This window comes from Cryobacterium sp. N21 (genome assembly GCF_002929575.1).
GTDB lineage: Bacteria > Actinomycetota > Actinomycetes > Actinomycetales > Microbacteriaceae > Cryobacterium > Cryobacterium flavum.
This window is the reverse complement of record NZ_PJJQ01000032.1, coordinates 114,063-227,358: the sequence shown is the minus strand read 5'-3', so window position 1 is coordinate 227,358 and position 113,296 is coordinate 114,063. Positions and strand designations below refer to the sequence as shown.

Annotated in this window: 110 protein-coding genes (2 of these 110 only partly in view); 27 read left to right on the top strand and 83 right to left on the bottom strand. The window is 65.5% G+C overall.

Annotated elements, in window-relative coordinates; all coding sequences use genetic code 11:
• On the bottom strand, positions 1–573 hold the start of the coding sequence (locus CXY77_RS09750; RefSeq protein ID WP_092340988.1) for a polyribonucleotide nucleotidyltransferase. The gene continues 1,716 nt to the left of window position 1, outside the view; 573 of the gene's 2,289 nt are visible here — the first part of the coding sequence; it begins with the start codon at positions 571–573; the stop codon falls past the left edge of the window.
• 629 nt (positions 574–1,202) lie between these two features.
• On the opposite strand from CXY77_RS09750, the gene CXY77_RS09745 reads away from it, so the two are divergent.
• Positions 1,203–2,153, top strand: a complete 951-nt coding sequence (locus CXY77_RS09745) for a GAF domain-containing protein (protein ID WP_158252812.1) — start codon at positions 1,203–1,205, stop codon at positions 2,151–2,153.
• On the opposite strand, the gene CXY77_RS09740 is transcribed toward CXY77_RS09745, so the two are convergent.
• The 4 genes from CXY77_RS09740 to rpsO all read right to left on the bottom strand — a co-directional run bounded on the left by CXY77_RS09740 (position 2,143) and on the right by rpsO (position 5,927).
• Positions 2,143–2,964 carry a hydroxypyruvate isomerase family protein gene (locus tag CXY77_RS09740; protein ID WP_198412795.1) on the bottom strand — a complete coding sequence of 274 codons (822 nt, stop codon included), beginning with the start codon at positions 2,962–2,964 and terminating at the stop codon, positions 2,143–2,145. The two genes, CXY77_RS09745 and CXY77_RS09740, sit on opposite strands and share 11 nt — an antisense overlap.
• A gap of 19 nt (positions 2,965–2,983) precedes the next feature.
• Positions 2,984–3,694, bottom strand: a complete 711-nt coding sequence (locus CXY77_RS09735) for a substrate-binding domain-containing protein (protein ID WP_104130000.1) — start codon at positions 3,692–3,694, stop codon at positions 2,984–2,986.
• Between the two features lie 87 nt (positions 3,695–3,781).
• The gene (locus tag CXY77_RS09730) at positions 3,782–5,296 is read right to left on the bottom strand and encodes an amino acid permease (protein WP_092340985.1); all 1,515 of its coding nucleotides are present in this window, start codon (positions 5,294–5,296) and stop codon (positions 3,782–3,784) included.
• A gap of 361 nt (positions 5,297–5,657) precedes the next feature.
• A complete protein-coding gene (gene rpsO / locus CXY77_RS09725) occupies positions 5,658–5,927 on the bottom strand; it encodes a 30S ribosomal protein S15 (RefSeq protein ID WP_092112143.1) in 270 nt (89 codons plus the stop codon).
• Positions 5,928–6,133: 206 nt separating this feature from the next.
• Here rpsO and CXY77_RS09720 point away from each other — a divergent pair, with 206 nt between their 5' ends.
• Positions 6,134–6,466 (top strand): hypothetical protein, encoded by a 333-nt coding sequence (locus tag CXY77_RS09720; RefSeq protein WP_092340984.1) that lies wholly within the window; start codon positions 6,134–6,136, stop codon positions 6,464–6,466.
• Position 6,467: 1 nt separating this feature from the next.
• On the opposite strand, the gene CXY77_RS09715 is transcribed toward CXY77_RS09720, so the two are convergent.
• Genes CXY77_RS09715 through CXY77_RS09705 form a run of 3 tightly spaced genes read right to left on the bottom strand, consistent with a single transcriptional unit; the run spans position 6,468 to position 11,485 of the window.
• Positions 6,468–9,368: an aminotransferase gene (locus CXY77_RS09715; protein WP_104129999.1), complete on the bottom strand. Its 2,901-nt coding sequence runs from the start codon at positions 9,366–9,368 to the stop codon at positions 6,468–6,470.
• A gap of 57 nt (positions 9,369–9,425) precedes the next feature.
• A complete protein-coding gene (locus tag CXY77_RS09710) occupies positions 9,426–10,535 on the bottom strand; it encodes an AI-2E family transporter (protein WP_092340981.1) in 1,110 nt (369 codons plus the stop codon).
• Positions 10,536–10,594: 59 nt separating this feature from the next.
• On the bottom strand, positions 10,595–11,485 hold the full coding sequence (locus tag CXY77_RS09705) for an LLM class flavin-dependent oxidoreductase (protein ID WP_104088803.1): 891 nt from the start codon (positions 11,483–11,485) through the stop codon (positions 10,595–10,597).
• Positions 11,486–11,554: 69 nt separating this feature from the next.
• On the opposite strand from CXY77_RS09705, the gene CXY77_RS09700 reads away from it, so the two are divergent.
• Positions 11,555–12,706, top strand: coding sequence for a M4 family metallopeptidase (locus tag CXY77_RS09700; RefSeq protein ID WP_092340979.1), 1,152 nt, complete (start codon positions 11,555–11,557; stop codon positions 12,704–12,706).
• 9 nt (positions 12,707–12,715) lie between these two features.
• Positions 12,716–12,982, top strand: coding sequence for a protealysin inhibitor emfourin (locus CXY77_RS09695; RefSeq protein ID WP_092340977.1), 267 nt, complete (start codon positions 12,716–12,718; stop codon positions 12,980–12,982).
• Between the two features lie 43 nt (positions 12,983–13,025).
• On the opposite strand, the gene CXY77_RS09690 is transcribed toward CXY77_RS09695, so the two are convergent.
• Entirely contained in the window at positions 13,026–14,693 is a 1,668-nt protein-coding gene (locus CXY77_RS09690) for a BCCT family transporter (RefSeq protein WP_198412799.1), read from the bottom strand.
• A gap of 307 nt (positions 14,694–15,000) precedes the next feature.
• On the opposite strand from CXY77_RS09690, the gene CXY77_RS09685 reads away from it, so the two are divergent.
• Both CXY77_RS09685 and CXY77_RS09680 read left to right on the top strand, forming a co-directional pair.
• Positions 15,001–15,444, top strand: a complete 444-nt coding sequence (locus CXY77_RS09685; protein WP_092340974.1) for a pyridoxamine 5'-phosphate oxidase family protein — start codon at positions 15,001–15,003, stop codon at positions 15,442–15,444.
• Positions 15,445–15,513: 69 nt separating this feature from the next.
• Positions 15,514–15,759 (top strand): DUF167 domain-containing protein, encoded by a 246-nt coding sequence (locus tag CXY77_RS09680; RefSeq protein ID WP_092340973.1) that lies wholly within the window; start codon positions 15,514–15,516, stop codon positions 15,757–15,759.
• Between the two features lie 15 nt (positions 15,760–15,774).
• Here CXY77_RS09680 and CXY77_RS09675 read toward each other — a convergent pair whose 3' ends face one another.
• The 3 genes from CXY77_RS09675 to CXY77_RS09665 form a co-directional block, all read right to left on the bottom strand.
• On the bottom strand, positions 15,775–16,146 hold the full coding sequence (locus tag CXY77_RS09675; RefSeq protein WP_104088801.1) for an FKBP-type peptidyl-prolyl cis-trans isomerase: 372 nt from the start codon (positions 16,144–16,146) through the stop codon (positions 15,775–15,777).
• Positions 16,147–16,329: 183 nt separating this feature from the next.
• On the bottom strand, positions 16,330–17,577 hold the full coding sequence (locus CXY77_RS09670; protein WP_104088800.1) for a PrsW family intramembrane metalloprotease: 1,248 nt from the start codon (positions 17,575–17,577) through the stop codon (positions 16,330–16,332).
• 31 nt (positions 17,578–17,608) lie between these two features.
• On the bottom strand, positions 17,609–18,994 hold the full coding sequence (locus tag CXY77_RS09665) for an FAD-binding oxidoreductase (RefSeq protein WP_104129998.1): 1,386 nt from the start codon (positions 18,992–18,994) through the stop codon (positions 17,609–17,611).
• 75 nt (positions 18,995–19,069) lie between these two features.
• Here CXY77_RS09665 and CXY77_RS09660 point away from each other — a divergent pair, with 75 nt between their 5' ends.
• Both CXY77_RS09660 and CXY77_RS09655 read left to right on the top strand, forming a co-directional pair.
• On the top strand, positions 19,070–20,638 hold the full coding sequence (locus CXY77_RS09660) for an AlkA N-terminal domain-containing protein (RefSeq protein WP_104129997.1): 1,569 nt from the start codon (positions 19,070–19,072) through the stop codon (positions 20,636–20,638).
• 18 nt (positions 20,639–20,656) lie between these two features.
• Positions 20,657–21,532 (top strand): fumarylacetoacetate hydrolase family protein, encoded by an 876-nt coding sequence (locus CXY77_RS09655; RefSeq protein WP_166789992.1) that lies wholly within the window; start codon positions 20,657–20,659, stop codon positions 21,530–21,532.
• 216 nt (positions 21,533–21,748) lie between these two features.
• On the opposite strand, the gene CXY77_RS20640 is transcribed toward CXY77_RS09655, so the two are convergent.
• The 5 genes from CXY77_RS20640 to CXY77_RS09635 all read right to left on the bottom strand — a co-directional run bounded on the left by CXY77_RS20640 (position 21,749) and on the right by CXY77_RS09635 (position 27,241).
• Positions 21,749–22,378 (bottom strand): MFS transporter, encoded by a 630-nt coding sequence (locus CXY77_RS20640; protein WP_233197333.1) that lies wholly within the window; start codon positions 22,376–22,378, stop codon positions 21,749–21,751.
• A gap of 6 nt (positions 22,379–22,384) precedes the next feature.
• Positions 22,385–23,119 carry an MFS transporter gene (locus tag CXY77_RS20635; protein ID WP_233197332.1) on the bottom strand — a complete coding sequence of 245 codons (735 nt, stop codon included), beginning with the start codon at positions 23,117–23,119 and terminating at the stop codon, positions 22,385–22,387.
• 99 nt (positions 23,120–23,218) lie between these two features.
• Positions 23,219–24,076, bottom strand: coding sequence for a LuxR C-terminal-related transcriptional regulator (locus CXY77_RS09645; protein WP_104088797.1), 858 nt, complete (start codon positions 24,074–24,076; stop codon positions 23,219–23,221).
• Between the two features lie 53 nt (positions 24,077–24,129).
• Positions 24,130–25,557: an NCS2 family permease gene (locus tag CXY77_RS09640; protein WP_369827279.1), complete on the bottom strand. Its 1,428-nt coding sequence runs from the start codon at positions 25,555–25,557 to the stop codon at positions 24,130–24,132.
• Positions 25,558–25,681: 124 nt separating this feature from the next.
• Positions 25,682–27,241 (bottom strand): carboxylesterase/lipase family protein, encoded by a 1,560-nt coding sequence (locus CXY77_RS09635; protein ID WP_233197331.1) that lies wholly within the window; start codon positions 27,239–27,241, stop codon positions 25,682–25,684.
• Positions 27,242–27,352: 111 nt separating this feature from the next.
• On the opposite strand from CXY77_RS09635, the gene CXY77_RS09630 reads away from it, so the two are divergent.
• On the top strand, positions 27,353–28,630 hold the full coding sequence (locus CXY77_RS09630) for a uracil-xanthine permease family protein (protein ID WP_104129995.1): 1,278 nt from the start codon (positions 27,353–27,355) through the stop codon (positions 28,628–28,630).
• A gap of 96 nt (positions 28,631–28,726) precedes the next feature.
• Here the strand turns inward: CXY77_RS09630 and CXY77_RS09625 are convergent, their stop codons facing one another.
• The 3 genes from CXY77_RS09625 to CXY77_RS09615 are packed head-to-tail and all read right to left on the bottom strand — an operon-like array spanning position 28,727 to position 30,727.
• Positions 28,727–29,059, bottom strand: a complete 333-nt coding sequence (locus tag CXY77_RS09625) for a peptidase (protein ID WP_092340960.1) — start codon at positions 29,057–29,059, stop codon at positions 28,727–28,729.
• Positions 29,056–30,261: an inorganic phosphate transporter gene (locus tag CXY77_RS09620; RefSeq protein ID WP_233197330.1), complete on the bottom strand. Its 1,206-nt coding sequence runs from the start codon at positions 30,259–30,261 to the stop codon at positions 29,056–29,058. Before CXY77_RS09620 ends, CXY77_RS09625 begins: the two co-directional genes overlap by 4 nt.
• Positions 30,254–30,727: an 8-oxo-dGTP diphosphatase gene (locus CXY77_RS09615; RefSeq protein ID WP_104088791.1), complete on the bottom strand. Its 474-nt coding sequence runs from the start codon at positions 30,725–30,727 to the stop codon at positions 30,254–30,256. Before CXY77_RS09615 ends, CXY77_RS09620 begins: the two co-directional genes overlap by 8 nt.
• Positions 30,728–30,784: 57 nt before the next feature.
• Between CXY77_RS09615 and CXY77_RS09610 the strand changes: the two genes are divergently transcribed.
• Positions 30,785–31,039, top strand: coding sequence for a mycoredoxin (locus CXY77_RS09610; protein ID WP_092340957.1), 255 nt, complete (start codon positions 30,785–30,787; stop codon positions 31,037–31,039).
• Positions 31,040–31,144: 105 nt separating this feature from the next.
• On the opposite strand, the gene CXY77_RS09605 is transcribed toward CXY77_RS09610, so the two are convergent.
• The 10 genes from CXY77_RS09605 to CXY77_RS09560 form a co-directional block, all read right to left on the bottom strand.
• Entirely contained in the window at positions 31,145–32,173 is a 1,029-nt protein-coding gene (locus CXY77_RS09605; RefSeq protein WP_092340956.1) for a 6-phosphofructokinase, read from the bottom strand.
• 5 nt (positions 32,174–32,178) lie between these two features.
• Positions 32,179–34,365 (bottom strand): DEAD/DEAH box helicase, encoded by a 2,187-nt coding sequence (locus CXY77_RS09600; protein WP_092340955.1) that lies wholly within the window; start codon positions 34,363–34,365, stop codon positions 32,179–32,181.
• Positions 34,366–34,658: 293 nt separating this feature from the next.
• The gene (locus CXY77_RS09595) at positions 34,659–34,994 is read right to left on the bottom strand and encodes a DUF6804 family protein (RefSeq protein WP_233197329.1); all 336 of its coding nucleotides are present in this window, start codon (positions 34,992–34,994) and stop codon (positions 34,659–34,661) included.
• Positions 34,994–36,904 carry a DUF2207 domain-containing protein gene (locus CXY77_RS20135; RefSeq protein WP_158252811.1) on the bottom strand — a complete coding sequence of 637 codons (1,911 nt, stop codon included), beginning with the start codon at positions 36,902–36,904 and terminating at the stop codon, positions 34,994–34,996. Before CXY77_RS20135 ends, CXY77_RS09595 begins: the two co-directional genes overlap by 1 nt.
• Before the next feature lie 55 nt (positions 36,905–36,959).
• Positions 36,960–37,520, bottom strand: coding sequence for a GDSL-type esterase/lipase family protein (locus CXY77_RS09585; protein WP_104088789.1), 561 nt, complete (start codon positions 37,518–37,520; stop codon positions 36,960–36,962).
• An 85-nt stretch (positions 37,521–37,605) separates the two neighbouring features.
• Positions 37,606–39,126 carry an SDR family oxidoreductase gene (locus tag CXY77_RS09580; protein ID WP_092340950.1) on the bottom strand — a complete coding sequence of 507 codons (1,521 nt, stop codon included), beginning with the start codon at positions 39,124–39,126 and terminating at the stop codon, positions 37,606–37,608.
• Positions 39,127–39,213: 87 nt separating this feature from the next.
• A complete protein-coding gene (locus tag CXY77_RS09575) occupies positions 39,214–40,077 on the bottom strand; it encodes an aldehyde dehydrogenase (RefSeq protein WP_092340949.1) in 864 nt (287 codons plus the stop codon).
• Positions 40,074–41,615, bottom strand: coding sequence for an aldehyde dehydrogenase family protein (locus CXY77_RS09570; protein ID WP_104129994.1), 1,542 nt, complete (start codon positions 41,613–41,615; stop codon positions 40,074–40,076). The genes CXY77_RS09575 and CXY77_RS09570 overlap by 4 nt, the downstream gene beginning before the upstream one ends.
• Before the next feature lie 9 nt (positions 41,616–41,624).
• Positions 41,625–42,638, bottom strand: a complete 1,014-nt coding sequence (gene deoC, locus CXY77_RS09565; RefSeq protein ID WP_104129993.1) for a deoxyribose-phosphate aldolase — start codon at positions 42,636–42,638, stop codon at positions 41,625–41,627.
• Positions 42,635–43,591, bottom strand: a complete 957-nt coding sequence (locus tag CXY77_RS09560) for a sugar-binding transcriptional regulator (RefSeq protein WP_092340944.1) — start codon at positions 43,589–43,591, stop codon at positions 42,635–42,637. The genes deoC and CXY77_RS09560 overlap by 4 nt, the downstream gene beginning before the upstream one ends.
• Before the next feature lie 115 nt (positions 43,592–43,706).
• Between CXY77_RS09560 and CXY77_RS09555 the strand changes: the two genes are divergently transcribed.
• Positions 43,707–44,651, top strand: a complete 945-nt coding sequence (locus CXY77_RS09555) for an ROK family protein (protein ID WP_104088785.1) — start codon at positions 43,707–43,709, stop codon at positions 44,649–44,651.
• Positions 44,652–44,657: 6 nt separating this feature from the next.
• On the opposite strand, the gene CXY77_RS09550 is transcribed toward CXY77_RS09555, so the two are convergent.
• Positions 44,658–45,881, bottom strand: coding sequence for an MFS transporter (locus CXY77_RS09550; RefSeq protein ID WP_092340941.1), 1,224 nt, complete (start codon positions 45,879–45,881; stop codon positions 44,658–44,660).
• A gap of 9 nt (positions 45,882–45,890) precedes the next feature.
• A complete protein-coding gene (locus tag CXY77_RS09545) occupies positions 45,891–46,544 on the bottom strand; it encodes a ScbR family autoregulator-binding transcription factor (protein WP_104088783.1) in 654 nt (217 codons plus the stop codon).
• Between the two features lie 120 nt (positions 46,545–46,664).
• Between CXY77_RS09545 and CXY77_RS09540 the strand changes: the two genes are divergently transcribed.
• Positions 46,665–46,895, top strand: a complete 231-nt coding sequence (locus CXY77_RS09540) for a hypothetical protein (protein ID WP_134343594.1) — start codon at positions 46,665–46,667, stop codon at positions 46,893–46,895.
• Here CXY77_RS09540 and CXY77_RS09535 read toward each other — a convergent pair.
• Genes CXY77_RS09535 through truB form a run of 4 tightly spaced genes read right to left on the bottom strand, consistent with a single transcriptional unit; the run spans position 46,892 to position 49,611 of the window.
• Positions 46,892–47,839 carry a bifunctional riboflavin kinase/FAD synthetase gene (locus tag CXY77_RS09535; RefSeq protein WP_092340936.1) on the bottom strand — a complete coding sequence of 316 codons (948 nt, stop codon included), beginning with the start codon at positions 47,837–47,839 and terminating at the stop codon, positions 46,892–46,894. The genes CXY77_RS09540 and CXY77_RS09535 overlap by 4 nt on opposite strands.
• Complete coding sequence (locus CXY77_RS09530) at positions 47,836–48,273, bottom strand: hypothetical protein (protein WP_092340935.1); 438 nt, start codon at positions 48,271–48,273, stop codon at positions 47,836–47,838. Before CXY77_RS09530 ends, CXY77_RS09535 begins: the two co-directional genes overlap by 4 nt.
• A 58-nt stretch (positions 48,274–48,331) precedes the next feature.
• Entirely contained in the window at positions 48,332–48,700 is a 369-nt protein-coding gene (locus tag CXY77_RS09525; RefSeq protein WP_092340934.1) for a hypothetical protein, read from the bottom strand.
• Positions 48,697–49,611 carry a tRNA pseudouridine(55) synthase TruB gene (gene truB, locus CXY77_RS09520; RefSeq protein WP_092340933.1) on the bottom strand — a complete coding sequence of 305 codons (915 nt, stop codon included), beginning with the start codon at positions 49,609–49,611 and terminating at the stop codon, positions 48,697–48,699. The genes CXY77_RS09525 and truB overlap by 4 nt, the downstream gene beginning before the upstream one ends.
• A gap of 69 nt (positions 49,612–49,680) precedes the next feature.
• Between truB and CXY77_RS09515 the strand changes: the two genes are divergently transcribed.
• On the top strand, positions 49,681–50,673 hold the full coding sequence (locus tag CXY77_RS09515) for a ketopantoate reductase family protein (RefSeq protein WP_092340931.1): 993 nt from the start codon (positions 49,681–49,683) through the stop codon (positions 50,671–50,673).
• Here the strand turns inward: CXY77_RS09515 and CXY77_RS09510 are convergent.
• Positions 50,670–51,272 (bottom strand): hypothetical protein, encoded by a 603-nt coding sequence (locus CXY77_RS09510; protein ID WP_092340930.1) that lies wholly within the window; start codon positions 51,270–51,272, stop codon positions 50,670–50,672. The two genes, CXY77_RS09515 and CXY77_RS09510, sit on opposite strands and share 4 nt — an antisense overlap.
• 23 nt (positions 51,273–51,295) lie before the next feature.
• On the opposite strand from CXY77_RS09510, the gene CXY77_RS09505 reads away from it, so the two are divergent.
• Genes CXY77_RS09505 through CXY77_RS09495 form a run of 3 tightly spaced genes read left to right on the top strand, consistent with a single transcriptional unit; the run spans position 51,296 to position 53,554 of the window.
• Positions 51,296–52,195, top strand: a complete 900-nt coding sequence (locus CXY77_RS09505; RefSeq protein ID WP_092340929.1) for an A/G-specific adenine glycosylase — start codon at positions 51,296–51,298, stop codon at positions 52,193–52,195.
• A gap of 22 nt (positions 52,196–52,217) precedes the next feature.
• The gene (locus CXY77_RS09500) at positions 52,218–53,039 is read left to right on the top strand and encodes a thymidylate synthase (RefSeq protein ID WP_092340928.1); all 822 of its coding nucleotides are present in this window, start codon (positions 52,218–52,220) and stop codon (positions 53,037–53,039) included.
• Positions 53,036–53,554: a dihydrofolate reductase gene (locus tag CXY77_RS09495; RefSeq protein ID WP_104088778.1), complete on the top strand. Its 519-nt coding sequence runs from the start codon at positions 53,036–53,038 to the stop codon at positions 53,552–53,554. Before CXY77_RS09500 ends, CXY77_RS09495 begins: the two co-directional genes overlap by 4 nt.
• A gap of 122 nt (positions 53,555–53,676) precedes the next feature.
• Here CXY77_RS09495 and rbfA read toward each other — a convergent pair whose 3' ends face one another.
• The 17 genes from rbfA to CXY77_RS09410 form a co-directional block, all read right to left on the bottom strand.
• Entirely contained in the window at positions 53,677–54,159 is a 483-nt protein-coding gene (gene rbfA / locus CXY77_RS09490) for a 30S ribosome-binding factor RbfA (RefSeq protein ID WP_104088776.1), read from the bottom strand.
• Positions 54,160–54,380: 221 nt separating this feature from the next.
• Positions 54,381–57,224: a translation initiation factor IF-2 gene (infB, locus tag CXY77_RS09485; RefSeq protein WP_092340925.1), complete on the bottom strand. Its 2,844-nt coding sequence runs from the start codon at positions 57,222–57,224 to the stop codon at positions 54,381–54,383.
• A 76-nt stretch (positions 57,225–57,300) separates the two neighbouring features.
• Positions 57,301–57,558 carry a YlxR family protein gene (locus tag CXY77_RS09480; RefSeq protein WP_092340923.1) on the bottom strand — a complete coding sequence of 86 codons (258 nt, stop codon included), beginning with the start codon at positions 57,556–57,558 and terminating at the stop codon, positions 57,301–57,303.
• 8 nt (positions 57,559–57,566) lie between these two features.
• A complete protein-coding gene (gene nusA, locus CXY77_RS09475) occupies positions 57,567–58,604 on the bottom strand; it encodes a transcription termination factor NusA (protein WP_104129992.1) in 1,038 nt (345 codons plus the stop codon).
• A gap of 195 nt (positions 58,605–58,799) precedes the next feature.
• Positions 58,800–60,563, bottom strand: a complete 1,764-nt coding sequence (locus tag CXY77_RS09470; protein WP_104129991.1) for a proline--tRNA ligase — start codon at positions 60,561–60,563, stop codon at positions 58,800–58,802.
• A 47-nt stretch (positions 60,564–60,610) separates the two neighbouring features.
• A complete protein-coding gene (locus tag CXY77_RS09465; RefSeq protein WP_104088773.1) occupies positions 60,611–60,847 on the bottom strand; it encodes a hypothetical protein in 237 nt (78 codons plus the stop codon).
• Positions 60,844–61,164 carry a winged helix-turn-helix domain-containing protein gene (locus CXY77_RS09460; RefSeq protein ID WP_104129990.1) on the bottom strand — a complete coding sequence of 107 codons (321 nt, stop codon included), beginning with the start codon at positions 61,162–61,164 and terminating at the stop codon, positions 60,844–60,846. Before CXY77_RS09460 ends, CXY77_RS09465 begins: the two co-directional genes overlap by 4 nt.
• Before the next feature lie 83 nt (positions 61,165–61,247).
• Entirely contained in the window at positions 61,248–62,402 is a 1,155-nt protein-coding gene (ispG, locus tag CXY77_RS09455; RefSeq protein WP_199181906.1) for a flavodoxin-dependent (E)-4-hydroxy-3-methylbut-2-enyl-diphosphate synthase, read from the bottom strand.
• Positions 62,403–62,453: 51 nt separating this feature from the next.
• Positions 62,454–63,530, bottom strand: coding sequence for an alpha/beta fold hydrolase (locus CXY77_RS09450; protein ID WP_104129988.1), 1,077 nt, complete (start codon positions 63,528–63,530; stop codon positions 62,454–62,456).
• Positions 63,527–64,423: an alpha/beta hydrolase gene (locus CXY77_RS09445; protein WP_092340914.1), complete on the bottom strand. Its 897-nt coding sequence runs from the start codon at positions 64,421–64,423 to the stop codon at positions 63,527–63,529. The genes CXY77_RS09450 and CXY77_RS09445 overlap by 4 nt, the downstream gene beginning before the upstream one ends.
• Positions 64,420–65,112: a TetR/AcrR family transcriptional regulator gene (locus CXY77_RS09440; RefSeq protein ID WP_104129987.1), complete on the bottom strand. Its 693-nt coding sequence runs from the start codon at positions 65,110–65,112 to the stop codon at positions 64,420–64,422. Before CXY77_RS09440 ends, CXY77_RS09445 begins: the two co-directional genes overlap by 4 nt.
• Entirely contained in the window at positions 65,109–66,671 is a 1,563-nt protein-coding gene (locus CXY77_RS09435) for a class I adenylate-forming enzyme family protein (RefSeq protein ID WP_104129986.1), read from the bottom strand. Before CXY77_RS09435 ends, CXY77_RS09440 begins: the two co-directional genes overlap by 4 nt.
• Complete coding sequence (locus CXY77_RS09430; protein ID WP_233197339.1) at positions 66,668–67,753, bottom strand: branched-chain amino acid ABC transporter permease; 1,086 nt, start codon at positions 67,751–67,753, stop codon at positions 66,668–66,670. Before CXY77_RS09430 ends, CXY77_RS09435 begins: the two co-directional genes overlap by 4 nt.
• A gap of 20 nt (positions 67,754–67,773) precedes the next feature.
• Entirely contained in the window at positions 67,774–68,649 is an 876-nt protein-coding gene (locus CXY77_RS09425) for a branched-chain amino acid ABC transporter permease (RefSeq protein ID WP_104129985.1), read from the bottom strand.
• The gene (locus tag CXY77_RS09420; protein WP_104129984.1) at positions 68,646–69,407 is read right to left on the bottom strand and encodes an ABC transporter ATP-binding protein; all 762 of its coding nucleotides are present in this window, start codon (positions 69,405–69,407) and stop codon (positions 68,646–68,648) included. The genes CXY77_RS09425 and CXY77_RS09420 overlap by 4 nt, the downstream gene beginning before the upstream one ends.
• Positions 69,404–70,159 (bottom strand): ABC transporter ATP-binding protein, encoded by a 756-nt coding sequence (locus CXY77_RS09415; protein ID WP_092340908.1) that lies wholly within the window; start codon positions 70,157–70,159, stop codon positions 69,404–69,406. Before CXY77_RS09415 ends, CXY77_RS09420 begins: the two co-directional genes overlap by 4 nt.
• Positions 70,160–70,165: 6 nt before the next feature.
• The gene (locus CXY77_RS09410) at positions 70,166–71,380 is read right to left on the bottom strand and encodes a substrate-binding domain-containing protein (protein WP_092340907.1); all 1,215 of its coding nucleotides are present in this window, start codon (positions 71,378–71,380) and stop codon (positions 70,166–70,168) included.
• A 157-nt stretch (positions 71,381–71,537) separates the two neighbouring features.
• Between CXY77_RS09410 and CXY77_RS09405 the strand changes: the two genes are divergently transcribed.
• Complete coding sequence (locus tag CXY77_RS09405) at positions 71,538–72,722, top strand: acetyl-CoA C-acetyltransferase (RefSeq protein ID WP_092340905.1); 1,185 nt, start codon at positions 71,538–71,540, stop codon at positions 72,720–72,722.
• A gap of 6 nt (positions 72,723–72,728) precedes the next feature.
• On the opposite strand, the gene CXY77_RS09400 is transcribed toward CXY77_RS09405, so the two are convergent.
• The 3 genes from CXY77_RS09400 to CXY77_RS09390 all read right to left on the bottom strand — a co-directional run bounded on the left by CXY77_RS09400 (position 72,729) and on the right by CXY77_RS09390 (position 75,229).
• Complete coding sequence (locus tag CXY77_RS09400; protein ID WP_233197328.1) at positions 72,729–73,064, bottom strand: SHOCT domain-containing protein; 336 nt, start codon at positions 73,062–73,064, stop codon at positions 72,729–72,731.
• Positions 73,065–73,430: 366 nt separating this feature from the next.
• Complete coding sequence (locus CXY77_RS09395; protein ID WP_104088766.1) at positions 73,431–73,640, bottom strand: hypothetical protein; 210 nt, start codon at positions 73,638–73,640, stop codon at positions 73,431–73,433.
• Positions 73,641–73,849: 209 nt separating this feature from the next.
• Positions 73,850–75,229 carry an RIP metalloprotease gene (locus CXY77_RS09390; protein WP_167552435.1) on the bottom strand — a complete coding sequence of 460 codons (1,380 nt, stop codon included), beginning with the start codon at positions 75,227–75,229 and terminating at the stop codon, positions 73,850–73,852.
• A gap of 70 nt (positions 75,230–75,299) precedes the next feature.
• On the opposite strand from CXY77_RS09390, the gene CXY77_RS09385 reads away from it, so the two are divergent.
• Together CXY77_RS09385 and CXY77_RS09380 are read left to right on the top strand one after the other, a co-directional pair.
• Positions 75,300–76,532: a serine/threonine-protein kinase gene (locus CXY77_RS09385; protein ID WP_104129983.1), complete on the top strand. Its 1,233-nt coding sequence runs from the start codon at positions 75,300–75,302 to the stop codon at positions 76,530–76,532.
• Positions 76,529–77,011, top strand: a complete 483-nt coding sequence (locus CXY77_RS09380; RefSeq protein ID WP_134505290.1) for a mucin-associated surface protein — start codon at positions 76,529–76,531, stop codon at positions 77,009–77,011. The genes CXY77_RS09385 and CXY77_RS09380 overlap by 4 nt, the downstream gene beginning before the upstream one ends.
• Positions 77,012–77,015: 4 nt before the next feature.
• On the opposite strand, the gene dxr is transcribed toward CXY77_RS09380, so the two are convergent.
• Complete coding sequence (gene dxr / locus CXY77_RS09375; RefSeq protein ID WP_092340900.1) at positions 77,016–78,098, bottom strand: 1-deoxy-D-xylulose-5-phosphate reductoisomerase; 1,083 nt, start codon at positions 78,096–78,098, stop codon at positions 77,016–77,018.
• A gap of 109 nt (positions 78,099–78,207) precedes the next feature.
• Here dxr and CXY77_RS09370 point away from each other — a divergent pair, with 109 nt between their 5' ends.
• Both CXY77_RS09370 and CXY77_RS09365 read left to right on the top strand, forming a co-directional pair.
• Positions 78,208–78,993 carry a lysophospholipid acyltransferase family protein gene (locus tag CXY77_RS09370; protein WP_369827278.1) on the top strand — a complete coding sequence of 262 codons (786 nt, stop codon included), beginning with the start codon at positions 78,208–78,210 and terminating at the stop codon, positions 78,991–78,993.
• Between the two features lie 41 nt (positions 78,994–79,034).
• Positions 79,035–80,381, top strand: coding sequence for an aminotransferase class III-fold pyridoxal phosphate-dependent enzyme (locus CXY77_RS09365; protein WP_092340899.1), 1,347 nt, complete (start codon positions 79,035–79,037; stop codon positions 80,379–80,381).
• A gap of 97 nt (positions 80,382–80,478) precedes the next feature.
• On the opposite strand, the gene CXY77_RS09360 is transcribed toward CXY77_RS09365, so the two are convergent.
• The 3 genes from CXY77_RS09360 to CXY77_RS09350 all read right to left on the bottom strand — a co-directional run bounded on the left by CXY77_RS09360 (position 80,479) and on the right by CXY77_RS09350 (position 82,532).
• The gene (locus tag CXY77_RS09360; protein WP_104129982.1) at positions 80,479–81,579 is read right to left on the bottom strand and encodes a hypothetical protein; all 1,101 of its coding nucleotides are present in this window, start codon (positions 81,577–81,579) and stop codon (positions 80,479–80,481) included.
• Entirely contained in the window at positions 81,576–81,935 is a 360-nt protein-coding gene (locus CXY77_RS09355; RefSeq protein WP_092340897.1) for a PadR family transcriptional regulator, read from the bottom strand. The genes CXY77_RS09360 and CXY77_RS09355 overlap by 4 nt, the downstream gene beginning before the upstream one ends.
• Positions 81,936–82,046: 111 nt before the next feature.
• On the bottom strand, positions 82,047–82,532 hold the full coding sequence (locus tag CXY77_RS09350; protein ID WP_092340896.1) for an OsmC family protein: 486 nt from the start codon (positions 82,530–82,532) through the stop codon (positions 82,047–82,049).
• Positions 82,533–82,617: 85 nt separating this feature from the next.
• Between CXY77_RS09350 and gabT the strand changes: the two genes are divergently transcribed.
• Both gabT and CXY77_RS09340 read left to right on the top strand, forming a co-directional pair.
• Positions 82,618–83,994 (top strand): 4-aminobutyrate--2-oxoglutarate transaminase, encoded by a 1,377-nt coding sequence (gabT, locus tag CXY77_RS09345; protein WP_104129981.1) that lies wholly within the window; start codon positions 82,618–82,620, stop codon positions 83,992–83,994.
• Between the two features lie 5 nt (positions 83,995–83,999).
• A complete protein-coding gene (locus CXY77_RS09340; RefSeq protein WP_104129980.1) occupies positions 84,000–84,992 on the top strand; it encodes an asparaginase in 993 nt (330 codons plus the stop codon).
• Here the strand turns inward: CXY77_RS09340 and CXY77_RS09335 are convergent.
• Genes CXY77_RS09335 through CXY77_RS09320 form a run of 4 tightly spaced genes read right to left on the bottom strand, consistent with a single transcriptional unit; the run spans position 84,989 to position 89,125 of the window.
• Entirely contained in the window at positions 84,989–85,795 is an 807-nt protein-coding gene (locus CXY77_RS09335) for an ABC transporter permease (RefSeq protein WP_174774976.1), read from the bottom strand. The genes CXY77_RS09340 and CXY77_RS09335 overlap by 4 nt on opposite strands.
• On the bottom strand, positions 85,792–86,709 hold the full coding sequence (locus tag CXY77_RS09330; RefSeq protein WP_092340893.1) for an ABC transporter permease: 918 nt from the start codon (positions 86,707–86,709) through the stop codon (positions 85,792–85,794). Before CXY77_RS09330 ends, CXY77_RS09335 begins: the two co-directional genes overlap by 4 nt.
• Positions 86,710–86,711: 2 nt before the next feature.
• Positions 86,712–87,911, bottom strand: coding sequence for an ABC transporter ATP-binding protein (locus tag CXY77_RS09325; protein ID WP_104088758.1), 1,200 nt, complete (start codon positions 87,909–87,911; stop codon positions 86,712–86,714).
• Positions 87,911–89,125, bottom strand: coding sequence for a PotD/PotF family extracellular solute-binding protein (locus tag CXY77_RS09320; RefSeq protein ID WP_104088897.1), 1,215 nt, complete (start codon positions 89,123–89,125; stop codon positions 87,911–87,913). The genes CXY77_RS09325 and CXY77_RS09320 overlap by 1 nt, the downstream gene beginning before the upstream one ends.
• 249 nt (positions 89,126–89,374) lie before the next feature.
• Between CXY77_RS09320 and ald the strand changes: the two genes are divergently transcribed.
• The gene (ald, locus tag CXY77_RS09315; RefSeq protein ID WP_092340889.1) at positions 89,375–90,490 is read left to right on the top strand and encodes an alanine dehydrogenase; all 1,116 of its coding nucleotides are present in this window, start codon (positions 89,375–89,377) and stop codon (positions 90,488–90,490) included.
• On the opposite strand, the gene CXY77_RS09310 is transcribed toward ald, so the two are convergent.
• The 7 genes from CXY77_RS09310 to CXY77_RS09280 form a co-directional block, all read right to left on the bottom strand.
• Entirely contained in the window at positions 90,487–93,456 is a 2,970-nt protein-coding gene (locus CXY77_RS09310; RefSeq protein WP_104129979.1) for an FtsK/SpoIIIE domain-containing protein, read from the bottom strand. The genes ald and CXY77_RS09310 overlap by 4 nt on opposite strands.
• Positions 93,457–93,549: 93 nt before the next feature.
• Positions 93,550–94,065, bottom strand: a complete 516-nt coding sequence (locus CXY77_RS09305) for an FHA domain-containing protein (RefSeq protein WP_233197327.1) — start codon at positions 94,063–94,065, stop codon at positions 93,550–93,552.
• Between the two features lie 92 nt (positions 94,066–94,157).
• Positions 94,158–94,511, bottom strand: coding sequence for a zinc ribbon domain-containing protein YjdM (locus CXY77_RS09300; RefSeq protein WP_134505289.1), 354 nt, complete (start codon positions 94,509–94,511; stop codon positions 94,158–94,160).
• Positions 94,512–94,534: 23 nt separating this feature from the next.
• On the bottom strand, positions 94,535–95,068 hold the full coding sequence (locus CXY77_RS09295) for a hypothetical protein (protein WP_092340885.1): 534 nt from the start codon (positions 95,066–95,068) through the stop codon (positions 94,535–94,537).
• Entirely contained in the window at positions 95,065–95,448 is a 384-nt protein-coding gene (locus CXY77_RS09290) for a PadR family transcriptional regulator (protein ID WP_092340883.1), read from the bottom strand. The genes CXY77_RS09295 and CXY77_RS09290 overlap by 4 nt, the downstream gene beginning before the upstream one ends.
• 46 nt (positions 95,449–95,494) lie before the next feature.
• The gene (locus CXY77_RS09285) at positions 95,495–96,298 is read right to left on the bottom strand and encodes a PP2C family serine/threonine-protein phosphatase (RefSeq protein WP_369831299.1); all 804 of its coding nucleotides are present in this window, start codon (positions 96,296–96,298) and stop codon (positions 95,495–95,497) included.
• An 84-nt stretch (positions 96,299–96,382) separates the two neighbouring features.
• Positions 96,383–97,819, bottom strand: a complete 1,437-nt coding sequence (locus tag CXY77_RS09280; protein ID WP_092340881.1) for a gamma-aminobutyraldehyde dehydrogenase — start codon at positions 97,817–97,819, stop codon at positions 96,383–96,385.
• Between the two features lie 123 nt (positions 97,820–97,942).
• Here CXY77_RS09280 and CXY77_RS09275 point away from each other — a divergent pair, with 123 nt between their 5' ends.
• On the top strand, positions 97,943–98,425 hold the full coding sequence (locus CXY77_RS09275) for an Lrp/AsnC family transcriptional regulator (protein ID WP_092340880.1): 483 nt from the start codon (positions 97,943–97,945) through the stop codon (positions 98,423–98,425).
• Positions 98,426–98,429: 4 nt separating this feature from the next.
• Positions 98,430–99,860, top strand: coding sequence for an aspartate aminotransferase family protein (locus tag CXY77_RS09270; RefSeq protein ID WP_092340879.1), 1,431 nt, complete (start codon positions 98,430–98,432; stop codon positions 99,858–99,860).
• A gap of 74 nt (positions 99,861–99,934) precedes the next feature.
• Here the strand turns inward: CXY77_RS09270 and CXY77_RS09265 are convergent, their stop codons facing one another.
• The 4 genes from CXY77_RS09265 to CXY77_RS09250 all read right to left on the bottom strand — a co-directional run bounded on the left by CXY77_RS09265 (position 99,935) and on the right by CXY77_RS09250 (position 106,179).
• Positions 99,935–101,269 (bottom strand): DUF4192 domain-containing protein, encoded by a 1,335-nt coding sequence (locus tag CXY77_RS09265; RefSeq protein ID WP_104129978.1) that lies wholly within the window; start codon positions 101,267–101,269, stop codon positions 99,935–99,937.
• Positions 101,270–101,363: 94 nt separating this feature from the next.
• On the bottom strand, positions 101,364–103,328 hold the full coding sequence (locus tag CXY77_RS09260) for an ABC transporter ATP-binding protein (RefSeq protein WP_092340877.1): 1,965 nt from the start codon (positions 103,326–103,328) through the stop codon (positions 101,364–101,366).
• Positions 103,325–105,058, bottom strand: a complete 1,734-nt coding sequence (locus CXY77_RS09255) for an ABC transporter ATP-binding protein (RefSeq protein ID WP_104088751.1) — start codon at positions 105,056–105,058, stop codon at positions 103,325–103,327. The genes CXY77_RS09260 and CXY77_RS09255 overlap by 4 nt, the downstream gene beginning before the upstream one ends.
• Before the next feature lie 158 nt (positions 105,059–105,216).
• Entirely contained in the window at positions 105,217–106,179 is a 963-nt protein-coding gene (locus tag CXY77_RS09250) for an aldo/keto reductase (protein ID WP_104129977.1), read from the bottom strand.
• 113 nt (positions 106,180–106,292) lie between these two features.
• Between CXY77_RS09250 and CXY77_RS09245 the strand changes: the two genes are divergently transcribed.
• Positions 106,293–106,805 (top strand): methylated-DNA--[protein]-cysteine S-methyltransferase, encoded by a 513-nt coding sequence (locus CXY77_RS09245; protein WP_092340871.1) that lies wholly within the window; start codon positions 106,293–106,295, stop codon positions 106,803–106,805.
• A 21-nt stretch (positions 106,806–106,826) separates the two neighbouring features.
• Here CXY77_RS09245 and CXY77_RS09240 read toward each other — a convergent pair whose 3' ends face one another.
• From CXY77_RS09240 to CXY77_RS09210, 7 genes are all read right to left on the bottom strand, one after another.
• Positions 106,827–107,825 (bottom strand): malate dehydrogenase, encoded by a 999-nt coding sequence (locus CXY77_RS09240; RefSeq protein WP_092341094.1) that lies wholly within the window; start codon positions 107,823–107,825, stop codon positions 106,827–106,829.
• Positions 107,826–107,866: 41 nt separating this feature from the next.
• On the bottom strand, positions 107,867–108,694 hold the full coding sequence (locus CXY77_RS09235; RefSeq protein WP_104088750.1) for a YaaA family protein: 828 nt from the start codon (positions 108,692–108,694) through the stop codon (positions 107,867–107,869).
• Between the two features lie 16 nt (positions 108,695–108,710).
• Entirely contained in the window at positions 108,711–108,983 is a 273-nt protein-coding gene (locus tag CXY77_RS09230; RefSeq protein ID WP_092340869.1) for a F0F1 ATP synthase subunit epsilon, read from the bottom strand.
• Positions 108,984–108,985: 2 nt separating this feature from the next.
• Entirely contained in the window at positions 108,986–110,449 is a 1,464-nt protein-coding gene (atpD, locus tag CXY77_RS09225) for a F0F1 ATP synthase subunit beta (RefSeq protein ID WP_092340868.1), read from the bottom strand.
• 17 nt (positions 110,450–110,466) lie between these two features.
• Entirely contained in the window at positions 110,467–111,369 is a 903-nt protein-coding gene (locus CXY77_RS09220) for a F0F1 ATP synthase subunit gamma (protein WP_092340867.1), read from the bottom strand.
• A gap of 56 nt (positions 111,370–111,425) precedes the next feature.
• Complete coding sequence (atpA, locus tag CXY77_RS09215; protein WP_092341093.1) at positions 111,426–113,063, bottom strand: F0F1 ATP synthase subunit alpha; 1,638 nt, start codon at positions 113,061–113,063, stop codon at positions 111,426–111,428.
• A 102-nt stretch (positions 113,064–113,165) separates the two neighbouring features.
• Positions 113,166–113,296: the end of a F0F1 ATP synthase subunit delta gene (locus CXY77_RS09210; protein ID WP_104129976.1), read on the bottom strand. The gene runs 667 nt beyond the window's last position; the window shows 131 of its 798 coding nt (coding positions 668–798); the start codon falls outside the window, past its right edge — the gene reads right to left on this strand; its stop codon occupies positions 113,166–113,168.

The window sequence follows — 113,296 nt, the reverse complement described above, 5'->3', positions numbered from 1 at the left end:
GACCATGCTGAACACGGCATCATCCAGCTGCGAGTGCTTCGGGAAGGCAACCCACTGGCCGCCACCGTTCTCGTCGGGAATGAGGGCAACGCGAACGCCACCGATCGGTCCGGAGAACGGCAGGCCGGCGAGCTGGGTCGACATGGAGGCCGCGTTGATCGCGAGCACGTCGTACAGTTCGTCGGGCTCGATGGCCAGAACGGTGATGACGACCTGGATCTCGTTGCGGAGACCGTCGACGAAAGACGGGCGCAGCGGGCGGTCGATCAGGCGGCAGGTGAGGATCGCGTCGGTCGAGGGACGACCTTCACGACGGAAGAAGCTGCCCGGGATGCGACCGGCGGCGTACATACGCTCTTCAACGTCGATGGTGAGCGGGAAGAAGTCGAAGTTGTCCTTCGGCTGCTTGCTGACGCTCGTGGCGGAGAGCAGCATCGTCTCTTCGTCAATGTAGGCGGCGGCAGAACCCTGCGCCTGCTGGGCGAGACGCCCGGTTTCAAAGCGGATGGTGCGCTTGCCGTACTTGCCGTTATCGATAACGGTTTCGGCGAACGTGATTTCTGGACCCTCCATGTGGGGGTTTTCTCCTTTAAGTTTGCTTCTCGCCATGCTGGCGACGAAGGCTCGCGTGCCCGTATGACAGGCGAGTGGGACGAGGAGCTCGACCAGGCAGGACTAAGCCGCGTTTCAACAATCTCTGTGTAAACACTGTCGTTTTGCTGGCCACCAGTAGAAATTCACCAGAAGCTGCGCGCCTGAAATACGCGAGTCTGGGAAACCACCACCGAGGACCAGCTTCCTGCCAGTTGCGCTCCGGTTGCTCGGCCGCTTCCGAAGAAGGACCGTTACCAAGCTTATCAGACACAGAATCGACCCCGAACTGGTGCCACCAAGTCGGCGGGCACGGTCGGAGTCTCGGGCAAAGTGATAGGGACTGAAATGAGGGTGCGACGGTGCAGGGACTCAGACGACTGCTGGTTGTCGGAATCATGCGCGCCTGGATGGAATTCATTCGCCAGGACAGCGCGAGCGTTCCGCGCCCCACCGGCACCCCCGAGGCGCACGCACCCGGGGCCAACAGCGATCGTGTGCTCATTCTCGGCAGCGGCCCGGCTTCGGGCTGGGGCGTCAGCAGCCACGACCTTGCCCTTCCCGGGTCACTGGCCCGTGCGCTATCGGCTCGAACGGGGTGCGGTGTCGACGTGACGCTGGTCGCCGACCCTTTTGGGAGTCTGGAAGGACTTCCGAATCTGCTGGCGGGACACGCCCTGGGCCGGTTCCAGGCGGTCGTCGTCTTCGTCGGTGTCAACGACGCGGTGACGCTCACCTCGGAAAAGTCGTGGGAACGAAACATGGGCCGACTGCTCCGGTCCCTGGAGCGGGACACTCTCGACAGCACGAAAATCTACGTCATGGGCATTCAGCCGATTCGAACGGTCCCCGTATTTGATAGCCTGTTGGGTTCCGTCGCCAACACGCACGCACGACGGCTGAACGTGCGGACGGAACGGGTCTGCCGAACCGTGCCGCATTCGGTCTATCTTCCCCTGATCGATAACGCCTTCATAGTCTCGGGCCGGTACCGTAATTCGACGGATTACCGGTTATGGGGAGAGTTTCTCGCCGACGAAATGGCCGCTCGACTCGATCTGGTCCGCGACCGCCACGGGTCGAATATGGTCAGTCCGGTGCAGATCACAGCGCCGCCCGAAGTCGAAGCCGGTGTGGAATCACACCTGCGAGAGACCCGCTTTGATCCTGTCCTCGCGTTGGCGCAACAGTCCTTCGGTACCGAGTCCGCGGCCTTCGTGCTTCGCGACCATTCCGGGTTGCGAGTGGTGGCAAGTGTTGGGCCCACGGGTGTCAATCCGGCGAGATCCGATTCGATGTCGGCGACGGTCGTTATCCAGCCGGGAGCACTCGTCGTGGGCGATACCGAGACAGACGAGCGTTTTCGCGGCAAGCCCTACGTAACGGGTCCGCCGTTCATGCGATTTTTCGCGGGTTTTCCGATCGAATCACCGTCGGGTGAACGAATCGGAATTCTCTGCGTGTTCGACCCAAAACCACGCAGTCGTGCGGATACTGACATCGTGCTCCTGCGGCAACTGGCCCTCATAATTCAGCACGAACTGCAGGCGATCAGATCGTAAAGGCATCACGCCAGGCCAGGCCAGCGACGGTCTCCTTGGCTGGCCGATACTCCAGGCCGATCCATCCGTCATAACGAAGAGTGCGCAGTTCGGCAAAGAACGAATTCCAGCCGATCTCGCCGGTGCCCGGCTCAGTCCGGCTGGGCGGGTCGGCGATCTGCACGTGGGCAACGTGCTGAAAGAGATTTCGCAGGCGGCTGATCACATCGCCCTGCTGCACCTGGGCGTGGTAGACGTCATAGAGGATTCCGAGGGACTCGCTGCCGATGGCTTCAACGACCGAAGCGGCCTGCTCTACGGACTCGAGCACGAATCCGGGAGCATCTCCCTGATTCAAAGCTTCGAGCACGAGGATGACGTCGGTCGACGCCGCCTGCTCGGCCGCCCAGGCCAGGTTGGTGACATAGGTCGCGAATGCGCGATCCCACCGCACACCCTCGGGCACGAGGCCGCCCATGACGTGGATGCGCGTCGCACCGAGACCAGTGGCGTATTCCAAGGATCGGGAGATGCCATCGCGGAATTCGCCAACCGCGTCAGGCAGGCAGGCGTAGCCGAACCTCGTCAGAGAGCAGCTCGCACCCGCTGGCGTATTGATCAGCACCTGGTGCAACCCGGCGTCCGCCAAGCACCGGCGCAACTGCGCGAGTGGAAAGTCGTAGGGGTTCGCGTATTCGACGCCGGCGAAACCGGCCGCGGCCGCGGCATCGAAGCGTTCCAGAAACGGTCGTTCCGTGAAGAGCCATTTGAGGTTCGCGTCCAGGCGGAGCGGAATGAGTTCGCGCATGGTTTGTTCTCCGTCGACAGTCATCTGCGGATGCAACTTGCCACTAAACGGCGCGAAGACCGCTACGTTCGTAGGCGGCGCGGGCGACGTCACCGTTCAAGAATTCCAGCAACGCCAGCGCCTCCGGCTTCGCCGCCGCCGCGTTGCTCAGGGCTGCTGCGAATTCGGTGAGGTGCTGGACCTCGTCGGGGAATGGTCCGACAATGGCAATTCCGGGCACGAAGGCGAGCTCGCTGAGCTGCTGCACCGCGAGATCAGCACGGCCGTCACGGACGGCCACGCCGGTAAACCCCTTCGCGAGTGGCGTGGCCCTGGCATCCACTTCAGCGGCTATGCCGAGTCGCTCGATCAGGGTGCGAAAGTAGATGCCGCTCTGACCGGCCTGAGAGTAGGCGACCGAACGGGCGTTGCGCAGTGCGCTGGTGAGCGCCGGCACGGTAGAGATATCGGGTTTGTCGGCACCCTCGGCCACGCCGATTCCGATGCCGGTCGTCACCAGGGGGACGACGGTTGAGGGGTCGATGACACCGTCGGCCGCCAGACTCGCGAGGGCCGGGGTAGCGACGATGACAATGTCCGGCCGCTCGCCGGCCGCGAAGCGGCGTTGCAGTTCGGTGGTCGGGTCGAAGTGGGCATCGATCGCTATGCCTGTTTCAGTCGTGAACGCGGCGAAGATTTCGGCCTCGAGGGCCTTCTGAGTCGCCAAGCCGCTGAACAGTATGACGCTCGGTTTCGTGTCGATCGGGTTGCTCATGATAGACATCCTGCCGTCGTTGGTGGAACTTCTGGCCGAGCGAGAACATATTGCCGACGCACTCCAACTATAGGGGTAGTTTGTATCCTATAGCGGCTTGGAGGAGTCGACCGGAGTGTTACTGGCGGCCGCACGCTGCTTGATGCCGAGCACGGAGTGGCTGCGTCCGTAAGCGAAGTACACGATGAAGCCCACGACCAACCAGACCGCGAAACGCACCCAAGTGAGGGTCGTGAGATTCAGCATCAACCAGATGCACAGCACGGCAGAGAGAATCGGGAGCACCGGTGAAAACGGTACCTTGAAGGCGCGCGGCAGGTCGGGGCGCTTCTTGCGCAGCACGACCACGGCGATGCTGACCAGCACGAATGCCGACAGTGTGCCGATATTGATCATTTCTTCGAGCACACCCACGTCGGTGAGGCCGGCGATCACAGCGACGGCGGCGCCGGAGATAATCTGAATGCGCGCCGGAGTGCGGCGTTTCTCGCTCGTCACGCTCAGCCAGCGCGGCAGCAGGCCGTCGCGGCTCATCGCGAACAGCACCCGGGAGAGGCCGAGCAGCAGCACCATGATCACCGTCGTGAGACCGACCAGGATTCCAATAGAGATGACCTGGGCAGCCCAGCCGGCACCGACAGCGACGAAGGCCGTGGCGAGGGATGCGTTCGGGTCGTCGGCCAGCACCGTGTACGGCACCATCCCGGTGAGCACGAGACTCACGCCGAGGTAGAGCACCGTGACGATGGCGAGCCCCGCGAAGATGCCACGCGGCAGAGTCTTCTGCGGGTTCTTGACCTCTTCGGCGCTCGTGGCCACGACGTCGAAACCGATGAACGCGAAGAACACCAGGGACGCACCGGCGAGCAGGCCGAACAGGCCGTACTGGGCGGGAGCTGCACCGGTCATGAAGGAGAACAAGGACTGCATCCAGACATCACCATCGCCGCCCGTCGTGGGCACCTCGGCTGGAATGAACGGGCTGTAGTTTGCCGTGTTGATGAAGAAGGCGCCGACGATAATGACGAAGACGACGATGGCGACCTTGATGATCGTGAACACGCTCGCGACCCGGGCCGACAGCTGGGTGCCGAGCACGAGCAGCGTGGTGAAGATCGCGACGATGACGAAGGCGCCCCAGCTGACGTCCAGGCCGAGCACCGGGATCGTGGCCGGGACGTTCCAGCCGGCCAGGTCGAACACTGTGCTCAGGTAGATACCCCAGTATTTCGCGATTACTGCGGCCGCGGTGAGCATCTCCAGGATGAGGTCCCAGCCGATAATCCAGGCCAGCAACTCTCCGAGGGTGGCGTACGTGAAGGTATAGGCGGAGCCGGCGACGGGCACGGCCGAGGCGAATTCGGCGTAACACATGATCGCCAGCGCGCAGGTGAACGCCGCCAGCAGAAAGGCCAGGGTGACCGAGGGCCCGGCGTAGCTGCCGGCGGCCTTGGCGCCGACCGAGAAAATTCCCGCTCCGACGGCCACGGCGACACCCATGATCATGAGGTCCCAGGTACCGAGGGTGCGTTTAAGGCTGTGGCCCTTCTCCAGCGAGTCTGCTATCGAATCTTCAATACTCTTGGTGCGCCAGAGACTCATGCGTTGTGGTATCCGTTCGTTATTGCCAACCCCTTATGCTAGCAACCCCGTTCTACCCCCGTCTGGCGCTTGGCTGCGGCGGAACAGCATGAGGGGAGAGCGCCAGGCGTGGGCAGAGTGTCACGGCCTCGTCGGCCGCCGACAGCAGGTGCGGGGGCACGGGGGCGTCGGATCCGCTGCCCGTTTGACGCAAATTGCCCAGTGCGAGCGGGTAGCCCCAGTCGTCACGCCCGAATGCACGCTCCTTGAGTGTTGCATTCGGGTATACTCAACGGGCCGCCACCTACAAGGTGACGGCCCGTTGAGAAGAAGTTCGCGTTGTCAACGCTGCTTCGCTACGTGCAGTTGAGCTGCACGGTAATTAGCGACGCAGGCCGAGGCTGCCGATCAGTGTGCGGTACCGAGTGATGTCGATGTCCGACAGGTAACCGAGCAGACGGCGACGCTGACCAACCATGAGAAGCAGGCCACGACGTGAGTGGTGGTCGTGCTTGTGCTCTTTCAGGTGCTCGGTGAGGTCGAGAATGCGTTGCGTGAGCATTGCAATCTGAACTTCCGGGGACCCGGTGTCGCCTGGGTGGGTAGCGTACTTTTCGATGATCGCCTTCTTAGCATCTGGTTCGAGTGCCATAAAGTGGGATCCCCTTTCTCTCACTGCGCGGTGCCCTTGGCCAAATGCCTGAGCTCTCTTTATCCGCGGCCGTTGAACGGCAACCTTCATACTTTAGCAGAGTGGTCGGCCGACGCGGTCACGCTGCGGGAATTGTCGGCGATGAGCGGGTCTGTCCCCTCCCCCGGCTACCGCTACAGTGGTGGAATAATCGAGGAGGTGCACGTATGGGTACATTGCTTTACGGCAATCCGGGCATCGTGATCACCTTCGACGATCGCGCCCTCATGCACTTGCAGATCGTGATCAGTACCAAGCTGCGCCGGCGCGAAAGTTTTGTGTTCACCTGGACCGATTCCGCCGACGTCGGCAGCGGCCGGAGCGCGATCTGGCTCGACCCCACGAGCACGCTCTACTACCGGTATTTCGGCAGCCGAATCCCGTCGATCAATCGGGACTGGATCGAAGCGCTCATGCTCTCGGCCAACAGCGCCGGCGGACTGGTCTTCATCGCCGAGCCCGACCCGACGGCACCCCTCCCGGAGAAAACACGCCGCTAGCTCAGCCCGCGAGCTCGCCGAGCACGTCTTCGAGGGCGTGCAGAAAATGGTCGGCGCTGGCGACGGTGAGGCAGAGCGGCGGCTTGATCTTAAGCACGTTCTTGAAGTCGCCGGTGGGCTGCACGATGACGCCCCGCAACAGCAATTCGTCACAGAGCCGGGCGGCCACGGCGGTGGCTGGCGTGAAATCGACCCGGTCGAGCACCAGTTCGACGCCGAGGTAGAGCCCCATGCCGTAGACCGCGCCGACCAGGTCGAACCGTTCGCCGAGCTGTTCCAGCCCCCGCTTGAGGTGCCCGCCGACGACCTCGGCATTGCCTTGCAGGCCCTCATCGCGCATGATGTCGAGCACGGTCAGGCCGATGCGGCAACTGAGCGGGCTGCCGCCGGCCGAAGAGAAGAACGGTCCCTCCAGGGCGAAGCGATCGGCTATGTCGCGGCGGGTGATGACCGCGCCGAGCGGATGCCCGTTGCCCATCGCCTTCGCGATGGTGATGATGTCGGGAACCACGTTCTGCTGTTCAGTACCCCAGAAGTGGTGACCGAGGCGCGCGTAGCTCACCTGCACCTCGTCGGCGATGCAGAGCCCGCCGCGGGCGCGAACCTTCTCGTAGACGCCGGTCAGGTAGCCGTCGGGCAGCAGCACTCCGCCGGCGTTGCCGAACACCGGTTCGGCAATGAATGCGGCGACGCTGTGGCCCTCGTCGTCGAGGGCGGCGAGGTCGCCATCGAGGTCATTCAGGTACTGCGGCGCCGATTGCATGCCCCGATACTTGCCGCGCACGGCGTTCGGCGCCTCGACCAGATGCACCCAGTTTGGCCGGGTCTGAAGGGCCTTGGGGTTGTCGGCGACCGAGGAGGAGACGGCATCCGCTGCCATCGACCAGCCGTGGTACGCCTCCCGCACCGAGAGTACGGTGTCATGGCCGGTGTACGTGAGCGCCAGGCGCAGCGCGAGGTCCACGGCCTCGGTGCCGCTGTTGACCAGAAAGACGGTGTCGAGCGGGTCCGGCGCGAGCTCGGCAAGTCGTTCGGTGAAGCGCACGAGCTCGTCGTAGTGAAAACGCGAGTTGGTGTTCAGCAGCGACCACTGGCTTCGGGCTGCTTCGGCAATGCGTGGGTGTCCGTGGCCGACGGTCGTGACATTGTTGACCATGTCGACGTAGCTCTGCCCGTGCATGTCGATCAGGTGGTGCTTCCAGCCGCGCTCGATCTGCGGCGGGGCCGCGTAGTAGTGCTCCTGCACGCGCGCGAACGACGCATCACGGCGCTCAAGCAGCGCGGCCGGGTCGGCGAGTGGTCGGGCCGTCTCCAGCCCGATCAGGGCTGAGGGGTCGGGGCAGACCCGCTGCCATTGCGCGGCACCCGAGGGTGCGACGAAAAATGGCGGGCGGATGCCGCGCAGCCGGCTGGCCTGCACGGTCACCCGGGCGCCGGTCGTTCCGAGGCCGGATCCGGCCTGAATCCGCTGGCCGTCGAGCCCTCCCCCGTGAACCCCGGTCAGCCACAGGTCGTAATCTGCGCCCTCGAGCCGCACGGTGTCGGCATCCACCACCACGATGGTCCCGTCGATCGGCGCTGTCACCGGGCTGCCGGCCGGTAGATACATCTCGACCCCGAGGGCCAGGGTGACCGACTCCTCGGCCGTGTCGATGCGGGTCTGCGACAGGCGATACTCGCCGTAGCGGGTGACTGCGTGCCCTGAGCGGGCGGCGGCATCCGCTGCCACGCGCCCGTCAATGCCGGGTTCGAGCCAGATTCCAGCGTCGAACGCTGCGCTGGTGACCGACAGATCGATGATCGCACCGGGGTCGACGGTGCCCGCCAGGGGGTGATCAGTGGCCACGATCGGCGCCGGCTCGCCGGTCACCACGAAACGGATGAGGGCCTCGAGCACTGCGCCGCCTTGCTCCGCCGCGGTGGCGAACGCGAGCCACTCGCGAGAGCGGTTGGCGTCGGCGTAGTCGTTATCGTGATCGAGGTGCACCTGCTGCTCGCCGCTCACCACGAGCACCGCGGTGCGCAGCACGATCAGCGGCCAGAGGGCGGCGAGTTCGGTGTCGGTGAGCGGCACCCTCTGGGTGAACGCCTCGATTGCGTCGAGGACGGCGAGCGGATGCCGCGGACTGCGATACAGCACGCAGGCGCAGGTCGCGGCGAGTTCGGCGACGAGCCAGCCCTGGGCCACGTCCCCGAAGTCGATCACTCCGGTGATCGTCTCGGCGTCGGTGCGGCTGACCACGTTGTCGTCGGTCAGGTCACCGTGGATGGTCTGAACGCGCAGGTCGGTCGCGACGCGGTCGACCTGCTGCCGTGCGACCTCGGTTACGGTGCGGAGCCGTTCGCGGCGCACGTCGTCGTCAACGTAGCCGAGGAGGGCATCGATGACCTCCCCGCCGCGCCGCAGATCCCACTGTGACAAGCGGTCCGTTCCCGGGTGTTCGAAGTCGGCGAGGCCCTGAACCAGGCGCCCGGCCACGTCACCGAGCGCGCGAATCTGCCCGACCGACAGACGCACGGCATCGGTCAGCGGATGCCCGTCGACGTAGGTCAACAGGCGCAGGTTAAGGTTCTGCCCGTCGATCGTGACACGCTGAACCTCGCCTCCATCGATCCCGGCTATCACGGCTGGCAGGTCGAGACCCAGGTTGCCGAGGTGCCCCAGGTTGGCGAGGTGCCCCAGGGCAGCGTTCTGGGCCTCGAGCTCCACCGTCAAGATGGCCGGGTTGGCGACTTTGAGAACGAGGGAACCGGCATCCGTTTCGATCCGAAAATTGCGGTCCTGATTACTGCCGAGCTCGGTGACAACGCCCGCCACTCCGAACCGGTCCCGGGCCAGCTCGGTCGCCTGCTCGGGCGTCAGGCGCGGGCGCGGCAGGTGATAGGGGCTCTGCTCGGTCATGGTTCTCCAGTCATGCAGGGGGCAGCGGTGGCACGAGCAGGGTTGAACGGATGCCGGTCAGCGCTTTAGCACGCGACGCTTCGGCGGCATGGCGCGCGGGGCATCCGGGGTGTTCCAGGCCTTGGCGATGGCCCAGGTGACGGCCGCGATCGGCACCGAGAGCACGGCGCCGACGATGCCGCCGAGAATGGTTCCGGCGGTCAACCCGACCAAAATCACCAGCGGATGCAGCTTGAGGGACTGCGCCATGACGACCGGCTGCAGAAAGTTTCCCTCGAGCTGGTTGACCGCGATCACGATGATGATGACGATGAGCGCGACGCCTGGACCGCTCGCGACGAGGGCCACCAGGGCGGCGAGCACGCCGGCCGCGGTCGCGCCGATCAGCGGAATGAACGCGCCGAGGAACACGATGACCGCCAGTGGCAGAGCCAGCGGAACCTGCAAAATGGCCAGGCCGATACCGATCGCCGTGGCATCGACAGCGGCGACGATGGCGGTGCCGCGCACGTAACCGCCGAGCACGCGCAGCGAGGTGTGGCCAATGCGGCGTCCGCGGGCGAGCCGCTCGCCCTTGAACGGCGTGAGGAAGAAGTTCCAGATCTGGCCGCCATCCTTGAGGAAGAAGAACAGAATGACCACGAGCAGCACCGCCCCGGTGATCAGTTCGAACACAGCGGATGCCCCGGCGAGCGCCCCGGTACCGAACTGGCTGCTGGTGAGAAAGTCCACGACGGCGGTGCGCGCCGTGTCGATCTGCTTCTCATCGACCTGGATCGGTCCGTCGATCAGGAACTGCTGAAGATGGTCGATGCCCTCCGAGGCCGAGGAGAACAGCTCGTTCCACTGGTCACGCACCGCCAAAACGATGAGGGTGATGATTCCGCCGAAGACGACGATGCCGCCGAGCAGGGTGATCCAGGTGGCGAGGATGGCGGCGACTCCGCGCTTGCGTAGCCCGTTGATCACCGGGCTGAGCGCTGAGGCGAGGATGATCGCGATCAAAACCGGGATGACGACGAGCTTCAGCTGCACCAGGCCGAAGACGACCACGGAGGCCAGCAGGATGACGAGCAGAATCTGGCCGCTGCGCAGGCCGAGCCACCCGAGCCGATCAGTCAGCGGGGTGCGGGGAACGATGGGCCTGGGGTCGTCGTGTGCGCGCATGAAACCAGCCTAGACATCCGCTGGCCGGAAACCCCGATCGACCGCCCTCTTTGGCCGATTCAGTTCAGGGTTGCCGCGACCGTATCGAGGATGGATTCGTCGCCGGCGTAGATGCCGTGCTCGCGTGGCCAATGGCTGATCACGTCGGTGAAACCGAGCTCGGCGGCCCGGCCGACGGCATCCTCAAACGCGTTCATGCTCTGCAGGGAGTATGTTCCGCCGCTGTCGAGTGAGAGGTAACGGTCAATCGTGGCGGGGTCGCGGCCGGCTCCGCTGACGACGTCGTCGAGGCGCATGGTCAGGCCGCGCACACTGGTCCACCATTCTTCTCCCTCGACACCGTCCTGTCCGGTGGTCACCCAGCCCTGCCCGAAACGGCTGACCAGCCCGAGACCCCTCGGCCCGTTGGCCGCGATCAGGAACGGTACGCGGGAGCGTGCCGGGGCGCTGGCAGCGGAGTGCACCATACGGGCGTTGTGGGCGGTATACCACTCGCCGGTGAAACTGATTCCGTCAGTGGAGCCCGGTTCTTCGCCGCGTAACAGCAGGTCGAGGTCCGTGATGAATTCGGCGAACCGTGCGTGACGTTCACGGGGGGTGTACTCCGGCTGGCCGAGCACGCTCGCGTCAAAACCGGTGCCGCCCGACCCGATGCCGAGCAGAAACCGCCCGCCCGAGACGTCGTCGACCGTTGCGACATCTTTAGCGAATGGCACCGGATGCCGAAAGTTCGGCGACGAGACAAAGGTGCCCAGTGCTATCCGTTCGGTCACGGCCGCAGCGGCGGTGAGGGTGGGGATGGTCGCGTTCCACGGCTCGTCAGCGAGCGAGCGCCAGGACAGATGGTCGTAGGTGAAGGCGTGGTCGAAGCCGTACTGCTCGGCGCCGAGCCATTTTCTGCGGGCGACCGGCCACGGGTCCTGGGGAAGAATGACGATTCCAAAGCGCATGAGGCGAGTCTATTCAGCGTGACCAAAACGCGCGGTTGCAATGTCGGCGGCCGGTGCCAGACTCTGCACATGGACACTCGCGAGCTCCACACCACGTGCACGATCGTTCCGCCCTACCTGCTGGTGCGGCTGGCGAAACTTGATGATCCCCGATTTGCGCAGGCCGCGGCGGCCGCCCGGGCCTCGCTGCTGCGGGACTCGCAGATTCGCCAGTTGCGGGGCGGGGCGCATCCGTTTCCCTACTCGGGGGCGCGCACGCTGCCGGCTCGAACCCCCGGTGAGTCTGACCGCACCATTTCGGATGCCGGTGGCCAGGAACGCCTGCCGGGTCGCCGGGTGCGCGCCGAGGGCCAGCCTGCCGGCACCGACCCGGCCACGAACGAGGCGTACGACGGGCTCGGTGCCACCCAGAACCTGTTCTGGACGCAGTTCGGGCGCGACAGCATCGACGGCAACGGACTGCCCATGGATGCGACCGTGCACTACGGCAAGCAGTACGACAACGCCTTTTGGGATGGCGAACGTATGGTGTTCGGCGATGGTGATGGGCAGGTCTTCACTCGCTTCACGATTTCGCCCAGCGTGATCGGGCACGAACTCACCCACGGAGTCACCCAGTTCACCGCCAATCTCACCTACCAGGGCCAGTCGGGGGCGCTCAACGAATCCATCTCCGACGTGTTCGGTGCCCTGGTCGAGCAGCACGTCAAGAACCAATCGACGGCCGATGCCAGCTGGTTGATCGGGGAAGGGCTGTTCACCGACCAGGTGGAGGGCGTCGCCCTGCGTTCAATGAAAGCGCCAGGTACCGCATACAACGACGATGTGCTCGGCAAAGATCCGCAGCCAGACACCATGGCCGGGTACGTCGAAACCGAGGACGACAACGGTGGAGTGCACCTCAATTCAGGCATTCCCAACCGGGCGTTCTATCTGGTCGCCGATGCCCTCGGCGGCAACGCCTGGGAGACGCCGGGCCACATTTGGTACGAGACTCTCACCGGCGGTGCGCTGGCCAGCACGAGCGATTTCGTGGCGTTTGCCGCGGCCACGGCCGATACCGCGGCGCGTCTCTACGGCAATGGCGGTGCCGCCCACGACGCGGTAATGCGCGCGTGGGCGACGGTGGGCGTGGTGGCGGCGATTCCGTCGCCGCTTCCCCAGCAACCAGCCCCGCCACCACCCCCGAGCCGGCCAGGCGTACCCCGGCCACCGGAGTAGCATCGCGGTATGAAAGTCATCGTCTCCCGCAGCGGCGGGACGGCGGGTATCCGCCTGACCTGGGAAGTGCGAGTTGAAGAACAGCCCGACCCGAATACCTGGGCTGAGTTCCTGAACTCCCTGCCCTGGGACGACGTCACCGACAGCGAGGCCACCCCCGACCGGTTCGCTTACCGCATTCGGTGCGCCCCGCACGAGGTGGTGCTCGCCGAACCCCAGGTGAACGGGCCGTGGCGTGATCTGGTCAACCGGGTCAGGGCAGCCAACGGCATGTAGCGGCTGCCCGTCCCACACCCTGTCCCGGTTCAGGCCTCTGGCCTCAGGCCTTCGGGCGACGACCCCACCGCGGTCGGCGGGCCGGATCGTCGGTCAGCGCTGCCTCGATGTGGCCGTCGACCTGCTCACCGAAGTGGTCGTCGAAGTTCTCCTCGAGGTGCGCGGTGACGGTCTTGCCGATGCGGCGGGCCATTTCCTCCCGGCGTTGACGGCGTTCGGCAGCCACCAGAACCTCGTGCTCGATGCGGAACGCCTTGTAAATGGCAATACACATACCGATCATGACGATGCTCACCGGAATAGCGGTCAGAATCGCGCCGGTCTGCAGGGCGGCCAGTCCGCCAGCCAACAGCAGGGCGATAGCCACGAGCCCGCCGAGGCTGGCCCACATGATGCGGCTCCACTTGGGCGGATTGGTGTCTCCGCCAGAGGCCAGCATGTCGATGACGAGTGAACCCGAGTCGGCCGAGGTGATGAAGAAGATCGCGATGACGATGACCGCGATCACCGAGAGGATCACGCCAAACGGCAGGGTGCCCAGAAAGTTGAACAGTACGTTCTCGGGGATGATGCCGACCTTGGGGTCGAACAGACCACCGCCGTCGCCCTCCCAGGCCTGACGGATGGCGCTGCCGCCCATGACCGCGAACCAGACGAATGTGACCAAGGTCGGAACGAGCAGCACGCCGGCGATGAACTGGCGAACCGTGCGTCCACGGGAGATGCGCGCGATGAACACGCCCACGAACGGTGCCCAGGAGATCCACCAGCCCCAGTAGAAGACGGTCCAGGCGCCCTGGAAGTCGAGGCCGGCCTGGCCGGTGAATGCTCCGGTGTCGAAGGTGAGTCCGACCACGTTCTGAAAGTAGCCGCCGACCGATTGCACCAGCAGACGCAGCAGGTACATTGTGGGGCCGAGCAGCAGCACGGCCACGAGCAGCAGGCCGGCCATGCCGAGGTTGATGTTGGAGAGCCACTTGATGCCCTTGCCGACGCCGCTGACCACAGAGGCCGTTGCGATGATGGTAATCACGACGATCAAAACCACGAGCAGGGTATTGGTGACGTCGCCGACGACACCGAGGTAGCTGAGGCCTGCGGCGATCTGCTTGACCCCGAGGCCGAGGGAGGTCGCGACACCGAACAGGGTACCCACGATGGCGATCACGTCGATTACGTCACCGAGACGACCCTTGACCCGTTTGGTACCGAGAAGCGGCTCCAGTGCCCAGCGGATCGAAACCGGACGCCCCTTGCGGTGGATCGAATAGGCCAGGGCCAGGCCGACAACGGCGTAGATGGCCCAGGCGTGGAATCCCCAGTGCAGGAAGGTCTGCGACATCGCGGCGGAGGCGAGATCTGCGGAATCGCCGGTCACCCCGGGCTTGGGTGTCGTGAAGAAGGTGAGCGGTTCTGAGGCGCCCCAGAAGACCAGGCCGATACCCATCCCGGCAGCGAAGAGCATCGAGAACCAGCTCGTCAGACCGAATTCGGGTTCGTCATCGTCTTTGCCGAGCTTGATGTCGCCGAAGCGGCTGAGGCCCATCCAGATGGCGAAGACCACAAACGCCGCCACGATGACGACATAGTACGGGCCGAGGCCGGCCACCACCCAACCCTGCAGCAGGGCAAGAACGCTGCCCGTGCGCACCGGAAAAGCGATGGCCACGATGACGACGGCCAGAATGATGCCGAGTGCGGGATAAAACACTCGAGGTGCCGGAACGACGAATCGACGGGATTTGGGTGGACTGCTGTTCGGCGTTTTCGCCGGTACTTCGGGTAGTGCACTCACGGTGGAACTTTCTCAAAGAAATAGTTTGCGGCACACGGCAATTTAACTGTGGACTAAGCCGCTCTGGCACCGCCAGGTACCTGCCCCGCTGGGCAAATTTCCAGCTTACAGGTAAACCACCCTGCATTGGGGGCAATATGTTTTCGGTGCCAGGTCTGCCTGCCAGCGTGCAAAACGCGCTTCTCCGGCTCGCCCTGAGGCTCGGGGCGTGTGACGATGGACCATGACTTTCAACGACGTGAACGCGGCTGCATCGGCCGTGCAGAATCTCAGCGAAGAGGAATGCTGGAATGCCTTACTGTCGGCCAGTCTGGGCCGCCTCGCCGTGGCCGTCGGTGGCATCCCGGATATTTTTCCGGTCAATTTTGTGGCCGCCGACCGGCACCTGCTGTTTCGCACCGCGTCCGGCACCAAACTGATCGAGCTCACGGTCAACAACCGAGTCGCGTTCGAAACGGACGGCGTGGGTCGCGACGACGCGTGGAGCGTCGTCGTGCACGGAACAGCCAGAGCGCTCAACACCCAGCGGGAGATCGACGACGCCGCCGCCCTGCCGTTACGGCCGCTGATCCCCACGGTCAAGCCGGTGTTCGTCGAGATCGTGCCGGAGTCGATCACCGGACGGCGCTTTCTACTCGGCCCGGAACCAACGGCGGCTTTGCTCTAGCCTTAGCACGTTAGCGTTAACGAGCGCCCCTCACCACGAACCGGGGCAAACAGGAGTGCCGTGCCCGCCATGCTCAATCTCACGGTGCACGTGAAGCCTGGAAGCCGCAAAGGCCCGCTCGTGGTGGACGACCCGGAGAGTACGCCGGAACACGCATCCGTTACGGTCTTTCTGCAGCAGCGAGCCGTGGAGGGCGCCGCGAACGACGCCCTCGTGGCTCTGCTGGCCAAGCACTTCAAGGTGGCTAAACGCGACGTGAGCATCATCCGCGGTCACACCTCGAAGATCAAACACCTGCGCATCAACCGCTCGTAATCAGGGTCGAACGACTCAGCTCACGCCGAGCAGGTCGATCACGAAGATCAGGGTCTGGCCGGACAGTCGGTGTCCGGAACCGGCCGGTCCGTAGGCGAGGTGCGGGGGTACAACGAGCTTGCGACGGCCGCCGACCTTCATGCCGGGAATACCTTCCTGCCAGCCGGCGATGAGTGAGCGCAGCGGAAAGTTGATCGACTGGCCGCGGTTCCAGGACGAGTCGAACTCGTCGCCGGACGCAAACTCGACGCCGAGGTAGTGCACATCGACGGTAGCGCCGGCGGTAGCCTCGGCACCGTCACCGACGACGACATCGGTGATCTTGAGTTGTTCGGGCGCAGCGCCCTCCGGGAAGTCAATTTCGGGCTTGGAATTCAAATCAGTCATACCCCCATCCAACCGGATCGCGCGCAGAAATGCACACCGGCGACCCACCTGGCAGGTCGAAAAAAATAATGCTTGCGCCGGACCGCTCGCGGGTGCACTCTTGGTGTACACCAACTCGTCGCATCGGGAGAGTCGTCGGCACCGCCACACCACCGAAGCGGCGAGTTTCTGTTGGTTCCGCGCCTACGGTACCGCTGGTGCCGTACCCGGCCGCACCTGCCCCAGCACATCGGCCCGATGATTCATCAACCGTCCGAGCAGGCGAGCCTCGTGGGCGTGCAGCGCCGGTGTGCTCTGGCCACGCACCAGGCGGTCACGCACGAAGGCGAGGCGGGTCGCGTCCGCTATGAACAGGCGCATGGCAAGCTTCTTGGGTCGTTGCTGCCGTCGGCCCCAGGCGAGCGCCTGACGTCGGCCGGCGCCCGTGCCGAGCATCGAAACCTCCGCGGCGGTGAACCAGCCGGCCTGCGAATATTCGTGCAGCCGCCGCAGGGTGATGCGGGCTTCCTGCCGGCGGAGAAACACCACGACGAGAATGGCGACGATGAACAGCGGCACCTGCACGACCGCGTAGTAGATGAGCACGGAGGCATCACCGCTCAGCACAAAAGTGGAACCGTTCCACAGTGCGTGCAGCAGGATCGCGGGGATGAGGCCGAGCAGAAAATAGCCGACCGCGCCGCCCTTGCTCGCGCTGCGCCGTGCGGCCAGCCCGAGGGCGAGCCCGGTACAGATCGTGAACGTGACGTGCGCGAACGGCGAGAAGACCCCGCGCAGCAAGAACGTGATGCCGAGGCCCTGCGCGTTGCCCTCGGTCATGGCCAGGCCGAAGTATTGAATGTTCTCGGAGAACGCAAAGCCGGCCGCAATCGTCGCGGCGTAGACGACGCCGTCGACCGGGCCGTCGAAGTGCCTCCGAACCGCCCAGAACAGCACGAGAATGCCGAATCCCTTGGCGACTTCCTCCACGATCGGGGCCTGAATGACAGCGGATGCGAAATCACTCCCGGTCAGTGCCCCCGCGCTGGCCGCGATCGTGATCTGAACGCCAAGGTCGAAGAGCAGTGCGGTGACGATGGAGATGCCGGCACCCCACAGCAGGGCGAAGATGAGGGCCGGCCGCGGCTCCGGATCCCAGCGGTCGATCCAGCGCACCGCGAGCAGCACGACAGCGAGCGGCAGAAGCGCCAGGATCAGCCCGACCAGCAGGGCGCCGGCGCCGAGGAACGTGGTGAGGTACAAGAACACGGCGAGCAGGGCCAGCCCGGCGAGCACGATGCCGATCACGGCCAGTACGATCGGGCCGGCGCGAGACGGGCGTACCGGCTGGCTCCAAACCGGCTGCACCGGGGCCGGACTCTCCTGCACGGGCTGCTGCTGGGATGGCTGCTGCGGGGCTGGCTGCTGGCCCGGTGGCTGGTCGAGGCTCATTGTTCGAGAATACCGGCCCGGGCGGCCCAGCTCAGGCGGCAAACATGGTGCCGGGGTTCAGAAGACCGAGCGGGTCAAAGACCGCTTTGAGCTGGCGTTGCAGCTCGAGGCTCGTGTCGCCGATCTCATCGCGCAGCCAGCGACGTTTCAGCACGCCGACGCCATGTTCGCCGGTGAGCGTGCCGCCGAGGGCCAGTGCGGCCTGGAACATCTCGTCGGCGGCGGCCCAGATCTCGTCGGGCACCGCCGCATCCGCTTCCCCGCCACGGGGAATGACGAAGTTCGGGTGCAGGTTGCCGTCACCGGCGTGGGCGACGGTGGGGATGGGGATGCCGGTGCGGGCGCTGATCTCGGCGATCGCGGCGAACATCTCGGCCATGCGCGAGCGCGGTACGGACACGTCCTCGATCAGCACCCGGCCGAACTGCTCCAGGGCTGGGTGCATGGCGCGGCGGATGGCCAGCAGGCGGTCGCCGGAGGCAGCATCCGTTGACAGGCTGGCTTCGCCTCCTGCCGCCCGCAGCACGGCAACGGCCTGTTCGGCTTCGGCGAGCGCCGCCGGACCATCGGTCTGCACCAGCAGGAATGCGCCGCGACCGAGCGGCAGACCGGCCGAGCCCTCAGGCCCCAGGTAGGCGGCGACTAGACCGAGCGCGACCGGGTCGATCAGTTCCATCACGGCGGGGCGGATTCGTGCGGCCGTGATCGCCGCGCTGGCTGCGGCCGCCGCCGTGACCGTGTCGAAAACCGCACCGATCGTGGCAACGGCGCCCGCCGTGAGCGCGCGCACCCGCACGGTCGCCTCAACGATGACGCCGAGGGTGCCCTCGGAGCCGGTGAGCAGCGCCGTGAGATCGTAACCGGTGACGCCCTTGACCGTGCGGTGCCCGGTGTGCAGCAGGCTGCCGTCGGCGAGTACGACGGTCAGACCGAGCACCGCCTCCCGCGTGACGCCGTACTTGGCGCAGAGCAAGCCGCCGGCGTTCGTGGCGATGTTGCCGCCGACGGTGGAGATGGCTTTGCTGGCCGGATCGGGGGCAAACCACAGGTCCTGCTTCGCGAGCTCGTCGTTGAGGTGCTGGTTGATCACTCCGGCCTCCACGACGGCGAGTTCGTCGTCGGCGTTGATTTCGAGGATGCGGGTGAGCCCGGCCACGCTCAGCACGATGGCACCGTCGGTGCCGCAGGCTCCGCCGGACAGTCCCGTTCCAGCGCCGCGGGTGACCACCGGCACCCGGCATTCGGTGGCGATGCGCAGCACGGCCTGCACGTGGGCGACCGTGGTGGCACGCACCAGGGCGAGGGGGGTACCGTCGGCGATCCAGCCGGATTTGTCGGTGCGGCTGGCCGCGAGGTCGAGTGGTGCAGTGCTGACGATGTCGCCAAGCTCGGACTGGAGGCGCAGCAGTGCGTTCATTCCCCCAGCCTATCGACGAGCACCCATGTCCGATTTCCGCTACCACCCCGCGCCCGATCGTGACAGGCTCGAGGTATGACGTCCGCCGTTTCAGCCGATCAGGTCTTCGCCGAGCGGTACCGCATAATGTGCTCGCGCGACAGTCGTTTCGACGGCCAGTTCATCACCGGCGTGCACACGACCGGCATCTACTGCCGGCCGAGCTGCCCGGCCGCAACGCCCAAACCGGGCAATGTGTCCTTCTACCTCACCGCGGCGGCCGCCCATGAGGCCGGGCTGCGAGCCTGCAAACGGTGCCTGCCCGACGCCGTGCCCGGCTCACCGGCCTGGAATCTGCGGGACGACCTCGCCGCCCGCGCGATGCGACTGATTTCTGACGGCGTGCTCGAACGCGACGGCGTGCCGGGGCTCGCCGCCAGCCTCGGCTACACTCCCCGGCATCTGACTCGGGTGTTGGTCGCCGAGCTCGGTGCCGGTCCGCTCGCCCTCGCCCGCGCGCATCGTGCGCAGACCGCACGCCTGTTGTTGCTGGGCACCGACCTGAAGATCACGGATGTGGCGTTCGCCGCCGGCTTTGGCAGTGTGCGCCAGTTCAACGACACCGTCACGGCCATCTACGAACGCACCCCCACCGAGGTGCGAGCGACCCGGCGCCCACTGCTGACGCACTCGGTCCCCGGCGTCGATCCCGCCGAAACCAGGATCACCCTGCAGCTGCCGGCCCGAACGCCGTTCGACGGCCCCGGGCTGCTGCGCTTTCTCGCAACCCGCGCCCTCCCGGGCGTCGAAACGGCCACCGCAACGAGCTACGCCCGCGCCGTGCGGCTACCGAACGGCACGGCCACCATCGACGTGACCCTGGCGGGAACGGATGCCGCCTCCGCGCTGGCCTGCAGCATCCGTCTGACCCAGCTCGCCGACCTGGCACCGCTGGTGAGCCGGGTGCGTCGACTGTTCGACCTCGATGCCGACGCACAGGCCATCGATCATCATCTGGCCGCGGACCCGGCGCTGGCCGTGTCGGTCGCCCGGGCCCCTGGCATCCGTGTACCGGGCAGTATGGACGCCGAGGAGACACTGTTCCGGGCGCTGATCGGGCAGCAGATCTCGGTCGCCGCGGCCCGCACCGCGTTGACCAGGCTGGCTGACACGCTTGGCGAACGCCTGCCCGGGGCCAAGTCTCGGCTGCTCTTTCCCACCGCGGCGCAGATCGCCGCCGGCGGCCGCGGCGTGCTGCGCGGGCCGGGCGCTCGCATCGAGACGATCCTGCGGGTCGCGGAGGCGCTGGCTTCGGGAGAATTGCAACTGTCAGCCGGGCAGACCCGCACCGAACTCGAAGCACGTCTGGTCGCGCTGCGGGGAATCGGACCGTGGACGGCCGGGTACGTGGCCATGCGCGTGCTCGGCAGTCCGGACATCCTGCTGACCAGCGACTTGGCACTGCGGCAGGGTGCCGGCCGACTCGGTCTGCCGGTTCAGCCCCGGGCTCTGGCCGCGCGCGGGGCTGACTGGGCGCCCTGGCGGAGTTACGCCGGAATGCACCTGTGGCGCGCTGCCGGTGCACCCCTTTTACCCCAGGGGGCCGTTACCTCCAAGCAGACCGACCGAGGGTTGGAGCACCTCACAGGGCAACCCGCAGGCTGAGCCGGTTAGCCTAGAAGAGTGAAATTTGCGCATTTGAGAGTTGACGGCTCCTCCGTTCCCCGATTGGCCGTGATCTTCGACGATGCGGCACTGTTTCTCGACGACGTCATGGACGACGCCCCCCGCGACCTTCAAGACCTGCTCGAACGCGGCGACGCCGGCTACGAGCGGGTGCGCGCGATCAGCCTCGACGCAGTCTCCAACGGTGCCGTGCTGACGCAGGTCGACGAACTGCGGCATTCCTCCGCGGTGCTGCGCCCACCGCAGATCATCGCCATCGGCGCCAACTACGCCGCACACTCCTCCGAGCTGAGCCTGCGCCTCGAAACCGCCGCTACCGTGTTCTCGCTCTGGCCCAACTCGCTCACCGGGCACGGCTCAACCATCACCTGGCCGCGCGATCTCACCACACAGGTCGACTACGAGGCTGAACTCGGTGTGATCATCGGTCGCCCGGCCCGCAACGTGACGGTCGCCAACGCCCTCGACTACGTCTTCGGCTACACCGTCGTCAACGACATCACCGCGCGCGACCTGCAATTCTCCGAAGCGCAGTGGTCACGGTGCAAATCCTTCGACGGCTTCACCCCGACCGGACCGCTCGTCGTCACCGCCGATGAGATCGGCGACCCGCAGAACCTGTGGCTGACCACGCACGTCGACGGCCGCATCCTTCAGGACGCCTCGAGCGGCGACATGGTGCGCACCGTCGCGGAGATCATCTCCTACCTGTCCAAAACGTCAACCCTCATGCCGGGAACCCTGATCTCCACCGGCAGCCCGGGCGGCGCCGGATACAGCCGCAAACCCCCGATCTTTCTGCGCGACGGGTCCACGGTGACCATCTCGATCGACAAGATCGGCATGCTCACGACGCACTGCCGCGAAATCTAACAGCGCCGATATCTACCCGACGTCGCTGCCTCCGGCGGCACCGTGCTCGAGACCATCGACTCCCCCCGGGCCGCGTTTGCGTGCATCCGCGACCCTCAGGGCACCGAGTTCACCGTGAGCGAGTTTCGACCGCCGGCCTGATCGCATCCGCTCACGACGAAACGGAGGTTGCCCGCCGGGATAACCGACGAGCAACCTCCGGCTGCGGGCCTGGTATCAGCTCCTGACCGGCACCCGCGCTTCGGCCTCGGCGACCGTTTCCAGGTTGACGCCTTTGGTCTCCGGCAGGCCGAACGTCGCGAGCAGGCTCACCAGGCTCACTCCAGCCAGGAGCAGGCCGATCGAGGCACTGCCCGCCGTGGCGATGATCGACGCTGCAACCAGCGGGGTGATGCCTCCGCCGACCAGGGCACCGAGGTTGTAGGCCATCCCGGCGCCGGTGTAGCGGTAACGGGTGGCGAACAGTTCGGGCAGGAACGCGCCGACCGGGCCGTAGATCCCGGCGACGATGAGCAGCGTGCCGGAGAGTCCGAGGCCGAAGGACCAGGCCGTTCCGATATCAAGGATGGGAAACAGCACGAGCGACCACGGCACCGCCACGATGCAGGACGCGACGATGACCGCCCGGCGACCGACCCGGTCAGAGAGGATAGCGCTCGCGATGGTGCCGACGGCGAAAACGAGGGCTCCGATGATGCCGAGGGTTAGGATGGTCGGCCGGCTGTGGGCGAGGCCCTCGGGGTTGGTGCCGTAGCTGGAGAGGAATGCGGTGCCGGTGTAGAAGAAGGCGAACAGCATCATGGTCGACGCTCCCCCGAGCAGAATCTGGCGGGGCTGCTTGCGCACGACTTCTCAAACCGGAAGTTTGCGGGCAACGGGCGCGGCACGCCTGGCATCCGTTGCGGCCTTGAACACGGGCGTCTCTTCGATCTTGAGCCGGATGTAGAGGCCGACGATCACGAGTACCGCGCTCAGAATGAACGGGATACGCCAGCCGTAGCTGAGGAAGGCGTCGGAGGCGTCACCGAGGGTGAGGTTGATGATCAGAAAGGTCATGCTGGCCAGGGCGAACCCGATGGACGGGCCGAGCTGCGGAAATGCGGCGTACAGCCCGCGACGCTTCGGCGGTGCGTACTCGGCGGCTAATAATGCCGCTCCGGCCCACTCGCCGCCGACTGCGAAGCCCTGCAGAAACCGCAGCAGCACGAGAATGATCGGGGCGGCGAGCCCGATCACACTGGCGCTCGGCAGCAAACCGATCGTGACGGTCGCGAAACCCATAATGAGAAGGGTACTGACCAGGGTCTTCTTGCGCCCGAGCCGGTCTCCGAAATGCCCGAACAGAATGGCGCCGAGCGGGCGCGACACGAACGCAACCGCGAACGTTCCGAACGAGGCGAGCGTGCCGGCCCCGGTGCCGAGCTCCGGGAAAAACACCTGCGGAAACACCAGTGCGGCGGCCGTGCCGTAGATGAGAAAGTCGTAGAACTCGATGATGCTGCCCATGGAACTGGCGACGGCCACCCTGGCCATCGAGGTGCGGCGCGGCGTCGGCCGAGCCTGCCGGATTGCGGTGCTTTCGAGCATGCGATATCTCCCTTGACATCGTGAGACACAACGCTGTTGTCGTGACGAATGTCAGCGTGGCAGCGGGCGCCGGCGGCCACCACCTCCCGGGGGAGGCGGTCAGGGCAGAAGCCGGAAGGCGCGGGCGATTCGCACGGCCTCGGTTCGGCTGTGCGCGTTGAGCTTGGCCATGATCGCCTGCATATACCCCTTCACGGTTACCGCCTGCAGGGCCAGACGGTCGCCGACCTCCGCATAGGAGCAGCCCAGGGCTACCTGCGCGAGCACGTCGGTCTCGCGGGGCGTGAGGTGCGGCACATCCGCTGGGGCACTCGCCGAACCGACCAGCCGGGCGGTGACGGCGAGGATTCGCGCGGACAGGTCGGGGTCGCTCGTGATGCTCGCGACCGAGAGCAGTTCGGTGTGGGCGAGGCGAACGACCTCGATCAGGTCGCGGTCGAGCGGTTCGGCGGCGAGACTGCCGACCACCTTGAGAATGGCCACCCGGTGATCGACCTCGTCGCGAATCTGCAGTTCACGGGCGATGCGCTCCCCGCCGGCATTGAGCTCGCCAACCGTGCGTTCGCCGAAAGAGGTGCGGTCGCGGGTGGCCGCATAAAGGATGCTGCGCCCCCGCCCGTCGACCAGTACCGGCAGCGCGACCATGGTGCGCAGACCGTCGATACGCACGGCCTGGTCATGGTGGTGGGTGATGCGGTGCGAGTCGAAGTAGTCAGCGACGCCGACCGGCCGGGACTGGTGCAGGGCCCGCCCGCCGACGCCCTCACCCGGCTGCACGTTGAGATTCTTCAGCCCCTGCGTCGTGGTGCCGACGAACTCGGTGATGACGAGTTCGCCATGGTTGACCAGCCCGGCGAAGATCACCGCAATGCCGGTTTGGGCAGCAAGCTGCCTGATCGCGCCCTTGAGCAGGTCGCGATCGCTCGGGCGGTAAACGTCGTCGTTTGCTGCGTGCATGATTCCCGGCTGACGAATCGGATCGGTGACCGGATGCTAGCAGGTGCCTCGGTTCAGCCGATCAGCGCTTCCACCGGGCCGCGCACGAAGAACAGCACGAAACCGACCGCGACGACCCAGAGCAGCGGGCTGATCTCGCGGCCCTTGCCGGAAAGGCTGCGCACGAGCACCCAGCTGATGAACCCGGCCCCGATGCCGTTGGCGATCGAGTAGGTCAGCGGCATCACGATGATGGTCAGAAAGATCGGCAGCGTGCTGGAGAACTCGGTGAAGTCCAGGTGACGAATCTGCGAGACCATGAGCGCCCCGACGATGACGAGAGCGGCAGCAGCCACTTCGAGCGGCACGATCTGGGTCAACGGCGTGAAGAACACGGCGGCCAAAAAGAGGATGCCGGTGATCACGTTGGCCGCGCCGGTGCGAGCACCCTCGCCGATTCCGGCACCGGATTCGATGAAGACGGTGTTCGAGGAGGCGCTCGTGGCGCCGCCGGCGACGGCGCCGATGCCCTCCACGATCAGGGCGGACTTCAGCCGGGGAAACTTGCCGTCCTGGTCGGCGAGGCCGGCCTCACTGGCCAGGCCGGTCATCGTGCCCATGGCGTCGAAGAAGTTCGTGAACACGAGGGTGAAGACGAGCATCACTGCGGCGAGCATGCCGATGCGTTCGAACGCGCCGAAGGACACCTGGCCGATCAGGCCGAGGTCGGGCAGCGCCACGACGCTCGTCGGCAGCACGGGGGCGTTCAGGTTCCAGCCGGCCGGGTTCGTACCGAGCGAGGGGCCGACCTTGAAGATGGCCTCGAGGATCACGGCGATGGCGGTAGTCGCCACGATGCCGATCAACAGCGCTGCCTTGACCTTGCGGGCCAGGAGCACGCCGATGATGATGAGCCCAATCACGAAGACCGTGGTCGGCAGGGTAGCGATCGAGCCGGCGTCGCCGAGCTGAACGGGCGGTGAGTTCGCGCCGCTGGCCCGCACGAAGCCGGAGTCGACCAGTCCGATGAACGCGATGAACAGGCCGATGCCGACCGTGATGGCGATCTTCAGCGGACGAGGGATGGCATTGAAGATGAGTTCACGCAGGCCGGTCGAGGCCAGCAGCACGATGATGAGGCCGTTGATGACGACCAAGCCCATCGCTTCCGCCCAGGTGACCTGGCCAACGACGCTCACAGCGAGGAACGAGTTGATGCCGAGCCCGGCAGCGAAACCGTAGGGCAGTCGGGCGATGAGGCCGAACAGAATGGTCATGACGCCGGCGGTCAGGGCGGTGACGGCGGCAACCTGCTCGTTGGGCAACCATCCGCCTTCCACGTCGACGGCGGCCTGGTCGGCGCTGAAACCGCCGAGAATCAGCGGGTTCAAAATGACGATGTAGGCCATCGTGACGAAGGTCACGACGCCGCCGCGAAATTCCCGCGACCAGGTGGAGCCGCGGCTGGTGATCTCGAAGTAGGAGTCGACCCGGGCCCTCAGGCCACGTGCTGCCGGTTGCGGCGAGGCCGCAGTGGTGGGTGTTTCAGTGCTCGAAATGGTGTGCTCCCAGTGCCGTGGCCTTTAACGCAAGGTTCCAGTCTACGACCGGGCCAGCCGGGTCAGCTCAAACGTGCGGCACGAACCGTCCCCAGGCCAGTCGTCGTTCCTTGTGCGGATCGGATTCAACGTGGTCTGTTTGGTCGATGATGAGCGTTTCCCGGGTGCTTTCGTCGTAGCGCGGCCAGGCCGCCGATGGCACCTCGCCGGCGACGAAACCCAGCCACCAGCCCTGCATCCTCGTGGCAATGTCCAGAAAAGTGCGGCGCCCGCCGAGCGCCGTCATGCCGCGGCCGAACCAGCCGTCGAGCCGGTCGAACAACGGAAACAGTTCGAGGCCGTGGGTCGCGTCGAGGCCCATCAGACGCAGCAGCCGCGGCGCGGCGTCGAACCGGTAGAAGTACACCGGCGCGTAGCGCGAGTGTCGTTCTGCGACCTTCACGCTCGGATACCAGAACGAATAGTCGCCGCCGAAATCGAGCGCCGCCCGCAACGCGGGAATACCCGGGTACTGCGCCTTGAGGGCCTTTTTCGCCTTCTTCTTGGTTTTCTTGAATATCGCGCGGATCCGCGCCGGGGTCGTCGCCAGAATGTCGATCCGGCCGCTGAACAGTGATCCCTCCCGCGCGTTGGTGCCGATGATCAGCGGGATGCGCGCGGCCCGGCCGTCCCGAAAGGCATCGAGCGGTCGCTCGGGCAGAAAATCGCCGTCAATGACGGGGCAGAGCGGGATCGTGCCCGGGTCTTGGTCGGGAGTGCGCACGGTCAGCGCTGTCGTCGCTGCGGCCAGTTGCGCGGGGTCGGCCGCGAGGAGCAGTCGGGCGGCATCCGCGTCGCTGTACGGGCCGTCGGTCAGGCTGTCGACGAATTCGCCGGCCCAGCGCGCGGTGAGATCGCTCGGGTAGACCGCGTTCGGCGGCGCACTCTGCGCGATCGCCCGGTGGAACAGTCCGGCCGCGCTCGGCACGGTCATCAGCGTGGTGACCGCGTTGCCGCCGGCCGACTCGCCGAACAGGGTGACGGCATCCGGGTCGCCGCCGAAGGCATGAATGTTCTCGTGCACCCATTGCAGGGCGGCGACCTGGTCTCGTAATCCCAGGTTGCTCTCAAACGGATGCTCCGTCGTGGCATACCGGGAGAAGTCCAGGTACCCGAGGGCCCCGAGCCGGTAGTTGATGCTGACGTAAACGATGCCGCCCCGTCGCACCAGGCCCTCCCCCTGCCGCGGAACCTCACGGCTGGAGCCGACGCTGTAGGCGCCGCCGTGGATGAACACCATCACCGGCCGCAGCGCGTCCTGGAGCTGCGCGCCGGGGCGCATCCGCTCGTCTGGCGCGATCACGTTGAGGTTGAGGCAGTCTTCGCCCTGCGGAATGCGCGGGTGAGCGCCGCGAAACTGGCCCTTGTGACTCTGCGGGGCGATCGGGCCCCACTCGCTCGCGTCGCGCACGCCGTGCCAGGCCGGCGCCGGCTGCGGCGCACGAAATCGTCGCTCACCCACCGGAGCCGCCGCATAGGGAATACCGCGCCAGGCCAGCACACCGCGCTCGCGCACCCCACGGAGCAGTCCGTTGGCCACTCGCACCTCCAGCCCCGTCTCGGTGGTGGGATCAGCGAGTTGACTCATGCGCCCGAGTCTATTCCGCCGTGCTGTGAGGACCGGTTGTCGGCTGCGACTACGCTCGACTGTGATCAGGCAACAGGACTGATCACGCAGCATAAAGAAACGAGAACCGCAATGGCACTGCCCTGGACCCTGCACGGCGACGGAAAAACAGTCGGGGCACAGGAAGTCGTCGGTCCGGGCGAACGCCTGAGCTGGCCGCTGACCATCGGCATCGGCTCGCAGCACGTCGTGGCCATGTTCGGTGCGACCTTTCTGGTGCCGCTGCTCACCGACTTTCCGCCGAGCACCACACTGCTGTTCTCCGGTATAGGAACCCTCCTGTTTTTGCTGATCACCGGCAACAAACTGCCCAGCTACCTCGGCTCGTCGTTCGCGTTCATCGCACCGATCACCGCGGCAACCGCCTCGGCCGGCATGGGCAGCGCCCTGTTCGGCATCATGGCCGTCGGGGTACTCCTCGCCCTGGTCGGCGTGATCGTTGAGCTCACCGGCACCGGGTGGATCGACCGGCTCATGCCGCCGATCGTGTCGGGCGCCATCGTCGCGCTAATCGGATTCAACCTCGCCCCGGTGGCCAAGGCCAACTTCGACAAGGCACCGCTCACCGCTCTGATCACCCTTGTCGCGGTGATTCTGTGCACGGTGCTGTTTCGCGGCATCCTCGGTCGACTGTCGATCTTTCTCGGCGTGGTCGTTGGCTACGTCGCGGCCGTCTTCTTCGGCGAGGTCGACTTCAGCCGCGTCGCCGACGCCGCCTGGATCGGGCTGCCGCCGTTCACCGCCCCGGCCAACCCGTTTGAGAACCCGGCCGCAGTCTTCGGGGTGCTGCCCGCTTTTATCCCCGTCGTCCTCGTGCTGATCGCCGAGAACGTTGGCCACATCAAGGGCGTCGCCCAGATGACGGATGCGAAGGTGAACCGGCTCACCGGACGGGCCCTGCTCGCCGACGGCCTCGCCACCATGCTGGCCGGTTTCGGCGGCGGCAGCGGAACTACGACCTACGGCGAGAACATCGGCGTCATGGCGGCCACCCGCATCTACTCCACGGCGGCCTACTGGGTGGCCGGCATCGTCGCGATTCTGCTCGGCCTCTCCCCCAAGGTCGGGGCGATCATCTTCACCATCCCCGACGGGGTGCTCGGCGGTGTCACCACTGCGCTCTACGGGCTGATTGGTGTCATCGGCGTCAAGATCTGGCTTGACAACAAGGTCGACTTCTCCAAGCCGGTTAACCAGTTCACGGCCGCGACCGCGCTGATCATCGGCATCGCCGACTTCACCCTGAACGCGGGCACCCTGAGCTTCAACGGCATCGCCCTCGGCACCGTGGCGGCCATCACGATCTACCACCTGATGACCCGGCTCGGCCGCCTGCGCCAAACCGCCTGACCCACCCTCACACGGACGGGGCCCAGGCCCCGTCCGTGGGCCCAGTTTATAAACTGGGCCCGGGGCCCGGGCCCGGGCCCCGTCCGTGGAGGCAGGCTATCGGTGCAGGGCGGGCACGATCAGGTAGACGCCGTAGAGCACGGCGATGCCGCACAGCACGAAACAGGCATAGCCGGCGTAAAGCGCCAAGCGCTTCAGCCCGGGCGCGAGCGGGTTGGCCGCGGCGGCCTTGCGCGCTCGTTTGACCTGTTTCGCGGCCTTCTTCGGGCTCAGCACGGTGATCGCGCCGGTGAATTCGTGCGGCTCCACCAGCGGGATGCGACCGGCCGTGGTAAGCAAGCGCAGGCCCAGCGAGTAGAGGCTCACGAGCAGAGCGGCCGAGAACAGTGACGCGGCCGAGACGATGAGAAAGGCGCTCCAGTCGATCACAGCGATACCTTCTTGCGGTCGCCGCGGCCACGCCGCGTGGGCCGGCGCGGCGTCTTCTTGATGTTGACCACCCGTCCGGCATCATCGATGTCGTTGAGCAGGGTGTGGTGCGAGACCCGGTTGCGACGCGACCAGCGGAACAGGGCCATGATGACGATCGTTCCGATCACCATGTCGAGCACGATGCCGATCGGCCCGAGCAGGGCGAGTCCGGCGGCGAATGCGCCCATGATGGCCGAAGCCGGCAGGGTCATGACCCAGCCGAGAGCGATGCGGCCGGCCATCCCCCAGCGGATGGTCGACCCGCGGCGGCCCAGGCCGGAGCCGATCACCGAGCCGGAGGCAACCTGGGTGGTGGAGAGGGCGAATCCGAGATGGCTGGAGGCGAGGATCGTGGCCGCGGTGCTGGTTTCGGCGGCGAAACCCTGGGCCGGCTTGATCTCGGTCAGGCCGGTGCCCATGGTGCGGATGATGCGCCAGCCGCCGGTGTAGGTGCCGACGGCAATGGCGAGGGCGCAGGCGGCGATGACCCAGAAGGTGGGCCCGCTGCCGACTGCCTGAAACCCGCCGGCGATGAGGGTGAGGGTGATCACTCCCATGGTCTTCTGGGCATCGTTGGTGCCGTGGGCCAGCGCGACGAGCGAGGAGGAGAAGATCTGCGCGTAACGGAACCCGCCGCGGCCGTCTGGCTTGCCGACGTCGCGCCGGGTGATCGTGTAGGCCAGGCGGGTGGCGACGAGCGCCACGCCTCCCGCGATCAGCGGCGCGATCAGCGCGGGCAGGATCACCTTGGCGGCCACGACGTTGTAGTCAACGGCCTGGGTACCGACGCCGATGATCGTGGCGCCGATCAGCCCACCGAACAGGGCGTGGCTCGAGCTGGATGGCAGGCCCATCAGCCAGGTGACCAGGTTCCACACGATCGCGCCGATCAGGCCCGCGAAGATGAGTTCGGGGGTGATCAGTACCCCGCCGTCCCCCTCCTTGATAATGCCGCCAGACACTGTGCGGGCAACCTCGGTCGAGAGAAAAGCACCGACCAGGTTGAGAATGGCGGCGACGCCAACGGCAACCTTGGGCTTCATCGCGCCGGTCGCGATCGGGGTGGCCATGGCATTGGCCGTGTCGTGAAAACCGTTGGTGAAGTCGAAGATGAGTGCCAGCGCAATGACCAGCACGATGATGAGGCTGAATTCAGGCACGAGACACCACGCTTTCCAAGTCGGCTCCGAAGGTGAACGTGGCGCGCACCGGCACTCCGTCGAGCACCCCGGGCAGCCAATGCCGGGCGTCGTCCCACATCTCATCGACCGGCAGGCTCGCCACGTCGAACCAGACGGGGTTCAGCTCGTTCGATTCCCGCGGCGTTCCGGACCAGTCGTCGCAGACGAACACGGTCGATTCCTGGCTCCACTCCTGGCGGTGCGGAAACAGGTAGGTGAGATACCCCAGTTCCGTCAAAGCGGATGCCGCCACCACCAGCCCGGATTCCTCTTCGATTTCGCGCACGGCAGCATCCACTGCACTTTCGCCGATTTCGAGCTTGCCGCCAAGGCCGACGATGTTGCCTACGCCGAGGCCTTTCTTCTTGCGGCCCAGCAGTACCTGCCGGTTGCCTTCGGGAGATAGTCGAGTGAGGTAGCACACGCATACCTGGGGCAAAGTCATTGCTTCATCTTAACGCGCACGCGGTGCATTCGGATGCGGCTCGGATAAGCTTGCAGCATGGACTTTGTACCCGCGACCGGAACCATCACCATGTTCACCACCGATTGGTGCGGCTACTGCAAACGATTGAAGAAACAGCTCGACACCGCCGGTATCGGCTACACCGAGGTGAATATCGAGCAGGTTGACGGCACACCCGAACTCGTGATGAGCCTGAACAACGGCAACCAGACCGTGCCGACCATTCTGTACCCCGACGGATCGGCCGCGACCAATCCCTCGCTGGCCCAGGTGCAGGCCAAACTCGCCTGATCAGCCCGCCGGGCCCAGCTCGGCACCTCGCGGCACTCGTTTGAGAAGCTGGCACTGGTTTGAACTCGTGCCACGAGCTCAAACGCGTGCCACGAGCGCACTCTTCTAGCCGAAGAGTACGGCAGCCTCGTCGTAGCGGGCCGGTGAGACCCGCTTGAGGCCGATCGTGGCCGATGCGATGCTCACGACGTCGATCTCGGTGCCGCGCAGCGACACCATGGAGCCCCACTGGGAGTTGTGGATCGCGTCGACCGCCGCCATACCCAGGCGGGTGGCGAGCACCCGGTCGTAGGCCGACGGTGCGCCGCCGCGCTGGGTGTGGCCGAGCACCGTGGCCCGGCTTTCGATGCCGGTGCGTTCTTCGATCAACGGGGCGATGATCTCGCTGATTCCGCCCAGACGAGGCCGATGAAAGGCGTCGAGGCCCTTGGTGGAGTGCGCCTTCTCCATGCCGGAGAGCAGAAAACCCTCCGAGACGACGATGACCGGGGCCCGACCGCGGTCGCGAACGTGCTCGACCCAGTCGCAGATCTGCTCGATCGACTTGGGTTGCTCAGGAATGAGGATGGCGTGGGCGCCGCCGGCCATGCCGGAGTGCAGCGCAATCCAGCCGACGTGGCGTCCCATGACCTCGACGACCATGCAGCGCCCGTGCGATTCGGCGGTCGTGCGCAGCCGGTCGATGGCTTCGGTGGCGATTTCGACGGCGGTGTTGAAGCCGAACGAGTAGTCGGTGGCCTCGAGATCATTGTCGATGGTTTTCGGCACGCCGACAATGTTGAGTCCGGCCTCGGTGAGGCGGTGCGCTGCGGTCAGCGTGCCCTCCCCGCCGATCGCGATCACGGCGTCGATGCCGTTGGCGTCGAGGGTGCGCTGGATATTCTCCGGGCCGCCGTGCTCGCCCTCGAACGGGTTCGTGCGGGAACTGCCCAAAATGGTGCCGCCCTGGCGGGACAGGCCGCGCACGCTGTGACGATCGAGTTCCATGAACTCGCTCTGCACGAGTCCGCGCCAGCCATTGCGGATTCCGACGAACTCGAAATCGTGCGTGCGCACACCCTTGAGCACGGCGCCGCGAATGACCGCGTTCAGTCCGGGGCAGTCGCCGCCGCTGGTGAGAATACCGATCTTCATGCGGGTTACAGCTTTCCGTCGAGGGCCTGGGTGAGCAGGAAGATGAGCGCACTTGCCTGCACCGATTCGGTGGCCGAAAACTCTGCCTGAGACCCATCGAGGGCGCGGGCGGCCAGACCCTCTTTGCTGCCGATCAGGTCGGCGATACGCGCATCGATGGTGTGCGCGGCGATGATGCGCCACGCGGTGACCGGCTCGTCCTGGCCGATGCGGTGCACCCGGTCGATGGCCTGGGTCTGCTCGGCAGCGGTCCAGCTGAGTTCGGCGAGCACCACGTTGGACGCGGCCTGCAGGTTCACGCCGACACCGGCCGCGGTGAGCGAACACACCGCGATCGCGACGTCGGGATCATTGTTGAACGAGTCGATCGCCGCCTGGCGGGCCAGGGCACTCTGGTCGCCGCGCAGCGAAACCGTTTTCAGGTCGCGCTTGGCGAAGATCTCCTCCGCGGTGTCCATGACGTCGATGTGCTTGGCGAAGAACACCACCTTGCCCACCGAGCGGGCGAGTTGCGCAGCGTAATCGGCTGCGAGCCCGGCCTTGGCCTGACCGATCTTGCGCACCATCGTGAAGACGTTTTCGCCAGTGGTCTGGCCCTTGGAATCTTCGAGCTCGGCGTGGGCGACGGCGCGAATGTAGGCATCCCGCTGGTCTTCGTCGGGAACAGCTGGACCGCCGGAACCGGCATGGCGGGCAGCCACGAGCGCCTGGTAGCGGGTGACCAGACGGGCACCCAGCTCACGTTCGGCTTGACGAATGGATCGGCCGAGGTCATCGTCGAGTTCCACCGGCAGGTCGGCGATGCGCTTGGCCGGCAGGTCGGCGGCGACGTCGACCTTGCGGCGACGCACGATGCCCATATCAATGACAGCGGCGCGGGCTTCCTTGTAGAACCCCATGTCGGCGGGAGTCAGCCCGGTCTCTTCGAGGCGTTTCAGAAGGGCGGGGGCCGGCTTGTCGCCGTCGATCCAGCCGAGGAACTGCCAGATGGCGCGAAAATCATCGACGTCGTTGATGAGAGGGGTGCCGGTGAGCGCCATCAGCAGCGGGTTGCCGCCCGGAGTACGGCGGCGGATCTGGTCGGCGAGCGACAGCACGTGTTTGGACCGCTGCGAGGACAAATTCTTGATGAAGTGCGCCTCATCGACGACCATGCCCTTGAACCCGAGCGTGCCGAGCCAGGCCAGGTGGCGGTCGAGCACGTCGTAATTCACCACGACCACGTCGGCGAACGCGTCGAGGGTGTCTCCGTCGCCGTGGATGACGGTGGCCCGCCGGTTCGGCGTCCACAGCTCAACTTCGCGGGCCCAGTTCATCTTGACCACGTTCGGCACGATGGCCAGCAACGGGTAGGCGTTGGCAACGGATGCCGCCAGCAGGCTTTGCGCGGTTTTGCCGAGGCCAGGCTCGTCGGCGAGCAGGTAGCTGCGGTGGCCGAGGCGGGCGCTCTCGATGAAACGTGCCTGGTGCCGCATGAGCTCCATGCCGCCCGGGGAGAGCCGGTCGAGGCGGGGGGCTTCCGGCATGTCCATGCTGGCCGCCTGGCCGCCTGAACCGTACTCGAAAGATTTGAACAGGGGGCCGAGCAGTTCCCAGTTGGCGAGTCGACGCGGGTGCACGATCGGCTGGGCCGCTGCGCTGAAGTCGGGGGCCAGGAACGGGTTAGCCAGCTGCCGGGCTTTCACCGACTGCGGGATGACCTGGTTCTGCAGCACGACCGGTGCGGCCTCGGGCTCACGGGTGATGATGAGTTCGTCGGGGCTGAGCTCGGCACCGGATTCGAGCAGCCAATCGCGCCGAAACCGCTGGGCGACGGTGGAGACGCCCGCATCGGGTTCGAGCAGGGTTATCAGGCTCGTGTCACGGGCGGCCGTCTTGGCCAGAATCTGGGCGATCCCATCGAGGCGTTTGAGCAGCTCTGCTCGGTTCGCGTCGGAGAGCTCTTTGTCGCCTTTGACCCGGGCGCGTTCCTCCCGCATCAGCAGGGCGATGACCTGGTATTTCGTGCGGTTGGTCGGCCCGAGCTTGGTACCGGACTGCGCCTTCGCTTCGACCTCGCGCACCTTGCGGGCGAGAATCGGAATGATCGGCGCATCATCGTCGCGGGAACGCGGGTGAGCCCGATTGCGGGTGGACCCACTACGACCGAGGTTGTTCCGGCTGCTCGAGGCATCGGTGCGGGTATAAGCCATTGTTCTCCACTTCGAAGCAGCACGGTACGGGTACCGGCTGTACCTATCCGAGCGTGCCGGTCACGGCATTCTGGTGTTACCGAAACGCGCAGTGCGCGCACACCGTTTCTCCGGCGTGCAGAAACAGGTGGTACACGAAACACAGCACGGGCCCTGATCATGACGCCCGACCCAAGGTCAAGCGGATGCTGTCGCAACGGTGGTGCAGATATGACAGGTACTGCCACCGAATGCGAGAGCCAGTAGAGATCTGATCGAGTTCTCTCAACGCGATAGTAGTCTACGCCCGACGTTCAATCCTTGCGAATTGGCACTTTGGTGCGCAGACCGACGACGATGAAAACGATCGCCGCGATGAACTGAGCCGAGACCCAGCCCTGACCGCTGAGGTCGATGATCACGACCGGGTTCCACAGGATAGCCATCGGAACGAGACCGAGCAGCCAGTACCAGGACCGGGCCTGAATCACGAAGACGCAGATGATGAGCGCCAGAATACTGACCGCGTAGCGAATGATGATGAAACTCTCGCCGTCCAGAAGCGCGAGTCCGGCGAGCAGAACGATGGCGCCCAGCAGGCCAGGCGCGAGAGCCGAGCGAGTGAACGTCGGTGCGGCTGGAGTGCCCATCAGACTCCTCCCCCGCCCCCGCCGCCGCCTCCGCCGCCCGAGAAACCGCCGCCGCCTCCACCGGAGCTCGATGAGCTCGTGGCGCTGCCCGACCAGGACGCCGTCGTGGCGGCCTGGAAGGAGCTGATCGCACCCGCGAAGTACGCCGCCTGGAAAATTCCGGACCCGTAATACCAGTCGGGCTGGGTGTTGCTCTCGGCGTAGTACTGGCTCAGCACGCCGGACCAGTCCTTCTCCTGCCCGAACAGTACGGCCAAGGGCAGCACGCGTTCGTAGAGTTTCACGATCTGTACGGCGGGGGCATCCGCTGTCGCGGTGGCAAGGCCGAGATTTGGCCGACCGTTTTCCGGCCGATAGACGGAACGCACGGCTCCCTCCGGACTCTGCAACACTCGCAGCCGATCGGCTTCGGCGAGACCTATATACAACTTGACGCCCTTCAGATAGTCACGCAGTTCCGCACCACTTTCAGTGAGCGTTCTAAAATTGGCGACCAACGCGATCGTGGCAACGACAGCCACGACGCCCAGCGCGATGATCAGCAGGGGCCAGAACCCGCCCACCACCGTGATGACGGCGCCCAGGCCGGCCACGACGGCGACACCACCGCTGACCACGGCAATCCCCATGAGCACACTGCGCAGGGCGACGTTTTTCTGTTCCCGCAAACCCAAACGCAGAGATTCCGCGTGGCTCGCCGTGCGTTCCTTCGCCAGCGCCTTGCTCAACGAAATGCTCTTCTTCTTCAGGTCACGTTGGTCGCCGGGCTGCAGTCCGGGAAAGAGCTTGCCGAGAATGCGGCTCTCGGTCTCGTCGACGCCGTCGGCGTGCACGAATTCGAGCAGAAAGTGACTCTTCTTGTCGCTGGTCTCGAGAATACGCACGTTGCCACGCACCGCGAAGCTGATGAACTGGGCCGCCATCGCCTTGCTCGAGGCACCGACGATGTCTCCGGAGGTGAGCAGGTTCACCCCTCGCGGCGGAAGGTACTCGGCGATGATGGTGAATCGATCACGCGCGTCACGCAATCGGGTGGCGCGTAACAGTGCGGCCAACAGGGCCGTCAGCAACGCCACGATGGCGGCGGCCAGCCCAATGCTGGGGAAGGCGTTGGCGATGAAGGAATCATCGCGCGGCACAAAGGTACCCGGCTGAAACTCGACATCGATGGTCAGGTTCTCCTGCGGCCCGAGCTCGCGGGTAACCGCGGAGACGGTCGGTTCAGTGTCGGACCCGGTGAAACGGATGCTGTCACAGGGCAACTGAGAATCATCCCGCCCCTGAAAACACCGCAGCTTGCTGCTCAACCGGTCGACGAGCTCCGGATCGAACCGCACCGTTGCGGTGACCAGGCCGAACGGCTGGTCCCATCCGGTGCCGTTTACGTCCCAGTAGAACTCTTCGGTTTCGGCGTTGTCGGGATACAGCGTGACGTTGGATTGCGCGTACGTGATCATGTAGGTCTCTGCACCGTGCACGAATTCGTCGGCGGCACTCGTCACCACGAGAAACTCTTCATCGCGGTCTTCGCTGGTGGTCTCGGTGCCAAACGGTCGGGGCGTGCCGTTCTCGTCGGTGACGCTCTCGATCACGATGTCGGTGGGACGCCCCCGGTAGTGCGTGGGGATGGCGCGCTGAATGCCGTGGTTTTGGTCGACCTCTGGGAAGCGGGCCACGATGGTCTCGACGGTTGTCAGCGTTGACCGGCCGTCAGCGTCCAGGCCAAGGTCGTATTGGGCGTCGAAGGAGTCAAAGCTGAAGTCGTTGACGCCTGCGCCCACCAGGCTGAGCGGAGCGGTGGCGGCCTGCGCTGGCGGCGTCGGGGCGAGCGCGGCTCCCCCGATGACCAGACCCCCGCTAATCAGCGCACCGAGAGTGAGGACGAGTGCGGGGCGAACCGATCTGAGCATGAGTCCACTCTACCGAGCGTGCCAAGCAGGCAGCCGCGCGCTCGTCCCTGGCGGTTCAGGCGTGCTGGATGGGAATCGATGTCGTCGACGGCGGGCGTTCGAACAGCATCTCCAGCCCCGGCTTCAGTTCGGCGAGCCAGGCCGCGTACCCGGCCGGATTCAGGTGCAGGCGGTCGATACCGAGTGCCGGGTCGAGCTCGCCGTCCGGCAGGGCGAGAGCCGGCCAGAGGTCAAGGTATTGCACGTGCTGGGTGGGTGCATACTGCCACACGTGCCGGTTTATTGAGCGGATGGTCTCGGCAAAGTCCCGGTCACGCGGTAAAACAGACTGCACCATTATGCGGGTCTCTGGCAGGGCTCGACGGAGGGTGTGCAGGATGGTCTCGACGTTGCGCACGACGTATTCGTCGGACTTGCGCCAGCCGAGATCGTTGGTACCGACCCCGATCACGATGGCGTCCGGCCGCAACTCAATCACCCGATCAATCTGCGCGATCACCTCATCGGTGGTGTTTCCACTGGCGGCCAAATTGTGCACATCGTGCTCGGGAAACCACTCGTCCCACAGACCGCTCGCGACAAGGCCGTCGCCCAGAAAGGCGAGAGAAACTGACATAGTGGCCTCCTACTCGTAACCATCATGCCCCGAACCAGGCCGAGCCGCCAGAATTCTCAGAGTATACGCACGTTCTACTGAAACCTCAGTTATCCTCAGAGCGAGATACTGCGCCGAGCGGATGCGGCACCTCGGTTTTCCGCTCCACCGCCGCCGTGGCCGTGATGCGGGTGGCCATGCCCTCGAAAATGATGCCGTGGAACGGCAGGATCGCCGCCCAGTACAGCCTCCCGCCGAGGCCGCGGGGAAAGAACACCGCGCGCTGGCGGTAGAGGGAGCCGCCGGCATCCGTTGGTGTCACGCTCATTTCGAGCCAGGCCCGGCCTGGGACGCGCATTTCGGCGCGGAGGCGCAGAAAGCTTCCGTGGTCGATCTGCTCGACCCGCCAGAAATCGAGCACCTCACCGTTATGCAGGTGGTCGGGGTTGCGGCGGCCGCGGCGAAGACCGACCCCGCCGACGGCCTTGTCCATGAGACCGCGAACGGCCCAGGCCAGCGGAAAGGAGTACCAGCCGTTTTCGCCGCCGATGCTCTCGATGACCCGCCACAGTGCTGCGGGGTCGGCCGGGGTGGTCTTCTCGCGCAGGTCGGTGTAAACGGAGTGGCCGGCCCAGTTCGGGTCGCTCGGAAGCGGGTTGCTCGACGCACCCTCGATCGAGGAGTTGCGCCAGCTGGTCTCCACGTCGCCGTCTCGCATGCGGCCGAGGGCCAGACGCACGGCGCGACGATAGCCGGTGAGGCCGCCCTCCGGCTGCGGAATGAACTCGTCGATATCACTCTCGTGCACGACGCAGTCGTATTGCAGCGAGGCGATGATGGGGATGGCGAGGTTGCGTGGAATCGGCGTGACCAGGTTCACCCACTGCGAGGCGAGCCACGGGGTGAGTACCGGCAGAGCCGCGATGGCCCGCTGCTTGAGGCCGGCTTCGAGGGCGTAACCGTTCATCATCTGGCCGTACCGCAAGACGTCCGGACCGCCGATGTCGAAGGTGCGGTTCACCTCGGGCGGCAGGTCGGCCGCGGCCTGCAGGTAGTAGAGCACGTCACGCACGGCGATCGGCTGGATCTTGTTGCGCACCCATTTGGGCGCGGGCATGTAGGGCAGCACGTCGGTCAAGTGGCGGATCATCTCGAACGAGGTGGAACCTGAGCCGATCACGACGCCGGCCTGGAACGCGATGGTGGGCACGCCACTGTCGATCAGGATGCGGCCGACTTCCATCCGGGAGCGCAGGTGGGCCGACAACGTCTGCGTGTCGGGGTGCAGCCCGCCGAGGTAAACGATCCGTCCGACGTGGGCGGCGAAGGCCGCCCGGGCGACGTTCTCCGCCGCCGTGTGCTCGGTTTTTTCGAAGTCGCCGGCCGCACCCATCGAATGCACGAGATAGAACAGCACGTCGATATCGACGCACGCGCGCTCAACCGAGGCCAGGTCGCCGAGGTCTCCCTCGACTACCTCGACCTGATCGGCCCAGGGCACATCGCGCAGTTTCGACGGCGTGCGCACGAGCACCCGCACGGTGAAACCGGCGTCGAGAAGTTTGGGAACGAGACGTCCACCGATGTAGCCCGTCGCGCCGGTGACGAGTGCTCTGCGTAAGGTCATGGGCCGCAGCCTATCGCGGCCTGGGACACCCGTTGCACGGTCACAGCGGATGCCCGGGCGGCGGCCAGCGGATACCCGGGCGACAGGCTAGAGGATGGCCTTGGTGTGCCAGACCGTTTTGACTTCGGTGAAGGCGAGGATGCGGGACAGGGCGGGGGCTGCGGCATCCGCTCCCGACTCGGGTGGGAGTACCCGCTTGAGCGTGTCGGCGGCGCTGATCTGCAGCTCCACCCAGTCGAGGTCGCCGGCACCGACGAGGTCGAGCGCGTTGACGTCGGCGTGGCTGGCCAGCCACGGCGCGATTTCGGCCGGCGAACCGGTGACGATGTTGACGACTCCGCCGGGCACATCGCTCGTGGCGAGCACCTCGCCGAGACTGATCCCCGACAGCGGTGCGAGTTCGTTGGCGACGACGACGACGGTGTTACCGGCCACGAGGGCCGGTGCGATGGCGCTGACCAGTCCGAGCAGCGATTCGCCGCCCTGCGGGGCGATGATCGCGACGACGCCGGTCGGTTCGGGCACCGACAGGTTGAAGAACGGACCGGAGACCGGGTTGGCGTTGCCAGCGACCTGCACGTACTTGTCAGCCCAGCCGGCGTACCAGACCCAGCGATCAATGGCCTCGTCGATTTGGGCACTCGCTGCGGCGGCGTTGACGCCCTCGCAGCTCTCGATCTCGTCGATGAACTGCGCCCGGCGGCCCTCGAGCAGTTCGGCGATGCGATACAGCACCTGGCCACGGTTATAGGCCGTGGCACCGGCCCAACCACCGAGGGCGCTGCGGGCGGCAACGACGGCGTCGCGGGCATCCTTGCGGCTCCCCTTCGCGGCGTTTGCGAGAAAGTCGCCTTTGTGCGAGAGCACCTCGTAGACGCGGCCGGATTCGCTGCGCGGAAACTTGCCGCCGATGTAAAGCTTGTATGTCTTGGGAATGGCGAGGCGGTTCACTTGGTGGCCTTCTCTGCGGATGCGGACTTCTTGCTGGCGGATGCGGACTTCTTGCTGACCGGAGCGTGCTCCGCGGCCGGGATCGACCGCGACCCGGTGCGTACGGCGGGCTTGAGGTACGCAGCGAGGCCGTGGCGGCCGCCCTCGCGGCCGTAGCCGCTCTCCTTGTAGCCACCGAACGGGCTGGACGGGTCGAATTGGTTGAAGGTGTTCGCCCAGATCACGCCGGCGCGCAGCTTGTCGGCGACGGCGAGGATGCGACTGCCCTTGTCGCTCCAGATTCCGGCGGAGAGACCGTACGGGGTATTGTTCGCCTTGACAATTGCTTCGGCCGGGGTGCGGAAGGTCAGCACGGAGAGCACCGGGCCGAAGATCTCATCGCGCGCGATGCGGTGGCTGGTGGACACGTTGGTGAAGATGGTCGGCGCGAACCAGAAACCGTTCTCGGGAATGACGCAGTCGGTGCTCCAGCGTTCGGCGCCTTCCTGCTGGCCGAGATCGGACAGTTCGCGAATACGGGCGAGCTGTTCTGCACTGTTGATGGCACCGATGTCGGTGTTCTTATCAAGCGGGTCGCCCAGGCGCAATGTCTGCATGCGGCGCTTGAGCCGCTCGATGACGTCGTCGTGGATGCTTTCCTGCACGAGCAGGCGGCTGCCGGCGCAGCAGACGTGACCCTGGTTGAAAAAGATGCCGCGCACGATGCCCTCGACAGCCTGGTCGATCGGGGCGTCGTCGAAGACGATGTTGGCGCCCTTGCCGCCGAGCTCGAGGCTGAGCTTTTTGTCGGTTCCGGCGACGGAACGGGCGATGGCCCGACCGACCGACGTCGAGCCGGTGAAGGCGACCTTGTTGACGCCTGGGTGGTTGACCAAGGTCTGCCCGGTGCTTCCGTCACCCGTGATGATGTTCACGACGCCGGCGGGCAGGTCGGCCTGCTGCAGAATCTCCGCGAACAGCAGCGCGGTGAGCGAGGTGGTTTCGGCGGGCTTGAGCACGACCGTGTTCCCGGCGGCAAGGGCAGGGGCGATCTTCCAGGCGAGCATCATGAGCGGAAAGTTCCACGGGATGACCTGCGCGGCGACGCCGAGCGAGGCCGGGTTCGGACCGACTCCGGCGTGGTCGAGCTTGTCGGCCCAGCCGGCGTAGTAGAAGAACCAGGCGGCGACCAGGGGAATGTCGACGTCGCGGGTTTCCTTGATCGGTTTGCCGTTGTCGAGGGTCTCAGCGACGGCGAGTTCGCGGGCGCGTTCCTGCACCAGGCGGGCGATGCGAAACAGGTACTTGCCCCGGTCGCTGCCGGAGAGGCGGGACCAGACGCCATCGTAGGCGTGACGGGCGGCCGCGACTGCGGCGTCGACATCCGCTTCGTTGGCGGTGGCGATCATGGCGATCTGCTGCTCGGTAGCCGGGTTGATGGTTTGGAACGGGGTTCCGCGACCGGCCGTGAAATCGCCGTTGATGAAGAGGCCGTAGTCGCTTTTGAGGTTCAGCAGGGCCTGCGACTCTGGGGCCGGGGCGTAGTCAAGAAATTTCATGGTTGTTCCCTAATCGATCGTCACGTAGTCGGGGCCGGAGTAGTGCCCGGTCGTCATCTTTTGGCGCTGCAGCAGCACGTCGTTGAGCAGGCTGGAAGCCCCGAAGCGAAACAGGTGCGGCGTGAGCCAGTCCTCTCCCACGGTTTCGGCGACCGTCACGAGGTATTTGATGGCGTCCTTCGACGTACGGATGCCGCCGGCCGGTTTCACGCCGATCTGCACCCCGGTGAGGCGGTACCAGTCGCGCACGACCTCGAGCATCGACAGCGTCACGGGCAGCGTCGCGGCCGGGGCCACCTTGCCGGTGGAGGTCTTGATGAAGTCACCGCCGGCCAGAATGGCCAGCCAAGAGGCGCGGCGCACGTTGTCGTAGGTGTTCAGTTCGCCGGTCTCGAGAATCACCTTGAGGTGAGCCATCGAACCGTCGACCCGACGGCAGGCGTCTTTCACGGCGACGATCTCGTCGTAGACCTGGCCGAACCGGCCGGCCAGAAAAGCACCACGGTCGATGACCATGTCGATTTCGTCGGCGCCGGCCGCGACCGAGTCGCGCACGTCGGCGAGCTTGATCGACAGGGAGGCGCGGCCGCTCGGAAAAGCGGTGGCGACGGCGGCCACGTTGACTCCCTCCGTGCCGCCGGCGGCATGGGCGGAGCCGAGCGCGTTGACGGCGGTACCGACCATGTCGCCGTAGACGCAGACCGCGGCGACACGGGGGGTACCGGGGTCGCTCGGGTCTGGCACAAGCGCCTTGGCGACGAGCGAGCGCACCTTGCCGGGGGTGTCAGCGCCCTCGAGGGTGGTGAGGTCGATCAGGCCGATGATGGTGTCGATCGCCCAGCGTTTGGAGCTGGTTTTGATCGAGCGGGTGCCGAGGTCGGCGGCGCGAGCTTCGAGGCCGACGGCGTCGATTCCGGGGATTCCGTGCAGGTACCGGCGCAGGTTGGCGTCGGTGGCCTCCCCGCCGATCAGCGCGAGGGCACGCTGTTCCGGCTGGTAGGTAGCCAGGGGGGTGTGAGTCATGGGGTGTCCTTTTCCTGGAGCAGAGCGTTCGCGGTGTCTTCGTCGGTCACCAGCACGGTGCACAGGCCGTTACGCACGACGGCGCGAGCGATGGCGTGCTTGTTGTTTCCGGAGATGACGGCGATGGTGAGCGGGGCGCGGCGCAACTGGTCGATCTGGATGCCGACCGTGCGTTCGTTGAGTTCGGGGTCGACGATGCGGCCGTTGGCATCGATGTACCGGCCGACGACATCGCCGACCGCGCCGCGGGAGACGAGGTCGTCGATCTGCTCCACGGTGAGGTAGCCGCTGTCGACGAGGGCGGAATTCGCATCCGCCTGCCCGGCGCTGAAAACGTAGGCCTGCGCGTTGCGGGCCAGGGCGAGCACCCCTGCGACGGTGCGGTCGGCTTCCATCGCCTGCTTGGTTTCGAGGCGTTCGAAGATGGCGGGGCTCGGCAGCAGAGTGGCCGAACCGTCGGCCTTGTGGGCGATGGTGACGGCAGTGGATGCCGCGGTGCCGGTGCGCTGGTTCAGGCTGACGCCGCCGTTGATCTGCACCACGTTCACCCCCGGAGCCCACCCCTGTTTGAGGTGCAGGGAGACATCGTGCAGGGTTCGACCCCAACTGATGCCAAGGGTGCGCGGAATCGGGCGGAGGCTGGTGAGGTAGTCGGCGGCGGCCTGCGCGGTGCGGGACTGCAGTTCGGCGTCACTCGATACGCCGGCGGAGGAGACCACGATGGCGTCGGTGAGGCCGGTCGATTCGCGGAGGCGGCGTTCGATCGGCAGCCGGCGGGCGCGCGGATGCACGATCTCGATGCGGATGAAACCGTTGGCCTTGGCACTGGCCAGCAAGCGGCCGACCTTCCACCGAGTCAGGCGGAGAATCACGCCGATCTCGTCCTGGGTCTGATTCTCTTCGTAGTAAAGCTCGGCGGCGCGGATGGACAGGAGTTCGTCGGTGTCGCTCATGGAAAGATCGCGGTCCAATCGTTTGAACCCAGCCTACGACGGTCCGCGGCACGAATCAACAGCCGTAGGGATTGTTGCTCATCTGAGCAGATGCGCGATCTTCTACGATGAGTGCATGCCCGCCATTGAAGCCTCCACGTACGTTCTCGCCGTCGATGTGGGAGGCACCAAGGTCGAAGCTGCCCTCGTAAATGACCTCGGAGTCGTGCTCGGTACCAGCCGACACCGCGCACCGACCGGGGCGCGCGCGACGAGCGACGAACTGGCATCCGCTGTCAGTGGCGTGGTGCTGCAAACCCTGGCGAGCCTGCCGCCGGAATATCCGTTGGTCGGGGTCGGTATCGGCTGTGCCGGGCCGATCCAGCTGGCGCAGGGGGCGGTGTCACCGTTGAACCTGCCGGTCTGGCGCGAGTATCCGCTCAAGGAGCTGGTGGTCGGCCTCGTTCCCGGCCTGCCGGTGCGCCTGCGCATGGACGGGCTCTGCATCACCCTCGCCGAGCACTGGGTCGGCGCCGGCCAGGGCGTCGACAACCTGATGGGCATGATCGTGTCGACCGGCATCGGCGGCGGCCTGATCCTCGGCGGGGTGACCGCGTCGGGGCCGACCGGAAACGCCGGGCATATCGGCCACATCGAGGTCGGCGGTTTTGGCGACCCCTGCGCCTGCGGTGGAGTGGGCTGCATCGAGGCCATCGCCTCGGGGCCGAAGACCGTCGCCTGGGCACGCAGCCAGGGCTTCACCGGCGAGTCGGGCGAAGACCTCGCGGCAGCCTACGCGGCCGCCGATCCGATCGCGGTCGCCGCCGTTGCACGCAGCGGCGGGGCGCTCGGTCAGGCCCTCGCGTCCGCAGCAACTCTGCTCGACCTTGACCTCGTGGCCATCGGCGGCGGCTTCTCCAACGTCACCCCCGACCTGCTCGAGTTCGCCCGCGAGGCGATCAAACGGCGGGTGCAGTTCGCCTATGCCACCCGGGTGCGAGTGGTTCCGTCAGCGCTGTCGGGCGACGGCCCGCTGATCGGTGCTGCGGCACTGATCCACCGAGCCGAACTGGTGCCCTGAGGTCCGTCAGCGTGAGCGTTCCAGATCGTCCTCGAGCATGTGCGGACGACCGATCACGGTACCCGCGATGATGATCGCCAGAGCGGTGGCGAGCAGAAAGCCGAGCGGCCAGGTCCAGCCGCCGCTGAGCTCGTGCAATAGACCGAAAACCAGCGGCCCCAGGGCTCCCAGTGTGTAGCCGACGCTCTGCACAAAGCCGCTGAGAGCCACAGCGCCAGCATGGGTGCGGGTGCGCAGGTTGATCAGCACGAGCGCGAGCGGAAAGAACAACGGCCCCAGGCCCGCAAAGCTGACCCAGAGCCAGGTCAGGGTCTCCGGCGCGAACAGTAGACCGAGATCACCGGCCACGAACAGGAACACTCCGATATAGACAAGCGGCCCGACGTTGGCCATGCGGGCGGTGAGCACCGGAATGATCAGCGCGCACGGTATTCCCATGCCGGCATAGACCGCGAGGAGGGTTCCAGCCTGGGCCGGACTGACCCCCGCAGTATCGACGAGCAATTGCGGCAGCCAGGCGAACATGGCGTAAGCATTGAGCGACGAGGCCGCAAACACCCCGGCGATCGCCCACGCGATCGATGATTTCCAGAGGCGACCGAGAATGGCAGCGTCGGCCTCGTCGACGACCGGGCCGGGGGTTTGCGTGATGCGATGCCGCAGGAGCATGGTGATCCACGGCACCAGAGCCAGCAGGGCCAGCAGCATCCATATGCCGAGCGAGACCCGCCAGCCGGCGGCATCCGCTACCGGAACGGCGATCAGGGGCGGCACGAGGGCGCTCAAGGACACCACGGTGACGTAGACGCTCGTCATGAGCCCGACGCGGTCCGGAAAGTACTTCTTGACCAGTGGCGGCAGGAGCACGTTGCCGATGCCGAGTCCGGCGAAGGCGATGACACTGCCGATAATGAGCATGGTGATCGAGCCGGACAAGCCTCGAGTGAGGTGACCGAGAAGAATCGCGATGAGGGCGAGCACGAGTGGCGCTTCGAGTCCGTGGCGGCGGGTGATCATGGGGGTGAAGATGCCGAACAGCGCGAAGCAGACCGGTGGGAGCATGCCGAGCACCCCGATTGACACCGTGCTCAGGGGGATATCGACGTTGATCTCGGTCACGATCGGCGAGAGCGCTGCGACAGCGTTGCGCAGGTTGGCCGCCACGAAAATGATGCCTAGCAGGGCGAGGCCGCGCCCCGGCCACAGTCGGCGGGAGGAGGCGGTATTCACTCGGTCAGTCTAGGGCTGCGGTCGGCTGCGTTCCCGCTGCACCTCGACGGCCAGATTCTTCAAGTCGTCCCAGCGTTCGGGGGCTACGAGACCGGGCAGCATCAGCGACCACATCTCGGTCAGTCGCTGGTCGATGTCGCCGCGCCTGGTCAGAACGTCCGAGACGACCTGCACGCCGGTGAAACCGGCGGTGAAAAAGCGTGCTGCAGCCGGCACATCGACCGTTGGCGCCACATCCCCGTCGGCGATCCCCCGGCGCAAAAATTCCTCACAGGCGACCATCCAGTCGAGATAGGGAGCCGACACCGGCGTGGAAAAATTGACGGCCTCAATGGTCAGGCGCACCCCGGCGCTGACGATGAGGTCATCGCGCAACTGGCGAGCCAGCTCGTAGGACATGGAGACGAGGGCGCGCAGGCCCGGCACGTTATCGTCGAGCAGCGCTCGGCCGGCACCGACCGATTTCTCGTGCTGGGCATCGATAATGGCCACCGCGAGGGCTTCCTTGGAATCGAAGTGAAAGTACAGGGCCCCCTTGGTTACCCCGGCGGCAGCACTCACCTGCGCGAGGGACGTGCTCCCGTATCCGCGTTGCTCGAAAGCTTCCGCGGCACCGCGAATTATCGCTGCGCGCGTTTCTATTGCTCGTGCTTGTTGTGACATAAAACCCCCAGGAAATTACTCGTGATCCCAGCGTACCGGGGCGAAGTAGCCCCCACGCGATGACCCCGGAGGCCTCCACCATTCTCTGTTTGTGACTGTACAATAAAAATACTATTTGGTATGGTTTCTGACATGGGGGATGTGGGCGATAACGGCTGGGTGGGCATCATTGTGGCGGTGTGTGCCGGCGTGATCGTGCTCACGCTGTCGCTCGTGGCCATGATTCAGATCGGGCGGGCCGCGCACCTGCGCCCCAGCGTTCGTACCAACTGGGTACTGGCGGTCCTGCTCGCCCCGTTGTTCGGCGCGACGGCCTGGTTCGCCGTCGGCAACCGGCTGCGGCTGGACTAACGCGCGTTCGTGCGGCTCAGAATTGCCCGAACCCGCGCGACGTCATCGCGGATTTGCTCGATTAACGGGTCGATGCCCGAATAGGCAACCATGCCGCGAATCCGCTCCACGAACGATACGTCGACGACGTGGTCATAGAGGTCAAGATCCACTTCGTCGAGCACGTACGCTTCGACCTGCTTCGGGGCCACGCCGTCGAAGGTGGGGTTGTTGCCCACCGAGATGGCTGCCGGGTAGCGGGATCCCGCATCGCTCAGCCAGCCGGCGTACACGCCGTCGGCGGGAATCAGGCCGTCGGAATCGGCTGACAGGTTGGCGGTGGGAAAACCGAGCTCGCGGCCCCTGGCGGCACCGTGCACGACGACGCCGCGAACGGTGGGCAGGTGGCCGAGCAGTTCGCCGGCTTCGGTGACCTCGCCGCTGCCGAGCAGCTCGCGGATCCAGGTCGACGACACCCTTCGGGCGCCGTCGGGCTTCAGGTCGTCGATCAGGCGCACTTCGTAGCCGAACTCGGTGCCGAGCTCACGGAGCAGGGCCACGTCGCCCGCGCCCTTCGCCCCGAACCGAAAGTCGCGACCGACCAGCACAAACCGGGCATGCAGCGCGGTGACCAGGATGCGCTCGATGAAGTCACGCGGAGGCAGGCTGGAGAGTGCCTGGTTGAATTCGAGCAGCAGCGTGGCATCAACGCCGGTCTCGGCGATCAGGTTGAGTTTCTGTTCGGCGCTGACCAGCGCGCTCGGGCAGGTGGCCGGCGAAAGCAGGGCGAGCGGATGCCGGTCGAACGTGACGACGACGGTCGCGAGTTGTTCCCGGGCCGCGATGGTCTTGAGTTCGGCGATGACCGCGCGATGCCCGGCGTGCACACCATCGAACTTGCCGATGCTCACGGCCGACTTGGGCCAGTCGATCGGCACCGAGTCGACACCATAGAGGATTTTCATGAGCGTCCCTCGGCCAACGCGACCGGGTGACGTCGAAGCCACCACATGCCCAGTAGCGGGAGTACCAGCGGAATGAAGACATAGCCGCTGCCGTAGACCGACCACACGGTGGCATGCTGGAACAGCGCCGGGTCGACCAGGCTCAGCGTTCCCACGACGAGAACTCCGAGCAGTTCGAAGCTGATCGTGGTCCAGGCGATGCGATACCAGAGGGCGCTGCGTTTGATCAGGGCGATCGTGGCCACAATGTAGACGACGGCAGCGAGAGCCGACAGTGTGTAGGCGAGCGGCGCTTCATCGTAAGCCCGCACGATCTGCACGAACGAACGCCCGGTGGCCGCGAGGGCCAGCACGCCGTAGACAGCAATCAAGAGTCGACCGATGCCGCTCACTCGGCTGGAGGGGGCTGGCGTTCCGGTGTCTGATTGTGTCATTGCTCGGCATTCATCTGGTTCTGTAATTATTGCAGCATCGGAGCGAACCTGGAACCGCTTAGCTGCCCTGCACGTTCCAGATCTGGTTCATGCGGTACAGCATGACGGCGACCGACAGGCAGGTGACGCCGAGGATCACCGTGCTCCAGCGGCTGCGTTCGACCAGTGCCCAGAATCCGGCCGCGACCGGCAGCAGGATGGCGCTGATTAGGTAGGTGTAGAACTCGAGCAGGCTGCCGGTGGCCGTGTTGCCGGCCAGCGGCGCCGCGATCGCGGCCGCGAGCTGCACGATCAGCAAGAGTTCGACGAGTGCTGTCGCGCCCATGGTGAGGTCGGTGGGTTTGCGCCCGAACAGGCCCAGGACGACACAGAGCACGCCGCCGGGCACGGCGATGGCCAGTTGCAGCCAGGTGAACCATTCGATCATGGGGTGGGTGTCGATTCGCTCGGTTCATCGGGTGGAAAGTTCAGCAGAGACTTGGCCTGGTCGCCGCGGTATTCGACCAGTCCGACCAGGCGGCCGTCGGGAGCGATGGCAGCGACCGGTCCGGTGCGGGTGGCATCCGGCTCGACCGTGATGCGTTTGCCATGGCCAAGGTCGACGGCCTGCTCGCGGGTCAGCGTGAGGCTCGGGAGCAGCCGGGTGGCGGCATCCGCTGGCGAAATGAGTTGGGCGGCGACGTCGACTTGTTCGAGGGTCGCCGCTTTCTCGATGCGGAACGGGCCGATCCGGGTGCGGCGCAGCGCGGTGAGGTGCCCACCGACGCCGAGCGAGCGCCCGAGGTCGCGGGCGAGGGCTCGAATGTAGGTGCCGGATGCGCACTCTACGCGCACCTCGAGGTCAAGAAATCCGTCGCGGCGGGTGCTGGAGAGCAGTTCGAATTCGCTCACCGTCACCGGCCGGGACGGCAGCTGCACGTCTTCACCGGCACGCACCCGGGCGTAGGCACGCTTACCGTCGACCTTGATGGCGCTGACCGCGCTCGGCTGCTGGCTGATGTCGCCCGTGAGGTCCTTTATGCCGGCAGCGACGGCCGCGGGGGTGATACCGGCGACCTGCTCGGCGGTGGCGCGGGTGAGGCAGTCGCCCTCCGCGTCGTCCGTTGTGGTGGACTGGCCGAGGCGGATGGTGGCAAGGTATTCCTTGTCGAGGCCGACGACGTAGCTGAGCAGCCGGGTCGAGCTGTTGATGCCGAGTACGAGCAGCCCGGTAGCCATGGGGTCGAGGGTGCCGGCGTGGCCGACCTTGCGGGTTCCGGCCAGACGCCGGGTTCGGGCGACAGCGTCATGGCTGGTCCAGCCCTGCGCCTTGTCAATGAGTAGAAGGCCGCTGGTCACTTCCTGAGGGTACCAGCGTGCGACTGGGGCCGCGGTGCGAATCGGCTAATGAGCCGTAGTATATGAGCCGTGAGAATCTCGGTGATCGGTGCTGGCGCCCTGGGGAGTACGTTCGCCTGCCTGCTCGCGGCCGAAGGGCATGATCTGGTGGTCACTGCCCGCGGGGCGGCGCTGCCGGCTCTGCTGTCCGAGGGCATCCGCTTGACCGGGGGCTTCGGCGATCGGCTCGCGCGGCCGCTCGCGGTTGAACGGCTGACGGAACCGTGCGATCTGGCGCTGATCTGTACCAAGGCGCAGGATGCCGCGGCGGCAATTGCCGAGAACTCCGCCGTGCTCGACGGCACGCCGGTGATCGTCGTGCAGAATGGGCTCGACGGGGTCATGACAGCGCGCAGGCTGCTGCCGCGGTCGGACTGCTTTGGGCTGATCACGATCATTGCCGCGCACTATGAGGGGCCGGGCCGGGTGCGGGTAACCACGGCCGCCCAGAGCTATCTCGGCCGCGGCGATGGCAGAGCGGATGCGGCCACCTTGCGCTGGCAAGCGCTGCTGGACGCCGCCGTGCCCACCCTGGCCCTGGATAATTTCGTTGGTGCGCAGTGGACCAAGCTCGTTGTCAACATGCTCAACGCCCTGCCGGCCATCACCGGGATGAGCGTGCAGGACGTGATCGGTCAGGCCGGCCTTCGCCAGCTCATGACCTGGAGCATGCGCGAAACCGTGCGGGTCGGCCGAGCCAGCGGAGTGCGGTTTGGCTCGTTGCAGGGGCTTTCGCAGTGGCGCCTGCGTCTCTTTGCCCTCGCGCCGGTCTGGGCCGGGCAGGTGCTGCCACTCTCGATGCGCACCCGCATGGGCACTGTGCCAAACCAGGGTTCGACCCTGCAGAGTCTCGCGCGCGGTCAGCGCACCGAGATTGATTTTCTGAACGGCGCCGTGGTGCGGGCCGCGGCGGGGGCCCGCACCACGGCGCCGGTGAACGCGCGACTCACCGAGCTGGTGCACGAGGTCGAGCAGAGCGGTGTCTTTCTTACGCCGGCCGAAGTTCGGGGCCGGTTTCGCTAGCAGCGGTCGGTCAGCACGCGGCGCGGGGCCTGCGGGTTGGTCTCGTCGACCACGGCCGACACGATATCGCGTGGGTGCACCTCAGCGAGGTAGCGCGTTTGGGGCTCGCTGCCCCGTTCGCCCTCCAGCAGCACGCTGAACAGCCAGAGCCCGTGCAGTTCGGGGCGGTTGATGTAGTCGCCGTCGATGATCAGCGTGGCATCGGCGGGCGCGGTCTGCCAGGTCGGCTGAATCCAGGCGTCGCGGTCGGGGTCGAATTCCTCGGTGACGAAGCCGGTACTGCCGCCCATCCGAAACGGTTCAACCAGTACCCGGCGGAGTGCGGAGTAATCGTAGCCGACTCGGTAGAGCCGGTCTGGTGTGTCGGGTGCCAGGCGCTCTTGTTCGGCGCGGGAGTGCTGAAAGTAGCGCAGGCTGGCCCGAAACACGTGCCGCTCCTGTTCACGAAAGACCGCGGCGAGGTCGTCGGCGAAAGTGGCGCGAGCGGCGGCATCCGTTCCGTCGATGGCGATGATCGTGCGGCCTCGACCGTAGTTGTGCAGAATCTCGGCGGCGAGGGTGCGCAGAAAGTCGATGCGCGGTGTGGAAACCAGCTTCATGAATCGAGCCTAGGTTAGAACGGATGAACGTCACACCCTCTCCGCAGACCAATGCGGCCTCTGTCAGCGCCACGCTCAACGCCTGGTTCACCGAGAACGCCCGCGACCTGCCGTGGCGCCGCGACGGCTTCGGGGCCTGGGGCATTCTGGTGAGCGAGTTCATGCTGCAGCAGACGCCGGTGAACCGGGTCATTCCCCGGCTGGAAGAGTGGCTGGCACGCTGGCCCACACCCGCTTCTCTGGCCGCGGTTCCGCCGAGCGAGGCGGTACGGGCCTGGTCCAGCCTCGGCTACCCGAGGCGCGCGCTGTGGCTGCACGCCGCGGCGGTGCAGATCACCGAGCTGCACGGGGGCGTCGTACCGTCCGACCTTGACGATCTGCTGGCCCTGACCGGCATTGGGGATTACACCGCGCGGGCGGTGGCGACGTTTGCGTATGGCTATCGGCATCCGGTCGTGGATACCAACACGCGGCGGGTGATCGCCCGGGCGATTGCCGGCGCCGGCGAACCCTCCCCGCCCAGCCGAGGCCGCGACCTCGAGTCGATGGGCAAGTTGCTGCCGCAGAGTGCCCAGGAGGCGGCCCTGTTCAACGCCGCGATCATGGAACTCGGTGCGGTGGTGTGCACCAGCCGCAGCCCACACTGCGATGTATGCCCGATTCGGAATGTGTGCGCGTGGCGGGCCGCTGACTACCCGGAATACACCGGCACCCGCAAGGCCGGGCAGAAGAAGTTCGAGGGCAGCGACAGGCAGGTGCGCGGCCTGATCATGGCCGAACTGCGGTCCACCCACCGTTCGGTGACGGATGCCGAGCTCGACACACTCTGGCCGGATTCAGTCCAGTTGCGGCGCGCGCTGGCCAGCCTCCTGGCCGACGGCCTGGCCATGCGGGCGCAGGGCGGCTACACCCTGCCGGTGTGAGCGCATCGCTTACGATTGACCGGTGACCGTTACTACTTCTTCAACCGCCGATGCCCAGTACTCAGCGCTACTGCGCGACACCCTCGCGAACGGTGCCCGCAAGGCCGACCGCACCGGAACCGGCACCCGCAGCGTGTTCGGCCGTCAGCTGCGCTTCGACCTGGCCGCAGGCTTTCCGCTTGTGACTACGAAACGGGTGCACTTCGCGTCGATCGCCTACGAGCTGCTCTGGTTTCTGCGCGGCGACTCCAACGTCACCTGGCTGCAGGAGAAGGGTGTGCGCATCTGGAACGAGTGGGCCGACGAGAACGGCGAGCTCGGCCCGGTCTACGGGGTACAGTGGCGGTCCTGGCCCACCCCGGGCGGTGAGACCATCGACCAGATCAGCCAGGTGCTCGACACCCTGCACACCGATCCGGATTCACGGCGCATGATCGTCTCGGCCTGGAACGTGGCCGACCTGCCGAAAATGGCCCTCGCCCCCTGCCATGCCCTGTTCCAGTTCTACGTGGCCGACGGCAAGCTGTCCTGCCAGCTGTATCAGCGCAGCGCCGATCTGTTTCTCGGCGTGCCGTTCAACATTGCCAGTTACGCCCTGCTCACCCAGCTCGTCGCCGAGCAGGCCGGCCTCGAACTCGGTGAATTCGTCTGGACCGGCGGGGACTGCCACATCTACGACAACCACGTCGAGCAGGTCACGGAGCAGCTCTCGCGCGCTGCGTTCCCCTCCCCCACGCTGCGCATCAAGCCGGGCCGCGCGAGCCTGTTCGACTACGAGTACGACGACCTCGTGCTGGAGAACTACCAGCACCATCCCGCCATCCGCGGCGCGGTGGCGGTATGACCCTTGGCCTGATCTGGGCGCAGACGCTCGGCGGCGTCATCGGGGCGGATGGGGTCATGCCCTGGCACCTGCCGGAGGACCTCGCCCATTTTCGTGCCGTCACGAGTGGCAGCGCCGTCATCATGGGCCGGCGCACCTGGGATTCCCTCCCCGAACGATTCCGCCCCCTTCCGGGCCGAAAGAACGTGGTGATCACCAGGCAGCGCGGCTGGGCCGCGGCGGGGGCATCCGTTGCCCACACCCTGGAAGACGCTCTCGCCCTCACCGAGGGTGACCTGTGGGTGATCGGCGGCGCTGAAATCTATGGGCTCGCTCTGCCCTACGCCGACGTGCTCGAGGTGACCGAGATCGATGCCTCCATTGCCGGCGACACCTACGCCCCCGCCATCACGGCCGCCTGGACCCGCGTGACCGCAAACCCGCCAAGCGGATGGCTAAGCTCGACCACGGCACTCCCGTACCGTTTCGCGCGTTACGAGCGCACCCCCGCACCCGTCCCGGCCCCGACGTCCTAGCCCGCCGCAGCCGCCGGGAGTGCACCCCTCAACTCGGACGGGGCCCAGGCCCCGTCCGAGGGCCCAGTTTATAAACTGGGCCCGGGGACGGGGCCTGGGCCCCGTTCAGTGTGCTGGTGGTGCTAGTGCTTCGCGGTGCTCGCGGCGTCAGACTCATCGTCATCAGAGTCGTCGTCGAGGTCGTACTCGCGTGGCTTCTTGTACGGGTCGGCGTCGCCGGCGTACGTGGCCGTGCCCTTGCTGTCCTCGGTCGCACTGTCGCGGTCGTGCGCTTCGCGCAACAGATCGTCGATGAGCGCCGCGTTCTCCGGGATACCATCCGCGATGAACTCGATCGACGGTGTCAGCCGCGCGGTGATGTTCTTTCCCACTTCGCTGCGCATCAGCCCGGTCGCAGCCTTCAACGCCGCTGCGCTGTCGGTACGCTCCTCGATCGAGCCGTACACGGTGTAGAACACCGATGCGTGCTGCAGATCGCCCGTGACCTTCACGTCTGTGATGGTCACGAACCCGAGCCTCGGGTCGCGAAGTCCCCGCTCCAGCCGCTTGGCGATGATGACCTTAATGCGGTCCGCCATCTTTCTGGCGCGTTCCGGATCTGCCATGACTTACTCCTTGTTAGCCGGCACCGAAGCGCCAGGTACTTCCGTTTTTTCACCGTATTAAACGGATGCTGCCTACCCAACTGAGGGTCGGGGCAAATTTTCCCTTGAAAAGGGAATCGGGGTAGGGGTCCCCGCTCTTTCCTTTTCAAGGGGAAATTTGCGGAGACCCGACCCAATGCGGAAGTCGGGCTCCGTGAGAAGCCCGACCCCCCAAACCAACGCTAGACGCGCGGCTTCTCCTTCATTTCGATGGTCTCAATCTCATCGCCAATTCGGATGTCGTTGAACTTGCCCAGTCCGATACCACACTCGAAGTCCGTACGAACCTCGGTGACGTCGTCCTTGAAGCGACGCAGCGACTCGATGCCCAGGTTGTCCCCCACCACTATGCCCTCGCGAATAACGCGAGCCTTGGCATTTCGGGTGATGGTACCGGAGCGCACGATGACACCGGCGACGTTTCCGAACTTCGACGAGCTGAAAACCTCGCGAATTTCGGCGATACCGCTCTGGATCTCCTCGTACTCGGGCTTGAGCATTCCCTTGAGGGAATTCTCGATGTCCTCGAGGGCGGAGTAGATGACGGAGTAGAAGCGCACGTCGACGCCTTCGCGGGCAGCACGCTCGCGGGCCTTCGTGTCGGGGCGAACGTTGAACCCGATGATGATGGCGTTGTCGACGGTAGCGAGGTTGACGTCGCTCTCCGTGACCGCACCGACACCACGGTGGATGATGCGCAGCTGAACCGAATCGTCGACCTCGATCTTGAGCAGCGACTCTTCCAGGGCCTCAACGGCACCGGAAACGTCACCCTTGATGATGAGGTTGAGCGACTCGACCTTGCCCTCTTCGAGAGCACGGGTGAAGTCTTCGAGGCTGATGCGCTTGCGGGCCTTGGCCAGCAGCGCGTTGCGCTCGGCGGCTTCACGCTTCTCAGCGATCTGACGGGCTGTACGGTCTTCCTCGATGACGAGAAAGGTGTCGCCGGCGCGGGGAACGCTCGACAAACCCTGCACCTGAACCGCGCGGGACGGCGTGGCGGCGAGAACGGCAACACCGTTTTCGTCGGCCATCGCACGAACGCGGCCATAGGCCGTTCCGGCGACGATGGAGTCTCCAACGTGCAGCGTTCCGGACTGGATGAGCACGGTTGCCACCGCGCCGCGGCCCTTGTCGAGGCGAGCCTCGATGGCGACACCGCGGGCATCCTTGTTCGGGTTGGAGCGCATGTCGAGTCCGGCGTCAGCGACCAGGAGCACGGCGTCAAGGATTTCCTTGATGCCGGTCTTGTTCTTGGCCGACACGTCGACGAACATGACGTCTCCGCCGTATTCTTCGGCGACGAGGCCGAATTCGGTGAGCTGCTGACGCACCTTCTGCGGGTTGGCGCCGGGCTTGTCGATCTTGTTCACTGCGACGACGATCGGCACGTTGGCGGCCTGGGCGTGGTTGAGCGCCTCAATCGTCTGCGGCATGATGCCGTCATCGGCAGCGACCACGAGGATGGCGATGTCGGTGACCTGCGCACCACGAGCACGCATGGCGGTGAACGCCTCGTGACCCGGTGTGTCAATGAAGGTCAGCGCGCGGTCGATACCCTCGTGCTCGGTGATGATCTGGTACGCACCGATGTGCTGCGTGATTCCACCGGCTTCACCCTCGGCGACCTTGGCGTTACGGATCGCGTCAAGGAGCGCGGTCTTACCGTGGTCGACGTGGCCCATGACGGTCACGACGGGAGGACGAATCTCGAGGTCTTCATCGGTTTCGTCTTCGAGTTCCTGGTCGATGTCGATGTCGAACGCGAGCAGCAGCTCACGGTCTTCGTCATCGGGCGAGACCATCTGGATCTTGTAGCCGAGCTCGCTGCCGAGCACGTCGAACGTGGCCTCATCGAGGGACTCCGTTGCCGTGGCCATTTCACCGAGGTGGAACAGTACGGTAACGAGGTTTCCGGGGCTGGCGTCAATCTTGTCGGCGAAGTCCGTAATGGATGCTCCGCGACGCAGACGCACAACGGTTCCGCCGTCGCCGCGGGGTACGGATACTCCACCCAGCGACGGGGCCTCGCGCAGCTCGAACTCTGCTCTCTTCGTACGCTTCGACTTGCGCGCCTTGTTCTTGCCGCCACCGCGACCGAAGGCACCAGCGGTGCCACCGCCCGGGCCGCGACCGCGACCGGCTCCGCCTCCTCCACCGGCGGGGCGAGGCGGGCCGAAGCCGGGAGCTCCGGCGGGAGCGCCGGGACGAGTGAATCCGGGGCGTGCGGCGCCGGCTCCACCCGGAGCGCCGCCTGGACGCTGGAAAGCGCCCGGACGCTGTCCGAAACCGGTCGGGCGTGCAGCCTGGCCGGGTCCGCCAGGGCGCGGGGCGCCTGGGCGAGGCGCCGGAGGGCGCGGAATGTTGCTCGGGGTGGGTGTTGCGGGGCGCTGGCCCATGCCCTGCGCACTCGCGAACGGGTTGTTACCCGGACGCGGCGGCTGGGCCGGACGCTGACCCATGCCCTGGTTGCTGGCGAACGGGTTATTGCCCGGTCGTGCAGCTCCGGGGCGAGGCATACCCGGCTTGACCGGCGTAGCCGATCCTGCCGCGGTCTTCGCTTCCGGGGTATCGGTGCTGGGCTTGTCGGCGGCCTCAGCGGCGGCGGCCTTGTCGGCGGCAGCAGCCTTCTGGGCAGCGGCAGCCTTCTCGGCGGCCTGGGTCTGGCGCTCGGCGACGGTGAGCGGCGCGACCGGAAGGGGCGCGGCATCCACTGCGGGAGCGGCCTCGGACGCAACCGGGGCGACCGGTTCGGCAGCGGGCTTCGGGCCCGGACGAGCTCCCGGCTTGGCGCCGTGGCTCGGACGAGCCGGAGTTGGGGTACTGGCAGCGGGCGCGGGCGTTGCAGCCTTGGCGGCGGCGCTGACGGCTTCAAGAGCGACGCGGAGGCGACGCGCTACGGGCGGTTCAACACTGGAAGACGGCCCTTTGACGAACTCGCCCATTTCTTTCAATTTAGCAAGGACATCCTTGCTTTCGAGTCCGAGTTCGGTAGCGATCTCGTGCACGCGTGGTTTCGCAGCCACAATTCTCCTGTTCCGGGCCTGCACCCGGAAAGGGGCAGACCGTTAGTAACGGACGGGTCTCATTTCGAGCCGCTCATTAGTTATCCATAAGCCAATTCAGCCTGTTCTCTAGTTGTTTCGCGTCCAGTGACCTGGTCACGCGAAAGGCACGCCCGAAAGCGTGTCGCCTTACGGCATCCTGAAAGCACGATTCACGGGCGTGCAGCCACGCACCTCTACCGGGGATTGTGGCGGTTTCATCCACCACAACTTCTGATTTCCCAGCAACGATCCGCAAAAGTGAGGATCGAGGGGCGCGCGAACGGCAGCCAATACACGTTCTTACGGAGTCCATCGTACCCCCTATTCGGCATCCTCCAGAATGCTGTCCGGCTGAATGTCGATTTTCGCGCCGGTGAGCTTTGCCGCGAGGCGGGCATTCTGGCCCTCCTTGCCGATGGCGAGCGAGAGCTGGTAGTCGGGCACGAGGGCTCGCACTGCCTTGATCGACTGGTCGATCACATAGGCGCTGGTCACCTTGGCCGGAGACAGTGCGCTCGCGACGAAGGTCGCGAGGTCGGGCGAGAAATCGACGATGTCTATCTTCTCGTTGTTGAGTTCGACGGTCACGGCGCGCACACGCTGGCCGAGTTCGCCGATGCAGGCGCCCTTGGCGTTGACGCCCGGCTCGGTCGCGCGCACCGCAATCTTGGTGCGGTGGCCGGCTTCGCGGGCGAGTGACACGATCTCGACGACTCCGCTGGCAATCTCGGGCACCTCGAGTGCGAACAGCTTGCGCACGAGCGACGGGTGGGTGCGCGACACGGTGATCTGCGGGCCCTTGAGCCCGCGACCGACGGCCGTGACGAACACGCGGATGCGCGCTCCGTGCACGTAGCTCTCGGTGGGGACCTGCTCCTCGGGGGGCATGATCGCTTCGATGGTACCGAGGTCGACGTGGATCATGCGCGGGTTCGGACCCTGCTGGATGATACCGGCGACGATGTCGCCCTCGCGGCCTTTGAACTCGCCGAGCACTGCATCGTCGGCCAGGTCGCGCAGACGCTGGTTGATGACCTGCTTGGCGGCGAAGGCCGCAATACGACCGAAGTCGGTCGGGTTGTCGACGGCTTCGCCGATGACGTTGCCCTCGTCGTCATGCTCGGGAATGTAGATATCCACGTGCCCGGACTTGCGGTCGAGAACGACGCGCGCTTCGGGCACTTCCTGGATATCGTGCTTGGCTTCAGCAATCTTCGACGCCTCAAGCTTCGACACGTCCTGCTGGATGTGCTTGACATAGGCGGTCAGAATCGCCTGTTCAATGATTTGCACGAGTTCCTCGAAGGGAATCTCTTTTTCGCGCTCCAGTAGCCGCAAAACACTGAGGTCGATGTCCATGGCCGGCCTCCTCTACGTACGATCTAGTCGCATGATCTTGCCGCCGCGAAACCGCGCAGCGGGCTGAATACTACGGTACCCGAATCTGCGGCGCCCCGTCACCCACTCGCCCGGGCTGGTCCGGTCCTGCTGGGTTCGCTGCAGAACGGATGCTGCCGGCTGGGCCAGGCAGCATCCGTTCTCGATACTGACTCGTTAGACGAAGTGCTTGGCGACGTCAGCGACGTCGACCTGCTCGCGATCGCCGGTGCGGCGGTTCCACAGTTCGACGATGCCGTCGGCGGCGCCGCGGCCGACGATGACGATCCACGGCACGCCGATGAGCTCGGCGTCACCGAACTTGACACCCGGCGACACCTTGCGGCGGTCGTCGTAGAGCACCTCCCGGCCGGTGGCTTCGATGGCGGCGACGACGGCCTCCGAGGTGTCGAAGACGATCTCGTCCCGGCCGGTGGCGATCACGTGCACGTCGAATGGCGTGACCGATTCGGGCCAGATCAGGCCCTTCGCGTCGTTGTTGAGTTCGGCGATGACCGCGAGGATGCGGGTGACGCCGATGCCGTATGAACCCATCGTGACTGTGACCAGCTTGCCGTTCTCATCGAGAACCTTGAGGCCGAGCACTTCGGCATACTTGCGGCCGAGCTGGAACACGTGACCGATTTCCATACCGCGAATGAGCTCGACCGGGCCGCTTCCGTCGGGGGCGGGGTCGCCGGCGCGCACGTCAGAGGCCTCGACCACATCGTCGATGGCGAAGTCACGGCCGGCGACGAGGCCGAACACGTGCCCATTGTCTTCGTTGGCACCGGTGATCCACTCGGTGCCCGCAACCACGCGCGGGTCGACCAGAAAACGGATTCCGGTGGTCGATTTGATACCAAGAACGGCGCCCTGGGCGCCCCACGGGCCGATGTACCCCTTGACCAGGCCGGGGTTCTGGGCGAAGTCGCCCTCGTTGGCCGCCTCGACCTCGGCGGGGGCGAAGGCGACCTCGACGCGCTTGAGGTCGACCTCGCGGTCGCCGGGAACGCCGATCGCGATGAGTTCCCGGGTGCCGTCGAGGTGCGTGAGCGCGAGCACGACGTTCTTGAGGGTGTCGGCTGCGGTCCACTCGCGACCGTCGAGGCGCGGGTGCTCGGCGTTGGCCTTGTCGACCAGGGTCTGGATGGTCGGGGTGTTCGGGGTGTCGAAGATCTGCGCGGCGGGCAGCGCGCTGAAGTCTTTGTCTTTCGGAACGAGCGTGCGAAACGCCTCGATGTTGGCCGCGTAGCCGCCGGGGCTGCGCACGAAGGTGTCCTCGCCGACGGGGGTGGGGTGCAAAAACTCTTCGCTCTTGGAGCCACCCATGGCGCCGGCATCCGCTTGGACGATCTCGTATTCGAGGCCGAACCGGTTGAAGATGCGCTCGTAGGCGTCGCGCTGCAGCTGGTAGCTCAGGTCGAGGCCGGTGTCGGTGTAGTCGAAGGAGTACGCGTCTTTCATGGTGAATTCGCGGCCGCGCAGCAGTCCGCCGCGTGAGCGTGCCTCGTCGCGGTACTTGTCCTGAATCTGGTAGATCGACAGCGGCAGGTCCTTGTAGCTGCTGTACAGGTCTTTCACGAGCAGCGCGAAGACCTCTTCGTGGGTCGGCGCGAGCAGCATGTCGGAGCCCTTGCGGTCCTTCAGGCGGAACAGGCCCTCGCCGTACTCGTCCCAGCGGCCGGTCAACTCGTAGGGCTCACGCGGCAGCAGGGCCGGAAAGTGCACCTCGTGCGCGCCGGCCGCGGTCATCTCCTCACGGATGATGCGCTCCACTTTTGCCTTCACCCGCAGGCCGAGTGGCAGCCAGGCGAAAATACCCGGGGCCTGGCGACGGATGTAGCCGGCCCGCACGAGGAGGCGGTGGCTGGTCACCTCGGCGTCGGAGGGGTCTTCGCGGAGAGTACGGAGGAAGTAGTTGGAGAGACGTGTAGGCACCCGTCTACCTTACGCGCGCGCCGCGATCCGCTCCCCCACGGCCTGGTTCAGCCGACCTCGCTCAGGGTGCGCTCGATGGCGACCAGTCGCGTATCCAAAGAAGTCAGTTTTTCGAGCAGGGCGGCGTTGGTCGCGTTGCTCTCCGCCAGCGCGTGAGTCAGGGCGGTTGAACCCTCGGAACCGGCTGCCTGCCGACGCGACTTGAAGTACAGGTTGAAGATCGCGTAGGTGATTCCGCCGATGATCGCAACGATGGGAACGAGGTAGGCGAAGTCGAAGTTCATGGTGTTTCCCCCTGCTGGTTGGACGCCGCGGCGTGTGCCACGGCGTCGGTGATGGTGTCGATGGTGATGCGGAGTGAGAACGGTGCCAAGGCGACGTACTTGAGAGCGGTCCCCTCCGGGGAGAGTTCCAGCGACGTCGTGACGAACCCGCTCGCATCCAGCTTTGCGAGGTGCATGTAGAGCAGAGCACGCGACATCCCGACGCGTCGTGCCAGCTCACTGACGTGCACGCGACCGCCCTGCAACTCGGCGAGAATGAGCATCCGTTGCGGACTAGCGACCGCAGCAAGGGTGGCACTGAGCTGTTCAACATTCATTGCAACACCTCCTGACAGGTGCAACTATATTCTGACACCCGAAAGAAAAGCAAGCAATCATCCGCTTTCGCGGATCAGGAGAGTTACTTCGCGCCGACGGAGACCGTGGGGCTGCCGAGCGCGGCAGCGGGCATCTCGGCGGCGAGCCGGTTGGCCTCTTCGATGAGGGTCTTCACGATCTCGGACTCTGGCACGGTCTTGATAACCTCGCCGCGCACGAAGATCTGGCCCCTGCCGTTGCCGCTCGCGACACCGAGGTCGGCTTCGCGAGCCTCACCCGGTCCGTTGACGACGCAGCCCATGACGGCGACGCGGAGCGGCACGGTCATTCCCTCGAGCCCGTCGGTGACATCATTGGCGAGCTTGTAGACGTCGACCTGTGCCCGGCCACAGCTCGGGCAGGAGACGATCTCCAGCTTGCGCTCGCGCAGGTTGAGCGACTGCAGAATCTGCAATCCCACCTTGATCTCCTCGACCGGCGGAGCGCTGAGCGAGACGCGGATGGTGTCGCCGATGCCTTCGCCGAGCAAGATGCCGAACGCCGTTGCGCTCTTGATCGTGCCCTGAAAGCTGGGACCGGCCTCAGTCACGCCGAGGTGCAACGGCCAGTCGCCGCGTTCGGCGAGCAGGCGGTAGGCCTTGACCATGATCACCGGGTCGTTGTGCTTGACCGAGATCTTGAAGTCGTGAAAGTCGTGCTCCTCGAACAGGCTCGCCTCCCAAACGGCGCTCTCCACGAGCGCCTCCGGGGTGGCCTTGCCGTATTTCTGCATGAGACTCGGCTCGAGCGAGCCGGCGTTGACGCCGATGCGCAGGCTGACACCGGCGGCCTTGGCGGCCGCAGCGATCTTGCCGATCTGGTCGTCGAATTTGCGGATGTTGCCGGGGTTGACCCGCACGGCGGCGCAGCCGGCGTCGATCGCGGCGAAGACGTAGTTCGGCTGAAAGTGGATGTCCGCGATCACCGGAATCTGGCTCTTCTTCGCGATGATCGGCAGCGCCTCGGCGTCATCGCGAGTCGGCACGGCAACACGCACGATGTCGCAGCCGGTCGCCGTGAGCTCGGCGATCTGCTGCAGCGTCGCGTTGATGTTCGTTGTCGGAGTGGTCGTCATCGATTGCACGCTCACTTGAGCATTGCCACCGACCAGGACCTTTCCGACCTTGATTTGACGGGATTTACGTCTGGGAGCGAGTACCTCAGGTACTTTGGGCATCCCCAAGTTGATTGCAGCCACGTACCTAGCTTAGTTGTCGTAGTGCGAGCGAAGCTGAATGCCGCCAGCGGATCAGCGTTCCAGCTGGGCCAGCAGCGCCGCCAGAAACTCGGCCGGGTGTTCGAGGTGCGGTGAGTGCCCACAGTCGGCCAGTTCCAGCTCGGTCAGCGTGCCGCCGGCGGCCTGGTAGGCGCCAAGCACAGCCCGGGTCTGCTGGATCATCGGCTGGGGAGGGGCCACCTCAGCGCCAGGCCAGCCTGGAATCACGCCGAGCTGCCCAAGATAGTTGAGGTCGAAAAACGAGGTGTCCGACACGATGACGTCGTCGCTGCCGTGAATCCAGAGAATGGCCGGCTTCTCGGCCAGGTCGACAATGCCGCTCGTGTTGAAATGACCGGGAGACATGGTGTTGAGCACGCCGCTGTCGCCGGGGGCGAATCCGGGCCAATTCTCTGAAACTGTCGAATCCCCGGGGTAGTTACCGACGCCGGTGGCCGTGGTCAGCATGGAGTCGATCCAGATTTCATCGTGGTCCGAGCTGAACGGCGGCTTGACGTAGGTGGTCTGGTAGACGGTGCGGGGGCTGGTCTGGTCAGCGCCGTGGTCACCGTCATGCAGCCTGGCGACGAAGTCGGGGTTGGCTCCGCCGGCGCCCGTTCCGGCGTCGTCAACGCTCAGCCGATGGCCATCCGCTCCCCCGGTGCCGCCGAAGCCATAGGGGGAAACCGGCGCGACCAGGGTCAGGGACGCCGCGAGGCCGGGGTGATCGAGCAGCAGCTGCATGGTCACACCGCCGCCCATACTCCAGCCCACGAGGTGCGCTCCGTCGACGCCGAGTTCGGTGAGCACAGCGGCGATATCGTCGGAGTAGTCGGCCAAGCCGCGGGTGGCATCGACCGGCAGGGTTTCGCTGCTGCCGAAGCCGCGCAGGTCGATGGCGAGCGCCCGCACCGACGTGGGCAGGGCCAGCATCAGCGGCTGCCAGAACAGCGATGACGACACGTTGCCATGCACGAAGACGACGGTCGCCGCGGCCGTTCCTGTTGCCGGCCGTTCGAGCACTCCGGCGCGCAGGCGCGGGGTGACAACGCTGTGCGCGGTGATGCCGTCGAAAATGTTGCCCGTACTGGTGGTGATGGTGTCGCTCATGATCGGGGTCCTCTCGGGTAGCTGGCGGGGGCGTACAGGTTCACGGCCCGGGCGACCTGGTCGGCGCCCCGGTCGCTCATCACGATCGTGTAGTGGTTGACGTCGTCGACCTCCCGCACGGTCAGCCGCGGCAGTCGTGTCGCCCAGTCGGCGACAACCGCCCGGTCGTACAGTGCGGTCGGCTCGTCCAGCAGCCCGCGCGGGGCACGCAGAAATTCGATCGGCAGACTGAGGTCGGCGAGCGCCTCCGCGTAGCCGTCGGCACCGTTGAGCTCCAGCGCATTCGCGGCCACCGCCTCCAGCCGCGCCGAGGGGTGCAGAGCCGGCGCCGTGCCATCGAGGTCGTAGCGGGCAAAATCGGCCACCCGCGATGACCAGTCGGCGACGAACGCGGGGTGGTTCTGCCAAAAGTCCTGGTAGGCCTCGACCGTCTCGAAGGTCTGCGATAGCCGTTTGGCGGCTGGGCCGAGCATGAGCAGGGGGTCGATGCCCACGTCGCGTGGAATCGGCAGGCCACCGTCCACCAGAACGAGAGAGTCAACCCGGTCGGGATAGAGGTGGGCGAGCCATACGGCGACAAACGCGCCCATCGAGTGCCCGACCACGACCGTACGGTCGACCTCCAGAAAGTCCAACAGCCGGGCCAGGTCTTCGGCATGATGCCGCAGCCCGTAGGGCGCCGGCAGGGCGTTGCTGCGAGCGCGACCGCGCAGGTCGGGAGCGATCACCCGCGAGCCCGGCAGGCGTTCCACCAGCCACGGCCAGCAGAGGTGCGAGGCGGTGATGCCGTGGATTGCCAGCACCGTCGACTGCCCCTGGGCAGCGCGCCACTGGCCACCGCGCAGGTCTCCCCCAGCGACCCGAGCCCGGAACGGCTGATAGTACTCACTCATCGCTGCCTCATTTCCACGGTGCTGCCGGAGACGGTGCTGCTCGAGACGGTGCTAGCGGCACCCAGTGCACCCTCGATGAACCGCATCATCTGCTCGAAAACGTGCTCGGGCACGGCACGGGTTCCGCTCGCGAACGGATCGGACCCGGCCCCTTCGAGCGCCTCGTCATCTCCCCAGAGCACCCAGCGCATGCCGATCATCTCGCCGATTCCCATGAGCGCCCATGCTGCAACGGTGGGATCGATGTCGCTGATCTCGCCTGCCGCGCCGGCCGCGCGCAGCCCCGCTATGTAGCCCTCGACGATGCGCGTGTAGTGCAGGCGCAGAGCGCCAGGCGAGACGAACTCTGCCTCACGAATCACCCGGTACAGCGCGGGGTGGTCGGCGGTGAATTGAAAAAAGGCCCGAAACCCGGCGCGCTCCGAATCGATCCGATTTTCCGTAGCAGCGGATGCTGCACTCATCGCCAACCGCACGCGGTGGTTGAGGTCTTCGACCAGTTCGTTGAAGATCTGCAGTTTCGAGTCGAAGTAGAGGTAGAACGTGCCCTGGCCGATGCCGGCGGCATCCGTTATGCGCGAGATTGACGCATCGGCGTAGCCGACCCGCGAGAACACCTGCTCGGCTGCTTCGATGAGTTTGCGCTTGGTTTCTTCGCCTCGGGCGGTTCGCGGCATTCCGGCGCTCATAGTTTGTTTCCTATCTTTTCAAAATCAAGTCCGTGTTTCCAGCTCTCCAGCAGCTGGCGCCGCAGCACCTTGCTGCCGAGGGATCGCGGAATTTCCGGTACGAAGCGCACGAACGCCGGAACCTTGAACGCGGCCAGTTGGGTGCGGGCGTAGGCCAGAATGCCGAGCTCATCGGCCGCGAATCCGGGTGTCAGCACGATGAAGGCCACACCGACCTCTCCCCACCGATCGTGCGGCACCCCGATGACCGCCACCTCGGCGACCGCGGCGTGTTCGATCAGCACGGTCTCCACCTCGGCCGGTGCCACGCTCTCGCCGCCCGAGATGAAGATGTCGGTGAGCCGGTCGATCACGGCAAAGTAGCCGTGCTCGTCGCGGCGCACGAGGTCACCGGTGTGCAACCAGCCACCGCGCAGGGTGCGAGCGGTCTGCTCGGGAGCACGAAAATAGCCCGAGAACACGCCGGGCCCACGCACCAGCAGTTCACCCGTCGCGGCCCCGCCGAGCAGGTCGCCGGTGATCGGATCGGCCACGGCGACCTCGACGTGCGGATACGGCTTGCCGGCGTAGCCGACCATGCTGCGGGCTTCGTCGTCGGGCAGACACAACACGTTCGGGGAGGCCTCGGTCAGACCGTACCCCTGGGTGAGTGCAACTCCGCGGGCATGCCAGGTACGCAGCAGCTGCGCGGGCATTGGTGCGCCACCAACCACGGCGTGATTCAGGCTGGACAGGTCGGTCGCAGCGAAATCGGGGTGCTGCGCGAGGAACAGGTAGTTCGCCGGAACGCCCATCATGGTCGTGATGCGACGGTCCTTGATCAGGTGCAGCACCCGGCCGGGGTCGAAGGTGCGCTCGAGCACGACCGTGGCCCCCATCCACCAGGCCAGCAAAGGCTGAATATTCCAGCCGCCCACGTGATACTGCGGCATGACCGAGAGCACCACATCTTTTCTGGTGATCTCGGTGATACGCGAGAGCGACAGGTTGGTCCAGAAACAGTTCGCGTGGGTCAGAACCACGCCCTTGGCCGGGCCGAGCGTGCCGGAGGTGAATACGATCAGCAGGGCGTCATCGTCACGAACCGTGCGGGTCACCAGCTCATCGTCCGGGCCGCGTCGCGGGGCCGGCACGACGTTTTCCACACCCCGCACGCCGAGCAAAGTCGAGGGGAGGGGCAGGGGAAGCCGACCCTGGGCATCCGTTGCCAGGGTATGGAACTCGTCGTCGACCAGCAACAGGGCCGGGTCGGCGAGCTGCAACTGCGCGGCGAGCTCGCGTGGTGCGAGCCGCCACGACAGCGGAACGAGCACGAGGCCGGCCTGCGCGCAGGCGAAGAACAACACGACCTGGTCTGAGCTGTTGCCGGTGATGGTCGCCACCCGATCGCCGACGCCGTAGCCGGCGGCCCGAAAAGCCGCGGCGAGGTCGCTGGCCCGGTCGTCGAGGTCGCGGTAGCGCAGTGTGACGCCGCGATCGTCGACGGCGACTCGTTCGGGCGTGGCCCTGGCGCGGTCGCGGGTCCATCGGCCCAGCGTGTGCAGGCCATCATCGGTCATGTCGTCTCCTCTGAGTCAAGCATGCGCTCCCGACCTCGAGCCCGAGGCCGTTGCGGCCGGCGGTTGCGCCGGGTCAGCCCAGCCAGCCCACCCGGAAGAAACAACACCACGAGAATAAACAGTGTTCCGAGAATGAACAACGGCTGCGACAAAGGAATCCGCAGAATGTCGGGCAGGCCGGCGATGAATTCCGAACCGGCCAGGGCGGTCAGCCGCTGGTCGAGAAGCGTGTAGACCAGCGCGCCGAGGACGGCGCCCCAGCGCAGCCCGACGCCGCCGAGCACGACGATCACCAGCAGGGTCAGCGTGAAGTCGGGCGTGGCGACGCGCGGCGAGACCCCGCTCTGCAGCAACAGAAACGCGGCTCCAGCGAGGGCGGCGAGCGCCCCGGCAATGCTGAAGATCAGCAGCCGCACAAAATAGGGACGGATGCCGATGACCCGTACCCGGAGTTCGTTTTCGCGAGTCGCGGCCACAACATGGCCCGCGCGGGATTTCTCCACCCACAACACCACGAGGTAGACCGTGACCAGAACAGCGAGCGACAGCCAGTACAGGTTGCGGGTGTTGAGTACGCCGACCAGTGCGTCTGGCACATGCGAGACGTCGAGGGTGAGCCCCTCGTCGCCGCCGGTCTGCCCGCCCGGATTGCGCCGTACCACGACCGAGCCGGCCTGCGCGAAGGCGAGCGTGACCATGGCAAAGGAGATGCCGGTGACCCGCAGGCTGACCGAACCCACGAGTGCGGCCAACACGAAGCCGATCAGCACCGTGATCAGAATCGACGCTACGAACGTCGCACCGGCTGGCAACCAACTCGGTGAGAAGTTGCGCAGCACGATGCCCAGGCCGTAGGCGCCGGCCGCGAAGAAGAGAGCGTGCCCGAACGAGAGCATGCCGGCCAGGCCGAACAAGAGGTGGTAGCTGAGCGCTAGAGCCGCGATGAGCATGGCGTAGGCGAGCAGTTGCAGGGTACCGGGCGTGTAGGTCGCGCCCGGAAAGACACCGGGAATCGTGATGTTCAGAAGCGGCAGCAGCACCATGAGCAGCACCAGCGCCGCGCTGGCCGTGATTTTGGTCATTGGTCTGGCCCGGAAGGCGCTCATGCTTTCGCTCCCATCAGTCCGCGCGGACGCAATAACAGCACCGCGGCCAGGGCCAGCACCACGGCCAGGTCGCCGGTTCCGCCCAGATAAAAGTTCGCGAACTGCTGCAGCACTGCCACCAGAACGGATGCGATGGCCGCCCCGGCCAGAGACCCTAACCCTCCGATGACCGTCACGATGAAGGCGAAGATCAGCAGGGACCCGCCGATGTGCGCCGAAACGTAGCCATAGTAGATCGAGGCGAGCACCCCGCCGAGTCCGGCGGCGGCACCACCGATCGCGAACACCAGGGTGAAGGCGCGGCGCACATCGATGCCGAGCGCGGTGACCATGAGACGGTTCTCGACGCCGGCCCGAATGATCAGGCCGTACCGGGTGAATTTGAGGAACAGCACGATCGCCACGAGCACCAGCACCGCCACCAGAATGAGCATGAAGCGGTTGTTCGGAATGCGCGCGCCGAGAATCTCGGTGGTCTGCCCGAGCCAGGACGGGCTCGTCACGTAGGTCGGGTCGGTGCCCCAGATTCCCTCGAACAGAGCTACAGAGGCCAGCGCGAGGCCGACCGTCACGAGTACCTGTTCGATGTGCCGGTTGTACAGCCGCCGGATCAGGAAGAATTCGGTCGCGGCGGCGACGAGCGCCCCGACCACGGCGCCGGTCAGCATGGCAGCGACCAGTGCCCACCACGACCCGTCACTGAGCCGACGGGCTACCTCCCAGCCGATGAAGGCGCCGATGGTCAGAAAGGAGCCGTGAGCGAAGTTGAGCACGCCCATCAGGCCGTAGATGAGGGAGAGCCTGGAGGCGACCAGAAAGTACAGAGCCCCGAGGCCGAGGCCGGTGATCAGCAGCAGAACGATGGTGCTCATGCCGGCACCTGCTCCGTGTTGCTGTGGTCGGTGCTGCTGTGGTCCGCGCCGCTGTGCAAGCCCAGGTAACGCTGGATGCGTTCGGGGTCATCGAGCAATTCGGCGGCTTCGCCGGTGAAGACGACGCGGCCGCCGGAGAGCACGACCACCCGGTCGGCGAGTTGGCGAATCACCTGCAGGTTCTGTTCGACCAGAAGGATCGGCACTGTTTTGGCGGCGGCCAGTAGTGCCTGGGTGACCTCGGTGACGATTTTCGGCGAGAGTCCCTTGGTGGGTTCGTCGACCAGCAACAGCCGGTTTTGGTTGAGCAGGGCTCGGGCGAGCGACACCATCTGCTGCTGCCCTCCGGAGAGGGTACCGGCGAGTTGGGCGTGGCGTTGCACGAGGTCGGGAAAGAGTTCCTCGACCAGGGCGCGGTTCGGGTGGGCGGAGCGTTCGGCCAGTTTCAGGTTTTCGGCGACGCTGAGCTTGCCGAACACCTCGCGGTCTTCGGGCACGTAGCCGACGCCGAGCTGCACGACCTTGTGGGTGGGCAGCCGGTCGACGCGGCGCCCGGCGAGGGTGATCGCGCCGGTGCGGTCGATCAGGCCGAGGATCGATTTAATGGTGCTGGTTTTGCCGACGCCGTTCCGGCCGAGCAGAGCGGTGACGCCGGTGTCTGGTACGTCGAACGAGACGTCTTCGACGACCTGCTGGCCCTCGATGCGTCCGTACAGGTTGCGCACGGTGAGGATATTGGTTCTTGATGTGGTGCTCATACCGGGTCTCCGAGGTAGGCGGACTGAACCGTGGGATTCTTCATCACGGCGTCGGGGGTGTCGCAGGCGAGCAGCTCGCCGTGGTGCATGACCGCAACGCGGTCGACCAGGCCGAGCACGACCTCCATGTGGTGCTCGACCATGAGCACCGTGCGGCCACCGTGGTGCAACGCGCGAATGACCTCCATCAGGCCGGGCACGTCGCCGGAGCCAACGCCGGCCATCGGCTCGTCGAGCAGGATGACGCTCGGGTCCATCGCGAGCAGCATGGCGATCTCCAGCTTGCGCTTGTCACCGTGGGAGAGGCCACCGGCTTTGGCTTCGGCAAGATCAGCCAGCCCCACCTCGTCGAGACGATCGGCGGCAAGCCGGGTGGCGGCATCCGTCCCCTTCGGAAACCGGGTGACCAGACTGCCGCCGCCGGCCTTGGCCTGTGCGGCCAGCCGCACGTTTTCGGTGGCGCTCAGCCCGTTGAACAGGCTCGAGGTTTGAAAGGTGCGACCGAGGCCGGCCCGTGCCCTGACGTGGATCGGTTCCCGGGTCATGGTGCGGCCGTTCAGTCGCACCACGCCTTCCGTGGCAAACAGCACACCGGAAATCAGGTTGAACAGGGTTGTTTTACCGGCCCCGTTGGGGCCGATCACACCGAGCATCTCGCCCCGCGGGATCGACAGCGACACATCGTTGAGGATGCGTGCACCGCCGATCTGCAGGCCCAGATGCTCGATGCTGAGCACGGGCTGGTCCGGCATCGCGATCTACTTTGCTGCGACGATGGGCGGCGCGACGGTCTTGGCGTCGACAGTCTCAATCAGTTCCGGCGCCCAGGTACCGTCGGTGCCTTCCTTAAGCGTGGCCTGGAACATCGGCTGCAGCACGGCGTGGTCTTCTGCACGAATGGTGATCGAACCCTTGACCGAGTCGAACGTGTAGCCCTCGAGCGAGGCGATCATGTCATCGACGTTGTCACCACCGCCCTCGCGAACGGCCTGAACGAGCATCTGCGCGGCCACGAAACCGTCGGGCGAGAACAGGTCTGCCTGTGCGTCGTTGGCTTTCAGGTAGCTGATCATGGCTTTGCTCTGCTCGTTGTCGGTGGCCGACGCAAAGTAGTGCGAGAGAAAGCTGATCTTGCCGCTCGCGGCACCGTACGCGCCGTAGGTCGAGACATCACCGAGGCCGGTGACAACCGGAACAGCATCGAACACGCCCTGCTGCTGCAGCGCGGTCCACATGGCACCGGTGCTGGCGCCGGCCCAGGCCACGAAGACGAGGTCTGGTGAGGCGTCGAGCAATTGCTGCGCGAAGGGGGTGAATTCGGTTGCGTCTTCGGCGACAAGTACACCATCGACGGTCGCGCCCTTGGCCCCGAGCACGGCCTTGACGCCGGCCAGGTTGCCCTGACCGAAGGCGTTGTCCTGGGCGAAGACGACGATCTTCTTGCCGCTCGGGTCGCCGATGAACGTTCCTGCCGTCGCAACGTCTTCATAGGTCTGGCGGCCGGATCGGAAGGTGTACTGGTTGAGGCCGGTGATGGCATCGGCGGCTGCCGGGCCCGAGATGTAGAGAATCTTGTTCTGCGCGGCCTGCTCGGCCAGGGTGACGGCGATTCCGGACACGACGGTGCCGGCCATAATCTGGTATCCCTGCCCGATCAGGTCTTTGGCGACCGAGACCGCGGTGTCGGGGTTGCCCTGGTCGTCTTTCCAGGTGATGTCCAGTTCGCGGCCGTCGACAGCGCCGGTGCCGTCGGTGGCGTAGTCGAGGCCGGCCTTGAACCCGGCGGTGTACGCGGCGCCGTAGGCGGCGAGCGGGCCGGTCGCTGAGGTGATCATGCCCACCTGCACCGCGAGCTTCGTGGTGGAATTATCGGTGGCTGCGCCGCCGGTCGTGGCCGTGGGGGCGCATCCGACCAGGGTCAGGGCGGCGACGGCGAGAATTGCCGGGGCCAGGAACATCTTTGTTACCCGCATGAAATTTGCCTCTCGTTCTACAAACCTGACAGGTGGTTCAGGTATCAGGAATCTATGGGCGATCGACGGTACTGTCAAGAGGCAGGAGTGAACCGATACCCAGACGTGGCCAATATGCTGGGGTGGCACGCATCAATTTTTTGACAAAGGAGTCCCGATGACCGAAACCGACGTCGTAATCCTGGCCGGATCACGCACCCCGCAGGGTCGCGTGAACGGGCAACTCTCGTCCCTCACCGCCGTCGACCTCGGCGCCGCCGCCATTGCCGGTGCCCTCGCCCGCGCTGGAGTGGCACCGGAGCAGGTCGACTTCGTGCTCATGGGTCAGGTCCTGCAAGCCGGGTGTGGGCAGAACCCTGCCCGGCAGTCCAGCGTGGCTGCAGGCATCCCATGGAATGTGCCGGCGATGACACTCAACAAGGTCTGTCTGTCCGGCCTCGCCGCGGTCATTGATGCCGCCCGCCTGGTGCGGCTCGGCGAAGCGGATGTCGTCGTGGCCGGTGGTCAGGAATCCATGTCCCGCGCGCCCCACCTGCTGCCTGGCTCCCGCCAGGGCTGGAATTACGGAACCGTGTCAGCGCTCGACCACGCCGCTCACGACGGACTCACCGACGCCTTCGACGGCCTCTCGATGGGGCTCTCCACCGAGCGCGCGAACGTTGAACTCGGACAGACCCGCCTCGAGCAGGACGAAATCGCCGCTGCCTCGCACCAGCGCGCTGCTGCCGCAGCCGCGAGTGATGTGTTCAGCGACGAGATCACTCCGATCAGCGTGCCGCAGCGGAAGGGCGAGCCGCTCCTGATCAGCACCGATGAGGGCGTTCGCGCCGAAAGCACGACCGAGACGCTCGGCCGCCTGCGCCCGGCATTCGACCCGGCGGGGAGCATCACTGCCGGCAATGCAGCCCCTCTCAGTGACGGCGCGAGCGCTGTCGTAGTGACCAGTCGCGCCTGGGCCGAGAAGCACGGCCTGCCTTGGCTCGCCGTGATCAACGCGAGCGGCCAGGTGGCCGGCCCCGACAACTCCCTGCACTCCCAGCCGGCCAATGCCATCGCGCACGCCCTCAAGCGCGAGGGCTGGACCGCCGCCGATCTCGACCTGGTCGAGATCAACGAGGCGTTCGCCTCGGTCGTGGCCCAGTCGTCGAAAGTGCTCGGCGTGTCGGCCGATGTCGTGAACATTCACGGTGGCGGCATCGCCATCGGCCACCCGATTGGGTCGAGCGGCGGGCGCATTGCACTGCACGCTGCCCTCGAACTGGCCCGGCGTGGCACCGGCAAAGCCGCCGTCGCGCTGTGCGGCGGCGGCGGCCAGGGTGAGGCGCTGCTGCTGTCCCGGTAACGGCTTCTAGGCGGGCGGTGCCTGACTGTCCGGGCGGTTGGCGCGCAGCACTTCGAGGCGGGCGCGGTACTCGACCTCGTCGATGTCGCCCTGGGCGAAGCGTTCGGCCAGGGTCTTCTCAGCGCTCGTGGCATCCGCCTGGCCTTGCCCGCCCGGGTGTCCGTGACCCTCCCGCATACCGCGACGCCAGCGCCGTCCGAAGATGGCGAACAGTACGGCGACGACGATGATCCAGAACAACGGGATCAGCAGGAACCACCAGCCGAACCCGAACCCGCCGTTCATCATTCCGCCATGGCCGTAGCTGTCGCCGTCGCCGGGACGTGCGGCGAGCTTGCTCATGATGCGGCCGGCGCCGACCCGTCGTCGGTGACCGTGAGCAGGTCGTCGCTGCTCTCGCGCGCCAACACAACGGATGCCTCCCCGATGCGCACGCGTTCCCGCTGTTCGGCCGACATACCACGGGCGTCCCCGTGCGCCGCAGCTCGGCAAAACGCTCCCGACGCGAGCGGATGGCCTCCCCGATTCCCATGAACACGGCCAGCGCCAGGGTGGTTCCGGCGATCCGCAGCGGATGCAGCCCCACCCCGAACGCGCCCGCGAGCACCAGCACCAGAACCAGAACCAGAACCAGAACCCAGGCCGCTGCGACGGAGCTGTACATCCAGACGCGCACGCCCCGCACGATGCCGAGAACGATCGCGAAAATCAGGGCAACATAGGGCAGGCCGATGTCGGAACGCACGAGGGTGAATGCACCGCCGCGGCGGCGACGACGGCCACGACCGGGCCGGGAAACCGCCGGGCGCCGATCAGGGCGAGCGGGCCGATCAGGGCCAAAACGACGGCGAGAAACCACCCGATCAGGGCCAGGCTTGGCCGGTCAGAATCCGGGAGTGGTCCGGGTCCGCGCATCATGTCAAACCGGTCGAAGCCGCCCCGGCCCCGGCCAGGCCAGCACGGCCACCGCCGGCACCTGGATCAGAAAGAAGATCACCACGAGCAACCACAATCGAACGGGCCGCGGCATGCCGTACCCGTTCCCGCTGTACTCCCCGTGTGGTGGCTTGGCTTGATGCTACTTCCGTGCGCCGGGCGCCGCATCCGCCCGCGGAAGTACCTGCCGGCTACCCGAAGAAGTTGATGGGCTTGACGATGTCGGCGTAGATGAGCAACAGGCTCATCCCGCCGAGCAGAACCACGACCGCCAGCGTGAGCGGCATGAGCTTGGCCATGTCGACCGGTCCGGGGTCGGGCCGCTTGAACAGCTTCGCGAAGAATCGACGGATGCCTTCCCACAGTGCACCGGCGACGTGGCCGCCGTCGAGTGGCAGCAAGGGCACCAGGTTGAACACGAACAGGGCGATATTGAGCGATCCGAGCAGCTGCAGCATGCTGGCGACCTTCGTGGCGACCGGAATGGTGTCCATGCTCGCCAGTTCGCCGGCTACCCGGCCAACACCCACCACGCTGATCGGTCCGTTCAGGTCGCGCTCCCCCGGGCCGAACGCGGCCTTGGCCACGGCCACGAGCCGGTCGGGCAGGTTGAGAATCACGTGCGCGACGGCGGAGATGTTTTCGCCCACCAGGGGCAGCACTGCTGTCGCAGGCTGGGGCACCAGTTCGCTCGCCGCTCCGATGCCGACGAACCCGACCTCCTCGGTAATGGCAGCGCCGGAGGCGTCCGTTTTGATTTTGTTGTCGGCGGTATACACGTAGCGTTCGGTGAGTTTGGGGGTGAGCGAGAGGTCGACGTCGGCGCCGTCACGCTCGACCACCGCGGCGAGAGTGCGCCCGGGCGCCGAGCGGATGACCTCGGTCGACTGCTCCCAGCTCGTAATGGCTGTTCCGCCGATGCTGACCAATCGGTCACCAGGCTTCAACCCGGCAGCGGCACCGGGCGAGGCTTCATCGGTTGACTCGCAGGTCTGCCGGTCGCTCGAGGCGGGGAGCACGCACTGGCTCACGCTGCCGATGGTCGTGCTGATCTGCGGGCTGCCGAATCCCATGACCAGAATGGAGAACATCACGATGGCGATGAGTAGGTTCATGGTGGGCCCACCGAGCATGATGATCACGCGTTTGTAGACTGACAGCTGATAGAACGCGCGGTGCTCTTCACCATCGCCAATGGTCTCCGCGCTGGCCTTGCGGGCATCGTCGACCAGGGTGGACAGGGCGCTGGTCTTCTTCTCAGGTTCGCCCTCCTGAACCATCTGGTCGAAGAACCCGGTAGTGGTGGTGCGGGGAGCTCCGCCCTTTTTCGACGGTGGAAACATGCCGATCATGGCGATATAGCCACCGAGGGGCAGCGCCTTGACGCCGTACTCGGTCTCACCCTTGGTGCGCGACCAGAGCGTCGGGCCGAAGCCGATCATGTACTGGGTTACCTTGACGCCAAACAGCTTGGCGGGCACGAGGTGGCCGATTTCGTGCAGGCCGATAGACACGGCGAGTCCCACGACCACGATCGCGACGCCCAGTATGAACAGCAGTACGGTTTCCACTGTCGTAGAGTAACCGCACCAAGCTGCAAAGGGGCTGGCTGTGCGGCCGAACCTCCCCTTTAGGGTGCGCATGTGCTTTGCTAGAGGGTGGACGCACCAGGAGGTCCCCCTGTCTTACGAACCCATTCCCATCCAGCAGCTACCGACCCCCGGCCCGGTGGGCAGCCTACTTGGCGACCGTTTTCTGATCGAGACCCTTATCGGCACCGGCGGGATGGCATCCGTTTATCGGGCAACGGATACCGCGCTCGGCCGTACAGTGGCCGTCAAACTCTTTCGCGCTGATGGTGGCGCCGCAGAGCCGGAGCGTCAGAGCGGCGAGATCGCCCTGCTGGCGAGCCTGAACCATTTCGCCCTGGTCACCCTGTTCGACGCCGGCACCGCCACCGTCGACGGCGTGCCGCGCACCTTCATCGTGATGGAACTCGTGGACGGCCCCGATCTGCGCGCCCGCATCGCGAGCGGCCCGCTGCCAAGCCTCGAGGTGGCCGTGATGGGTGCCGATCTGGCCGAGGCGCTGCACTACGTGCACGAGCAGGGCATCATCCACCGCGACGTCAAGCCAGCCAACGTACTGCTGTCGCCCTCCGGCTTTCCCGGGCGCAGCATGCACGCCAAGCTCGCCGATTTCGGCATTGCCCGGCTGCTCGATGAGTCAAGGCTCACCGCGACCGGTTCGCTGCTCGGCACCGCGAGCTACCTGAGCCCCGAGCAGGCGCTCGGAGCTTTGATCGGTGCACCAACGGATGTCTATTCCCTCGGTCTCGTGCTGCTCGAATGCCTCACCGGGGTGCGCGCCTACCCCGGAACCGCCGTGGAGTCGGCGATGGCCAGGCTGCAACGCCAGCCGGAGATTCCGAGCACGCTCGGCCGGGACTGGACCGAGGTACTCGCAGCCATGACCGCCCGCGACACCGGCGACCGGCCCACCGCTTCCGAGGCGTCCCTGCTGCTCCGCGCGCTCGCGACCGGAGCCGAAGACCAGGCCGTGGCCACGCTGCTGCTACCCGCTCGCGCAGTTGAGGCGGCTGCGACCGAGGTGCTGCGTGCCGATCCGGCCCCCACGCCCAAACCCGCAACTGCGGCCATCTCCAGGAAGCAGACGGGGACCACGCCTGCACCGCGCCGCAACCGGGTCATCCTCTCGATCGTCCTGGCGGCCCTGGTGGTCACCGCGATCGTGCTCGGTGCGTTGTTTCTGGGCAGCGGAGACGATCCGCCAGCGGTTCCGCCGAGTTATCCGGCGGTCGACGGCACCCTCGGCACGCACCTCGAACAGCTCCAGGAAAGCGTGAACCCGTGATGCGCAAACGACTGACCCTCGCGCTCGTTTCCGGATTGCTTCTGCTCCTGCCGCTGGCCGGTTGCGCGGCTGAGCCGGTCGAACTTCAGGCCGCCACGGCCGAAAATCTGCAGTCTGCGATGCTCGGCATCACCGAGGCGGCGGCCGGCGGCGACTTCACCGAAGCCCAGTCGCTCCTCACCGCGATGCAGGGTAATTTGCGCACCGCGGCCGCCGCCGGCCAGGTCAGCGCCGAACGGTCGGCGTCGATTCAGACCGCGATCAACCTGGTCAGCACCGATCTGACGGTTGAGATCGAAGCTGCTGCTATCGCTGCTGAAGCCGCAGCCGAAGCGGCGGCCCTCGCCGAGGAACAGAATGCCAAGGACGCCGCCGAAGACGCGCGCGACGCGGAGAAAAAGGCCGCCGAGGATGCCAAGGACGCACGCGAAGAGTGCCTGGACGACAAGGACCGGGTCAAAGCGGGCGAGTGTAATTAGGCCGTCAGCCTGCCGCGATGAGCTGATCGGCGGCGGCACGCGCCCAACGTTCAGCCTCGGCGAGTGACTCGAGGGTGAGCTCGGAATCGTACTCGTGGCTCTCGACCACGCGCAGCACCGTGTCGACGATGTTCAAAAAGCCGATGCGCCCGGAGTGAAAAGCGGCGACGGCCTGCTCGTTGGCCGCGTTGAACACGGCCGGATAGGTGCCGCCTAGTCGGCCGACCTTCTTGGCGAGTTCGACCGCGGGAAAAGCCGTGTCGTCGAGGGGCTCGAAGGTCCAGCTCTGCGGTAAGGTCCAGTCGATCGGAGCGCCGACCGCAGCCACGCGGTTCGGCCAGTCCAGCCCGAGTGAGATCGGCAGTCGCATGTCGGGCGGGCTGGCCTGGGCGATGGTCGATCCGTCCACGAATTCGACCATGGAGTGCACCACGGATTGCGGGTGCACGACGGCGTCGATGCGGTCATATTCCACGTCGAACAGAAGGTGCGCCTCGATGATCTCGAGTCCCTTGTTCATGAGGGTGGCCGAGTTGGTGGTGACCACCAGGCCCATGTTCCAGGTCGGGTGGGCCAGGGCCTGCGCGGGCGTCACGCCGGCAAGCTGTTCCCTGGTGTAACCGCGAAACGGCCCACCGGATGCCGTCAGCACGAGTCGACGCACCTCGTGCTGGGTTCCCGAGCGCAATGCCTGCGCGATGGCGGAGTGTTCGGAGTCGACCGGAACGATCTGGCCTGGTGCAGCAAGATTCTTCACGAGTTCGCCGCCGACGATCAGCGACTCTTTGTTGGCCAGAGCCAGGATGCGACCAGCTTTCAGCGCGGCCAGGGTCGGCCCCAAGCCGACCGAACCGGTGATGCCGTTGAGCACGACGTCGACGTCGACGTCCCGCACGAGCTGCTCCGCAGCATCCGCTCCCAGGGCGGTGTGCTCGACCTGAAAGTCCAGGGCCTGCGCATCGAGCAGTTCTCGGTTGCTTCCGGCCGCGAGGCCGACCACCTCAAACCGCTCCGGATTGGCACGAATGACGTCGAGCGCCTGGGTTCCGATCGAGCCAGTGGACCCGAGAATGATTACTCTGCGCATACCTCCATGCTAGGTGCCGGGCGCGGCGTATGTTCGATGCTGGCCAGTGGTAGCGTAGTGTCGACGGGTGACTGGTGCCGATGCAGAACCCAAAGACAACGCCGAAACCATCACGATCGATAGTTCTGATCAAGGCGTTCCGGCCGAACAGGCCGACGATCAGGAGCGTGTCAAGCGACCGGGATTCGTCTATTTTCTCGGCTACGGCATCATGGCCCCCGTCGCCCGAATCGTTTTTCGACCGAGCATTATCGGGCGCGAGAATATTCCGGCCACCGGCCGCGTCATTCTCGCCAGCAACCACCTCTCCTTCATCGACAGCATCGTCATTCCCCTCGTCGCGACCCGCCGCGTGCAGTTTCTGGCCAAGTCGACCTACTTCACCGGGACCGGATTCCAGGGCTGGGTGTCACGAACATTCTTCACCGCCATCGGCGCCATCGGTGTGGAACGCGGAGCCGGCCAGGCCGCGCAGGTCGCTCTCGACGCCGGCCGTGCCGTGCTCGAGGCCGAGGGCGCATTCGCGATCTACCCGGAGGGCACCCGCTCGCTCGACGGCCGCCTCTATAAGGGCCGCACGGGCGTCGCCTGGCTCGCCCTCACCACGGGCGCGGTCGTCGTTCCGGTCGGTTTGATCGGCACCCAGGAGATTCAGCCGGTCGGCACCAAGGTGCCGCGTATTCGCAAGGTCACTGTCACCTTCGGTGAACCGCTCGACCTCGGCCATCACGGCCCGGCCACCTCCGGTAAGGCACGCCGGCAGGCAACGGATGAGATCATGGCGGCCATCCACCGACTGTCCGGTCAGGAATTGGCCAACGCCTACAACGAATCGCCACCAGTCGGTACCCTCAATCGCCTCGCCCACCGGGTCTTTCCGCGCGAACGCCTGTAGCCGCGGTCTTACCGTCGAGCTGGCGGTCATAGGCTGGAGCAATGACTGCTACGTATTCGGTGCCCCAGAAACGCAAGCTCGTGACGGCTCTCCCCGGCCCCAAGTCGGTCGAGCTTCAGGCCAGGCGAGAGAAAACGGTTGCCCGCGGCGCCGGAACGCTCGCCAACATTTACATGGACCACGGCGCCGGAGCGATCCTGGTCGACGTTGATGGCAACCAGATCATCGACCTCGGCTGCGGTATCGGGGTGACCACGATCGGTCACGCGCATCCCGACGTCGCGGCGGCAGCATCCGCTCAGGCAGCGAAACTGACCCACACTCTTTTCACGGTCACGCCCTACGAGAACTACGTGGCGGTCGCCGAGAAACTTAGCCAGATCACCCCCGGCGATTTCGAGAAGCACTCGGTGCTCGTGAATACCGGCGCGGAAGCGGTGGAGAACGCGGTGAAGATCGCCCGCAAGTTCACCGGACGCCGGGCCATCGTTGCCCTCGACCACGCTTTTCACGGTCGTACCAACCTGACCATGGCGATGACCTACCGGCCGTGGCCGGAGCGCGCCGGAATGGGCCCGTTCCCCGGCGAGATCTACAGCGTGCCGACGAGCTACCCGTTCCGTGACGGCCTGAGTGGTCTGGAAGCGGCTGAGAAGACCATCGACTACATCAATACCCACATCGGCGCGACCGAGGTCGCGGCGTTCTTCGTCGAGCCGATCCAGGGCGACGGCGGCATCGTTATTCCTGCACCCGGCTATTTCAAGCGCATTCGCGAATTTTGCACCGAGAACGGCATCGTCTTCGTGGCCGATGAGATTCAGGCCGGCATCGCCCGAACCGGCGTCTGGTACTCGATCGAGCACCACGATGTCGTTCCCGACCTGGTCACGACCGCCAAGGGCATCGCCGGCGGCTTTCCGCTGGCCGCCGTCACCGGCCGCGCCGACATCATGGACTCCGTGCAGCCCGGCGGCATCGGCGGCACCTTCGGCGGCAACCCGGTCTCCACCGCGGCCGCCCTCGCAGTGTTCAACCTGATCGAGCGGGACAATCTGCTCGGTGAGGCCAAGCGGGTGGAAGCCGCCCTCTGGGCGCGAATCGGCGACTGGGCCGAGAAGTTCTCCATCGTCGGCGAAGTCCGCGGCAAGGGCGCCATGTTCGGCGTCGAGCTCGTGCACCCGGGAACCAAGAAGCCCTACCCCGAGGCCCTGACCGCCGTGATCAAGCACGCCACCACGAACGGTGTCATCGCGCTCGACGCCGGCAGCTGGGATTCGGTGCTGCGCATCATGCCGAGTGTCGTGATCTCTGACGAGCTCATCGACGATGCTGCCACCGTGCTCGAGGAGGCCCTCGCTGCGCTGGTAGCCGCCTACCCCGCGTAGTCGCCCCTCACCCAGTCCGTGATGTCGACGGACTGGGTCGGCGGCAGGTCGATGTCCGAGGGGCTGATGACCGCCGCCCCACCGCCGGCCGGGCGCATCATGGTCCGGCCGTTGGCGAAGCGGATGCTGTCGGCACCGGCACAAGCGTGGGTGACGGCGATGGTGTCGGCTCCCCCGTTTCGGACACCGGCACGAGGGGCCGTACCTGGGCGAACGGGAACGGCGACGGTGCGGCATCCGCCTGGTAGGCCTGGCCAAGAAAGTCGTAGGTGTAGTCGATATCGCCTGACGCCACCAGCCGGAGCGGAAACACGTTCCAGCCGCCGCCGGGCACCAACAGGCTCGGCACCACCATGTTCTGCTCGCCGGCCGCATCAAGCTGGGGCAGGTAGTTCGTATTGACCGGGTCGTTGACCACGTTGAGGGCACGACCGCTCTGGTCGAACAGCTGCACGTCGGTGAGCGGCTGGCCGTCGGTATCGTAGGCGAACACGTTGGTCACCTGCTCGCCGCTCTGCATGAGTCCGGGCGTCGGAGCCGGGTTGTAGTCCACGTACGCACTGTTCTGCGTTCCGGCCTGGTTGGCCGTGACCATCAGCACGATCGGCAGCACCAGAACCGCGCACACGCTCACCACCGTGCGAAAGCCGGGAAGCCAACGCCAGGGCAGCCACCGGCCGCGCCCCCACTGCACGCTCAAGACCACAAAAGCAGTGAGCACAACCCACCTCAGTGGATCGGTCGGCACAGTGCTGATCCCGCCACCTGCGAAAACCTCCGCGACCGCATAGACAACCCAGCCGCGCAGCACCCACCACGCGGGGCGCAACGCGAGCACAAAGTCGAGCACCGCCGCACCGGCCGCACTCGAACGAATGCGCCGGGCCGCGCCAGCCCGCGCGGCACCGACCCGGGTGCGCAGCCGGCGCAGCCGCGGCACGCGGGCTTCGGGCGTCGCTCCCCGCACGGGAAGCCCGGCCGCGCCACGCAACTCGTCGGCGTAGGCGACCGGATCGCCGAGGTCAACCTCGGGCGCCGCGGCATCGCCGGCATCCACGTCGGCGGCCTGCTCGGTGAGGTCGGCTTCGAGGCCGTCGGTGAGGTCGTCGACGTCATCGGCGGGAAGATCGTTCAGGGCCGCTCGCACGGCCAGGGCAAAGTCGCGAATGGACTGCGGAGTCGTAGCTGTTTCGCTCATGAGTTGTCGCCGATCGTGGGTAGGAGAGCGGAGCGCTGCGGATTCTCGAGCAGCTGGGTGAGAGTGTCGGCAAAGTGGGTCCAGTTCGCGCACTGTTCGGCGAGCATGGCCCGGCCGTGCGGGTTCATTCCGTAGTACTTGCGGTGCGGCCCGCCGTCCGACGGCACCACGTAGCTCGACAACGCCCCCGCGCTGTACAGCCGCCGCAGGGTGCCGTAGACCGAAGCGTCGCCGACCTCGTCGAGTCCGGCGGCGCGCAATCGGCGCACGATGTCATAGCCGTAGCCGTCGTCGTCAACGATGACGGCCAGAACGGCCATGTCAAGCACCCCCTTGAGTAACTGGGTGGTATCCATCGGCATCCCCTTCATCGGCTCGAGCGTTCGCTCACACCTTCAACGGATCCCACACTACTACGCAAACCGCACTACCGCGCCATGCGCAATTTCTGTCCTTCCGGGACGCTGCTAGACCGTGGTGACCGGCTCGTGCACGACCGGAAAGTTCATCGAGGCCCCGATGAAGCACTCCCGCGCCGCCTCGGCGTGCAGCGACTGCGCAAAATCGACCTGGGTGGGGTCACTTATCGTCACGCGCGGGCGCAGGGTAGCGGATGCGAAACTTCCGCCGCCGCCCGGCCGCTGGCGCATCACTCCGACCGCGGAGTCGGTATAGGCGGTGACCGTCACCCCGTGCCGCACGGCCACGTGCAGGTAGGAGAGCATGTGGCACTGGCTGAGCGCGGCGAGCAGCAGCTCTTCCGGGTTCCAGCGTTCGGCATTTCCGTGAAAAGTCGGGTCGCTCGATCCCTTGATGACGGCCTTGACCTCGGCTCCCTTGCCCACCGGCGTGATCGTGTGCTGTCGGCCGTAGGCCCGATAGCTGCTCGTACCACTGCCCTCATTGCCGGTCCAGTCGACCCGTACCGCGTAATTGTGCTCGCCGAGCATGATTCCCCCTCGAAATCGCTATCTCCTTCAGTAATTCTGACAGCACAACCAGCCTCGTGGGGAATGAGATCGGTAAAGTGGAAGCATCATGACTGACACCCTCACAAACTCTGCTACCACTGCCGCCGCGACCACGTACTCCGTCGCGCAAGAACGAAAGATCGTCACGGCCATTCCCGGTCCGATCTCTGCAGCGTTGCAGGAGCGGCGTCGAGCGGTCGTCTCCGACGGCGTCAGCTCCATGCTCCCCGTTTACATTGCCAAGGCCAACGGGGCGATCCTCGTTGATGTTGACGGCAACCAGTTCATCGACCTCGGTGCCGGAATCGGCGTCACCACGATCGGCCACACCGAGACCAGCGTCGTTGCCGCGGCCATCGAACAGTCCCAGGACTTCATCCACACCCTGTTCACCGTCACCCCCTATGAAGAGTACGTGCGCGTCGCCGAGCTGCTCGCCGAGCACACCCCGGGTAATTTCCCGAAGAAGAGCGTGCTCATCAACTCCGGCGCCGAAGCCGTCGAAAACGGCGTGAAGATCGCCCGCAAGTACACCGGTCGCCGCGCCGTCGCGGTACTCGACCACGCCTACCATGGCCGCACCGTGCTGACCATGGCCATGAACTACAAGGCCATGCCCTACGCCACCGGCTACGGTCCCCTCGCGAGCGATGTCTACCACGCCCCGAGTTCCTACCCCTATCACGACGGCCTGACCGGTTCCGAGGCGGCCGCCCGCACCATCGCCTACCTCGACAAGGTGATCGGGGCATCCGATCTGGCCTGTCTGGTCGTCGAACCCATCCAGGGTGAGGGCGGTTTCATGGTGCCAGCGGATGGCTACCTGCCCGCCCTGCAGGAATGGTGCACCAAGAACGGTGTCGTCATGATCGCCGATGAGATCCAGAGCGGCATGGCGCGCTCGGGTAAGTACTACGCGAGTGAGCACTTCGGCTGGATCCCCGACCTCGTGCTCAGTGCCAAGGGCATCGCCGGGGGCTTCCCGCTCGCCGCCGTCACCGGCCGCGCTGAAATCATGGATGCTTCCCAGCCCGGCGGCCTCGGCGGCACCTTTGGTGGCAACCCGGTCTCCTGTGCCGCTGCGATCGCTGTGTTCGAGGCCATCGACGCGAACAACCTGCTCGGCGAAGCACAGCGCATCGAGCGGTCGCTCGCGGCGGGCCTGACCGCGCTCAAGAACAAGTACGACATCATCGGCGAGATTCGCGGCCACGGTGCCATGATGGCGATCGAGCTGGTGCAGCCCGGTACCGGCGACACGACGAAGGCGCCCAACGCCGCCGCGGTGAGCGCGATTTCGACCTACGCCGGCCAGCACGGCGTGCTGCTGCTCACCGCCGGCACCTACGGCAACGTGCTGCGTTTTCTGCCGAGTCTCGCGCTGTCTGATGCCCTGATCGTCGACGCCCTCTCGGTGATCGACGACGCCATGGCCGCGCTGTAGCCACTGTGACTGAAACCTTTACGGTCGACGATTCCGTCGAGCTCGCCGTCGTGGAGCGCAGCGGCTTCGTCGAATCCCGCCACGCCGGTTCGGCGATCGTGCTCGGCACCAACGGCGAGGTGTTGCGGGCGCTCGGCGACGTCACCAGCGCGGTCTTTCCGCGCTCGGCGATGAAACCGTTCCAGGCCGTCGCGGTCATGGCCAGCGGCGCCGCCCTGCGGGGAGCGGATGCCGCCATCGCTACCGCGAGTCACAGCGGCACCGCCGCCCACATCGAACTCGTTCGCGGCCTGCTCTCCCGGGCCGGAGTTCCGGAAACGGCGCTCGCGTGCCCTGCTGCCTGGCCGATCGACTCCGCCGCCCGAGACGCTCTCGTGCGCCTCGGTGCCACCAAGGCACCGGTCTACATGGAGTGCTCGGGCAAGCATGCGGCCATGCTCGTGGCCTGCCAGCAGAACGGCTGGGCGCTGGACGGCTATCTGGACCCGGCGCATCCGCTGCAAAAGCGCATCCTCGACGTGCTCGAACGCTTCACCGGCGAACGACCGGTCGCCTCCGGTATCGACGGCTGCGGCGCCCCGGTCCACGCGATCTCCCTCGGGGGCCTGGCGCGCGGGATCGCGCGCATTGCCACCAGCAAGTCCAACTCCCCGTTCGCGATCTACCGCGAGGCCGGTTTTCTGGCCGAAGCGGTGCGCGCCAATGGCTGGGTGGTGGCCGGTCCCGGCCACTCCGACAGCATCGTGATCGACCGGCTCGGCCTGTTCATGAAGGGCGGCGCGGAGGGAATCATGGTCGCAGCCGCCGAAAACGGTACCACCGTGGCATTGAAGATACTCGACGGCAACCTGCGGGCCGCCGCTGCGGTTGCAGTCAGCCTGCTGGCGGACGCTGGGGCGATCCAGCGAGCTGACGTCGCGCAGTTGCTGCCCGAGCTCGGCCTCACGGTTACCGGCGGCGGCCGTCCGGTCGGAGAGATTCGCGCCAGCTACATTTAGCTCAGCTTGGCCAGCCGCCGCGCCTTCGCCGCCCCGGACACCTGCACTGTCACGACCACGACAAGCGCGAGAATGAACACGGCCGACGCGAGCACGTTGGCCTCCGCCGGAATTCCGCGTGCCGCCGAAATGTAGATGTACTTGGGGAACGTCGTCACCGCCCCGGAGTTGAAGTTCGTGATGATGAAGTCGTCAAAGGACAACGCGAACGACAACAGAGCGGCCGCGAGAATGCCGGGCAGCAGCAGCGGAAAGGTGATGCGCGCGAATACCTGCCAGGCGGAGCCGTACAGGTCGCGGCCGGCTTCTTCCAGAGCCGGGTCGAGGCTGGCCACCCGGGCCTTCACCGTGACTACGACGAAGCTGATGCAGAACATGGTGTGCGCCAGAATGATCGTCAGCATGTCCTTCGGCACACCGAGCGACAGAAACTGCGCCGCCAGGCCGGCGCCGAGCACGACCTCCGGGGTGGCCATCGGCAAAAACAGCAGCAGGCTGGTCTGTGACCGAAACTTGAACCGGTAGCGCACGATGGCGATCGCGATCATGGTGCCGAGGGTGGTCGCGACGACCGTGGCCACGGCGCCGATGAACAGGCTGTTGCCGAAGGCTTGACAGACAGCACCATTTTGTACGTTGCAGACATTGAGCCACTTGTCGAAGGTGAATCCGCGCCAGGTGATGTTGGATTTGAGGGAGTCGTTGAAGGAGTAAACGAAGGTGTAGCCGATAGGAATCATCAGGAACAGCAGCGCCAACCCGCTGTAGACGGGCAGCAGCCATTTGCCGAGGGAGAGTTTCACAGCAGTTCCTCCGTTCCGGATCGCTTGACGTAGATACTGACGATCACCAGGATGACGGTCATCAGAATGATGGACAGGGCCGCCGCCGAGGGGTAATTCTGCAGCACGAGGAAGTTCGCCTCGATCACGTTTCCCATCATCTGGGTGCCGGTACCACCGAGAAAGTCCCGACTGGCGTTGATATAGTCACCGGCCGCAGGGATGAAAGTGAGCAGGGTGCCCGCCACGATGCCGGGCATCGACAGCGGAATGGTGATCTTGCGGAACACCTGGAATGGGCTCGCATAGAGGTCGTTGCCGGCCTCGAGGTAACGCACGTCGAGCCGCTCCAGCGTCGTGTACAACGGCAGGGTCATGAACGGAATGAAATTGTAGGTCAGGCCGAAGATCACCGAAAACGCGGTGCCGGTCACGTGTGCTTCCGGTCCCAGCAGCGAGAGCGCTTTGAGCGACTGCACCACGAAAGACTCGTCGGAGAACAGCTGCTTCCAGGCCAGGGTGCGCAGCAGAAAGCTGATGAAAAACGGTGCGATCACGAGTACGAGCATGAGGCTCTGCAGTAGCGGCCATTTGCGGGCTTTCACGCCGATAAAGTAGGCCAGCGGGTAGCTGATCACGAGCGCGAAGAACGTCGCGGCCAGTGCGTAGCTGAACGATCGCACGATGTGAGGCCAGTAGGTCGTGATGACCTCGGTGTAGTTCTGCCAGCGGAAGGCATAGTCGTACTGGCCGATGTCACCGAACTCCCGGGGCGTCTGAAACGACGTCAGCAGCAGCGAGACCAAAGGGGTCAGAAAAAACAGCACCAGATAGAGGATGCCCGGCAACAGCAGAAACAGCGCCACCGGGCTGCGACGCCGGGCGACGGGGTCGGTCGACGGCGCAGTCGCGGTCGAGAATGCGGCGAAGGCCATCCTTAGGCCTCCTCAAGCTCCGTGACGAGCAACGACCGACGCTGCTGCGCGATGGTCTTGGTGTCGAGATCCGCCTCGAACCGCGGAGCATCGGCTGGATCATCGTCGAGTCCGAAGCCGTGGTCGACGTTCCAGCTGAGCCACACTTCGGCACCGACGTGCGCGGCCGGGCCGAAAGCCACGTTCTGGGCGAACACGACGAGTGTTCCGACGCCGGGAACGGCGACAAGGTACTGCGTGCTGACGCCGCTGAACGACACATCGATGACCTTGCCCGGGCCCATCGTATTGCGTCCGGCGTCGTAGGCCGGTTCGTCGGCGTGCAGAGTGAGTTTTTCGGGGCGCACACCGATCGTGACCTCGCCCGAGATTCGGTGCGCGCGCTCAAGCGGCACCACGATCTTCTGCCCGGACACGTCGACCGCGATGGCGGTACTCGTGGTGGACACGACGGGGCCGGTGAACAGGTTGGACTGGCCGAGAAAGTTCGCCACGAAGGCGGTCTTGGGCAGTTCGTAGAGCTGCTGCGGTTCACCCATCTGCTCGATGCGCCCCTTGTTCATGACCGCGATGGTGTCGGCCATGGTCATGGCCTCCTCCTGGTCGTGGGTCACGTGCAGAAAAGTGAGGCCGACCTCCTCCTGGATGGTCTTCAACTCGAGCTGCATCTGGCGCCGCAGCTTGAGGTCGAGGGCCCCAAGCGGTTCGTCGAGCAGGAGCAATGCCGGCCGGTTGACGATGGCGCGGGCCAGGGCCACGCGCTGCTGCTGACCGCCGGACAACTGCTGCGGTTTGCGGTGGGCCAGGTGATCGAGCTCCACTAACAGCAGCGCCTCGTGCGCTTTGGCCACCGGATCGCCGATCTTGCGGCGGCGGAGACCGAAGGCGACGTTCTCGAGCACGGTCATGTGCGGAAACAGGGCGTAGCTCTGGAACACGGTGTTGACCGGGCGCTGGAAGGATTTCTGATTGGTCACATCCGTTCCCCCGATCAGGATGCGGCCGCTCGTGGGCTCTTCGAGGCCGGCGACCAGACGCAGGGTGGTCGTCTTGCCGCAGCCCGAGGGGCCGAGCAGCGCGAAGAACGACCCGGCCGGAATAGTGAGGTTGAGATTTTCAATAGCGGTGAACCCGGGGAAACGTTTCTCGATGCCGACCAGCTCCAGGTCGGCGCCACGATCAGCGAACGCACCGATGACCATCAGGCTGCACCCAGCAGGATCGCTTGGAACTGAGCGTTGAAGGTCTGCTCCTCTGTGCCGTCGAGCCCCCGGAACACGTAGGCGTTGGCGAGGGTCGCGTCGTCGGGAAAGATCAACGGATCTTCGGCCAGCGTCGGGTCGATGGCCATCATGGCTTCTTTGGCACCGGCGACGGGGGTGATGTAGTTGACGTAGGCGGCGACCTCGGCGGCGACGGCCGGGTCGTAGTAGTAGTTGATGAGTTCTTCGACGTTCTTCTTGCCCGGCGAACCGATCGGCACGACGAAGTTATCGTTCCAGAGCGTTCCGCCCTTTTCGGGAACGATGAAGCCCCACTTGTCGCCATTTTCGGCATTGAGCTGCACGATATCACCGGACCAGACGATCGCGGCCAGGGTGTCTTCGTTGGCGAGGTCTTCCTTGTAGGAGTTGCCCTTGATGTTGCGGATCTGGCCGTCGGAGACCTGCTTCTTGAATTCGTCGATGGCGGCGGTGTATTCATTTTCGCCCCATTTTCCGGAGATGTCGACGCCGTGATCGAGCATGATCAAGCCCATGGTGTCGCGCATTTCGGAGAGTACGCCGACGCGACCCTTCAGCTCGGGGACCCAGAGGTCTTCAACCGATTTGAGGCCCTGCGGGTACTTTTCCTTGTTCCAGGCCAGGCCAGCGAAGCCGCCCTGCCAGGGGATGCTCATAGCCCGGCCCGGGTCGAAGTCGACGTTCTGCAGTGACGGCAGGAGATTGGAGAGGTTGGGGATATTGGCGTGGTCGAGTTCCTGGGTGTAGCCAAAACGGATCATGCGGCTGACCATCCAGTCGGTCAGGCAGGCGACATCGGCTCCGATGTCCTGGCCGAGGGCGAGCTGGTCTTTGACCTTGCCGTAGTACGAGTTGTTGTCGTCGACGGCTTCGGTGTACTTGACCGAGATGCCGGTTTGCGCTTTGAACGCGTCGAGGGTCGGGTAATTGCCGGCATCGTCGACGTCGATGTACAGCGCCCAGTTGTCCCAGCGGATGGTCATGTCAGTAGCCGACGTGTCGGCCGCAGCGGTGGGCTTGGCCGCAGCTCCGGTGGAGCACGCGGCGAGCGCGAGAGCTGTTGCACCGGCACCGGCACCGGCGAGGAGAGTTCGGCGACCCAGCTGCGCCTTCTGCGCCTGGCGAATGAGCTGGCGAATCATGGGATCGGCGGGCAGCGGCTTGGACTTCATCATGGTTCTCCTAGCATTCTGGGCACGCACACGGTCAGACTCGCTGCGTTGCGAGTTGGTCGATAATTGCACATATCGGTGGTGGAAACACCTAAAAGAGTTCAAAACATTGATCTTGCAACCGATTTGTCACGAAATCAGCACAAACTCGCAACATTCGCCCTCGAAATCGTCGGTGCGCCACGACTAGGGTGGTGGCGATGAGCCGCTGGACCTCGGCCGAGGAGCGCGCTTCGAGAGAGGAACACCATGAGGATCGCCATTCCCACCGAGATCAAGAACAATGAGTTTCGGGTCGCGATCACCCCGGCGGGGGTGTACGACCTCGTGCTGCACGGTCACGACGTGCTCGTGCAGTCCGGCGCCGGCGTCGGTTCCTCCATCAGCGATGAGCAGTATGTCGCGGCCGGCGCGACGATTCTGCCGGACGCAGCGAGCATCTGGGCGGCCGCCGACCTGCTGCTCAAGGTCAAAGAGCCAGTCGACAGCGAGTACGGCTACTTTCGCGCCGACCTGGTGCTGTTTACTTACCTGCATCTCGCCGCAGAACCCGAGCTGACCCGGGCCCTGCTCGGCAGCGGAGTCACCGCGATCGCCTACGAGACCGTGCAGTTGCCCTCGCGAGCTCTGCCGTTGTTGGCGCCGATGAGTGAGGTCGCCGGCCGCCTCGCGCCGATCGTGGGGGCCAATGCCATGCTCAAGCCGAATGGCGGCCCCGGCCTGCTGGTGCCCGGCGTCCCTGGCACTCACCCGGCAAAGATCGCTGTGCTCGGCGGCGGGGTGGCCGGCACGGCCGCGATGCAGGTGTCGCTCGGGCTCGGCGCTGAGGTGACCGTGCTCGATACCAACCTGTTCCGGCTGCGCGAGATCGATGCCCTGCATTTTGGGCGGGTCAAAACCATTGCTTCGAACAGCTTTGAGATCGACAAGGCCGTCGTCGGAGCTGACATGGTCATCGGTTCGGTTCTCATTCCGGGAGCCAAGGCCCCGAAACTGGTCAGTAACGAGCTCGTGTCGCGCATGAAACCGGGCAGCGTGCTCGTGGATATCGCCGTGGACCAGGGCGGTTGCTTTGCCGACAGTCATCCCACCACGCACGCCGACCCCACCTTCACCGTGCACCGGTCGTTGTTCTACTGCGTCGCGAACATGCCCGGCGCGGTGCCGCACACCTCGACCTATGCTCTGACAAATGCGACCCTGCCCTATGTGCGCGCACTCGCCACGCTCGGCTGGGTCAATGCGTTGCGCGCGGATTCCGCCCTGGCCCAGGGGCTCAATACTTTCGCCGGGCACCTGACCAGCGCTCCCGTGGCGCTCGCTCACGGGTTGCCGCACCAGCCTGTCGCCGAGGTGTTGGTCTAGTCGGGGAGGATCGCCCTGGTCACCTCGCCGTTCGGGTGCAATACCCAGACCCGCCCGCGCCCGGGTGCCAACGGCGGCGGCAACTCCCGGCGGTGGCTGATCAGCCGAAAATCCGACAGGCTGCACCGGTCGAAGACCAGGCTGGCCGCAGTGTTGTTGGCCGTTGGGCCCCGCAGCCGGGCCAGCAACGTCCAGTGCGTCTGCCAGGTTTCGGCGTCACCGACGACGATCAGCTGACCCGCAGCATCCGTCTGGCCTGCCTCACCGGAAACCAGCAGAGCGGATGCCGCCGGCCCGCTCGTTCCCGCCAGTTCCAGAACCGGCACACCGAGGACGGTGCGCAGGCGGGTGGCTGCGCTCGTCGGCGACGATGACACGATCAGGAGCGGGCCACCAGTGGGAAGCGAATTGGGCAGGGCATCGGATTCCGTATCAAGCGTCGTGGCGGCAGGAACGGCCAGGGCCGCAACGGGAGCCAGCAGTTGCACGCGCAGGCCGCGCCACACTCCCCCGCCCGGAGGTAGCGCGGCGGTGTAGCTAGCCGATTGCCCTCCGGCCGCGAGGTGTTCCTGCACGCTCGGCAGTTTCAGCAGCAGGGAGCTCTGGCAGAGCGCAGCCAGCCCGGGAACCACGCTGGTGTGCCGTTGCACGGCGACAACGACGTGTACCCCCGCTGCCGGGCCGTCCCGCAGCAGGCCGACGAGCAGGTCGACGGCGGCCAGCCGGTGCTCGGGCTGCCAGCGGGCGCAGACGGAATCAAAATCGTCGAACAGTACCAACCGGGGTGAGGCCGCGGTCTGCTGCCCGGTTTCCACGCTGGTGCTGAGTCTCGCAAGGGCATCCCAGGCCGATTCGACGTCGGCGGTGACGAGGTAGATCCCGGTGTGAGATTCGGCCGCGCCGGCGACTGCCTCAGCCAGTGTGTGCAGCAGGGCGGATTTGCCCGAACCGGCTCCGCCGATAACGAGCAGATGCCCGTCAATCTCGGGATCGTAGGAGAACACACGGTACCGCTGGCGCTCGGGTTCGTCGAGCAAGCCCAGCGGAAAACCGGATGCGGCGGCCTCCGCGCTCGCCAGGTCGGCCGCCGTGACCACCGGCGGGAGCGCATCGAGCCAGGGCCGCCTCGGGACGAATCCGCCCGCTGCCGACAACACCGGCGGTGCCGACATCGGCGCGGCAGCGAGGCCGGCGATGTCGAGTTCCCGGGTCGTCGCGACCTGGCAGAGCACCGGTTCTCCGGTTTCGGTGGCGATCAGGCACCGTCCGGGCTGATTCGGTGCCAATTCGGCCGCAGCATCCGTGCCGATCACCGCCTGGCTGTCGGCACGGTTGTTCACCCGCAAGGACAGGCGCAGGCTGCAGTTGGCCAGCAGGGCGTCTCGCACCACCCCGGCCGGTCGTTGGGTACAGAGGATGAGGTGCACACCGAGCGACCGTCCACGCGCGGCAATGTCGACAAAGAGGGCGTGCAGCTCGGGGAACAGCCCGAGCATGGTGGCGAATTCATCGACGACAATGACCAGCCGGGGCAGCGGATGCGTCAGGCGCACGTCGGTCACGTCCCGCGCCCCGGCCGAACTGAGGGTGCGCTCCCGGTAGCGAAGTTCTGCTCCCAGGCTGGCCAGGGCCCGCGTCGCCGTGGCCGCGTCGAGGTCGGTGATGAGGCCAACGCAGTGCGGCAGCCGAGCCAGCGGTTGAAAAGCCGCGCCGCCCTTGAAATCGACCAGCAGAAAGTTCACCTGGCCCGGCGAATAGGTCGCGGCCAGAGCTGCCACCCAGGTGGTCAGGAGCTCGCTCTTGCCGCTGCCGGTAGTTCCGCCGACCACGGCGTGCGGCCCGGATCGCACCAGGTCAACGTGCACCGGCCCGTCTCGGCCGACACCGATCGGGCAGTCGAGGCTCGGCGGAGCTGTCCCACCGGTGATTGCCGGGGCATCGGTGCCGTCTTCGAGCAGTTCCGCCAGGGTGAGCGTGGTCGGGAGCGCCCCGGATTCCCTTGCCATCCCGGCGGCACGGGCCTGCTCGGTGAGGGCCACCGCGAAGTCGATCGCCTCAGCTTGGGCGAGCAGCTCCGGGCAAAAGTCGAGGGGCGGCGCGCGATTGGGCGCACGGATGATCTGCGCCCTGGTCGGCCCAGCGATGCGCACGACCGTTCCGCAGCCTGGGGGCAGGTCCTCGAGCCGCGTTGCCACGGCCAGGAGCAGCCGCCCGCGATCGGGTTCGCCTCCCAGCGGATGCACGGAGGTGACCGTTCGCAGCAGTAGCGTGAGCCGTCGCGGCGTTACTACGGCCTGCGGCAGCTGCGCCGCCCAGTCCCAGTCGGTGGCCTGAGCGTCGGTGGCGATTGCGACGCCAAGGTCGGTCGGCGGCAGAGCGAAACACAGTTGCACGAGCACGGCGCGGGCAACGCCCGCTGCGAGCGGCATCGGTCCGACGATACCGAGTCCGGACGTCAGGTCGACGACGACCGGAGCGCCGGTGACGGTCGAGGCCCACTCCCGAAGTTCCCGGTGCTCGTTTGGGGCGCTCGCACCGCCCAGTCGGATACCACTCGGGGCCGGGCCGACGCCCAGCGCGACGAGCGTGGCATCCGTTTGCCGCCAGCGCGCGGCAGCAGCACATCCTCGCACAATATTTCGGGCTGATGGGGTGTGCTGCCAGGCCTCGTCGCGCCAGCGGGACTGGCGGTCGGTGATGACCGTACGCAGCAGCGCCAGGGCTTCGGCGTGAGCGGCCGATTCAGTCCGGCGGCGTTTGCCACCCGAGCGCTTGGAATCGAACATGCTGGCCACCGTGATGATCGGGCTGAGAACGGCGAAGATCAGCGCGAAAGCCGAGCCGGTGATCATCCAGATCAGCCCGGCAGCAACCAGGGGCGCCACGCTGGCGAGCAGGGGGAATCCCGCCGGAGGCAGACTAGCTGGCGCGGGTGGCAGCGCGAGGGTTTCATCGACGGTGGACACGCAACCAGCAGACCAGAATGCTGACCTAGGACGATCCTCGACGGGACTATCGGTGCACGATCGCAGGTGGTGCGTAGCTGTGGAGGAGGCGGCTCAGCTGATGCTGAAGGACTGGTCGGCGATCTCCACCCGGGTGCCGCGCGGAAGAACGTACCGTCGCCCCGGTTCGAGCGCCTCGGCCGTTTCACCGGGGCGGCGAATCACCGTGCCGTTGCCCGAGACGCGGTCGCTGACCCAGAACTCGCCGTCGTGCTGGCCGAACTCGAGGTGAGTCTTGGAGACCGAGCGGTCGGCATCCGCTACCCGTATGAGTTCGTCGAAAATCTCATCGGGTTGGGCCAGGGGTTTACGGCCGATCAGGCCGGAGCCCTGCACGGATACCCGCTGGCCGGTGCTGAAGGTCAACACGAAGGTCGCCCGGGTCGGCATCACTGCGGCGGGGAGCGCGGCCCGTGATGCAGGCGGTGCAGCGCTCACGACAGCCACGGCCCGCACCGGAGCCGGCACCTCAGCGGGAATCGATACGGAGATGACGACTGGCGCGCGCGGCAGGCGCGCAATGATCGTCGTGTCGTTCGGGCGAGGGTCCGGGCGCTTGCGCGATTCCACGGTGGCTGTGCGGGAACTGCCGCATTCGCCGCAGAACATGGCCCCGACTGGCAACCAGGCCCCGCAAATCTGACACGTCACGATCACTCGGCCTAGACCTTCTTGACCACGCTGGACTTGAGCTGCATGAATCCGAAACCATCGACCTTGCAATCGATGTCGTGACCGTCGACCGGGTCAACGAGGCGAATGTTGCGCACCTTAGTTCCGACCTTGACCGACAACGTCTGGCCCTTGACCTTGAGGTCTTTGATGATCGACACGGTGTCACCGTCGGTCAGCACGGTTCCGAACGCGTCTTTGACCTGGGCTTCCTGCTCTTCCTCGACCGGCTCGTTCGACCACTCGTGGGCGCAGAGCGGGCACACCAGCAGGGCACCCATTTCGTAGGTCAGGTCGCTGGAACATTCAGGGCACTTGGGCAGGGTCTCATTCACTCGTTCCATAATACGCGACTGATGCTTTGCGACTATCGGCGGCCGACCCGCACGCGCCAGAGCCGCCCGGCGATGATGGCCGCAGCGACCATGACCATCAGCGGAATGTAGGCGACGACAGAGGAGGCTTCCCAGCCGATCCCAATTCCGGACTTCCGGTTGAACGCCGATACCGGCAGCCCGAGAAAGTACGACTCGGCCGACTCGGCTCCGCTGTCCAGTAGGGCCGAGAGCATACCGGCCGTGTAGGTGAAGGCCAGGGTCCACCAGAGCAGCAGCAGGCCGGTGAACCAATAGATCGCCCGATTCCAAGAGGGCCGGCTGTCGCGGCCGGTTTCGGCGAAACTTCGAGCCAGGGTGCGGGGTGAGCCGAGCGAGTCGAGGGCGGCGGCGATGCCGCGGGCTGCCGCATCCACCGTGATGTTGTCGCGAATCTCGCGCAGGATCGATCGGCGCTCGCGCGACGACAGGGACTCTTCCAGCCAGAGGTCGAGCCGGAACAAATAGGACTCGCGGCGACGCCAGACTCCGAAGGAAGATCTGGCCTCGATGGTTTGCGTGTTCATTTCTGATCCTCTCCGGCTAAAGCTTCTGTGGGGGTGACGCCGAGGCCCGTCTGCACGATCGCCGTCAGGGAGTGCCAGCGCGCCGTGGCGAGCACGAGGGCCGCCTCCCCCGCCGCGCTCAGCGAGTAATACTTGCGCGCCGGGCCCGCAGTGGATGCCACCAGGCGGCTGGTGAGCGAGCCGTCCTGTTCCAGGCGCGACAGCACCGGGTAGACCGTGCCGGTCGCGAGGTCTCGAAGGCCGATGTTCTGCAGCCGAACAACGAGTTCGTAACCGTACGACTCGGCAGACTGCAGCTGGCTCAGAATGAGCATGGGCAGCACCCCACGCAGGGACTGCGCGTCTTGTGGCACGGCCGGTGTGCTCGGTGGGTGGGCCATAGCTACTACCTTACGACAGGTAGTAGGTCATGCCTAATAGCTACGATCAGGTCTCTGGCACCTCGTAGGGTTCGACCGCGAGCACATCGACCACGATTGCGGTGACATTGTCGCGACCGCCATTGTCGAGGGCCGCCTCAACCATCGCGGCGACGGCATCCGCTGCCAGCTTCTTCTCGAGCAGGAAATGCCGGATGCCGTAGGACGTGAGCTCCTTAGTGAGCCCGTCGGAGCAGACCAGAATGCGCATGCCGGCCTGAATCGGCAGGATGCGGTAGTCGGGAATCGGTGGTTCGTGAAAGCCGACGGCGCGCGTGATGATGTTGCCGTGCGGGTGAACGTCGGCCTCTTCCCGGGTGATGCGCCCAGCGTCGACGAGTTCCTGCACGACCGAGTGGTCATTCGTGACCTGCTCGAGCACACCGTCAGTCAGCTGGTACACCCGAGAGTCACCGATGTTGTAGACGATCCAGCTGACCGCATCCGAGACCAGGGCCAAGGCGACACCGGTCACCGTGGTTCCGGTGCCTTGGTCGGTGACGCCGACCCCCTGCGCCATATCCTCGACCGCGAGCGCGAGCGCCCGGTCGATCGAACCGGCCTCGGCCACGAGGGTTCCGGAAAGTTCGGCGAGTCGGGTCACCACGGCAGCGCTGGCGACGTCACCGGCCGAGTGACCGCCCATGCCGTCAGCGACGGCGAACAGCGGCGGTAGGGCGAGCAGGCTGTCTTCGTTCACCTCACGGCGATGACCGACATCGGTCAGGACTGCCCACGCCAGCGTTAACGTCGTTGCAACGCTGGGCAGTTCGACACGAAATTCGGTCGAACCTTGACCAATCTGGGTCACGGGTGGTGCCTTCCGAGTGTGGTTCCAACGTTCGCCGAAGGACTTGGACCATAATAACGTCACCGCTTGGCGCCACCGCACCGCCTAGTGTCCGATGTAGCTCATCACGTGCTTGATCCGGGTGTAATCCTCGAACCCGTACATCGAGAGGTCCTTGCCATAGCCGGAGTGTTTGAAACCGCCGTGTGGCATCTCGGCGACGATGGGGATGTGTGTGTTGATCCAGACGCAACCGAAGTCCAGATGCTTGGCGAAACGCATCGCACGACCGTGATCGCGCGTCCACACCGACGAGGCCAGACCGTACTGCACGTCGTTCGCCCAACGCAACGCCTCGGACTCATCGGTGAAGCGCTGCACGGTCATCATCGGGCCGAAGATCTCCTGCTGCACCGCCTCATCCGTCTGCTTGAGGCCACTGACAATGGTCGCTTCATGAAAATACCCGGTGCTGCCGACCCGGTGTCCGCCGAGTTCGAGCACGGCGTGGTCGGGCAGCCGGTCGACGAAGCCGGACACCTGGGCGAGCTGGTTGACATTGTTGACCGGTCCGAACAGGATTCCCTGCTCGCTCGGGGCTCCGGTGCGAGCGTTGTCCCTGGCATAGGCGGCGAGCGCTGCGACGAATTCGTCGTGGATGCCGCCCTGCACGAGCAACCGGGTAGCCGCGGTGCAGTCCTGGCCGGCGTTGAAGAAGCCGGCGGCGACGATCCCGGCAACGGCGAGCTCGATATCGGCGTCGTCGAACACGATCACCGGTGCCTTGCCGCCCAATTCCAGGTGCACCCGCTTGAGGTCGTGTGACGCAGCCTCGGCAACGGCCATTCCGGCTCGTACCGAACCGGTGATCGAGACAAGTTGCGGGGTCTTGTGATCGACCATCGCGGCACCGGTGGTGCGGTCCCCGGTGATCACGTTGAGCACGCCGGCCGGCAAAAATTCCGCCGCGACCTCGGCGAGCAGCAACGTCGCACTCGGGGTGGTGTCCGAGGGCTTGAGCACGGTTGTATTACCGGCGGCGAGCGCGGGCGCGAACTTCCAGACCGCCATGTTCAACGGGTAATTCCACGGAGTGACCTGGCCGACGACACCGATCGGCTCACGCCGGATGAACGAGGTGTGGTCCGTCATATACTCGCCGGCCGCACGCCCTTCGAGGTTGCGCGCGGCGCCGGCGAAGAAGCGGATCTGGTCGACCGAAAGCAAAATCTCGTCGTCTACCAGGGTCGAGCGCGGCTTGCCGGTATCGAGCGACTCGGCATCGGCGAATTCCTCGGCACGCGCCTCAATCGCGTCCGCTATGCGAAACAGCGCGAGCTGCCGCACGGCCGGGGTGCTCTCGCCCCAGATTTCAAAAGCGGATGCCGCGGCCCGGTAGGCCGTATCAACATCTGCCGCGGTCGACACCGGGCTGCTTCCGTAGATCGCTTCGGTGGCAGGGTCGATGAGGTCGAACCGATCCGTCGCGGTGGAGTCGACGTACCGGCCGTTGATAAAGTTACGTAGTTCGGGGGCACTCATGCGGCCCAGTGTACCTATTTCAATGTGAGATGCACCCAGATTCACAAATGAAATCCGCAGTGATTTGCATAATGTGCGACGGATTCGCTTGCCGAAGTGCATTTTGACTGACACAATCGATGCATGAATGGACAAAGGCGCGGTCACCCGCCCAAGCTGGCCCAGCTCGACGATGTGTCGAAAAAGATCATCGAACAGCTGCAGGCCGACGGACGTCGGTCGTACGCAGAGATCGGCAAAGCCGTCGGTCTCAGCGAGGCGGCCGTGCGTCAACGGGTGCAGAAGCTCACTGACTCGGGCGTCATGCAGGTCGTCGCCGTGACGGACCCGATGCAGCTGGGCTTCTTTCGCCAGGCCATGATCGGAATTCGCGCGTCGGCCGATACCCGCATACTGGCCGAGCAGCTGGCCGAGATCGATGCCGTGGACTACGTCGTGCTCACGGCCGGCACCTTTGACATTCTTGCCGAGGTCGTCTGCGAAGACGACGACGAACTGCTCGAACTGCTCAACTCCAAGATCCGCAATCTCGATGGAGTCCTCTCCACCGAGACGTTCGTTTATCTCAAACTCCACAAACAGTTCTATAACTGGGGAACACGGTAAAAAAATGACTCTCACCACACCCATCGATTCACCGACCGCGTACAGCGACGCCCACAACGCCGAGCTGCAGCAAAAGGCCAAGGATCACCTCTGGATGCACTTCTCCCGTCAGTCGGTGATGGAATCCGGCGCTGGAGTTCCCATCATCGTCAAGGGCCAGGGCCATCAGATCTGGGATTCCAAGGGCAAGAAGTACATCGACGGCCTGAGCGGTCTGTTCACGGTCAACGCCGGCCACGGCCGCAAGCGTCTCGCCGAGGTCGCCGCCAAGCAGGCCGAAGAACTCGCCTTCTTCCCGATCTGGTCCTACGCCCACCCGAACGCGATCGAACTCGCCGACAGGCTCGCCAGCTACGCCCCGGGTGACCTCAACCGCGTGTTCTACTCCACCGGCGGCGGTGAAGCCGTGGAGACCGCATTCAAGCTTGCCAAGTACTACTGGAAGCTGATGGGGCGCCCGACCAAGCACAAGGTCATCTCCCGTAACGTTGCCTACCACGGCACCCCGCAGGGAGCGCTGGCCATCACCGGCATCCCGGCGATGAAGGAGATGTTCGAACCGGTCACCCCGGGCGGTTTTCGCGTTCCCAACACGAACTTCTATCGGGCCGACGAGATGAGCCCTGGCCTCGGCCTCGGCGACAACCTCGAGGTGTTCGGCCAATGGGCCGCGAACCGCATCGAAGAGATGATTGAGTTCGAGGGCCCCGAAACCGTTGCGGCTGTCTTCCTGGAGCCGGTACAGAACTCCGGCGGCTGCTTCCCGCCGCCCCCCGGCTACTTCAAGCGCGTGCGAGAAATCTGCGACAAGTACGACGTGCTCCTGGTCGCCGACGAGGTCATCACAGCATTCGGCCGCATCGGCAACATGTTCGCCTCGACGACCTATGACATCCAGCCCGACATGATCACCTGTGCCAAGGGCATGACCAGCGGATACTCGCCCATCGGCGCGACCATTGTCAGCGACCGCATCTACGAACCGTTCAAACACGGCGACACGACGTTCTACCACGGCTACACCTTCGGCGGCCACCCGGTCTCCTCGGCGGTTGCCCTGGCCAACCTCGACATCTTCGAAGAGGAAAAGCTCAACGAGAACGTTCGCGAGAATTCGCCGCTGTTCCGCAAGGAACTGGAGAAATTGCTCGACCTGCCGATCGTCGGTGACGTGCGTGGTGCCGGTTACTTCTTCGGCATCGAACTGGTCAAGGACAAAGGCACCAAGGAAACCTTCAACGACGAAGAGTCCGAGCGTCTGCTGCGCGGGTACCTGTCGAAGGCGCTCTACGAAGCCGGCCTGTACTGCCGCGCCGACGACCGCGGCGACCCGGTTATCCAACTCGCTCCGCCGCTGACCGTGGGCCCAACGGAATTCGCCGAGATCGGCGAGATTCTGCACGGCGTGCTGTCGGAGGCTCCGAAGTACATCTAGTGCGCCTCGCAACCGGCGGCCCGGTCTGGCATTCAAACGGATGCGAGACCGGGTCAGGTCGTGCTGCACCCGCGTCATCCGTCAGCTGCCCGCGCGTCGTCATCGTCAGCGTCGTCGTACTCCTCGTTCTCGCCTTCGAAGAACCACACGGCATCGTCGCTGAGCGCAGCGTCTTCGCCGAAGTCCTCATCGTTTTCGTAGCCCTCGTCCGCCGCGTCGTCGTCGTCACCGCGCGGCACTGCGAACGCCCATTCCGGCAGATGCCCAGACGTGAGCAGCAGGTTAAGCAGGGTGGCCATGCTGTACTGCGAGTCGATGGCGAGTGCCTGGTCAACGAAGAATCCGGCCACAGACCCACTGCCGAGCGCCCAGGACAGCCACGCCAGCATGCACAGCGGCGCCGGCCTCGCCGAACGCGGCGCCATGGCGACGACGGTGCGGAGCAGGGTGATCGCGATGCGAATGCGGTCTACGTCGGGTCGTTCCGTCTGCAGGCCGAGCATGATGTCACCGGTGTGTTCGGCGGTCGGGTCGCCCGAGTCGATCTCTGCGGCCACCAGGTCGTCAAGGCTTCGCCCGGTTTCGTACTGGAGCTGCGCGTACCGCCGGTTGATTTCGTGAGCGCGCACGCCTTCCTCACGCCCGAACGCGAATTGCACCATGATCTGGTCGCGGTTCGGCGGGGACTGCACGAGCACGAGCAGCGCTGCGGCGTTCTCTTCGGTGGGTGGGTTCGGCCAGGTCAGCGCGTCCTCGGCAATCGCTACCGGGTCGAGCGCAACGCTGAGGGCGGCGAACAGCTGCGGAGTGTTCTCGCCCCGCGCGAGCAGATGCCGATACCGCCGGTAGAGGCGGGCCAGGCGTTCCTTGGTCGCCAGGTTGACACCGATCGGGTCAGCGCCGGTCTGCAGTGTGCCCAGCGGGCGCGGCAAGTCGGGCGCGGCCTCCGGGGGCACCGCCTCGAAAATCGGTGACTCCGTGATATCGCTGAGTGGGTGCCCAGCGGCCGGGCAGTTCGGGTCGAGGTAGCTGCCCCAGGCATCCGCTGCAACGCACAGGGAATCACGCAACAGAAATCCGCTCAGCTCGAGTCGCCGATTCAGAATCTCGGCGAACTGTTCGCGCGGAATGCCGACTGCATCGTTGAAGGAATCATCGGTGTAGATCACCGGGACGACGGCGTCGACTCCGGGGATCTTGCACAGCATTCCGGCGAGGGTCGTCGCAATGCGCTTGTATACCTTGTGGGGTGCGTCGTCGTCGGGCAGGTTGAAACGCAGCGCGCCGCAGGTGCGGTTGCCACGAAACGCCACCAGAACGGCGCTGGACTCGGCAACGAAACCGAGCAGCTGGGGAACGAGTGCCAGAAAGTCCTGAGCCTTCTGGGCTTTGACAATGGTCGGATGCATGCCGCCACTGTGCCAGCGCGGTCCGCACCGCCGCCGGTGCCTGCCCGAATCTGGGGATGACACGGGCAGGCGACGGGTTGGGGAGGAGCCGGGGCTAGACCTCGTCGGCGACGGGCGCGGCGAACTGTGCGGCGTACAGCGCCTGGTAGGCACCGTTGGCGGCGAGCAGCTGCACGTGGTTGCCCTGCTCCACGATGCGCCCCGATTCCATCACCAGAATCAGGTCGGCGTCCCGAATAGTCGAGAGCCGATGCGCGATGACGAAGCTCGTGCGCTCGGCCCGCAGAGCGCCCATCGCCTTCTGCACCAGCACCTCGGTGCGGGTGTCCACCGAGCTGGTCGCCTCGTCGAGGATGAGCACGCTCGGCTTCGCCAGGAACGCCCGCGCGATGGTGAGCAGCTGCATTTCACCGGCACTCACGTTGTTGCCCTGATCGTCGAGCACGGTGTCATACCCGTCGGGCAGCGAGTGCACGAACCGATCGACGTAGGTCGCGGTGGCGGCTGCGAGAATATCCTGCTCCGTCGCATCCGGTCGACCGTAGGCGATGTTGTCGCGGATCGTGCCACCGAACAGCCAGGTGTCCTGCAGCACCATGCCCATGCGGCTGCGCAGGTCGTGCCGGGTCATGGTGGCCACGTCGACTCCGTCGAGCAGGATGCGCCCGGAGTCGATCTCGTAGAACCGCATCATGAGGTTCACCAGTGTGGTCTTGCCGGCTCCGGTCGGGCCAACGATGGCAATGGTCTGCCCGGGTTCAGCCACGAGGCTGAGTTCTTCGATCAGCGGCTTGTCCTCGGTGTACCGGAACGACACGTTCTCGAAGACGAGACGGCCGTGCACCACTATTGGGGTCTCGGCCGGATCGGGGTCTCCACTCTGTTCGTCGGCGTCGAGCAGGTCGAACACGCGTTCAGCGGATGCGACACCCGACTGCAGCAGGTTCGCCATCGACCCGAGTTGCGCGAGCGGCTGGGTGAACTGGCGGGAGTACTGAATGAATGCCTGCACGTCGCCGAGCTGCATGGCACCCGAAGCCACCTGCAAGCCTCCCACAACAGCGATGGCGACATAGACGAGGTTGCCGATGAAGGTCATCGCCGGCATGATCATGCCGCTGATGAACTGGGCACCGAAACTGGCCTCGTACAGGTCATCATTCTTCTGCTTGAACCGGGCGTCGACCTCCTTTTGGCGGCCGAACACCTTGACCAGGGCGTGGCCGGTGAACGTCTCCTCGATCTGACCGTTCAGCTCGCCGGTGTTGGCCCACTGGGCCACGAACAGTTTCTGCGAACGCTTGGCGATGAACGCCGTGATCACCAGCGTGAGCGGCACCGTCACGAGGGCGATCAGAGCCAGTAGCGGCGAGAGGATGAGCATCATCACGATCACGCCGATCACCGTTAGCAGGCTCGTCACCACCTGGCTGAGCGACTGTTGCAGGCTCTGCGAGATGTTGTCGACGTCGTTAGTGACCCGGCTGAGAAGTTCACCGCGCGGCTTCTTGTCGAAGTAGCTCAGCGGCAGGTGGTTGATCTTCGCCTCAATCTCCTCCCGCAGTCGATACACCGTGCGCTGCACGACACCGTTCAGCACATACGCCTGCATCCAGCTGAACACACTCGACAGCACGTAGAGTGCGAGCGCCCAGAACAGCACGGTGGAGAGCATGGCAAAGTCGATGCCGAGGCCCGGGGTCAGCGTCATGCCGCTGAGCATGTCGGCCTGGGTACTGTTGCCGGATGCCCGCAGCCCCGCGATCACGTCGGCCTGGCTGCTGCCGCTCGGCAGGGACTTCGACACGATGCCGGAGAAGATCAGGTTGGTGCCCTCACCGAGCAGGCGCGGGCCCAGCACCGAGAAGGTCACGCTGATCACAGCGAGGGCCAGCACGAGCATCAGCCAGAGGCGCTCAGGACGCAACTTGCCGAGCAGGCGCTTGCCCGACGCGGTGAAATTCATCGACTTCTCGGCCGGCAGACTCATACCGCCGAACGGGCCGCCTCCGCGCTGCGGACGCGGAGCCGGCTTGTCGTCGGCGTGAGTCTCGCTCATGCTGCTTCCTCCGCGGTGAGCTGGGATGACACAATTTCCTGGTACGTGGTGTTCGAGTCGAGCAGTTGCTCGTGGGTTCCGCGGCCGACGATGCGGCCGTCTTCGAGCACGAGGATCTGGTCGGCGTCGATGATGCTCGACACCCGCTGGGCGACGATGACCATGGTGGCGCCATCGGTGCTCTGCTTGAGGGCAAGCCGCAGTCGGGCATCCGTGGCGAGGTCGAGGGCTGAGAACGAGTCGTCGAAGATGTACAACTCCGGCCGTTTCACCAGGGCGCGCGCGATGGCGAGGCGTTGGCGCTGACCGCCCGATACGTTCGTGCCGCCCTGGGCAATCTTGGCATCGAGCCCGCCATCCATTTCGGTGACGAAGTCCCGGGCCTGCGCGATCGTGAGGGCCTGCCAGAGTTCGTCTTCGCTCGCGTCGGGTTTGCCGTAGAGCAGGTTGCTGCGCACCGTTCCGGAGAACAGGTACGGCTTTTGCGGTACAAGGCCGATGTGGCCCCAGAGCAGGTCGGGGTTCAGCTCGCGCACGTTGACGCCGTCGACCAGTACGGAGCCGCTGGTCGCGTCGAACAGCCGCGGCAGCAGGTTCACCAGGGTGGTCTTTCCGCTGCCGGTACTGCCGATGATCGCGGTGGTCTCGCCGTGCCGGGCGATGAAACTCACGTTGCGCAGCACGGGTTGTTCCGCGCCCGGGTAAGCGAAGCCCACGTCGAGCAGTTCGAGTTCGCCCTGACCGACCGTTGCGTTCACCGGGTTGGCCGGCGGTACGACGCTTGATTCGGTGGCGAGAACCTCACCGATGCGGTCCGCCGACACGGCCGCGCGCGGAATCATGACGGCCATGAACGTGGCCATCATGACGGCCATGAGAATCTGCATGAGATAGCTGAGGAACGCGATGAGCGTGCCCACCTGCATCGATCCGTCTTCAATGCGGAACGCGCCGAACCAGATGACGGCGACGCTCGAGACGTTGAGCACGAGCATGACGATGGGAAACATGAGCGCCATCAGGCGCCCGGAGCTGAGTGCTACCTCGGTGACGTCCCGGTTGGCCTGGGCGAACCGTGCCACCTCTTGCGTCTCCCGCACAAACGCGCGCACCACACGGATGCCGGTGAGCTGCTCCCGCAGCACCCGGTTGACGGTGTCGATGCGGATCTGCATCTTGCGGAACAGCGGCACCATCTTCACGACGATGAGGCCGACCCCGGTGAGGAGAATCGGCACGCTCACCGCGATGAGCCAGGACAGTTGCACGTCCTGGCGGATCGCCATGATCACACCGCCGATGCTGAGGATGGGTGCGGAGACCAGCAGGGTGCAGGTGGTCAGCACGAGCATCTGCACCTGCTGCACGTCGTTGGTGGAGCGGGTGATGAGTGAGGGAGCCCCGAACCGGGTGACTTCTTGTTCCGAGAATTCACCGACCCGGCTGAACACGGCCCCGCGCAGGTCACGGCCGACCTTCATGGCGACTTTGGCTCCGAAGTACACGGCCACGATCGCGCAGATGATCTGGGCGAGGGTGATCAGCAGCATGAGGCCGCCCACGCGCAGAATGTAGCCGGAGTCACCGGTTGCCACACCCTCATCGATGATGTCAGCGTTGAGGGTGGGCAGAAAGAGCGAGGCGATCGACTGGGCCAGTTGAAAGACGATCACCCCTAGAAGCAGTTGCCAGTATGGGCGCAGGTAACGCACGAGCAAGGACCACAGCACGAAGTTCTCCTATTAAAAGACGGATGCCCGCCCGACCGGATGGGTCGGGCGCAGCAACCACTGAAGCAATAGTGCACTCTTACCGTCACGTCGTCGACTAAAAATATTGCGCTCTGCGCAGAAAACACCGACTCGTGCGCCGACTTCACCTGCTGCGTTCAGGCGAAAAGGTTTGAAATGTAGGCAACTTCATCGACCGACGGCTGCCACGACGTCGCCGCGTCCGAGTTTTGTCGAATCTGCTCGGGTTTGGTGGCGCCGGCGATAACGCTGGTCAGGCCGGGCTGGGCCAGAAGCCAGGCGAACGTCGCCGCCAGCATGGTCACGCCGCGCGCGTCGCACCATTCCTGATACTGCTCGATCACGTCCCACGGGGCATCGTCGGCGAGATGGCGCCTGATCATCATGATGCGGCTGTCGGCTGGCCCGCCCGTGCGGGAGAATTTGCCGGTGAACAGGCCGTTGTAGAGCGGGAAGAAGGGCAGAAACCCGAGACCGAAGGCGTTCACCGCCGGCAATACCTCGTCTTCGACATCGCGCACGAGCAGACTGTATTCGTTCTGGCTTGAAATGAACGCTGGGTGCCCGTTCATGCGAGCGGTGAAGTCGGCCTCGGCGATCTGCCACCCGGCCAGGTTGGAGTGACCAATGTAACGGATCTTGCCCTCGGTGATGAGGTCGTGCAGGGTGGACAGCGTCTCTTCGATGGGTGTTGACGAGTCGGGAACGTGCAGCTGGTAGAGGTCGATCCAGTCGGTCTGCAGCCGACGCAGCGATGCCTCGACGGCCAAACGGATGTACCGGCGTGAGCCCCGCGCGCCCCAGTCCGGACCGTTCAGGCCGCCCATATCCATGCCGAATTTCGAGGCGAGCACGATCTGGTCGCGCTTGCCGCGCAGCGAGTGCCCCATGAGCGTTTCGCTGAGGCCACGCTCGGCACCGTAGATATCGGCGGTGTCGAACAGCGTCACCCCGGCTTCGAAGGCAGCATCGATAACCGCCGTCGTGCCGTCCTGGGTATCTGACGCGGTTCCGGTGCGCCCGAAATTGTTGCACCCGAGCCCGATCGTCGAGACGGTCAATCCGGATGAGCCAAGTCTGCGATATTCAATTTGAGCCATCCTTACAGACTAGGGGCGCAGCCACCTCCTGCACAGGAGAAGGTAGTCGGCGGTTGTGCACCGATGTCCGAAACCCGCGAGGCGACGCCGAGGGTGGCAGCTACAGTCGAATCATGGACAGCATCCCGACTGCACTCACTCCCGCGCACCTACTCCGCCTCCCCAGCCCGATCGGCCGGCTCGAACTCACCGCCGACGATGAGGGCATCCTTTCCCTTTCCATCGAAACCGACGGCCAGCTGCCGCTCGACGCGACCCCAGAGGAGCCCTCCCCGGTATTGCAACGGGCGGCCGAACAGCTCGGCGAGTACTTCGCCGGAACCCGGCAGACGTTCGACCTGCCCGTGCACCTCACCCGCGGCACCGAATTTCAGCGCAGCGTCTGGGCGAGGCTGGCCAGCCTCACATTCGGCGATGTCATCTCGTATGGTGCGCTCGGCAACGACATTGGACGGCCCGGATCGGGCCGCGCCATCGGTGGGGCCGTTGGCGCGAATCCGGTGCCGATCATCATCGGCTGCCACCGAGTGCTCGCGACCAGTGGCCAGATCACCGGCTACAGCGCAGGAGAGGGCATCCCGACCAAGGCCTGGCTGCTCAGCCACGAGGGCATCGCACACCGGTAACCGACCAGTGAAGCCGCGGTTTCAGCGGCGGCCGACTGGCAGCAGGCCGAGGGCCCGTACCGCGTCGCGTTCCTCCACGAGTTCGGCAACAGAGGCCGCAATTCGACTGCGGGAGAATTCGCCTTGTTGCAGCCCGGTCACGATGCGCCACTGCCCATCAACGGAGCGCACCGGAAACGAGCAGACCAGTCCGGGCGGAACGTCGTACGAGCCGTCTGAGACTACCCCGGCGCTGGTCCAATCCGTGCCGCGGCCGGTGACCCAGTCTCCGACGTGGTCGATGGCCGCGTTGGCGGCGGAGGCGACCGAGGAGCCGCCCCGCACGGCGATGATCTCCGACCCGCGCTGGGCGACGCGCGGAATGAACGTCTCCGCGAGCCACTGCTCGTCGACCAGCTCACTCACCGCTCGACCCTGGGCGGTCGCGTGGAAGACATCCGGGTATTGAGTCGCCGAGTGGTTTCCCCACACGGTCAATCCGTGAATCGCCCCGACGGCCACGTCAAGGTGGTTGGCCAATTGCCCGACGGCGCGGTTGTGGTCGAGCCGGGTCATGGCGGTGAAGCGGTCACTCGGCACGTCGGGCGCGTGTGCGGCCGCGATGAGGGCATTCGTATTGGCGGGGTTGCCCACCACGAGCACGCGCACGTCGTCGGCGGCGCCGGCGTTGATGGCCGCACCCTGCGGCCCGAAGATGCGACCGTTGGCGCCCAGCAGGTCGGCACGTTCCATGCCAGGTCCTCGCGGGCGGGAGCCGACCAGAAGCGCAATGTTTACTCCGTCGAACGCCACCGTGGGGTCATCGGTGACCGTTACCCCGCGCAGCAGGCCGAAGGCACAGTCCTCGAGTTCGAGCGCGGTGCCCTCCGCGGCTTTCAGCCCCTGGGGTATTTCCAGCAGGGTGAGGCGGATCGGCGTCGTCGGTCCCAGCAAGGCGCCAGCGGCAATGCGAAACAACAGCGCATAGCCAATCTGTCCGCCGGCACCGGTGACGGTGACATTAACCGGTTGCCGAAGAATGGGAACGTTGACCGCTGGGGAAAAGGTGCTGGCGTCTGTACTCACGCGCCCAGCCTAACCCCAGAATAGATCGTGGATGCGGCCGGCCGGCCGGCCGCAGCGAGGTGTTGTTCAACGACGAGCTCCAGTTCGCCGGGTGCGCCCTGACCGAGGCGAATTCCGACCGATTGGGCCCAGTCGATCAGTTCGCTCGCCGTCGTGAACTCGTGTTCGTGTTGAAGCAGGGCGCGCGTGAATTCGCCCTTGGATTTCTTGTTGAAGTGGTTCAGGGCACGCTTCTGCCCGTCTTCGGAATCGGCGACCACCCGCAGGTACAGCGAATCCGGCCGCACGGGCTTCGCTCCTAGCGCCACATAGGCCTCGGATCGCAGGTCGAGCAGCAGTCCGTCGGTCTGGCTGAGGAGCGTCGCCACCGCGGCACTCCAGTGCTGTTTGAGCGTGTGGCTGGCCAGGGTCACGTTCGGCACTCGTGAATCGTGCGACAGCCGGTACGCCGGAATGGGGTCGAGGGCGGCGAGCGGGCCGAGCAGTGCGGAGTGTACGACCAGGTGGGCGTGCGCGAACTGGCGCTGCGCAGCCGACAGGGTGGCAGCATCCAGCCCGTCGAAGAGCACGCCGGTGTAGCGGTCGATGACGGGAAGCGTCGGAGACGTCAGCAGCTCGCGGTTGCGGTCGATTTCGAACAGCTGGGTGCGGCCCAGCTTGAGGGCGGCACGGGCGTCCTCGGGATGCCGCGCCAGGGAGACCAGCGCCCGCGCGAGCACCCGACGTTTCACCGTCAGGGCCGGATAAGCGAGTGTGGTCCAGTCCAGGGGTACAGCTTCGCCGCCGGAGCGTTTCGTCTCCGACGGCGGAAGCAGTATCAGCACTGGTGGTTCAGACGGGTTATTTGGAACCCACGAGTTCAGCCTTGCGCGCCACGATGGTGACCATGTCGTTGTCGACCGACAGGAATCCATCCTCGGCCTGGGCCAGAACTTTGGAGCCATCAGGCAGGGTGAGACGAACGTCACCCACGGCCAGGATCGCCAACATCGGTTCGTGACCGGCCAGGATGCCAATCTCGCCCTCGACGGTCTTGGCGACAACCATCGTCGCCTCGCCCGTCCACACCTGGTGGTCGGCCGAGACAACGCTGACGGACAGCGACTTCGCCATGCTTAGTCGTTCTCCTTCTGAATCTGAGCCCACTTCTCTTCGACGTCGTTGATGCCACCGACGTTGAAGAAAGCCTGCTCAGCTACGTGGTCGAAGTCACCGTTGGCGATTGCCGTGAACGATTCAATGGTGTCCTTGAGCGGAACAGTGGAACCCTCGACACCGGTGAACTTCTTCGCCATGTAGGTGTTCTGGGAGAGGAACTGCTGAATACGACGGGCACGCGAAACTGTGACCTTGTCTTCTTCAGAGAGCTCGTCAACACCGAGGATCGCGATGATCTCCTGGAGTTCCTTGTTCTTCTGCAGAATCGCCTTGACGCGTACGGCCGTGTTGTAGTGATCGGCACCCAGGTAGCGGGGGTCGAGGATACGGCTGGTCGAGGTGAGCGGGTCGACGGCCGGGTACAGGCCCTTCGACGCGATTTCACGAGACAGCTCGGTGGTCGCGTCGAGGTGGGCGAAGGTGGTCGCCGGTGCCGGGTCGGTGTAGTCGTCGGCGGGAACGTAGATCGCCTGAAGCGAGGTGATCGAGTGGCCACGGGTCGAGGTGATGCGCTCCTGCAGGATGCCCATCTCGTCGGCCAGGTTCGGCTGGTAGCCCACTGCGGAAGGCATCCGGCCCAGCAGGGTCGACACCTCGGAACCGGCCTGGGTGAAGCGGAAGATGTTGTCGATGAAGAGCAACACGTCTTGCTTCTCCACGTCGCGGAAGTACTCAGCCATGGTGAGGGCGGAGAGCGCGACACGCAGACGCGTTCCCGGCGGCTCGTCCATCTGGCCGAAGACCAGGGCGGTCTTGTCGAAGACGCCGGCTTCCTCCATCTCGGCGATGAGGTCGTTGCCCTCACGGGTACGTTCGCCAACGCCGGCGAACACTGATACTCCACCGTGGTCCTGCGCAACACGCTGGATCATTTCCTGGATGAGTACGGTCTTGCCGACGCCGGCACCACCGAACAGGCCGATCTTTCCACCGAGAACGTACGGCGTGAGAAGGTCGATGACCTTGATGCCGGTTTCGAACAGTTGAGTCTTGGACTCGAGCTGGTCGAAGGCCGGCGGCTTGCGGTGGATGGGCCAGCGCTCGGTGATCTCGATCTTCTCGCCCGGCTTGGCGTTGAGGACATCGCCGATGACGTTGAAGACCTTGCCCTTCGTGACGTTTCCAACCGGCACCGTGATGGGGCTGCCGGTGTCGCGCACTTCCTGGCCGCGGACAAGTCCGTCGGTCGGGTTGAGCGCGATGGCACGAACCAGGTCGTCACCGAGGTGCAGGGCAACCTCGAGGGTGATCTCGTTCGACTCGTCGCCGATGGTGATCGTGGTCTTCAGGGCGTTGTAGATGCCGGGGATCGAGTCGTGCGGAAACTCGATGTCGACAACGGGGCCCGTGACACGGGCGATGCGGCCAACAGAACCGGCCGTATCCTCCGCGCGGACTGGCGCGGTTGCGGTGTCAGTCATTGCTCTCTCTTCTCTGGTTACTTCTTGGCGGATGAGAGCGCATCGGCTCCACCCACGATCTCGGAAATCTGCTGGGTGATCTCGGATTGCCGCGCGTTGTTGGACAGGCGGGTGTAGTCCGTGATCAGCTTGTCGGCGTTGTCGCTGGCCGACTTCATTGCCTTCTGGCGGCTTGCATGTTCAGATGCCGCCGACTGCAGCATCGCGTTGAACAGGCGACTCTCGATGTACACCGGGAGGAGGCTGTCCAAAACCGTTTCGACGTCGGGCTCGAACTCGTAGAGCGGAAGAACCTTGTTGTCGCCTGGTTCTTCCACACCCTCGACAACTTCGAGGGGCAACAGTCGAACGACCTCTGGCACCTGGGTGACCATGCTCACGAAACGGTTGTAAACGATGTGAATCTCGTCGACGCCGCCGTCGGAAGCGTCCCGCAGGAACGATTCCAGCAGGGCCTCACCGATTTCCTTGGCAGTCTCGAACTGCGGCTGGTCGGTGCCGCCGGTCCAGATTCGCTCCGACGCGCGGCCCCGAAAGCTGAAGTAGGCGATGGCCTTACGGCCGACCAGGAAGTAGACGATGTCCTTGCCCTGGCTGCGCAGCAGTTCGCTGAGCGACTCTGCCTCACGCAACACCTGGGAGCTGAAGGCACCCGCCAGGCCACGGTCCGAAGCGAAGATGACCACCGCAGCACGGCTGATCGTCTCCGGCTCGGTTGTGAGCACGTGTTCCACGTTGGAGTACGTGGCCACGGCCGATACGGCGCGGGTGACCGCTCGCGAATACGGGGTTGACGCAGCGACTCGCGCCTGCGCTTTCTGGATGCGCGAGGCGGAGATCAGCTCCATGGCCCGAGTGATCTTCTTGGTCGTCTGGGCAGACTTGATCTTCTGCCGGTAGACCCGAAGTTGCGCTCCCATGTGTCTGCTTCCTTGTCTTTCAGTTTGGCGTCGTCAGTTGCTGCAAGTCGTATCGACTAGCGGCGGTGCTTGACGATCTTTTCCTGGTTGACGTCTTCAACTGCGATGGCTTCAAACTTTTCTTTGCTGACCGAGGCGAGCGGCTTACCCTCGCCGGTCTGGAACTCGAGCTTGAACTTGTCGACACCGGCCGTGAGAGCGGTGACGGTCTCGTCGGAGAGAACGTTCGTCTCGCGCAGGGTCTTGAGAACCTCGGTGTTGCGACCGAGGAAGTCAAGCAGTTCGCGTTCGAAGCGCAGCACGTCGGGAACCGGAACCTCGTCGAGCTTGCCGTTGATGCCGGCCCAGATCGAGACGACCTGGTCCTCAACGGGGTACGGCGAGTACTGCGGCTGGCGCAGCAGTTCGGTGAGGCGGGCGCCGCGGGCGAGCTGACGACGGCTGGCCGCGTCAAGGTCGGAGGCAAACATGGCGAAGGCTTCGAGCGAACGGTACTGGGCCAGCTCGAGCTTGAGCGTTCCGGAGACCTTCTTGATCGACTTGACCTGAGCGTCGCCACCGACACGGGAGACCGAGATGCCGACGTCGACTGCCGGACGCTGGTTGGCGTTGAACAGGTCGGACTGCAGGAAGATCTGGCCGTCGGTGATCGAGATCACGTTGGTGGGGATGTACGCGGCAACGTCGTTCGCCTTAGTCTCGATGATCGGGAGACCGGTCATTGATCCGGCGCCGAGCTCGTCGGACAGCTTGGCACAACGCTCGAGCAGACGGGAGTGCAGGTAGAACACGTCTCCCGGGTACGCTTCGCGTCCCGGCGGACGACGCAGCAGCAGCGACACGGCACGGTAGGCCTCGGCCTGCTTGGACAGGTCATCGAAGACGATGAGAACGTGCTTGCCGGCGTACATCCAGTGCTGGCCGATGGCCGAGCCGGTGTACGGGGCCAGGTACTTGAAGCCGGCCGGGTCAGAGGCGGGAGCGGCGACGATGGTGGTGTACTCCATCGCTCCGGCATCCTCGAGCGCACCCTTCACCGAGGCGATGGTGGAGCCCTTCTGGCCGATGGCGACATAGATGCAACGAACCTGCTTGTTGCTGTCGCCGGACTCCCAGTTGGCCTTCTGGTTGATGATGGTGTCGATGGCGATCGCGGTCTTGCCGGTCTGGCGGTCACCGATGATCAGCTGACGCTGGCCGCGGCCGATCGGGATCATGGCGTCGATGGCCTTGATGCCGGTCTGCATCGGCTCATGAACCGACTTGCGGCTCATGACGCCGGGGGCCTGCAGCTCGAGGGCACGACGGCCTTCGGTCGCAATGTCGCCGAGTCCGTCGATGGGGGCGCCGAGCGGATCGACAACACGGCCGAGGTAGCCGTCGCCGACCGGAACAGAGAGAACCTCGCCGGTGCGGTGCACCTCCATGCCCTCAACGATGCCGCCGAACTCGCCGAGTACGACGACGCCGATCTCGTCTTCGTCGAGGTTCTGGGCCAGGCCCAGGGTGCCATCGGCGAATTTGATGAGCTCGTTCGCCATCACGCCGGGCAAGCCCTCAACGTGGGCGATACCGTCGCCGGCCGTGGTGACGTAGCCGACCTCGGTCGTTGATGTTTTGTTCGGCTCGTAGGACTTCACGAAGTCCTGGAGAGCGCCACGGATCTCATCGGGGCTGATCGTTAGTTCTGCCATCATCTTCCCTTTTCTGTACGAAAGTACAGGTTCTGTCTGTTCGAGGACGCTGCCGCCCTGAGTCATCTGGTACTGCTGGGTTTTTGGTGCTGCTGAGGTGACTCAGCGAGCGAGCTGGAGTCTCAAATCTGCCAGGCGGGTTGCAATGCTGCCATCGATGACCAGGTCGCCGATTTGCACGCGCACTCCGCCGACCAATTCCGGGTCAACGACCTGGTTGATGGTGAGTGCTC

Bases quoted from the DNA above. Each gene is read 5' to 3' on its own strand.
- CXY77_RS09680 (WP_092340973.1), top strand. From the start codon at position 15,514: ATGCTCAATCTCACGGTGCACGTGAAGCCTGGAAGCCGCAAAGGCCCG.
- CXY77_RS09700 (WP_092340979.1), top strand. From the start codon at position 11,555: ATGGACACTCGCGAGCTCCACACCACGTGCACGATCGTTCCGCCCTAC.
- atpD (WP_092340868.1), bottom strand. From the start codon at position 110,449: ATGACTGACACCGCAACCGCGCCAGTCCGCGCGGAGGATACGGCCGGT.
- CXY77_RS09460 (WP_104129990.1), bottom strand. From the start codon at position 61,164: ATGAATGTTGAACAGCTCAGTGCCACCCTTGCTGCGGTCGCTAGTCCG.
- ald (WP_092340889.1), top strand. From the start codon at position 89,375: ATGAGGATCGCCATTCCCACCGAGATCAAGAACAATGAGTTTCGGGTC.
- CXY77_RS09450 (WP_104129988.1), bottom strand. From the start codon at position 63,530: ATGAGCGACACCATCACCACCAGTACGGGCAACATTTTCGACGGCATC.
- CXY77_RS09275 (WP_092340880.1), top strand. From the start codon at position 97,943: ATGAATGGACAAAGGCGCGGTCACCCGCCCAAGCTGGCCCAGCTCGAC.
- nusA (WP_104129992.1), bottom strand. From the start codon at position 58,604: ATGGACATCGACCTCAGTGTTTTGCGGCTACTGGAGCGCGAAAAAGAG.
- CXY77_RS09320 (WP_104088897.1), bottom strand. From the start codon at position 89,125: ATGAAGTCCAAGCCGCTGCCCGCCGATCCCATGATTCGCCAGCTCATT.
- CXY77_RS09330 (WP_092340893.1), bottom strand. From the start codon at position 86,709: ATGGCCTTCGCCGCATTCTCGACCGCGACTGCGCCGTCGACCGACCCC.
- CXY77_RS09445 (WP_092340914.1), bottom strand. From the start codon at position 64,423: ATGAGTGAGTACTATCAGCCGTTCCGGGCTCGGGTCGCTGGGGGAGAC.
- CXY77_RS09220 (WP_092340867.1), bottom strand. From the start codon at position 111,369: ATGGGAGCGCAACTTCGGGTCTACCGGCAGAAGATCAAGTCTGCCCAG.
- CXY77_RS09355 (WP_092340897.1), bottom strand. From the start codon at position 81,935: ATGGATACCACCCAGTTACTCAAGGGGGTGCTTGACATGGCCGTTCTG.
- CXY77_RS09610 (WP_092340957.1), top strand. From the start codon at position 30,785: ATGGACTTTGTACCCGCGACCGGAACCATCACCATGTTCACCACCGAT.
- CXY77_RS09510 (WP_092340930.1), bottom strand. From the start codon at position 51,272: ATGAAGCTGGTTTCCACACCGCGCATCGACTTTCTGCGCACCCTCGCC.
- CXY77_RS20135 (WP_158252811.1), bottom strand. From the start codon at position 36,904: ATGCTCAGATCGGTTCGCCCCGCACTCGTCCTCACTCTCGGTGCGCTG.
- CXY77_RS09410 (WP_092340907.1), bottom strand. From the start codon at position 71,380: ATGCGGGTAACAAAGATGTTCCTGGCCCCGGCAATTCTCGCCGTCGCC.
- CXY77_RS09230 (WP_092340869.1), bottom strand. From the start codon at position 108,983: ATGGCGAAGTCGCTGTCCGTCAGCGTTGTCTCGGCCGACCACCAGGTG.
- CXY77_RS09495 (WP_104088778.1), top strand. From the start codon at position 53,036: ATGACCCTTGGCCTGATCTGGGCGCAGACGCTCGGCGGCGTCATCGGG.
- CXY77_RS09715 (WP_104129999.1), bottom strand. From the start codon at position 9,368: ATGACCGAGCAGAGCCCCTATCACCTGCCGCGCCCGCGCCTGACGCCC.
- CXY77_RS09295 (WP_092340885.1), bottom strand. From the start codon at position 95,068: ATGAACACGCAAACCATCGAGGCCAGATCTTCCTTCGGAGTCTGGCGT.
- CXY77_RS09585 (WP_104088789.1), bottom strand. From the start codon at position 37,520: ATGTCAGTTTCTCTCGCCTTTCTGGGCGACGGCCTTGTCGCGAGCGGT.
- CXY77_RS09400 (WP_233197328.1), bottom strand. From the start codon at position 73,064: ATGAGCAAGCTCGCCGCACGTCCCGGCGACGGCGACAGCTACGGCCAT.
- CXY77_RS09525 (WP_092340934.1), bottom strand. From the start codon at position 48,700: ATGATCGAATGGTTCACCTGGCTGCAACTGGCCATCGCCGTGCCCGGC.
- CXY77_RS09645 (WP_104088797.1), bottom strand. From the start codon at position 24,076: ATGCACGCAGCAAACGACGACGTTTACCGCCCGAGCGATCGCGACCTG.
- CXY77_RS09555 (WP_104088785.1), top strand. From the start codon at position 43,707: ATGCCCGCCATTGAAGCCTCCACGTACGTTCTCGCCGTCGATGTGGGA.
- CXY77_RS09710 (WP_092340981.1), bottom strand. From the start codon at position 10,535: ATGCGCGCACACGACGACCCCAGGCCCATCGTTCCCCGCACCCCGCTG.
- CXY77_RS09660 (WP_104129997.1), top strand. From the start codon at position 19,070: ATGACGTCCGCCGTTTCAGCCGATCAGGTCTTCGCCGAGCGGTACCGC.
- CXY77_RS09595 (WP_233197329.1), bottom strand. From the start codon at position 34,994: ATGGGCACTCCAGCCGCACCGACGTTCACTCGCTCGGCTCTCGCGCCT.
- CXY77_RS09605 (WP_092340956.1), bottom strand. From the start codon at position 32,173: ATGAAGATCGGTATTCTCACCAGCGGCGGCGACTGCCCCGGACTGAAC.
- CXY77_RS09705 (WP_104088803.1), bottom strand. From the start codon at position 11,485: ATGCGCTTTGGAATCGTCATTCTTCCCCAGGACCCGTGGCCGGTCGCC.
- CXY77_RS09365 (WP_092340899.1), top strand. From the start codon at position 79,035: ATGACTGCTACGTATTCGGTGCCCCAGAAACGCAAGCTCGTGACGGCT.
- rpsO (WP_092112143.1), bottom strand. From the start codon at position 5,927: ATGGCACTCGAACCAGATGCTAAGAAGGCGATCATCGAAAAGTACGCT.
- CXY77_RS09480 (WP_092340923.1), bottom strand. From the start codon at position 57,558: ATGGACTCCGTAAGAACGTGTATTGGCTGCCGTTCGCGCGCCCCTCGA.
- CXY77_RS09245 (WP_092340871.1), top strand. From the start codon at position 106,293: ATGGACAGCATCCCGACTGCACTCACTCCCGCGCACCTACTCCGCCTC.
- rbfA (WP_104088776.1), bottom strand. From the start codon at position 54,159: ATGGCAGATCCGGAACGCGCCAGAAAGATGGCGGACCGCATTAAGGTC.
- CXY77_RS09535 (WP_092340936.1), bottom strand. From the start codon at position 47,839: ATGAAAATCCTCTATGGTGTCGACTCGGTGCCGATCGACTGGCCCAAG.
- CXY77_RS09685 (WP_092340974.1), top strand. From the start codon at position 15,001: ATGACTTTCAACGACGTGAACGCGGCTGCATCGGCCGTGCAGAATCTC.
- CXY77_RS09250 (WP_104129977.1), bottom strand. From the start codon at position 106,179: ATGGCTCAAATTGAATATCGCAGACTTGGCTCATCCGGATTGACCGTC.
- CXY77_RS09385 (WP_104129983.1), top strand. From the start codon at position 75,300: ATGTGCTTTGCTAGAGGGTGGACGCACCAGGAGGTCCCCCTGTCTTAC.
- CXY77_RS09570 (WP_104129994.1), bottom strand. From the start codon at position 41,615: ATGAAATTTCTTGACTACGCCCCGGCCCCAGAGTCGCAGGCCCTGCTG.
- CXY77_RS09615 (WP_104088791.1), bottom strand. From the start codon at position 30,727: ATGACTTTGCCCCAGGTATGCGTGTGCTACCTCACTCGACTATCTCCC.
- CXY77_RS09505 (WP_092340929.1), top strand. From the start codon at position 51,296: ATGAACGTCACACCCTCTCCGCAGACCAATGCGGCCTCTGTCAGCGCC.
- CXY77_RS09720 (WP_092340984.1), top strand. From the start codon at position 6,134: ATGGGTACATTGCTTTACGGCAATCCGGGCATCGTGATCACCTTCGAC.
- CXY77_RS09635 (WP_233197331.1), bottom strand. From the start codon at position 27,241: ATGAGTCAACTCGCTGATCCCACCACCGAGACGGGGCTGGAGGTGCGA.
- CXY77_RS09265 (WP_104129978.1), bottom strand. From the start codon at position 101,269: ATGCATCCGACCATTGTCAAAGCCCAGAAGGCTCAGGACTTTCTGGCA.
- CXY77_RS09395 (WP_104088766.1), bottom strand. From the start codon at position 73,640: ATGATGCGCGGACCCGGACCACTCCCGGATTCTGACCGGCCAAGCCTG.
- deoC (WP_104129993.1), bottom strand. From the start codon at position 42,638: ATGACTCACACCCCCCTGGCTACCTACCAGCCGGAACAGCGTGCCCTC.
- CXY77_RS09675 (WP_104088801.1), bottom strand. From the start codon at position 16,146: ATGACTGATTTGAATTCCAAGCCCGAAATTGACTTCCCGGAGGGCGCT.
- CXY77_RS09735 (WP_104130000.1), bottom strand. From the start codon at position 3,694: ATGAGCAACCCGATCGACACGAAACCGAGCGTCATACTGTTCAGCGGC.
- CXY77_RS09540 (WP_134343594.1), top strand. From the start codon at position 46,665: ATGGTTTCTGACATGGGGGATGTGGGCGATAACGGCTGGGTGGGCATC.
- CXY77_RS09580 (WP_092340950.1), bottom strand. From the start codon at position 39,126: ATGACCTTACGCAGAGCACTCGTCACCGGCGCGACGGGCTACATCGGT.
- CXY77_RS09420 (WP_104129984.1), bottom strand. From the start codon at position 69,407: ATGAGCACCACATCAAGAACCAATATCCTCACCGTGCGCAACCTGTAC.
- CXY77_RS09730 (WP_092340985.1), bottom strand. From the start codon at position 5,296: ATGAGTCTCTGGCGCACCAAGAGTATTGAAGATTCGATAGCAGACTCG.
- CXY77_RS09665 (WP_104129998.1), bottom strand. From the start codon at position 18,994: ATGAACGCACTGCTGCGCCTCCAGTCCGAGCTTGGCGACATCGTCAGC.
- CXY77_RS09360 (WP_104129982.1), bottom strand. From the start codon at position 81,579: ATGAGCGAAACAGCTACGACTCCGCAGTCCATTCGCGACTTTGCCCTG.
- CXY77_RS09415 (WP_092340908.1), bottom strand. From the start codon at position 70,159: ATGCCGGACCAGCCCGTGCTCAGCATCGAGCATCTGGGCCTGCAGATC.
- CXY77_RS09530 (WP_092340935.1), bottom strand. From the start codon at position 48,273: ATGACACAATCAGACACCGGAACGCCAGCCCCCTCCAGCCGAGTGAGC.
- CXY77_RS09560 (WP_092340944.1), bottom strand. From the start codon at position 43,591: ATGAGCGACACCGACGAACTCCTGTCCATCCGCGCCGCCGAGCTTTAC.
- CXY77_RS09465 (WP_104088773.1), bottom strand. From the start codon at position 60,847: ATGAACTTCGACTTCGCCTACCTCGTTCCCATCGTTGCGATCATCGGC.
- CXY77_RS09280 (WP_092340881.1), bottom strand. From the start codon at position 97,819: ATGAGTGCCCCCGAACTACGTAACTTTATCAACGGCCGGTACGTCGAC.
- CXY77_RS09430 (WP_233197339.1), bottom strand. From the start codon at position 67,753: ATGACCAAAATCACGGCCAGCGCGGCGCTGGTGCTGCTCATGGTGCTG.
- dxr (WP_092340900.1), bottom strand. From the start codon at position 78,098: ATGCGCAGAGTAATCATTCTCGGGTCCACTGGCTCGATCGGAACCCAG.
- CXY77_RS09260 (WP_092340877.1), bottom strand. From the start codon at position 103,328: ATGAGCGAGACTCACGCCGACGACAAGCCGGCTCCGCGTCCGCAGCGC.
- CXY77_RS09405 (WP_092340905.1), top strand. From the start codon at position 71,538: ATGACCGAAACCGACGTCGTAATCCTGGCCGGATCACGCACCCCGCAG.
- gabT (WP_104129981.1), top strand. From the start codon at position 82,618: ATGACTGACACCCTCACAAACTCTGCTACCACTGCCGCCGCGACCACG.
- CXY77_RS09545 (WP_104088783.1), bottom strand. From the start codon at position 46,544: ATGTCACAACAAGCACGAGCAATAGAAACGCGCGCAGCGATAATTCGC.
- CXY77_RS09670 (WP_104088800.1), bottom strand. From the start codon at position 17,577: ATGAGCCTCGACCAGCCACCGGGCCAGCAGCCAGCCCCGCAGCAGCCA.
- CXY77_RS09435 (WP_104129986.1), bottom strand. From the start codon at position 66,671: ATGACCGATGATGGCCTGCACACGCTGGGCCGATGGACCCGCGACCGC.
- CXY77_RS09740 (WP_198412795.1), bottom strand. From the start codon at position 2,964: ATGACTGTCGACGGAGAACAAACCATGCGCGAACTCATTCCGCTCCGC.
- atpA (WP_092341093.1), bottom strand. From the start codon at position 113,063: ATGGCAGAACTAACGATCAGCCCCGATGAGATCCGTGGCGCTCTCCAG.
- CXY77_RS09325 (WP_104088758.1), bottom strand. From the start codon at position 87,911: ATGGTCATCGGTGCGTTCGCTGATCGTGGCGCCGACCTGGAGCTGGTC.
- CXY77_RS09290 (WP_092340883.1), bottom strand. From the start codon at position 95,448: ATGGCCCACCCACCGAGCACACCGGCCGTGCCACAAGACGCGCAGTCC.
- CXY77_RS09270 (WP_092340879.1), top strand. From the start codon at position 98,430: ATGACTCTCACCACACCCATCGATTCACCGACCGCGTACAGCGACGCC.
- CXY77_RS09600 (WP_092340955.1), bottom strand. From the start codon at position 34,365: ATGGCTTATACCCGCACCGATGCCTCGAGCAGCCGGAACAACCTCGGT.
- CXY77_RS09695 (WP_092340977.1), top strand. From the start codon at position 12,716: ATGAAAGTCATCGTCTCCCGCAGCGGCGGGACGGCGGGTATCCGCCTG.
- CXY77_RS09425 (WP_104129985.1), bottom strand. From the start codon at position 68,649: ATGAGCACCATCGTTCTGCTGCTGATCACCGGCCTCGGCCTCGGGGCT.
- CXY77_RS09440 (WP_104129987.1), bottom strand. From the start codon at position 65,112: ATGAGCGCCGGAATGCCGCGAACCGCCCGAGGCGAAGAAACCAAGCGC.
- CXY77_RS09300 (WP_134505289.1), bottom strand. From the start codon at position 94,511: ATGGAACGAGTGAATGAGACCCTGCCCAAGTGCCCTGAATGTTCCAGC.
- CXY77_RS20635 (WP_233197332.1), bottom strand. From the start codon at position 23,119: ATGCTCGAAAGCACCGCAATCCGGCAGGCTCGGCCGACGCCGCGCCGC.
- CXY77_RS09630 (WP_104129995.1), top strand. From the start codon at position 27,353: ATGGCACTGCCCTGGACCCTGCACGGCGACGGAAAAACAGTCGGGGCA.